This window comes from Streptomyces sp. Tue6028 (assembly GCF_002300165.1).
Taxonomy (GTDB): Bacteria; Actinomycetota; Actinomycetes; order Streptomycetales; family Streptomycetaceae; genus Streptomyces; species Streptomyces siamensis.
The window spans coordinates 1-115,343 of sequence record NZ_MLCE01000010.1 but is presented as its reverse complement, the minus strand read 5'-3'; the positions used below and the strand labels follow the sequence as shown (position 1 = coordinate 115,343).

Sequence of the window (115,343 nt, the reverse complement as noted above, 5' to 3'; positions counted from 1 at the left end):
GACCGGTGCCGGAGAGGACGATGCTGCCGACCTCCATGACGTGCCCCTGGTCGGCGAGCGAGAGCGCCGCCTGGGCGTTCTGCTCGACGAGCAGGATCGTCGTGCCGGCGGCCTTCAGCTCGGCGATCGTCGACATGATCTTCTGCATCATGATCGGCGAGAGGCCCATGGACGGCTCGTCCAGCATGAGCAGCTTGGGCTGGGACATCAGCGCCCGGCCCATTGCCAGCATCTGCTGCTCACCGCCCGAGAGGGTTCCCGCGGCCTGCTTGCGCCGCTCGCCCAGGATGGGGAACAGGTCGTAGGCCCGCTGGATGTCCTTCTCGATGCCCGCCTTGTCGCTCCGCAGGAACGCTCCGAGCTGGAGGTTCTCCGCGATGGTCAGACGGGGGAAGATGTGCCGGCCCTCGGGGGAGTGGGCGAGTCCGAGGGCGACGATCTTGTGAGCGGGGACGTTGGCGAGGGGCTGACCGTCGAAGAGGATGCGCCCGCCGCTGGGCTTGAGGAGCCCGGAGAGGGTGCGCAGAGTCGTCGTCTTACCGGCGCCGTTGGTGCCGATGAGGGTGACGATCTGACCGGCTTCGACGGTGAAGGAGATGCCCTTGACGGCCTCGATCTTGCCGTAGGCGACCTTGAGGTCCTCGACCTCCAGCAGTGCGGTCACTGGGCGGTTCCTTCCTTGCTGGTGCTGCTCGACGCCTCGGCGGCCTCGGCGGCCTCGGCGGCCTCGGCGGCTCCGGCCTCGGCGGCCTCGACCTCCGCGGCCTCCTCGTCGCCGGGGGCGCCCTCGAACGGCGTGCCGAGGTAGGCGGCGATGACGCGCTCGTCGCCCTGGACGACCTCCGACGTGCCCTCGACGAGCTTCTCGCCCTGGACGAGACAGGCGACGCGGTCGCTCAGGTTGAAGATGAAGCGCATGTCGTGCTCGATGACGAGCACGGCGATGCCCCGGTCACGGATGGCGAAGACGAGTTCTTCCGTCGCCCGCGTCTCCTGCGGGTTCATGCCCGCGGTCGGCTCGTCGAGGAGTAGCAGGCCCGGGTCGCTCGCCATGGCGCGGGCGATCTCCAGCTTGCGCTGCTCGCCGTAGGGGAGGTTGCGGGAGAGGTGGTCGGCCTTGTGGTCGAGACCGATGAACTCCAGCAGCTCCATGGCGCGTTCGCGGGACGCGGCCTCGGCCTTGCGGAAGCCCGGACCGCGCAGGAGCGCGGACCAGAGGCCTTCCTTCGTCCGGGTGTGCCGGCCCACGAGCACGTTCTCCAGAACGGTCATGTTGGCGAACAGCCGGATGTTCTGGAAGGTACGGGCGATGCCCGCGCTGGTGACCAGGTGGGGCTTGGGCGGGAGGACCTTGCCCTTGTACGAGACCTTGCCCTCGGTGGGGACGTAGAGGCCCGTCAGGCAGTTGAAGAAGGTGGTCTTTCCCGCGCCGTTGGGTCCGATGAGGCCGACGATCTCACCCGAGTTGACCGTGAGGTCGACGCTGCGGACGGCGGTGAGACCGCCGAAGCGCATGGTGACGCCGCTGGCTTCGAGCACCGGGGTGGGGGCTGTGGTGGTGGTCATGTGGGTCACGCCCCTGCCTTCGTGACGCCGACGGTGGTGTCGGGCAGGGCCTGCTCCGGAATGTCGAGCTGGCCGGTGTCGTGGAATTCGAGCTGGCGGCGGCGGTTGGCCACGATGCCCTCGGGGCGGAAGCGCATCAGGATGACGAGCGCGAGGCCGAAGGCGAGGAGCTGGTACTCCCTCAGGAAGCCGAGCTTCTCGGGGAGGAGGTAGAGCAGCGAGGCGCCGAGGATCGGGCCGTTGACGGTGCCCATGCCGCCGAGGACGACCGCGGCGAGCAGGAAGGCGGAGTTCGGCGGTACCGAGCCGGCGAACTGGTACGGGGCCGGGTTGACGCTGTAGCCGACGTGGGCGCTGACGGTGCCGGCGAGGCCGGCGAGCGAGGCGCCCAGCGCGAAGGCGATGAGCTTGACGCGGAAGCCGTTGATGCCCATGGCGGTGGCGGCGGTCTCGTCCTCGCGGATGGCGATCCACGAGCGGCCGATACGGGAGTCGGCGGCCCGGTTGAACACGACGACCACGATCGCCGTGATGATCAGCATCAGCAGGAAGTAGTTCGCGAACCGGCCGAGGGTGACCCCGCCGACGTCGTGGCTGCTGCCGAAGTTGAACCCGAAGATGTTGAGGTCCGGGATCATGGAGATGCCGTTGGGGCCGTTGGTGAGGTTGGGCCCGGAGGAACCGTCCATGTTGTTGACGGAGATGCGGAAGATCTCTCCGAAGCCGAGCGTCACGATGGCGAGGTAGTCACCGCGCAGGCGCAGGGTCGGCGCTCCGATGAGGACACCGAAGACGAGCGACGCGGCCATGCCCGTCAGCATCGCGGCCCAGAAGGGGAACTGGACGCCGGAGAAGCGGGAGAACTCCGAGCCGGAGACGAGGGCCGCGGCGTAGGCGCCGACACCGAGGAAGGCGACGTATCCGAGGTCGAGGAGACCGGTGAGGCCGACGACGATGTTGAGGCCGAGGGCGACGGTGGCGACGACGAGGATGTTCACGCCGAGGTTCGAGTTGTGCTCGTTGTTCTCGACGAAGGGGAACAGCGCCGCGGCCAGGAACGCCATCGAGGTGGCGAAGCCCTTGTGGCGGGAGTTGAGGGTGGCGAACCGGTCGAAGAGGCCCGCGGTCATCAGCGCCCAGATGCCGAAGACGACCAGCAGCAGATAGCCGAGGAACGTTTCGCTCGCCTCGGGGTCGACCCCGATGCCGTACGCGAAGATGATCAGTGCCGCGGCGGTGGCGCCGGTGATGACGAGGCGCTCGCCCCAGACCGGGATTTTGGCGGCCGGCGGGATGTTGTCCGGCTTGGTGACGTAGTCCTTGAACGTGTCGCCCGGCTTGGGCAGCGCGAGCGCGCCGAGGAGCGCGATCAGGGAGCCGACGGCGGTGACGTAGGCGCCGGGGTCCAGGGCGACGAGGCCTTTGAGGTCCACGGCGATGGCGATGGCGCTGAACCAGCTGACCGCGAAGGCGGAGCAGGACGCGAGGACGACCGGCTGGGTGGCGCCCGACGGGTTGAGCCAGCCGAGGCCGCGCACGTTCCACAGGGTCAGTGCGAACAGCAGGGTGAAGATGCCGGCGACGAGGTCGAGGATCTGGAGACCGGCCGGGGAGCCGTAGTACGTGAGGTCCCCGGGGAATTCGTCCGTGTATGTCCAGGACATGAACGTACTGGCGATGGTGGCGACGGCGCCGACCGCGACGAGGACGCGGGCGACGGACTGCGGCAGTGCGATCAGCCCGCGCTCCGGGGCCGTGGTGTCGTTGGAAGCCATGGTGCTCACGCCCTGTCCGCGACGCGTTCGCCGACCAGGCCTTGTGGCCTGAACAGCAAGACGAGGATGAGGAGGACGAAGGCCCAGACGGAGGACCAGCCGCCGCCGCCGAGCTGCTGCATGCCCGGGATGCCGTCGATGTAGGAGGTGGCCAGGGTCTCGGCGAGGCCGAGGACGAGGCCGCCGATCATGGCGCCGTAGATGTTGCCGATGCCGCCGAGGACGGCCGCGGTGAAGGCCTTGAGGCCCATCTGGAAGCCCATGTCGTACTTGATGGTGCCGTAGCGCAGGCCGTACGCGACGGCCGCGACCGCGGCGAAGAAGCCGCCGATGGCGAAGGCGACCACGATGATGCGGTTCGTGTCGATGCCCATCAGCTGCGCGGTGTCCGGGTCCTGCGCGGTGGCCTGCATGGCACGGCCGGTGCGCGAGAGACGGACGAAGAAGGCGAGGGCGGCCATGCAGATCGGGGCGGCGATGATGACGAAGAAGGAGCCGCTCTGGATGCTGACGGAACCGATGTGCCAGGGCCCGAAGGGGAGTTGCGGGAACTTGAGGTCGTTCTTGGCGTTCGGGTACCAGTTGAAGACGGCCTGCTGGAGTGCCAGCGAGAGGCCGATGGCGGTGATGAGTGGTGCGAGGCGTGGTGCTCCGCGCAGTGGTCGGTAGGCGAAGCGTTCCGCCCCGACGGCGATGAGGACGGAGACGAGGCCGCCGCCTATCAGCATCGCTGGGAGGGCTATCCACATGGTGGTGCCGTCGGGCAGGACATACAGGTAGACCGTGAGCGCGCCGAAGCCGCCGGTCATGAAGATCTCGCCGTGGGCGAAGTTGATGAGCTGGACGATGCCGTACACCATCGTGTAGCCGATGGCGATCAGCCCGTACATCGAGCCGAGGAACAGCCCGTTGGCCAGCTGCTGCGGCAGGGTGTTCACCGCATGGCCTCCATGTGGTGGGGAGAGTTGAGCAGGGCGTATGAAGCGGGCCGCGCGGTGACGGGTGGTCTGGCCGCGCGGCCCTTGGATGGTGCTAGCGGCAGTGTGGATCAGCCGTTGAACGTGCCGCTCTTGACGGCCTTCCACTTGCCGTCGACGACCTGGTAGACGGTGAGCTGCTTGTTCGTGGTGTCACCGAACTCGTCGAAGGAGACGGGGCCGGCGATGCCGTCGAACTTGGTCTTCTGGACCTCGGCGACGATCTTGGCGCGAGCGTCGTCCGGGACCTTGCCGTCCTTCACGACGTTGCCGATCGCCTTGATGATGGCGGTCGCGGCGTCGTAGGAGTAGCCGCCGTAGGTGCCGTAGTCGCCCTTGAGGCCGGAGGCCTTGTACTTCTTGATGAACTCGGCGGCGGAGGGCAGCGAGTCGACGGGCTGGCCGACGGAGGTCACGAGGTCACCCTCGGACGTCTTGCCGGCGGTCTCGATGTAGGTCGGGGTGAACATGCCGTCACCACCGAACAGCGGGATCTTGGCTCCGCCGTCCTTGAGCTGCTTGGTGAGCTTCTCCGACTCGTCGTACTGGCCGCCGTAGTACACGAGGTCGGCCTTCGACTTCTTGATCTTGGTGACGAGGGCCGAGAAGTCCGTGTCGCCCGTGTTGACGTGGTCCTCGCCCGCGACCTTGCCGCCCGACTTGGTGAAGCCCGCCTTGAACAGCTTGGCGAGGCCGGCACCGTAGGTCTGCTTGTCGTCGACGACGAACACCTTGCGCTTCTTCAGCACGTTGTAGGCGTAGTCGGCCGCGAAGCCGCCCTGGAGGGCGTCGGTGGTGGCGGTGCGGAAGTACGTCTTGAACGGACGCGACTTCGACGTCTGCCAGTTCTTGCCCTGGGTCAGCTCGGGAGCCGTGTTGGACGGCGAGATCTCGACCAGGTTGGCCGTGGCGAAGACCTGCTGCATCTGCGTGGCGACACCGGAGTTGAGCGGGCCGACGACGCCGAGGACCTTGTCGTTCTGGACGAGCTGGGTGGCGTTCGACTGGCCCTGGGCCGGGATCGCCTTGTCGTCGAGCGCCTGGACCTTGAAGGTCACGCCGGGAACGGTGTTGTTCTTGTTGGCGTCGTTGACGGCGATCTGGACGCCGCCCTGGATACCGAGGCCGGTGGCCGAGTTCTGGCCGGTCAGCGGCGCGTCGACGCCGATGATGATCTCGGTCTTCTTGCCGCTGTCCTTGCTGTCCCCGCCGTCGTCGCGCGAGCCGCAGGCGGTCAGCGTGAGTGCTCCCGTGGTGAGCACGGAGGTGAGTATGACCAAAGAACGGTGTCGCACGTTGATTCCTCTCCCTGGCGCGGCACCCCAAGGTGGGGGCCGTGAGTCTCGCCGGGCCGTACTGGGTGAAACAGGCCGTGCAGCAGACGCGCCCGGCGGCGCGGTGACTGGCCGTGACTCTAAGCGCAGGTAGGGGGCATGGGGAGGAGCGCGGGGAAGGCTGTGACGCTCTTGTTATGCGGGGGCTGTCCCGGTGGGCGCAGGCCGGACGATCGGACTATTTGGGCGCCGCGGTCCGGGGGCCCCGTGTGTTCGCATGCTGAGAACGCCCTGTTCCGGTTCATGGCGTCGGCCGGACCCGGCCGACCTGGCGGGTGGCCGCCGCCTTCCGCGGGGCGAGATCCGGACACGGTCGCGGCCGGGCCATTGCTTCATTACGGCAGAGGTAACCCACTGTTACCGCCGTGTGAGGTCGCGGCGGGTGTCCCGGTGGGACGAAGTGGGCGCGGGCGCGGTGGGGTTGGGGAAGCAGACGGCGTGCAGGTCGGCCCACAGGTCCCGCGGGTAGGCGCCGCCGAAGAGAAAGCTCTGCTGCTGCCGAGCGGTCCTGTTGCTGAGGAGCAGGTCGAGGTGCGGGAGGTCGAGGGCCGGCGGGAGCGCGTTGCACTTGTATACGGAGATGCGCACCGTGATCAGCCGGGGCGAGCCCGCCTTCACTGTCAGTGGCAGGCCGGGCGTCGTGGTGGCCCCCAACTCCGGCAGTCCTGCGCCCACTTGATGGACGGTGACCGGGCTGCCGCGCGAGACGTCGACCTCGAAGCGGAAGGTGGCGGGCGCCGGGCCCCGGCCCTTGTAGTACACGTTCGTGACGCCTGCCGGCCAGGGGTACGGGTTCGGGGTGGTCTGGGTGGCCGGGTCGGGGCGCAGCAGGAAGAAGGCGCCGGTGACGGTCGCGGCGACCAGCAGGGCCTGGGCGAGACGCTGTCGAGAGCGCGGCAGGGCATCCCAACGGGCATGGGCGCGCGAGGAGTTCGACCACAGGAGGTCGGGTGGCGGGTCCTGGTGGGGGCCGTCGGGGTCATCGGGGTGGTACGGCTCGACGGGCCCGATGCCGGTCATGCCTCACGCTAAGCCGGAGCCGGTGACTCCGCCAATGGGCGCCGCGGCACGAGGGGTTGGCCGCACCCGCCACCGAGCCGTCTTGGCATGTGGGCGGCAATGGCCCTTGATCGCCCCGGGTTGCTATAACGGCGGACGAGCCGGACGGACCGGGCATCGAGCCCCGTCTCCGCACAAGGACGTCGGCGGGGGAGCGCCGGCCGGGTCCCGCGCACACGAGAGGTGGGCATGGAACGGTCGGCGACCTGTGTGTTCCTCGCGGGCATCGGCAACTCCGGGCCGGAGCACTGGCAGTCCCTGTGGCGCGGTCGGCTCCCCGGCAGTGTCTGGGTGGAGCACGACGCGTGGGACGAACCCGACCGCGACGCGTGGGTGCGCGACCTGGACGCCGTGCTCCGCTCGATCGCGGGGCCGAAGGTCCTCGTCGCTCACAGCCTCGGCTGTTCGGTGCTGGCCGAGTGGGCCGTCGGCCACGCCGACGAGGGCGTCGTCGGGGCGTTCCTGGTCGCCATGCCCGATCCGCACGGTCCCGGGTTCCCCGCGGAGGCGGTCGGCTTCGACGCTCCCCGGCACGAGCCGCTGCCGTTCCCGGCCGTGCTCGTCGCCAGTGAGGACGATCCCTACGGATCCATGGAGTACGCCGTGGCGGCCGCCGGGCGGCTGGGTGCGCCGCTGGTGAACGTCGGCCCCAAGGGGCACGTCAACGCGGAGTCGGGCCTGGGCGATTGGCCGGAGGGCTGGTCCCTGTTCACCGAGCGCTTCCCGGGCTGATCCGCTCCGCCGGGCCGATCGGCTCGATCGGACTGATCCGCTCCGCCGGGCCATTCGGCTCGATCAGGCCGATCCGCTCCACCGGACTCATCTGCTCCGTCGGACTCGTCCGCTCCAGCGGCGTGCGCCGTCGGCGCGCTCCGGTGCGGCGACCCGTGCGCCGCGGGAAGGGGCGCGTCCGCCGGTGAGGAGAGGCGCGCAAGGAGATGGTGCGCCGCAGGCCCGGCCGGGCGCGCGCCAGGAAGAGGGTGCGCGCCCCTGGTCCGTCGTCGGGCGAGGGGCGCAGCCCGACGTCAGAGGCCGGACACGTCCTTGAGGGCACAGGTGAGCCGCGCGCTGCAGACGCGCTTGCCGTCCTCGTCCGTGATGGCGATCTCGTACGTCGCCGACGTGCGGCCCCGGTGCACGGGCGTGGCCACGCCCGTGACCAGACCGGAGCGCACTCCGCGGTGATGCGTGCAGTTCAGGTCGACGCCCACGGCGATCTTGGAGCTGCCGCCGTGCAGCATCGCGCCGACGGAGCCGATGGTCTCGGCGAGGACGGCGGAGGCGCCCCCGTGCAGCAGACCGTAGGGCTGGGTGTTGCCCTCGACCGGCATGGTGCCCACGACCCGGTCCGCGGAGGCCTCGACGATCTGCACGCCCATCCGGGTGCCGAGGTGGCCCGCGGAGAACAGCGCGGGCAGGTCGACGCCCAGGGCGGCGTACTCGTCGATGACCTCTTGCGGGAACTTCACGGGGTGCTGCTCGCCCATCGGGCCCGGCTCCGTTCGTCGTGGATCACGTCGTCGTGGATCACTGTGTCTGAGCAAACGCTCAGTCGGTTGCCGATTGTTCCAGACGGACGACGACGGACTTGCTGGCAGGGGTGTTGCTGGTGTCCGCGGTGGCGTCCAGCGGGACGAGGACGTTGGTCTCCGGGTAGTACGCCGCCGCGCAGCCCCGCGCGGTCGGATAGTGCACGACGCGGAAGCCGGGCGCGCGCCGCTCGACGCCGTCCTTCCACTCGCCGACGAGATCCACGTACGAACCGTCGGCGAGCTTCAGCTGCCGTGCGTCCTCGGGGTTCACCAGCACCACGCGACGACCGTTCTTTATGCCCCGATATCGGTCGTCCAGGCCATAGATGGTCGTGTTGTACTGATCGTGCGAGCGCAGGGTCTGGAGCAGCAGACGGCCCTCGGGGATCTCCGGGTACTCGACGGGCGCGGCCGTGAAGTTGGCCTTGCCGGTGGCCGTGGGGAAGCGGCGCTCGTCGCGCGGGGCGTGCGGGAGGGTGAAACCCCCGGGGTGCGCCACGCGCGCGTTGAAGTCCTCGAAGCCGGGGACGACGCGCGCGATGCGGTCGCGGATCGTCGCGTAGTCCTTCTCGAACTCCTCCCAGGGGGTGGCGCTGCGCTCGCCCAGCACCCGGCGGGCCAGCCGGCACACGATGGCAGGTTCCGACAGCAGCCGCGGGCTCGCGGGATCCAGCCGGCCGCGCGAGGCGTGCACCATGCCCATGGAGTCCTCGACGGTCACGAACTGCTCGCCGCCGCCCTGGAGATCGCGCTCCGTGCGGCCGAGGGTGGGCAGGATCAGCGCCCGCGCGCCCGTGACCACGTGCGAACGGTTCAGCTTCGTCGACACGTGCACCGTCAGCCGGGCACGGCGCATGGCCGCCTCCGTCACGTCCGTGTCGGGGGAGGCCGCGACGAAGTTGCCGCCCATCGCGAAGAACACCTTCGCCTCGCCGTCCCGCAGGGCCCGGATGGCGCGTACGACGTCGAAGCCGTGCTCGCGCGGCGGGGCGAACCCGAACTCCTTCTCCAGGGCGTCCAGGAAGGCGGGGGCAGGCCGCTCGAAGATGCCCATCGTGCGGTCGCCCTGCACGTTCGAGTGGCCGCGCACCGGGCAGACGCCCGCGCCGGGGCGGCCGATGTTGCCACGCAGCAGCAGGAAGTTGACGACCTCACGGATGGTGGGGACCGAGTGCTTGTGCTGGGTGAGGCCCATCGCCCAGCACACGATGGTGCGCCGCGAGGCGAGGACCATGCGCAGGGCCTCGTCGATCCGCTCACGGGTCAGGCCGGTCGCGGCGAGCGTCTCGTCCCAGTCCGCGCCGCCGGCGGCCGCGGCGAACTCCTCGTACCCGTGCGTGTGTTCCCGGACGAACTCCTCGTCGACGGCACCGTCCGTCTCCAGGATCAGCTTGTTCAGCAGGCGGAACAGCGCCTGGTCGCCGCCGAGGCGGATCTGCAGGAACAGGTCGGTGAGCGCCGCGCCCTTGAGCATGCCCTGGGGGGTCTGCGGGTTCTTGAAACGCCCCAGGCCCGCCTCGGGCAGCGGGTTGACCGTGATGATCTTCGCGCCGTTCGCCTTGGCCTTCTCCAGCGCCGAGAGCATCCGGGGGTGGTTCGTGCCGGGGTTCTGCCCGGCGACGATGATCAGGTCCGCCTTGTGGAGGTCGTCGAGCAGGACGCTGCCCTTGCCGATGCCTATGGTCTCGGAGAGAGCGGACCCCGACGACTCGTGGCACATGTTCGAGCAGTCCGGCAGGTTGTTCGTGCCCAGCTCACGGGCGAACAGCTGATACAGGAACGCGGCCTCGTTGCTGGTGCGCCCGGAGGTGTAGAAGACGGCCTCGTCGGGCGAGCCGAGCGCGGTGATCTCCTCGGCGACGATGTCGAAGGCCCGCTCCCAGGACACCGGCTCGTACCGGTCGGCGCCGTCCGCCAGATACATGGGGTGGGTGAGGCGTCCCTGCTGGCCCAGCCAGTAGCCGCTGCGGGTCGAGAGGTCGGCCACGGGGTGCGCGGCGAAGAAGTCGGGGGTGACCCGGCGCAGCGTGGCCTCCTCGGCGACCGCCTTCGCGCCGTTCTCGCAGAACTCCGCCGTGTGCCGGTGCTCGGGCTCGGGCCACGCGCAGCCCGGACAGTCGAAGCCGTCCTTCTGGTTGACCCTGAGGAGGGTGAGCGCGGTACGCCGCACCCCCATCTGCTGCTGCGCGACGCGCAGGGTGTGCCCGATCGCGGGCAGCCCGGCGGCCGCGTGCTTCGGCTCGGCGACCTGCGGTGCGTCCTGGACCGGATCGCTCTTCGGAGGCTTGCTGGCCATCGCCCACCCCTTCACGTGCACAGTCAGCTGTACGACACCTCGTACCCCGGCCGAAATCCTCGCATGTCGTGCCGGCAGGCCCCCCGCCGGGCCCGCGGTGTCCGGCCCCGCGGACGCCCGCACCGGGCCGGGAGGGCTCTCGATGTCAGTGGGGCGTGGCAGGATCGGGGGCGTGGCAGAAACAGCATCGAAGAAGACCGAGAAAACCGCAGGTGCGGGTCGTCCGCGGCTGATGCTCATGGACGGGCACTCGCTGGCGTACCGCGCGTTCTTCGCGCTGCCCGCGGAGAATTTCACCACCGCGACCGGCCAGCCGACGAACGCAATCTACGGTTTCGCGTCGATGCTGGCGAACACGCTGCGCGACGAGGCGCCCACGCACTTCGCGGTGGCCTTCGACGTCTCGCGCAAGACCTGGCGCTCCGAGGAGTTCACCGAGTACAAGGCGAACAGGTCGAAGACCCCGGACGAGTTCAAGGGGCAGGTCGAGCTGATCGGCGAGCTGCTCGACGCGATGCACGTCCAGCGCTTCGCGGTCGAGGGCTTCGAAGCCGACGACATCATCGCCACGCTCGCCACCCAGGCCGAGGCCGAGGGCTTCGAGGTGCTGATCGTCACCGGCGACCGCGACTCGTTCCAGTTGGTCTCCGAGCACACCACCGTGCTGTATCCGACGAAGGGCGTCTCGGAGCTGACCCGGTTCACCCCGGAGAAGGTCGTCGAGAAGTACGGGCTGACACCGGCCCAGTACCCCGACTTCGCGGCCCTGCGCGGCGACCCGTCCGACAACCTGCCGGGCATCCCCGGCGTCGGCGAGAAGACCGCCGCGAAGTGGATCAACCAGTTCGGGTCGTTCGCGGACCTCGTCGAGCGCGTCGACGAGGTCAAGGGCAAGGCCGGACAGAACCTGCGCGACCACCTGGAGGCGGTGAAGCTCAACCGCCGCCTCACCGAGATGGTCAAGGACGTGGAGCTGTCCCGCACGGTCCCCGACCTGGAGCGCGCGGCGTACGACCGCAAGGCCGTCGCGATGGTCCTGGACACCCTGGAGATCCGCAACCCCTCGCTGCGCGAGCGGCTCCTCGCCGTCGACCCGGGGTCCGACGAGGCCGAGGCGGCCCAGCCGGTCGCCGAGGGCGTCGAGGTGGACGGCACGGTGCTGGGCGCGGGCGAGCTGAAGCCGTGGCTCGCCGAGCACGGCACGACGGTCCTCGGCGTGGCCACCGTCGACTCGTGGGGCCTGGGCACCGGCTCGGTGGCCGAGGTCGCGCTCGCCGCCGGGGACGGCGCCGCCGCCTGGTTCGACCCCTCCCAGCTGGACGAGGCCGACGAGAACGCGTTCGCGACCTGGCTCGCCGACCCCGCCAAGCCCAAGATCATGCACAACGCCAAGGGCGCGATGCGGGTCTTCGCCGAGCACGGCTGGAGCATCGAGGGCGTGTCCATGGACACCGCGCTCGCCGCCTATCTGGTCAAGCCCGGCCGTCGCTCCTTCGCACTGGACGCGCTGTCCCTGGAGTACCTGGGCCGGGAGCTCGGACCCGCCGCCGCGGCCGACGGTCAGCTCGCCTTCGGCACCGACGACCGGGCCGAGGCCGACGCGTTGATGGCGCAGGCCCGCACGATTCTCGACCTGGGCGAGACGTTCGTCGGCAAGCTGGAGGAGGTCGGCGCCACCGACCTGCTGCGCGACATGGAGCTGCCCACGTCCGCGCTGCTCGCCCGCATGGAGCGCTTCGGCATCGCGGCGGACAGGGCCCATCTGGAGGCCATGGAGCAGATGTTCGCGGGCGCCGTGCAGCAGGCGGTGAAGGAGGCCCACGCCGCCGCCGGGCACGAGTTCAACCTCGGCTCGCCCAAGCAGCTCCAGGAAGTGCTCTTCGGCGAACTGGCCCTGCCGAAGACCAAGAAGACCAAGACGGGTTACACGACGGACGCGGACGCCCTCGCGTGGCTCGCGACGCAGACGGACAACGAACTGCCCGTGATCATGCTCCGCCATCGCGAGCAGGCGAAGCTGCGCTCCACGGTCGAGGGTCTGATCAAGACGGTCGCGGCGGACGGCCGCATCCACACCACGTTCAACCAGACCGTCGCGGCGACGGGCCGTCTCTCCTCCACGGACCCGAACCTCCAGAACATCCCGGTCCGCACGGACGAGGGACGCGCGATCCGCCGGGGCTTCGTGGTCGGCGAGGGCTTCGAGTCCCTGATGACCGCGGACTACAGCCAGATCGAACTGCGCGTGATGGCCCACCTGTCCGAGGACGAGGGGCTGCTGGAGGCGTTCACCTCCGGCGAGGACCTCCACACCACCGTCGCCTCCCAGGTGTTCTCCGTGGAGCGGTCCGGAGTCGACGCGGAGATGCGCCGCAAGATCAAGGCGATGTCGTACGGCCTGGCCTACGGGCTGTCGGCCTTCGGCCTCTCGCAACAGCTGAACATCGAGGCGGGCGAGGCCCGTGCGCTGATGGACACCTACTTCGAGCGTTTCGGCGGGGTGCGGGACTATCTGCGCCGCGTGGTCGACGAGGCGCGCGCGACGGGGTACACGGCGACACTCTTCGGCCGCCGCCGCTACCTGCCGGACCTCAACAGCGACAACCGGCAGCGCCGCGAGGCGGCCGAGCGGATGGCGCTCAACGCCCCGATCCAGGGCACGGCGGCGGACATCGTCAAGATCGCCATGCTGAATGTGGACCGGGCGCTGCGCGCGGCGGACCTGAAGTCCCGCATGCTCCTCCAGGTGCACGACGAAATCGTCCTGGAGATCGCCCCGGGCGAGCGCGAGCGGACCGAGGAGCTGCTGCGCCGCGAGATGGCGTCGGCGGTGCAGCTCCGAGCTCCCCTCGACGTGTCCGTCGGCACGGGCACGGACTGGGAGTCGGCGGCGCACTAGAGCCGTTCCTCGGTGTCCCCGCCGGGCTCCGGCGGGGACACCGGGCGTTTCCGGCGGGGCGCTCCGCTCGTCGGGCGGCCGCCGGTTCCGGAGGGGCTGTCTCCGGAGCGGGTCCTGTCTCCGGGCGAGCCGGGTCTCGGGGTCCGGTCCCAGGAGGGCGGTCAACGGGGGGCGCTGCCCCTTGGGAGCAGCCTGTTCTCGGGGCCGGCCCAAGGGAGGTCTGGTGTCCCGAGGCCGATGAACGCTGGGGGAGTGGTCCCTGGTGCGTCCAGCACCGGAGAGGCGGTACGGGCTGGCCTCACCGGGAGGGCTGGTACTGGCAAGGTCCGGCCGGGAGGGCCGGTACGGGGCAGGCCCCGCTGGGGAAGCCGGTGCTGGAGTGTCCCCCCGCGAAGGCTGGTGCAGGAAGGTTCCGCCGGGAGGGCCGGCACCGTGGGATCCGGCCCGGCAGGGCAGGTGCAGGGACCGCGTAGGCTCCGGGGGCGTCACCCGCGTGGCCCCCGCAAAGACGCCCCCGGGCCGGAGCGGCCGCAAGGATGCGGGCATGGGTATACGCATGCTCCACCGCCGTACGGTCATGGCCACCGCCGTCGTCTGTGCGGCCACGGCCGTCGTCCCGGCGCTGCTCGCGCCGATGCCCGCTGTCGCCGCGGGAGCCGGTACCGCCCAGGTGCCCGCCGCGTACCGCACGCCCCGTGACCCCGAACGCGTCGCACGGATGTCCCGCGACATCCGGGCGGCGCTGTCGTCCCGCACGGGCGCCGCCCCGGCAGCGGTCCACGAGGACGACACGGGGCCGAGCTGCGCCCGCGCGAGCGAGCGGCAGTGCGACGAGGTGAGCGGCGCCCGGGGCGCGCTCATGGAGGCCGTCCTGCGCCTCGCGGAGACACGGCTGCCGGGCGTCCTCACCGACGCCCGTTCCTTCCTGAAGACCCGCACCCACGGACTGATGCCGCTCGGCCGGATCCGCGGCGACGGGCGGCGCCTGCCCTCCGGCACGGCGCGCGAGCCGGCGACCCGTCCCGAGGACGGCCCGCTGCTCAGGGCCCGGCACGGGTGGCGGGTGCACGGCGTCGGCGCGTTCAAGGGCACCCACCGCACCTACCGCATGGTCGTCCTGACCCGCGACAACCCGACGACGCCCTCCCAGGTCCGCACCATCGGACGGATCGCGACCATCGGGCGCATCGCGCAGGCCGTGCACCGTGGCCTCAACCAGGGCCGCGGCCTGATCCAGGGACTCAGCCCGCAGAGCGTGATCGGTCGGGATCCGGACGGCCCGGTTCCGTACGAACCGCTGCCGGGCCGGGACGACCCGGAGCAGGACGCCACACCCTGATCCCGGCCGCGTACAGCGCGAGGCCGAGCGCCAGCCCCGCACCCCCGCCGAAGCACACCGTCGGGATCAGTTCCCAGGGCTTGGCGGTGGAACCCCAGTAGGCCCACCAGCGCGACGCCCGCTGCACCGCGCCCAGCAGCGCGCAGCACCCGAGCACGGCGGCGGCGAGCCACCGGTCGGACGAGGACAGCACGGGCACCCCCACGGGTTCGCCGGGGGGCGTCCGGCGCAGCGCGACGACCACGAAGACCACGAGCACGATGGCCGCCACGGCCGAACTGCCGTACTGCGCGTACCAGAAAAGCGGCGAGCCGCCCACGTCCCGTCCCAGGACGGGAAAGAGCCGCACGCCCCACCGGTCGTGGTGCGTGAACGCGTCCCACACGACATGGGTCAGCCCGCCGAGCACCGCGGAGACGTACCACCACAGGGCCGTCGGCCACCGGGGACGCGTACGGGCCGTGCCGCAGCGCAGCAGCCGGGCCGGACGCCCCTGCGCGGCGGCCGGCAGCAGCGCCACCAGCGGCTCGCGGAGCAGCAGCCAGGCGGCCACGAGCGCCCACGCGACGAGCACGTCGAAAGTGAGGACACCGGGCAACGAGTGCGTGAACGTGCCGAAATCCATCGCCCCGGGCAGCACACTCGCCGCGTAGTAGGTCATGTCGGGAGCGAACGAGCCGGCCACGAGCACCGCGGGGACCAGTCGGCCGCGCCCCGCCCCGTCGCCGCGCACGCCCGGCAGTACCGCAGCCGCGTGGCTGAGAGTGAAGGGCAAGTCGTCCCCCTGCGACTAGGGTTGGCCGAGCATGCCCGGCACGGTGATCACCGACGCCCAGTATGAGGGACGTCGGACATGGCCAACCGGTGAAAATCGGGCGCGAACGGGTGCCCGGGCGACGGAAGTTGTCGTAGGGTCACCTGGGTTGCCGCGCTGGGGGGCACGGGAACGGTCGAACATCAGAGCAAAAGCGCGAAGCGGCCCACGGGGAACCGCGAAGCACAAGAGAATCTCTGAATACAAGAGAATCGCACAGCACAGACGCACAACCGCACAGACGCACAACCGCACAGCGGACCACAGGTGTACGGGCGGTCGTCCACGGGAGGGGTTCACTCGATGTCGGCGCAGGCGCATTTCGGCAGGAGGCTGCGCAAGGGAGCGGCCACCACCGCTGTGGCCGCGGTCGCGGTCGCGGCTCTGGCCGCGTCCCAGGCCCCGGGAGTGACGACCGACAACCGCGGCAGACAGACGACCGGCTCCGATTCCACGCCGAGTCCGGACAACGACGACACCGCGACCGGCAACTCGCGCTACTACACCGACCTTCCGCCGCTGGACAGCCCCAGCCCGTCGCCGACCGTCGGCACCCCGGTGTCCCGGGGCGAGGCCGAGGCGGGCATCCCCGCGACCGTCCTCGACGCCTACAAGAAGGCCGAGGCGTCCCTGCGCGAGTCCAAGCCCGGCTGCAACCTGCCCTGGCAGCTGCTCGCCGCCATCGGCAAGGTCGAGTCGGGCCAGGCCCGCGGCGGCCGGGTCGACGCCTCCGGCACCACGTACTCGCCGATCCTCGGCCCCGTCCTGAACGGCAACGGCTTCGCGAACATCAGCGACACCGACAACGGCGCGTACGACGGCGACAGCACGCACGACCGCGCGGTGGGCCCGATGCAGTTCATCCCGTCCACCTGGGAGTGGGCGGGCCGTGACGGCAACGCCGACGGCAAGAAGGACCCCAACAACATCTACGACGCGGCGCTCGCCGCCGGGCACTACCTGTGCCGCTTCGACCACGACATGTCGGTCCAGGCGCAGATGAACGCGTCGATCCTCAGCTACAACAACTCGACGGCCTACCTCAACACCGTCCTGTCCTGGCTGGAGTACTACCGCAAGGGCACGCACGAGGTGCCGGACGGCACCGGCACGCTGCCGTCGCACAACAGCGACGACAACTCCGGGAGCCTCCCGACGCCGACTCCGCCCGCCACCCCGGCGCCGCCGTCCAAGCCCGCCGAACCGGGCAAGCCGGGCAAGCCGAAGCCGGGCGACGGCACGTCGAGCCCGACCCCGCCCACCTCGCCGCCGTCGACCACTCCGCCCCCGACCACGCCCACCCCGACGCCGACCCAGACGGTGGACCACCTGGAGGACGCGGGCACCGGGAAGCTCACCGCCATGGCGGGCGACGCCTTCGACCGGAAGGTCGCCGTGCGGACCGAGACCGAGGACGGCAAGGCCGTGGCGAAGGTCCGGGTGCGGTTCACCATCGTCGGCGACGCCACGGACGCCACGTTCAGCGGTGGAGAGACGGTCGCCACCGTGGTCACCGACAAGCTGGGCACGGCCACCGCGCCCGCGCTGGTGGCCGGCGAGAAGACCGGTGACTTCACGGTCCGCGCCACCGTGGTCGGCCGCGTCATGTCCGGCCTCGACTACACGGCGACCGTCACCGCGCGCCAGGCCGACACCCTCACCCGCACCGGCGACGCCGCGTTGACCTGCGTGCCGGGCGGCGAGTTCGCCGAGCAGGTCGAGGTGAAGGCCACGTACAAGGGAGCCGTCGCGGACAAGGTCGCGGCCACCGCGACCCTCGTCAAGTCGGCCGACGACGCCACCGCGAACGACAAGGGCCCCTACTTCAAGGACGCGGACGGCAAGACCGTACGCACCCTCACGGGCCTGACCACGGACGCCGACGGCGTCCTCAAGCTCCCCAAGCTGTACGCGGACGACACCACCGGCACCTTCCTGCTCCGCATCGACACCGCGGGCGGCGCGACGCTGACCGTCGAACTGAAGGTGGCGGCGGCCGCCTCGTAGGACCCGTTGCACCGCGGCGCCCCTCCGGTTTCCTCCGGAGGGGCGCCGCCGTGTGTGTGCGACGTGTTCTCATCTCGCCCCGCCGTTGCTACGGTGCCGGACCTGACGGTGTATCAGCTCATGGTTCCCGGGAGGCCCGTATGCGTGCCCTCATCGCCGCCACGGCCGGTCTCGCCGTGGCCCTCGCCCTGGTGCTGACCATCACGGCCATGGGCTCACCGGCCGGCAGCACCTCACCGAAGCCGATGCTGACCACCGTGCCCGCACACCCGTAGCCCGCGGCCCGCGCCCGAGGCCCGCCTCTTCGGGCCACGAGGCCCGTGCCGGCCCGTCCGCAACACCCAGGGAGGGACGCCGAGATGCGCCGCAAGGCAAGCCTGATCCTGCTCGCCTTCGCCGTGTTCTTCACGGCGCTGTCCCCGCTGCTGCGCTGGTACGCCTTCCCGCGCCTGGCGAAGATCCCCGCCGGCCAGTACCAGGACATGGTCCTGGAGGCGAAGGACGCGACCCTCCTCGACTACGACACCATGAAGGCCAGGAAGGTCCCCAAGGTCACCATCGTGCAGACCCTGAGGGGCAACGTCGAAGCGTCCGAGAAGATCGAGAGGACCGCGGGCCGCGACGTCGTCGTCTGGGACTCCCTCTCCTACGTCCAGGGCCCCGACGGGAAGATGGTCTCCAAGCTGCCTGAGCGCTACATCTTCGACGCGCACAGCCAGGAACCCGTCCACGCCACCGGCGAATCCGTGGACGGGGACCCCGTCACCCGCCAGGGCATCGAGTTCAAGTGGCCCTTCCAGACGGAGAAGCGGGACTACGAGTACTTCGACGCGCAGACCCGTACCTCGGCCCCCATCCACTACAAGGGCACCCGGACCTTCCGCGGCGTCAAGGTCTACTACTTCGAGCAGACCATCCCCTGGACCAAGGTCAAGTTCCCCAAGATCATGCCGGTCGAGGGCATCACCCCCGAGTCGGTCGCCAAGACGGGCACCACCCGCTGGTACACCACGGTCCGCAAGTTCTGGGTGGAACCGGTCACCGGAGCGCCCGTGTACGCCGAGGAGATCCACAAGGAGGAACTCCGCGGCGGCACCCTGCTCGGCGACCGCGACAAGGTGACGGCGTTCGCCGGGCACGTGAAGATGCGCGAGGACTACATCGAGTACACGGTCGACCTGGTCGAATCCAACCGCACCCTGGTTCTCCTGATGACCTCCTACCTCCCGTGGGGCTTCCTCGCCCTCGGTGCCGGTCTGCTGTCCCTCTCCCTCTGTCTGGAGGCCCGCAGCCGACGGCCGGGGGACCCGGAACCCGCCCAGATCACCGAACCGGAGCCGGTCGGCGCCTGACCGGTCATGTCAGCCGGTCGGCGCCTGAACGGTCACGTCCTGCGCAGCCGGGCGTTCGTGTGCCGGGTCGGCTCCGCCGTCGCCGGGTCCTCCGGCCACGGATGCTTGGGATACCGCCCGCGCAGCTCGGCCCGCACCGCCCGGTAGCCGTCCTTCCAGAAGGAGGCGAGGTCGGCCGTGACGGCGGCGGGACGCCCGGCGGGGGAGAGGAGGTGCACGAGCAGGGGCACACCGGCGATCCGGGGCGTCTCGGCCAGCCCGAACATCTCCTGGAGCTTCACCGCCAGAACCGGACGCTCAGGGTCGGTGTAGTCGATCCGGATTCCGGACCCACTGGGCACCTCGACGCGCTCCGGCGCGAGCTCGTCCAGCCGCGCGGCGTCCCCGGTCGCCCACGGAAGCAGCCGGGTGAGGCCCTGCCCCGCGTCGATCCGCCCCAGATCGGCACGCCGGCGCGCCCGGCCGAGCTCCGGCTCCAGCCACTCGTCGACGCGCGCGTGCAGGGCGTCGTCGGACACGTCGGGCCAGGGATCGCCCAGATGCGCGTGCAGGAAGGCCAGGCGCTGCCGCAGCGTCCCGGCGTCCCGCGTCCACCGCAGCAGCCCGAACCCCTCGGTCCGCAGCCCCTCCACCAGTGCCTCGCGTACGAGTCCGGGGCCGGCGTCCCGGACCGGACGCACCGCCAGCTCCACCGCCCCGAGCCGCTCGACCCGGCGCGCGACGACGTCGCCGTCGGCCCAGCCGACCTCGTCGCCCTCGGCGTACAGGTGCGCCGCTGCCCGCCGGGCCGTCTCCTCGTCGATGACGGCGCCGAGCCGCACGCGCGCGTGCCCGGCGCCCACGGGCCTGTCGGCCACGGCGACCGCGAGCCAGGGAGCGGCCCGCAGACCCGTGCCGTCCCCCAGCTCGGCCCGGGTCCCGGAGGCCATCAGATAGGAGCCGCCGTGCGAGCGTGCGACACGCTCGGGGAAGGCGAGGGCGGCCACGAGACCCGCGACGTGATCGTCCCCGGTCCGCGCCGCGCCGCCCCGCCCGCCCGCGGAGGACGACGACAGCCCCGGCGACGGCCGGGCGGAGCCCTCCTGGGCAGATCCCGGCGCCTGCCGGGCCGACTCCTCCGGGGCGAGCTCCCGCGACGGCCCGGCGGACTCCTCCAGGGCGGGTCCGGGTGACTGCCGGGTGGACTCCCGCGACGGCCGTGCGGCCCCTTCCGAGGTGGACTCCCGCGACGGCCGTGCGGCCCCTTCCGAGGTGAGCTCCCGCGCCTGCCGGGTGGACTCCTCTTGGGCGGGACCCTGCTGCCAGGGACCCGGTGCCGACATGGTCCGCAGCCGCTTCGCCTCCGTCCGCCACCGGCCGGCGTAGGCGTCACCGCCACGCCGGGCGGCACGCCAGGCAGCGGCGAGATCGTCGCCGTACTCCCTCGGCGGCTCCTCGCTCAGCAGGGCGACGACCTCGGCGGCGCGGGCCGCGCCGACCTCGGGCGCCGCGTCCAGCAGGGCGCGGGCGAGCCGCGGGTGCAGCCCGAGCCGGGACATGCGCGCACCCCGGTCCGTCGCCCGCCCCGAATCGTCCACCGCTCCCACCGCCGACAGCACGGCGCGCGCCGCGGCCATCGCCCCGCCCGGCGGCGGGTCGAGAAGAGCCAGTCCCGTCGCGTCCGGGTCGCCCCAGCAGGCCGCCTGGAGGGCGAACGCCGTCAGGTCCGCCACCTTGATCTCCGGAGCGGGGAAGCGGGCCAGCCGCCCGTCCTCCGCCTCCGTCCAGCACCGGTACACCGCTCCGGGGGCCTCACGTCCGGCCCGTCCGGCCCGCTGCCGCCCGGCCGCCTGCGAGGCCCGTACGGTCGTCAGGGCGCTCAGCCCGCGCGCGTGGTCCACACGCGGCTCCCGCGCCAGCCCGGAGTCGACCACCACCCGCACACCGGGCACCGTCAGCGAGGACTCGGCGACCGAGGTCGCGAGAACCACCCGGCGCCGCGCCCCCGGGGAGAGCACGGCGTCCTGCACGGCGGCCGGCGCCCGCCCGTGCACCTGGAGCACGTCCACGTCGCCCCGGCCCGTCGGATCCCCCAGCTGTCCGGCGACCCGCGCGATCTCGCCCACCCCGGGGAGGAAGCACAGGACGTCCCCCTCGCGCTCGGCCAGCGCCCGCCGCACCACCGACGCCACGTGCGTCAGGAGCGCCGGGTCCACCCGCATGCCGTGCGGCGGCCGGACGGGGCGGGCGGGCGGCGCCCAGACCACCTCGACCGGATACGACACGCCCTCGGCCTCGACCACCGGCGCGTCGCCCAGCAGCCGGGCCCACCCCTGCGCGTCCGTCGTCGCCGAGGCCGCCACCAGCCGCAGCTCCGGCCGCAGGGCGGCCCGGACGTCCCACAGGAAGGCCGCCACCGTGTCGGCGTCCAGATGCCGCTCGTGGCACTCGTCCAGCACCACCACGTCGACGTCCGCCAGCTCCTGGTCCCGCTGGAGCCGCTGCAACAGCACACCGGTCGTGACGACCTCCACGCGCGCGTGACGGCCGACCACCCGCTCCCCGCGCACCGTGTAGCCGACGCTCTCGCCGACCTTCTCTCCGAGCAGCCACGCCATGCGCCGCGCGGCGGCCCGGGCCGCGATCCGCCGCGGCTCCGCGACGACGACCCGGCGCGCCGGCCGCCCGTCGTCCAGGAGACCGGCGAGCACGAGCGGCACCAGGGTCGTCTTGCCGGTGCCCGGCGGCGCGACGAGCACCGCCGTGCCGTGGCCCTCCAGGGCGTCGTCCAGGCCGGGCAGGGCGCCGCGCACGGGCAGCGCGTCCAGAGCGTCGTAGCGGATCACGCCCCCCAGTCTCGTACGCGGGTGGAAGCGGACTCCACGCGCGCGTGCCGCGCCGGGGCACAGGAAGCCGGCGCCTGTGTCAGTCGCGCTCGCAGACGAAGATCGCCGTCCCGGGGATGAGGTTCCCGCGCAGCGGTGACCAGCCGCCCCACTCCTGGGTGTTCCAGGCGGGCCACTGCGGCTCGACGAGGTCGACCAGCCGGAAGCCGCCGGCCACGACGTCACGGACGCGGTCCCCGATCGTCCGGTGGTGCTCGACGTACACCGCGCGACCCTCCTCGTCCTGCTCGACGTACGGAGTGCGGTCGAAGTAGGAGGCGGAGACGCTCAGCCCCTCCGGGCCGGGTTCGTCGGGGAAGGCCCAGCGGATCGGGTGCGTCACGGAGAAGACGAAGCGGCCGCCCGGCCGCAGCACCCGGCGCACCTCCCGTAGGACCCGCACCGGGTCGGCGACGAAGGGCAGCGCCCCGTAGGCCGAGCACGCCAGGTCGAAGGAGCCGTCCGCGAAGGGCAGGGCGCCCGCGTCGGCCTCCACCAGCGGCACGGCGCCACCTATGCGCAGCGCGTGCTGGAGCTGGCGGTGGGAGAGGTCCAGGGCCACGGGCCGCGCCCCCTGCCCGGCCAGCCAGCGCGAGCACTGGGCCGCGCCGGCGCCGATCTCCAGGACGTCCTTGCCCTTGAGATCCTCCGGCGGTCCGAGGAGCTCGGCCTCCACCTCGTCGAGGCCCTCGGGGCCCCATACGAATCGGTCGTCGCCGAGGAACGTGCCGTGATCGACCTGGTACTCGTCCGCGTTCCGGTCCCACCAGCCGCGGTTCGCGCGCGAGCTCTCCGCGGCGTCCGCGGTACGACGGGTTGCTTCCGGTTCGAACGCTTCGGGCTCTTGGATGATCGGCTCCCTCGTAATAGTCTGCGGGCCACCGTCCGACCCGCCTCGGGGGTGTCACGACAGGGGTGCCCCAGGGCCCGCGTGGCCTCGTGCGACAGGTTTTGTGCCGGGTATGCGGCGATCCGCCCCGGGTGTGCGCCTTCGCGCATTGACCCTGCCCGGCTGCCCCCGTATGCTACAAGTTGCGCTGCGGGCCTGCGCTCCTCAGACGTAGCAGGCTGCGCTCGCATCTGTATGTATGTCCCCTCGGTTGTCGAGGTGCCCCCGGGTCACCGGGTCAGGCGCTTCCTTGGCTGTCCGGCCTTCTGCAGAGCGAAACGGGCTCCCGGCGCAAGCAGTACCTACGACTCATCGTCCGTACCGGAGCCCTTTCCCACATGACGAGCAGCACCGAGACCACCGCCACCACCCCGCAGGTTGCGGTCAACGACATCGGTAACGAGGAAGCCTTCCTCGCCGCGATCGACGAGACGATCAAGTACTTCAACGACGGCGACATCGTCGACGGCGTCATCGTGAAGGTCGACCGGGACGAGGTCCTGCTCGACATCGGTTACAAGACCGAAGGTGTCATCCCGAGCCGCGAGCTCTCGATCAAGCACGACGTCGACCCGAACGAGGTCGTGGCCGTCGGCGACGAGATCGAGGCCCTTGTCCTCCAGAAGGAGGACAAGGAAGGCCGCCTGATCCTCTCGAAGAAGCGCGCCCAGTACGAGCGCGCCTGGGGCACCATCGAGAAGATCAAGGAAGAGGACGGCATCGTCACCGGTACCGTCATCGAGGTCGTCAAGGGTGGTCTCATCCTCGACATCGGCCTCCGTGGCTTCCTGCCGGCTTCTCTCGTCGAGATGCGCCGTGTCCGCGACCTCCAGCCCTACGTGGGCAAGGAGCTCGAGGCGAAGATCATCGAGCTGGACAAGAACCGCAACAACGTGGTCCTGTCCCGCCGCGCCTGGCTGGAGCAGACCCAGTCCGAGGTCCGCCAGACGTTCCTCACGACCCTGCAGAAGGGTCAGGTCCGCTCCGGCGTCGTGTCCTCGATCGTCAACTTCGGTGCCTTCGTGGACCTGGGTGGCGTCGACGGTCTCGTGCACGTATCCGAGCTCTCCTGGAAGCACATCGACCACCCCTCCGAGGTTGTCGAGGTCGGCCAGGAAGTCACCGTCGAGGTCCTCGACGTCGACATGGACCGCGAGCGTGTCTCCCTGTCGCTGAAGGCGACGCAGGAAGACCCGTGGCAGCAGTTCGCCCGCACCCACCAGATCGGCCAGGTCGTGCCCGGCAAGGTCACGAAGCTGGTTCCGTTCGGTGCGTTCGTCCGCGTGGACGAGGGCATCGAGGGTCTGGTGCACATCTCCGAGCTGGCCGAGCGCCACGTGGAGATCCCGGAGCAGGTCGTCCAGGTCAACGACGAGATCTTCGTCAAGGTCATCGACATCGACCTCGAGCGTCGTCGCATCAGCCTCTCGCTGAAGCAGGCCAACGAGTCCTTCGGTGCCGACCCGGCCTCGGTCGAGTTCGACCCGACCCTGTACGGCATGGCCGCGTCCTACGACGACCAGGGCAACTACATCTACCCCGAGGGCTTCGACCCCGAGACCAACGACTGGCTCGAGGGCTACGAGACCCAGCGCGAGGCCTGGGAGCACCAGTACGCCGAGGCTCAGCAGCGCTTCGAGCAGCACCAGGCGCAGGTCATCAAGTCCCGCGAGGCCGACGCCCAGGCGGCGGCCGAAGGCGGCGACGCGGCGGGTGCGGCTCCGGCCGCGTCCGGCGGTGGCTCGTACTCCTCGGAGTCCGCGGACAACTCCGGCGCCCTGGCGTCGGACGAGGCCCTGGCTGCCCTCCGCGAGAAGCTCGCCGGCGGCCAGAGCTGAAAGCTCACCGCTAGGCGCTAGCCGATGACTGCGGGCCCGCACCCATCAGGGTGCGGGCCCGCAGTGCGTTTTCCGCCGACCACGCGGGTCACGGCGGCCGCCTTGCCGACCGCGGCGGACGGCGGCCGCACCGACGACCCCGGCGGATGGTGGCTGCCCGTCGACCGCGGCGGACGGCGGCCGCACCGACGACCCCGGCGGATGGTGGCTGCCCGTCGACCGCGGCGGACGGCGGCCGCACCGACGACCCCGGCGGATGGTGGCTGCCCGTCGACCGCGGCGGACGGGCTGCCCTTCCGGCGGCGGGCCCTCGGTGCGTGCGGTGCGCGTGACCTCGGCTGACCGTTCCCGGTGATCGCGGCGCTCCGGGCGCGCGGGCGGCGGCTGCCCGGTGGTCTCGTGGTGCACGGTGTCCACCCGGCTGGACGCGTGCGCGGGCAGAAACGTGCGGGATACACGAGTTGCCGATGGGCCGTAACCGGCCATTGGGAGGCTTCCCCGGTCGTTCAAGATCGAAAGGGGAGCCCTGTCATGCCACAGCCTCAGAGCCGTCCTGGTACGAGCCGGCGTTCGTTCCTGCGCACGGTGGGTCTCACCGGTGGCGCGGGCACGATGTTCGCCACCATGGGAGCCCTCGGTCTCGCCCCCACCGCCCAGGCCGCACCGCACGAACAGCCCTTCCGTGCCCTGAAGCCGAGCGACTTCACGCTCACGGGACGCGGCGCGGCGAAGGTCGTCATCGTCGGCGCCGGCATCGCCGGGCTGGCGTCCGCGTACGAACTCGGCAAGGCCGGCTACGACTGTACGGTCCTGGAGGCCAGGGACCGCACAGGCGGGCGCAACTTCACCGTCCGGGGCGGAGATTCGACCACCGACCTCTACGGCAACACCCAGACGGCGCGCTTCAGCGAGGGCCAGTACATGAACGCGGGCCCGGCCCGCCTGCCGCAGTGGATGGTCACCCTCGACTACTGCCGCGAACTCGGCGTCCCCGTCGAGGTGTTCACCAACACCAACGCGGACGCGTACCTCTTCAACGAGTCGGCCGGCATGACCGAGCCGATGCGGTACCGCACCGCCAAGGCCGATGTCTACGGCTACGTCTCCGAGTTGCTCGCCAAGGCCACCGACAAGGGAGCCCTCGACAAGGAACTCACCGCCGCCGACCAGGAGAAACTCGTCGAGTTCCTCAAGGACTTCGGCGAGCTCGGCGACAAGCTGACGTACGAGGGCGGCGAACGGCGCGGCTACACCACCGTCCCCGCCGCGGCGGGCACCCCCGGAGTGCTTCTCGACGGACTCCCCACCGCGTCCGAGGTCTTCGCCAGCGGCGTCGGCCGTTACTTCTCCTTCGAGTTCGGGTTCGACCAGGCGATGCTGATGTTCCAGCCGGTGGGTGGCATGGACCGGATACCGCGGGCCCTGACGGAGGCGATCGGAGCCCGCCGCATCCGCACGGGAGCCGTCGTCTCGCGGATCACCGACAAGGGCAGCGGCGTCACCGTCACCTACACCCAGGGCGGCCGGACGAGGTCCATCGACGCCGACTACTGCATCGGCGCCCTGCCGCCGAACATCCTCGCCAAGGTCCCGCACAATCTCGGACCGGGAGTGCAGAGCGCCCTGGAGGCGATCACGCCGCAGTCGGCGGGCAAGATCGGGCTGGAGTACCGCTCCCGCTGGTGGGAACTGGACCACCACATCTACGGCGGCATCACCGAGACCGACCAGGACGTCACCCACATCTGGCACCCCTCCTACGGTTTCCACGGCGAACGCGGCGTCCTGATCGGCTACTACAACTACGGCGGTGACGCCGACGCGTACGCGAAGCTCGCCCCCAGGGAACGCGAGAAGCGAGCCGTGGCCGCGGGCGTGAAGATCTACGGCGAGAAGTACCGCACCGAACTCGCCTCCTCGTTCTCGCACCACTGGCGCCAGACACCGCACCTGGAGGCCGCCTGGCACGACACCCCGGGCGGGCCCGACGACGTCCGCTACAAACCCCTCAACGAGCCCACCGGGCGGGTCTACTTCGCGGGCGACTGGCTCAGCTACACCGACGCCTGGCAGCACGGCGCCTTCACGTCCGCCCGCAAGGCGGTGACCGCGCTCCACGCGCGCGTGCTGTCCGCCTGACCGTGCGGCGGCGGCCGAGAAGGGGGTAAGAGGATGGTGGTGAGGGGCGCGGGCCGGGAATGCCCGCGCTCCGCACCATGTTGTGCTGTACGAACACGAGGAGGAGCGGTCACAGTGCTTGATCCGCAGGGTTTGTACGCATGGGAGCCGAAGGGCCTGGCCGTCGTCGACGTGGCGTTGGCGCAGGAGTCGGCCGGTCTTGTCATGCTCTACCACTTCGACGGATACATCGACGCGGGCGAGACCGGCGACCAGATCGTCGACCGGCTGCTCGACTCGCTGCCCAACCAGGTCGTGGCCCGTTTCGACCACGACCGGCTCGTGGACTACCGGGCCCGCCGGCCGCTGCTGACGTTCAAGCGCGACCGCTGGACCGACTACGAAGAGCCCACCCTCGACGTGCGGCTCGTCCAGGACGCCACCGGAGCGCCCTTCCTGCTGCTGTCGGGCCCGGAGCCGGACGTGGAGTGGGAACGCTTCGCCGCCGCCGTCCAGCAGATCGTGGAGCGGCTCGGCGTCCGTCTGTCGGTGAACTTCCACGGCATCCCCATGGGCGTCCCGCACACCCGGCCCGTGGGCCTCACCCCGCACGGCAACCGCACCGAGCTGGTACCCGGCCACCGCAGCCCCTTCGACGAGGCCCAGGTCCCCGGCAGCGCCGAGTCCCTCGTCGAGTACCGCCTCATGGAGGCCGGACACGACGTCCTGGGCGTCGCCGCGCACGTGCCGCACTACATCGCCCGTTCGCCGTACCCGGACGCCGCGCTGACGGTCCTGGAGTCGATCACCGCCGCGACCGGCCTGGTGCTTCCCGGCATCGCGCACACCCTGCGCACCGAGGCGCACCGTACGCAGACCGAGATCGACCGGCAGATCCAGGAGGGCGACGAAGAGCTCGTCTCCCTCGTCCAGGGCCTCGAGCACCAGTACGACGCGGCCGCGGGCGCCGACACGCGGGGCAACATGCTCGCGGAGCCGGTGGAGATCCCCTCCGCGGACGAGATCGGCCTGGAGTTCGAGCGGTTCCTGGCCGAGCGCGAGGGCGACTCCTGACCGGACCCCGGACCCGGACCCGGACCCCGGACGCCGGACCCCGGGCCGCGCGGACGACCGGGCCCGTTCCCGCCCTCCCGGCCGAGCGATCCCTCCCGACCGAGGGGCCCGCGGTCGTCAGGGCCTAAGCTGCTGGGCATGCTGAAGGTGGGCCTGACCGGCGGTATCGGCGCCGGCAAGAGCGAGGTGTCACGGCTCCTCGTCGAGCACGGAGCGGTACTGATCGACGCGGACAGGATCGCGCGGGAGGTCGTCGCGCCCGGAACCGCCGGGCTCGCGGCGGTCGTGGACGCCTTCGGACGGGACATCCTCGCCCCGGACGGGAGCCTGGACCGGCCCCGGCTGGGAGCGATCGTCTTCGCCGATCCCGAGAAGCTCGCCGTGCTCAATGCGATCGTGCACCCGCTGGTGGGCGCGCGCTCGCGCGAACTGGAGGACGCCGCGCCCGACGACGCCGTCGTCGTGCACGACGTGCCCCTGCTCGCCGAGAACGGCCTCGCGTCGCTGTACGACCTCGTGATCGTCGTCGACGCGGCCCCCGAGACCCAGCTCGACCGGCTCGTACGGCTGCGGGGCATGACCGAGCAGGACGCCCGCGCGCGCATGGCCGCCCAGGCCACGCGCGAGAAGCGCCGGGAGGTCGCGGACGTCGTCATCGACAACGACGTGGCCCTCGGCGAGTTGGAACGCCGCGTACGGGACGTATGGGACGGTCTCGTGCGCCGAGCCCACCGACCCGGGGAATAGCGGCCCCCGACGGGGGCGTTGAACCCGTGCAGTGAGGGAAGGACTCAGCCGTGCCCGAGACCAGCGGTTCGACCGGACGTACTCCGGAGACGCATGTCATCGACTTCCGCGCCGCCGAGCAACTGCTCGCCGCGCGCGATCCGCGGGGCGCGGTGAAGCTGCTCGATCCGGTCATAGCCGCCCATCCCGAGAACACGGCGGCCCGGCTGCTGCGCGCACGGGCCTTCTTCGCCGCCGCGCAACTGCGCCCCGCCGAGCTGGAGTTCACGATCGTGCTGGAGCGTGAGCCGGACAACGCGTTCGCGCACTTCGCGCTCGCCCGCACCTACGAGCGCCAGCGTCGCCCCGAGCAGGCCAAGCGTCACTTCAGGCTGGCGGCGGCGCTCGACCCGAAGCCGCAGTACCTGGAGGCGGCGCGCTTCGACGCGTAGGGACGGGCCGCGCGTGGGTGCCGATGCTCCGAGCGGTCACGGGTGGCGGTGCTCGGGCGGCCGTCGGTAAGGCGGCCGGCTGCCCGGAGACCGGTACGGCGGTCGCGTCTCCGGCGGTGCGTAGGGCGGCACGTCGCGTCCCGGCTGATAGTGCGGCCCCTGACGGATGTGCCGCAGGATCACCGCCATGTCGACGGTGACGACCAGCCACAGAACGCCGCACGCGGCAGCCCAGCCGGGCCGCCCGACCAGCGCGAACGCGACCGTCCCGAAGATCGCCCAGACCAGGCCCCACAGGCTCAGCCAGAAGCGCGCCCGCAGTGCACTGCGCGCTGTCGTCGGTTCACTGCCCGTACGCATCAGGATCACCACTCCTACTGGAAAACGTACTCTTCGTGGTGCACGTTCACCAAGTGAGAGCGGTCGGTACGGCGACCGCCGGGGGAGGCGACGGTGCTGCTGGAGGCGCTGCGGGCGGACGCGGGACTCGCGGAGTGGCTGAAGAGCCTGGAGGGCGAAGGTCCGCCAGGGGTGGAAGCGGTGCTCCCGGACGGTGACGAGCTGGCCGACGTGCTGCTCGACCTGACCGTGGCCCACGAGCACATCAACGAACTCGTCGCGCTGCGGGCCCGCTTGGTGGCCGACCCGGAGGCCATGACCCTCCTCGCGCGCTGCGTGGCCCGCTTCGTGCGGGACATGGGGGAGATCGGCAAGGGCTGGGAGCCGCCCGCCTTCCCGGAGTCCGCCGGAGCACTCGGACGCTGCTTCCATGTGTACGTCTTCATCGCGGTGCTGCCCCACGTGCGGGCCTACCACCGGGAGCGCGGCATCCCCGAGGACGTGTCCCGCCGCACCCTCGCCGACCTCGGCCGTCACGTGGCCGTCCACTGCAGGAGGGCCGGGACACCGGGACTGCTGTTCCCCTGGTGGATAGCCCTGCACTTCCACGGGGAGCTGTTCCAGCTGGGCAGGCTCCAGTTCCAGCGGGCGCGGCTCGGCCGGCGCACGGGCCGGGCCGTCGCCGACGCGGGTCTTGACCTGGGCCCGGGCGACCCGTGCCTGAGCCTGCACATCACCGACTTCCGCGGGCCGCTGACACCCGCCGCCTGCGACCGTTCGCTCGCCCTGGCCCGCGACTTCTTCGCCCGCCACTTCCCCGACGAGGGCTACGGGGTGGCCGTGTGCCACTCCTGGCTGCTCGATCCCCAGCTCAAGCGCTATCTGCCCGCCGAGTCCAACATCGTCCGCTTCCAGGACCGGTTCGCGCTCGTCCACCAGGACGGCACCCCGGACGACGGGGTGCCCGTCGGGTTCGTCTTCGGCGATCCCGAGCTGCCGCTGGAGACGCTGCCCCGGCGCAACAGCGTGGAGCGGGCGGTCGTCGACCATCTGCGTGCGGGCGGCCACTGGTACGGCGGGCACGGCTGGTTCGCGTTGTGAGCCGAACGGTTCGTGTGGTGACCGACCCGAGCGTTCGGCCCCGGGCGGCATTCCTCGGACCGCCCCTTCCTCGAACCGGTCCTTCTCCAACCGCCCTTCTCGAACCGCCCGTCTCGAAATGGCGCCCTCTCGAACCGGCATCCCTCGAACACATCACCCGAACGAGTGGTGGTGAGCTGGAACGGGGTGCCGGAGACCGTCCGTTGGACGGGTATGAGCATCGAGAAGCGTCAGAAGACAGAGATGCGGCAGGGACACGCGGGGACGGGACCGGGCGCGATCACACCGGACGGCTGCGCCGTCGAGCTGTACGCGCGCCTGCCCGTCGGGGACGAGCCGGACATCGTGACCGCCGCGGTGCCCCCGGGCGCGCACATCCTGGAACTGGGCAGCGGGGTGGGCCGCGTGACCCATCCGCTCCTGGAGCGGGGCTTCACGGTCACGGCCGTGGACGAGTCCGCCGAGATGCTGGAGCGTGTCCGTGGCGCCCGCACGATATGCGGCACGATCGAGGGCCTCGAGCTCGGTGAGACCTTCGACGTGGTGATGCTCGCGTCGTTCCTCGTGCACACCGGTGACGCGAGGGAGCGCAGAGCGCTGCTGGACACCTGTGTCCGCCATGTCGCTGACGACGGCTGTGTGCTGATCCAGCGCGAGGGGCAGGACTGGCACACCCGCGTGCCGCGTGAGCGGGTGGACGCCTCCGGCTTCACCGTCCGCATCCTGTCCGCGGATCCGGTCGGCGACGGGGTGAACTCGGTCCGCGCGGAGTACGAGTTCCCCGACGCCACCTGGACCCAGACGTTCCTGGCCCGCCCGCTGACGGAGGACGAGTTCGAGGAGGCCCTGCGGGAGGCCGGACTGAGAGTGGACCGTCGCCTGACCGAGGACGGCGTGTGGATGAGGGCGGTGAAGGCGACGCGGGGGTGATTCCGGGGGTGTGTGCTCGCTCGGGTTGCGGGGCCGATCCCGGGGGCGTGTGGCTGGCTCGGGGTGTGGGATCGACTCCGAAGGCGCGGGACTGACCCCGAGGGTGCGGCAGGGGCTGATACCGAGACGGTGGGACTGCGCTCCGCTCCCGAGCGGGCCTGGCCCGGTGGGGCTGGTCCTCAGGGGCGAGGACGCGGTTGCGGGTGCGTGGCCGCCGGGGTGTGTGCTGGCGCGGGGCGCGGGGCGCGGGGCGCGGGGCGCGGGGGGCGAGTGGGGCGAACAAATGTCGTCCGGCGGCGATGAGTTCCGCGAGCCCGCCCGGTCTACCTCTGTGAAAGCACGAACCACCGCTTCCCACAGGAGACCAGCATGTCCGAGACCACCCTCCCCGCCTCCCGAGTCGCCTCCGCCGCCTCCGTGAACGCCCGCGGGCGCAGCCGTGGCGCACGCGTCTCCCTGACCGCTCTGCAGATCGTCCTCGGCCTCTTCTACGCCATCGCGAGTGCCCTGCCCAAGCTGATCGCGCACCCGTCGGCCGCCGAGACCTTCGACAAGCTGGGCTGGGGCCACACGGGCATGTACATCATCGGCGCACTCGAACTCGCCGGAGGCATCGCCCTGTTGATCCCGCTGCTCGATTCCGTGGCGGCGATGGCGCTCAGCGCGCTGATGGTGGGCGCGTTCATCGCCAACATCACCGCCATCCACGGCCCCTATGCGGCGACCCCGCTCATCCTCGTCCTGCCGCTCGCCCTGATCGCCTGGGCCAGGCGGAGCCACACCACGGAGCTGCTGCGACTGGTGCGCCGACGGGCATGACGGCCGTACGCCGGCGAGGGCACCCCGGCAACAGGGGGTGCCCTCGCCGCCGTACGTCGTCACGGGGTGCGTCAGCCGCGGTGGGGCCGGATGCCCCGTCGCGAGACGGCTCGGTCGGGTGCGCCGAGCGGACCGGACGGCTCAGGAGTCCGCGTCGTCGAAGCCGTCCTGCCGACCGCGCGCGCCGGAGGATCGCGAGGAGCCCGAGGACCGGGACGTGCCCGACGGGTGGGACCTGCCCGGGCGGGCCGTCGGGGCGGGGCCGGTGCCTGGAGCGCCGGCCGCACGGGCCGCGTCGGCGAAACCGGACGTGCCGGCGGCGAGCCCCCGCAGCCGTTCCATGTCGCGGCGGTCCCGCTTGGTCGGGCGGCCCGTGCCGCGGTCACGGATGCCCGCCGGGGCGACGGCCTCGCGCGGCGGGGGCGGCGGGCTGTTGTCGACGTAGCACTCGACGGCGACGGGCGCACCGACCCGCTTGCGGATGAGGCGCTTGACGACGACCACCCGCTCCCGGCCTTCGTGCCGCAGGCGCACCTCGTCGCCGACGCGCACGGAGTAGGCGGGCTTGACGCGTTCGCCGTTCACCCGGACATGTCCGCCGCGGCAGGCGGTGGCGCCCAGTGAGCGGGTCTTGACGAGCCGCACGGACCAGATCCAGCTGTCGACGCGCACGCTCTCGCCGCTCGCCGGACCCGCGGCCCTGGCGGAGGCCGCCGCGTCGCCGGAGCCGGGCGCGGCGCCCGCGCCCGTGTCCTTCTTCTCCCCGTCAGCACCCTGAGAAGCCATGTCGTCGACTTTAGTCCTCCTGGGCCCGGACACCTCCGGGTTTTTCCGTCGCACGGATCACCTCGGATGCGGCGGGCAGGGCGAGTCCGGCGGCTGTCGATCGAGTCATCCGCGGCACGGTGGGCCGGGGGACCTCGGCGAGACAGCGCGGCAGGGGGCGACCCTCGCTCTCCTCCTGCCGATCCGCGGGTTCGTGGCCACGGGCGGGGTGATGACCTGGTCGTACGGTGGAGGCATGGACACCGGTGGCCTGGCCCAACTGGACGCGCGGATCTCCGGCTGCCGGGCGTGCCCGCGCCTGGTCGCCTGGCGCGAGGAGGTGGCCCGCACCAAGCGCGCCGCCTTCGCCGACGAGACGTACTGGGGACGGCCGGTGCCCGGTTTCGGCCCGGCGGACGCCCGGCTGCTGATCGTCGGCCTCGCCCCGGCCGCGCACGGCGGCAACCGCACCGGCCGCATGTTCACCGGCGACCGCTCCGGGGACGTGCTGTACCAGGCCCTGTACGACGTGGGCCTGGCCTCGCAGCCGACGTCGGTGTCCGCCACCGACGGCCTGGAACTGCGGGGCGTCCGCATCACCGCGCCGGTCCACTGCGCGCCGCCCGACAACAAGCCGACACCGGCGGAACGGGACACATGTCGGCCCTGGCTGGTGACGGAACTGGAGCTGCTGCGGCCCTCGCTCCGCGCGGTGGTGATCCTGGGCGCCTTCGGCTGGCAGGCCGCGCTGCCGGCCTTCGCCGAGGCTGGGTGGGCGGTGCCGAAGCCGCGGCCGGCCTTCGCGCACGGGGCGCGGGTGTCGCTCGACGGGCTGGAGCTGTTCGGCTGCTTCCACGTCAGCCAGCGCAACACCTTCACCGGCAAGCTCACCCCCGAGATGCTGCGGGACGTCCTGCGGACGGCGAAGGAGGCGGCCGGGTTGGCGTGAATCGCCGCGACGGCGCCGCGGTACGGGCGTTACGGTGCGCGGATGGGCCTGTATCCGGAGATCGAACCTCACGACGGCGGCATGCTCGATGTCGGGGACGGCAACCAGGTGTACTGGGAGGTCTGCGGCAATCCGCGCGGCAAGCCGGCGGTGATGCTGCACGGCGGGCCCGGCTCCGGCTGTACCCCGCACTACCGGCGCTACTGCGACCCGGCCGCGTACCGGATCGTGCTTCTCGACCAGCGCGGCTCCGGACGGTCGACCCCGCACGCGAGCGCCCACGACACGGACATGGGTGTCAACACGACGGACCGTCTGATCCGGGACCTGGAGCTGCTGCGGCGGTGGCTCGACATCGAGCGGTGGCTGGTGTGGGGCGTGTCGTGGGGGTCGGTGCTCGGGCTGCGGTACGCGCAGACCCATCCGCACGCGGTGTCCGAACTGGTGCTGACGGGAGTGGCCACCGGATCGGACCCCGAGGTGGCGCTGCTGACCAGGGGGCTGGGGAAGATCTTCCCGGAGGCGTTCGAGCGGTTCCTCGGCGAGCTGCCGGCGCACGACCGCGACGGGAACCTCGCCGCCGCCTACAACCGGCTGATCGAGTCGCCCGACCCGCGGGTGCGGGAACGCGCGGCGCGCGCGTGGACCGACTGGGAGACGGCGACCGTCCCGGCGCCGCCCCGCTCGGTGGAACGCTACGAGGACGCGGCCTTCCGCATGGGCTTCGCCCGGACCGTCACCCACTACTGGGGCAACGACCACTTCCTGGGCGAAGGGAACGCCGAGGGCGTGGTGCTGCGGGACGCGCCCCTGCTCAAGGGCATCCCGGGCACGCTGGTGCAGGGCAGTCTGGACTTCGGTAACCTGCTGGGCATCGTCTGGCGGCTGCACCGGGCCTGGCCGGACAGCGAGCTGGTCGTCGTGGACGACGCCGGGCACGGTGCCGGCGCTCCGGGCATGGCGGAGGCGCTGGTCGCGGCCACCGACAGGTACGCGCGGGGGTAGCGGACCCGCACGACGTCAGGGGACTCGCGGGCGGAGTCACGTGCCCGGCGTGCCGGGTTCGGGGGCCTCGGTCTCGCCGAACAGGTGCCGGACCGTGGAGCGGTAGTTGGCGCGCACGTGGCTGAGCGTGTGGGCGCGGGCCCGGTCGGGGTCTCCGGAGGCGATGGCCTCGTACAACTCGCCGTGTTCGGTGAGCAGTTGCGGCCACTCCTCGTTCTGCCGGGTGAGCCAGCGCAGACGGCCGTCGACCGGCTCCATGACGGAGATCAGCAGGCTGTTGCCCGCCATGGCGAGGATGCGGTCGTGGAAGCGGGTGTTGATGTCGGTGATCGCCTCGGCGTCCCCGGCGCGGGTCGCCGAGGCCGCCTGGCCGAGCAGTTGCCGCAGCTCCGCCAGCGCCTGAGGGGTGGCCCGTGACGCGGCCAGTCCCGCCGCGTACACCTCCAACGCCTCGCGCAGTTCGAAGAGTTCCTTGACGTCGGTGGGGGTCAGCCGCCGCACGACGGTGCGGCGTGCCGACTCGAAGAGGACGAAACCCTCCGCGACCAGGGCCCGGATCGCCTCCCGGACCGGGACCCGGGAGACCCCGAACCGCTCGGCCAGCTCACGCTCCACGAGCCGGTCACCCGGGCGCATCCGGCCCGCGATGATGTCCTGCCGCAGGGTCGCGAGGACGCGCTCGCGCACCGCGCCGAGGGGTTCGATCTTCGTCATGGGGCCATCTTCGCCGAAGCGAGGGGGCTTTTACGGAGGCGTAACGGCAACGACATCGGTCACGACGCTTGACGGGAGGACCATGAGAGCAGTTTGGTATACCAAACGCATCCGGCAAGTCGTCCTCCGCCGTCCCTCGCTCACGTCGTCCCTGGAGGCCCCGTGTCCCTCGCCGACCGCGCCGAAGCCACCGGCACAGCAGCGTTCGTCCCCGACCCCCGCCTCACCAACGAAGACCTCGCACCCGCCGGCAAGCGCAACTGGAAGGTCTTCGACCTCTTCGCCATGTGGATGTCCGACGTCCACAACCTCGGCAACTACACGTTCGCGGCGGGCCTGTTGGTCCTCGGCATGAACGTCTGGCAGATCTTCACGTCCCTGCTCGTCGGCTTCGTGCTCATCTATGCCGGCATGAACCTGATGGGGCGCGTCGGACAGCGCACCGGCGTTCCGTTCCCCGTCGTCAGCCGCATCAGCTTCGGGGTCTGGGGCGCCAACATCCCCGCACTGATCAGGGCGGTCATCGCCATCATGTGGTACGGAATCCAGACCTATCTGGCCTCCGTCGCCGTGAACGTCATGCTGCTCGCCGCCTGGCCGGGCCTGGAGTCCTGGACCCACCACTCCTTCGTCGGCCTGGACGCGCTCGGCTGGACGTCCTTCCTCGCCCTGTGGGTCCTCCAGGCACTGATCATCAGTCAGGGCATGGAATCCGTCCGCAAGTTCCAGGACTTCTGCGGCCCCGCGATCTGGCTCGTGATGATCGCCCTGGCCATCTGGGTCCTCGCCAAGGCCGGCTGGAGCATCCCGCTCTCCTCCACCCCACACCCGGTCTCCGCGGGCGAGCAGTGGCGCCAGTGGTTCGGCGCGGTCGGACTCATCCTCGCCACCTACGGCACGCTGATGCTCAACTTCTGCGACTTCTCACGGTTCGCCCCCAGCTACCGGACCGTCAAGCGCGGCAACTTCTGGGGCCTGCCGATCAACTCCACGGCCTTCGTCATCGTGTCCGTCGTCGTGACGGCCGGCTCCATCGAGGCGTTCGGCGAGGCCATCACCGACCCCGCGCTGCTCGTCGCCAAGGTGGGCAACACCTGGGTCCTGGTCCTCGGCGCCCTGACCTTCGCCATCGCCACCATGGGCGTCAACATCGTCGCCAACTTCGTCTCACCCGCCTACGACCTCGCCAACGTCTGGCCCCAGAAGATCACCTTCAGGGTCGGCGGCATGATCAGCACGGTCGCCGCGCTCGTCGTGACCCCCTGGAACCTCTTCTCCAACCCCACCGTCGTCAACTACTTCCTCGGCGGCCTCGGCGCCTTCCTCGGCCCCCTGTTCGGCGTGATCATGCTCGACTACTACTGGGTCAAGCGCGGCCACGTCGACATCGACCAGCTCTTCGACGCCCGGCCGGGCTCGCGCTACTACTACCGCAAGGGCGTCAACCCCAAGGCCCTGTGGGCGTTCCTGCCCTCGGCCGCGGTCGCCGCGGTCCTCGCCCTGGTGAAGGCGTTCAGCGAGGTCGCCCCGTACTCCTGGTTCATCGGCACGGCACTGGCGGCCGGACTGTACGCGGTGCTGTGCCGCGCGGAGCGTGCCGCCGCGGAGCCCGAGCCCGCACCCGTGGAGGGCTGAACGTGCGCATCCTCGTCACCAACTGCAACACGACGCAGGAGATGACCGCGGAGATCGTACGAGGTGCTCGGGCCGCCGCCGGCCCGGGCACCACCGTGACCGGGCTGACCCCCGCCTGGGGGCCCGAATCCGCGGAGGGCTGGCTCGACAGCTACCTCTCGGCGGCGGCCGTCCTCGACACCCTGCGCACGTACGAGGGCCCGTACGACGCCGTGGTCATGGCCGGCTTCGGGGAACACGGGCGCGAGGGCGCACGGGAGCTGGTGGACGTGCCGGTCGTCGACATCACCGAGGCGGCCGCCCACCTCGCCTGTCTGCTCGGCCGCCGGTACGGCGTCGTCACCACCCTGGAACGCTCGCGCGGGCAGATCGAGGACAGCCTGCACACGGCCGGTGTCGCCCAGAACTGCGCCGCCGTCGTCGGCACCGGCCTCGGCGTCCTCGACCTCGGCGACGACCGGCGCACCGAGGAGGCCTTCGTCACCGCCGCCGAACGGGCCCGTGAGGCGGGGGCCGAAGTACTGGTCCTCGGCTGCGCCGGCATGACGGGACTCCAGCGGGCGGTGGGGGAGAAGCTGGGGCTGCCGGTGGTCGACGGGGTCGCCGCGGCCGTCAAACTGGCCGAGTCCCTCGTGCAGCTCGGACTGCGGACGAGCCGGGCGGGGGGATTCGCACGGCCGCTGCCGAAGCGGCGGGTGTGGGGACGCACCGGCCCCGACCCTGGCCCCGACGCCGCGCCGGCCCCGATGTGACGCCGTCCCCGCGTCGTCCCCGTAGCCCCGCGGCGCGGGAGCCGACGGCGGTCCGGAGCGGCGCGTCGTTCCTGCGCCGTCCCCGCAGCCCCGCGGCGCGGGAGCCGATGCCGGTCCGGAGCGGTGCCCGGCCCCGAACCCGGTCAGGGCCCGTCCGGCCGTTCTCGGCGTCGCCGGGCGGGCGGGAAGGGCCATTCAGGGCCCGCCTAGGGCACGACGGCGGTCGCGGTGATCTCCACCAGCTGTCCCGTGTACCCGAGGCAGGCCACCCCGAGCAGCGTCGAGGAGTGCGGGCCGATGCTCAGCCCGGACGCCTCGACGACGTCCCACACGGTGGACAGCACCGCCGGCTCGCTGCTCACGACGTACACGTCGGTCGACACCACGTGCGCCATGTCGCTGCCGACCGCGCGGAGTTGCTCGTCCAGATTGGCCAGCACCTGTCGGGCCTGCCGCACGGGATCGCCCTCGCCGACGATCTTCCCGTCGGCGTCGAGGGGCACGGACCCGGCGAGGAACGCCAGCTTCGTCCCCGCCTCGACGACGGACGCGTGCGCATAGACGGGCGGCGTGAAGAGGGTGGGGACGGTGACGCGCTGGACCACGGGAGCTCCTGAAGGGGTCGTCGACGCCGGGCCCGCTCGGCCCGGTCCGTCGTCGGCGGGCGACCCGCCGATGATGCGGCGGGACGGCCGGGTCCCGCATCCGAATTTCGCTCGACACCCCGGCCGTGCCACCCACATGCTGACCCGATGCGCACCTCCCGCTCCCTCCTCGGGCGGTTCCCCGGCGGAGACTTCCGGTCGGGTCACGCCGGAGGGTGCGGCGGCCCCGGTGGAAGTCCCTGATGTCCCGCACCGTTCACCACGTCCCCGCCGGACGCCGCGCCACGCCCCCGTACTGGACCGCCGGGCTGCCGGGCCCGCTCACCGCGCACCACCTGACCGAACTCCGCCTCAGCGGCGCGGAGTCGGCCAGGGCCCGGCGCGAGGGCCGTCGAGCCGTCCCGTACCGGCTGGTCCGTTCCTTCGCCGCCTACACCTACCCCCGCGCCCTCGACGAGACCTTCCACACCGCCCGCGAATCCACGGCCCGCGCCGAACTGCGCGCCTTCCGCACGGCCGCCCGCAAGCTCCTGCACGCCGCACCGCCGGGCGAACTCCTCGGCACGGCGCAGGACCTGGACCATCCACCGACCCGCCACCGCCACCGGAATCTCTGGGAGTGCTGACCCGCCGGCAGGGACAGGTCGCCGAACACGCGTGTGCGGCCGTTCCGTTGTCCTCGTCCTCGCGCCCGTCCTCGTCCGCTCGGCGAAAGGCATTTCCGCGCCGTCCGCGATGCCCTCGAATAATGCTTCGAAAAGGACCGGTTGCCGCTGTTACCGTTCCGAGCGTGGCGAAACTCAACCAGATCATCGCAGTCGAGAAGGGCGTCAAGTCCAAGTCCCACCAGGACCTGACGGCTGCTCATCACGGGCTCCAGAAGCCGGCTCTCCTGGCCGGAATATCGCGGACCTATCAGCCGAAGGACGAGGAGGGTGAGCAGCTGCCGCCCGAGTCCACGCGGGTTCAGGTCAAGGCCGAGGACGTGCTGCGGGAGACCGCGGCGACCCTGACGCGGCTGTTCGATGTGACCGCCACCAAGGACTGGGCCAACTGCACCGCTCGCGCGGACGTGAAGGTGGACGGGCGGGTATTGGTCGCCGAGGTGCCGGTGTCGTATCTGCTGTTCCTCGAGAAGCAGCTCACCGATCTCCACACGTTCGTGAGGAAGTTGCCCGTTCTCGACGCCTCCGAGTCCTGGGTGCAGGACCCGTCCACCGATGCCTGGAAGACCGAGCCCGTGCGGACGCTCCGTACGAAGAAGGTGCCTCGCAATCACGTGAAGGCCGAGGCCACCGAGAAGCATCCGGCTCAGGTCGAGGTGTACTACGAGGACATTCCGGTCGGGTATTGGACGACTGTGAAGTTCTCGGGGGCTCTGCCCGCCCGCCGCGTGAACGAACTCCTCGATCGTGTCGAGAAGTTGCAGCAGGCCGTGAAGTTCGCGCGGGAAGAGGCGAATGGCGTCGACGTCGTCGACCAGAGAGTCGGTGACGCCGTGTTCGGCTACCTGTTCGGGTAGCCTCGAAGACTCCCCGGCCACCACGCAATAGGGCCGGGGTGCGCGAGGAGCGCAAGCTGAAGCTGAAGCTTGTCGTGACTGAGCGGTTCCAGTGGAGGTTCGACCCCTCCCCGCGGCATTCATCCCGTGCCGCGGTAGCCCAACCGGCAGAGGCAGACCGCGATCAATCTCAGACTCTTGCTCCAGACTCAGTATTCGCCGCCGATCGCCGGATCGACCGGGCCCAGGCACTGGTACGCCGAAATGCTGGTTCAAGTCCAGTCCGCGCAGCTCGATGCGTGGTGGTCCAAAGGCAGGACGCGGCGACATAACGACTGACCTGGGTTCTCAAGCGTGCCGGCGTGTGAAATGGGTGGCATCACAGGGTCCGGGGGCCGGCTACGCCCTCGGGCCCGCTCCGCGTTCAGTGACGATCACGAATCGTCCTGGCCGACCGCCCTCGATTACGCACCTCTCGATTGCGTTCATAAAGAACGCGGCTTCCTCGTGAAGTGTCACATCGCGGAAACGTGCCCGTTCCGTTTCCTCCAGCAACGCGATCTACCGTAGACGTCACAGCAGCCCGGCCGACGTCGCCCGAAGGCACCCCGCCCGCCCTCGTCCGACAGGAGCTCCGTGCGCCCCGTGTCACTCCCCAGCGTCGCCGTACCGCCCTGGCTCGCCCATGCCCTGCGCACACAGCGCGGGCCCGTGCCCTGGAGCGCCGTCGTGCGCGGCGCACTGGCCGCCGGGCCCCTGCTCCTCGTGGCCGTGCCGGCCCAGCACGTCTCCGCGGGAGTCGTCGCCGCCCTCGGCGCCATGCTCGCCGGCATCAACGACCGGCCGGGCAGCAGGCGCGCCGCCGTCAGGAGGCTCGGGGTGCCCGCCCTGGCCGGAGCCGCCGGCCTGCTCGTCGGGTCGTACGCCGGACAGCACGTGGGAGCGGTCGCGCTCACCGTCCTCCTCACCGGGCTCGGGCTCGTCGCCGGAGCCGTCAGCGCGGTCGGGCCCGTCGCCTCCGGTGCCGGGACCCAGCTGCTCGTCGCCTCCGCGATCGGAGCCGGGATGCCGCTGCCCGAACCGGGATGGCAGCGCGCCCTCTTCTTCCTCGGCGGCGCCGGATGGCTTCTCCTGCTGCGGCTCGCGCTGCCGACCCCCGGCGCCACCGCGGGCGACTACCGGTTCGACGGGGAGCGCGCGGCCGTCGGCGCCGTCTACGACGCGATCGCCGCTCTGCTCGACGCCGCCGGCGGGCCGGAGGCGACCCGTCGCCGCGTCGCCCTCACCGCCGCGCTCGACCACGCGCAGGACGCACTCGCCGGACCGCGGCTGCGCCGGTACGCCAGTTCCGCGGCCGAGCGGCGGCTGCACGCGCAGTACGCCGCCGCGCTGCCGCTCGCCGAGGCCGCGACCGCGCTCGCCTGGTCCGGGGACGCCGGATCCGCCCGCGCCTCCGCGGGGCCCCGGCGCCTCGCCGACGCCGTACGGGGCAACACCCCCACCGGCCCGCTGCCCGCCCCCACCCGCACCGCGCCCGCCCTGCGCGCCCTCGACAACGCCCTTCTGCACGCCGCCGAGGCCTTCGACCGGGCGGAGGGCGGCGACCTGCACACCCGGACGCGCACACTCGCCTCCACCGTCCGCACCGTTCTCGGCCCCGCCGGACGCGAATACGGGATCCGCGTCGCGCTCTGCTTCGGCGCCGGCGCGGCCGTCGCGCAGGCCCTGAACCAGGCCCACTGGTACGGCCACCACGCGCACTGGTACTGGCTGCCCGCGACCGCCGTCTTCCTCGTCAAGCCCGACCTCGGGCCGCTGGCCTCGCGCGTGCTGTGCCGCGCGGCCGGAACGGTGCTCGGCGCCGTCGCCTTCGCCGGGCTCGCGGCCCTCCTGCCACGGCCCGAGGGCCTCGTCGCCCTGGTCGCGGTCAGTGGCGCCTTCCTCCCCGTCGCCACCCGGCACTTCGCCGCGCAGACCGCCGTCGTCACCGTCCTCGTCCTCGCCCTGGTGATGCTGGGAGGGGAGCCGCAGGCCTCCTGGAGCCGCCTCGGCGAGACCCTGCTCGCCTGCGCGATCGTGCTCCTCGTGGGCCATCTGCCGATGCCCGGGCAGCGCGGAGGGACCGTGCGGGCACGGCTCCGGCGCGCCGAACGGGCCGCCGGGGCCTATCTCGCACACGTCCTCGACGAGGGCCGGGCCGAGTACTCGGGACGACACGACGCGGACGGGGGACGGCGGGGCGAGGGCCGCGGCGAGCACGGAGCACCCGGCGAACGCCGGCACGGGGACGGGGGAGAGGCAGGGGCGGACAAGAGCGGCCCGGGCGGTGGTGCGGCCGACGTCCGGGCCGGGCGCTGGGTCCTGCGGCGGGAGGCGTATCGCACGCTGGCCGAGGCCCGCACCGCGATCGACCTCGCCGCCGCCGAACTCCCCGCCCTGGCCCGGCATGCCGAGGGGACCGACCAGGTGGCGGCCACGCTGGAGCGGCTCGTCGACACGACCACGGCGTGCGCCGTGCACCTCGACGACACCGGGCGGCTCACCCCCCGGCACACCGGCCGGATCGCCGAACTCCTCGACGAGCTTGCCGAACGCCGGGAGCGGGCCGGCCTGGACCCGCACGGGGCGCCGGGGGCCGTACCCGAGGTACCGATCGCGGTGTAGCCCGCAGTGCGGTGCGACCGTCCGTCCTCGGCGGCCCGCCGCACGACCCCGACGTCGGCAGGGCCACCGTCGCCGCTACGTCCGCACCCGCACCCACACCGGCGCATGGTCCGAGCCCGGAGCACCGCGCCGCTCGACCGGGTCCGCGGCCACCGACGGCAGCCGGAGCCGCTGCTCGTCCGGCAGGCCCGTGCCCGCCGCGGTGACCCGGTGGACCAGGTGGTGGCTGACCAGGATGTGGTCGATCAGTTCACGGCGACCGGAACTGACACGGGAGTAGCGCCGGTCGGCGGGGATGAGCGGAGCGACGTCCCACAGGCGCATCCCGTCTCCCGCGTCGGGGCGGTCGTACCCCGAGGTGCCGATCTCGGAACCGGGCGGGCCGAGGAGGATCTGCGTGGTAGCCGCCTGCACCTCGTCGTTGAGGTCGCCGAGCACCGCCACGTCCCGGGTGCGGCCCTCTCCGGCCAGGAGCTCGTCGGCCAGCGCGCGCAGCGCCGTGGCCTCGGCGGCGCGCCGGTACAGGGCGTAGGCGCCGTAACGGGCCCGCTCGCCCTCGTCGCGCGGCTGGAACCGTCCCCCGGGGTACGAGAGCAGCTTGGACTTCAGATGGCAGACGGCCGCCGTGAGGGTCAGCGCACCCGTGGACACCTCCACGGCGAGGAAGCCGCGGCCCGCGTGCGCGGCCGTGCCACCGCTGTCGTCGGCCTGCACGGGACGCAGCTTCGCGGGGAAGGCGACGGTGTCGGCGACGACCCGCGGGGCCGCGCGGCTGAGGAAGCCCACCCTGATGCCCCGGTCGTCGGGGTGCTCGGAGACGGTGACCTGCCAGTCGCCGTCGAGCACGTCGGCCAGGTCCGCGAGCGCGTCCGGGTCTCCGACCTCCTGCACACCGAGCAGCTCGGGGTCGAGTCCGTCGACGACGCCGGCCAGGGCGGCGAGCTTCGCCTCGTACGCGGCCTTGTCGGGCGGCCCGAAGGGGCCCCCGGGCCGGTACAGGTTCTCCAGGTTCCACGTGCCGAGGAGCATGCGGGCTCCTTCCGAAAGGCGCGCCGAGGCGCGCGGAGACGGGCTGAAGCGCACCGGTGACGACGGTGGTGACGCACACCGGGGCGACGGACGCATCGAGCACCACGGCGATGACGCGCGCCGAGGGCGACCGTGGTGACACGCACCGAGGGCGACGGTGGTGACGCCAGAGTGCTCGCCCGTCCGCCGTCGCGACAGAGCTCGTACGGGATGCGCGGTTCACGTCCCCCGACGGCACGACGCCGTCGTACGGTGACGTAATGACCCGGTCCGGTGGAACAACCACGCCCGCCGATCTCGTCATCACCGGATGCACCGCGCTGGTGCACGACGACCGGGAGGAGGCCGGATTCGTCGAGGACGCCTCGATCGTCGTACGCGGAGGCGTCATCGAGACGGTCACCGGCGGCGGTCTGCCCCGCCCGGACGCCGTCGAACACATCGACGGCCGCGGCCAGGTGGCGATGCCCGGCCTGATCAACTGCCACACCCACGCGCCGATGGTCGCCCTGCGCGGAGTCGCGGAGGACCTGCCGGCCGAGGAGTGGTTCAACGACCACATCTGGTCCATCGAGTCCAACCTCACTGCGAAGGACGTGGAGTTGGGCGCGCGGCTGGCGTGCGCCGAGATGATCCTCGGCGGGGTCACCTGTTTCGCCGACCACTACTTCTCCATGGATGCCGTCGCCGCGGTGGTGGCGGAGAGCGGCCTGCGCGCACACCTCGGCGAGGCCTTCTTCTCCTCGCAGGGACCCGAAGGGCGGGAGAGGTCACTGGAGTTCGCGCTGCGCCACCGCGGCGCCGCCGACGGCCGCATCACCACCGCCCTGGCACCGCACGCCGCCTACACGGTGGACGACGCCGACCTCGCCGCCACCGCCGAACTCGCCCGCGCCCACGGGCTTCCGGTGCACCTGCACGCCTCCGAGAACCGCGCGCAGACCGAGACCAGCCTGGCCCGCCACGGTGTGACACCCATCGAGGTGCTGGAGCGCACCGGGCTCCTCCACCACGACGTGCTCATCGCACACGGCACGGGCATCGTCGAGCGCGACCTTCCCGTGCTGCGCGACGCGCCCGGGCGGATCGCCGTCGCCACCGCCCCGCGCGGCTACCTCAAATTCGCCTGGGGCCCCACGCCCGTGCGGGCGCTGCGCGAGATCGGCGTCCCGGTCGGCCTGGCCACCGACGGCGCCGCCTCCAACAACTCCCTCGACGTGTGGGAGTCGATGGCGCTCACCTCGCTCGTGCAGAAGTCGGCCGAGGGCGACCCCCGTTGGCTGACGTCCCGGCAGGCCCTGCACCACGCGACGCTGCAGAGCGCACGGGCCGTCGGACTGGGGGAGCGGATCGGCAGCCTGGCCCCGGGACGCCGGGCCGACATCGTCCTCGTCGACCTCACCGGACCGCACACCCAACCGGTCCACGACCTGGCGGCCACGCTCGTGCACAGCGCCCGCTCCGCCGACGTGCGCACGACCGTCGTCGACGGGCGGGTCCTGATGCGGGACCGGCGCCTGCTCACGATCGATCTGCCCGCCACGGTCGCGGAGTTGGGGCAACGGCTGCCCGCGCTCCTCGACCGGAGCCACGGCAGGCGGATCCAGGAGTACGACACCTGATCCGCCCGGTGCGCCCGAGGGCCGCTCACGCTCGTGGCGACGCACCGACGAAAAATCTCCCCGATACGCCGATGAGTTCTGCTTCTCCCGCCGGTCACCACAGACAAGGCACTGTTGCGTAGGAGGAGCACATGACGCTTCCGCGGATCGTCTCGCGCGAGGAGTGGCGCGCCGCGCGCGAGAAACTGCTGGTCCAGGAGAAGGCCGCCACACGCGCGCGTGACGCGCTCAACGCCGAGCGGCGCGGACTGCCGATGGTCGAGATCGACAAGGAGTACGTGTTCGAGGGCGGCGACGGGAAGGCGACGCTGCTCGACCTCTTCCGCGGACGGCAGCAACTGGTGGTCTACCACTTCATGTTCGCGCCCGAGTGGGACGCGGGCTGCCGCAGTTGCTCGGCCTTCCTCGACCAGATCGGGCATCTCGCCCATCTGCGGGCCCGCGGCACCGAGTTCGCCGCCGTGTCCAGGGCGCCGTACACCAGGATCCTGCCCTTCAAGGCCCGCATGGGCTGGACGGTGCCCTGGTACTCGTCGTACGACAGCGACTTCAACCACGACTTCCAGGTGTCCTTCACGGGCGACGAGGGCGACGGCGGCGGCGAACCCTACGAGCGCCCGGGGGCGAGCTGCTTCCTGCGCGACCGCGACCGTGTCTTCCACACGTACTCCACCTACGAACGCGGGCTCGACGGGCTGGGCTCCACGACCAGCCTTCTCGACCTCACGGCCCTCGGCCGGCAGGAGGAGTGGGAGGAGCCCAAGGGGCGGGCGTCCTCTCTGGGGGCGCCCGCGGGCAGCGCAGGCATCCGCTACCACGACGAGTACGACGACTGACCGACGACTGACCGAGCAGGTTCGCATCGGCACCACCGGTGACCAGGAGTGACCGGAATCGTCAGATCCGTCACGCCGCACCCACAGTCGAGTGTCGGCAATGTCTCAGTACCGTCACTTCCCGAGCCGCCGACCCCATGCCGGGCGTTTAACTCTTCGAGTACAGCGCGACATGGAGGTGCAGGGTGAACGGGCGAACGGTGCTGGAGCGCTTTCCCGCCGGTGGGCCGCGCGGTTCGTGGCCCGCTGAGGAGTTCGCGCAGGCGCGCCGCCAGGAGGGCCAGGCGGCGGAGGTCGTGATGGACCTCGCCACGGACGCGTTCCTGGTCGTCGTGCGCGGTGGCGAGTCCGTGGAGTGACAGGGCGTGACGGCGCGCCGGGTCGACGGGCCTCCGGGCCGGTACCCGCTCCGCGTCAGTCGGTCTCCGGGTCGGTACTCGCCTCGCGTCAGCCGGCCTCCCCGGTCGGTACCCGCGCCGCGAACTGCTCCGCCTGGAGCGAGTACAACTCCGCGTAGACGCCGCCCGTCGCCAGGAGCTCGTCCGGGCTCCCCGACTCCACGAGACGGCCCTGGTCGAGCACATGGACCAGATCGGCGTGGCGTACCGACGCCAGCCGGTGCGTGATGAGGATGACGGTCTGGCCGGTGCCCGCCAGCGCCCGGATCTTCTCGAAGACCTCCAGCTCGGCACGGGCGTCGAGGGCCGCCGTCGGCTCGTCCACGATCAGGATGGTGCCGCGCCGGTACGCGGCCCGGGCGATGCCCAGGCGCTGCCACTGCCCGCCCGACAACTCGTGACCGCCGCTGAAACCGCGGGCCAGAAGCGTGTCCAGCCCCCGCGGGAGATCGGCCACGACCTCCTCGGCTCCCGCCTCGGCGACCGACGCCGTGACGCGCTCCCTGGTCAGCGGCGCCGAGGCACGGCCGATCGCGACGTTGACGCGGGCCGTGAAGGGCCACCGCTTGAAGTCCTGCGCCACCATCGCGATGCGCTCGGCGAGTTGATGCCGGTCCGCGGTCGCCGCGTCCACGTCGTCCCACAGGATGCGCCCGCTCTCGGGTGCGTACAGCCCGGCGAGCAGCTTCACCAGGGTCGTCTTGCCCGAGCCGTTCTCGCCGACCAGCGCCACGATCTTGCCCAGCGGCACGGTGAGCGTCACGTCCGCGAGCGCCGGCCGGGCCGAGGCGCCCGGATAAGTGAAGGTGACGTTCTCGAAGCGGATCTCCCGCGGGCGCTCGGGCAGCGGATCGCCGCCCACCGGGATCGCGCGCTCGGCGGCCTCCACGTACAGGCGGTGCAGGTCGCCGACGAACAGGGCTTCCTCGTGCAGGGAGTTGATCTCCAGGACGAGGGTGTCGAGGCTCGCCGAACCGGTGCGGATCGAGATCACGGCCGTCCCGGCGACGGACAGCGCCATCGCCCCGGCGACCAGCAGCCCGCCCAGCGTCGCGTACGTCGCCACCGTGGCAAGTCCCGTCCAGGCGGCGGCGATCAGCCCGGTGCGGGCCGAAAGCCGTGCCAGCCGCGCCTGTTCGGCCTCGGCGGTCTCCGACATCGAGCGGAAGTGCCGCAGCAGGAACGGCCCGACCCCGTGCACCCGGATCTCCGGAGCCGCGGCCGGCTCGGTGAGCAGACTGCTGATCAGGTGCCCGGCGCGGGCGTGCTGCACCCAGGTGTGGAACGACTCGTAGCGCCGCCGGGCGTTCGTCAGGGCGCTCCAGGCACTCGGCAGCGTCATCGTGACGAGCAGCGGCAGCAGCGCGGGGTGCAGCACCGTCAGGACACCGGCGGCCGCGCACAGCGAGATCAGCGCGTTCACGACCCGGGTCGCGATGCTGATCATGCGGCGCGCGGACTGGGCTCCGTACTGCGCGGTGTCCAGCAGTTTGTGGAAGGCGTCGTCCTCGATCGCGGACAGTTCCACCGCCGCGGCCCGCTCCAGGTAGAGCTCGGTCGCCACCCGCTCCACCTTCGGCTCCAGGCGCCCGGTGGCGTACGTCGACGCGGCCCGCAGCAGTGCGGCGACCAGCATCACCGCGGCGACCGTGACCAGCGCCGGGAGCGCGCCGCGCAGCCGGTCCTCGACCGGGCCGCCCGCCATCAGCCGCCCCAGCACGCTGTTGACCGCGAGCAGGCTGACCGCCTGGGCTCCGCCGCGGGCCAGTTCGGCGGCCAGCACCACCCGGGCGGCGCGCGGGTCCGCCTTCCAGGCGAGCCGGAAACTGGACGCGAGCAGTGACGGCAGCCGCGTCACCATCGCGCGGAAGTTCAACTCCAGGAACGCGTCGGAGTGTTGTGACCAGCCCATGTCGTACCGGAGCGGGCCGCCGAAGAGCAGATGTTCCGAGTCGGACGGCGGCGGCTCGTCGGCGTCGCCGTTCTTCTTCCGTGCGGGTTTCTCCACCGATGGCCTCCCCCGAGAACGCACGAACGGTGCAATTCCCAGGAACGCAGCGCTCCACCCATGGCGGCAACGGGGTTTTGCGGCGACCGGCGCACTTCGGACATGCCGTACGGGCCCGGGCGGCGCTCGCGCCCTCAGCCGGGCGCCGGGGCGTCACCCTGTGCGCCCTCAGCCGGGCGCCGGGTCGTCACCTGGTGCGCCCTCGGCCGGATGCCGGGTCGTCACTCCGTGAGCTCCATGGCCGCCGCCGATGACCGATGGCCCCTGACCTGCGCGCCCCGTGTCCTCGGCCCGTGGCCGGCAGCCCTCGGCGAGCGCCCCGCGGCCCTGGTCCGGAGCGGGGCCTCACGCGCTGATCGGACGCGACCAGACGGGTGTCGTCCCCGTCACCCGGCACACGGCCAGGTAGAGGGGGATCGGCGGGGTGTACGGAACAGTTCCCTCCGGCCGGTGGATCAGGCCGGGTTCGGCGGGCGCGTCCACGACGACCGCCCCCGTGGCGTAGTGCGCGGGCGCGGGCCACTCCAGCGCGACGTCGGAATCCGAGGGCACGATCCACCACCAGTGCGCCCCGTCGGCGTAGACGCAGCCCACCCGCGGCAGCCGGGGCAGCAGCAGTGGGCCGAACCGGGCCGGCACCGACACGGCGTCGCAGCCCAGCGGCATCGTCATGTCCTCCGGTACGAGGAGACGCCTCGGCTGCCCGGACCCCGGCTGTGCGCGCCGCACGCGCACCAGCGTGTCCAGGCTCAGGACCCGTGCCGAGGGCCCCGTCGCCGACGATGCCCTCACACCCATGCGGTCCCCGTTCCCCAGGACGCCTCGGCCCCGGAACCCCGGCCGTCGGCCGGGGGCTTCTTGGCGCTCCAGCCCAGGTCCGACCGGACCTCGGTGTCCACGCGGGGCCGGCCGGCCGTGCACGGCCGCGGCGTCGCGGCCGTGAGCTGGGACGGCACCCTCACGCGCTCGCGGGCGGTGCCCGAGTGCTCCCGCGCCGCGGTGCGCTCGATGCCCGCCGAGTGCTCCCCTCCGGCCGGCCGGTCGTACTCCGCCGACCGTTCGGACGCCGTCCCGTGCTCGGAACGTGCCGACCGGCCGGAACCTGCCGCGTGCTCGGACTGTGGCGAATGCTCGGAGTGTGCCGTCCGCCCGGACGCGGCCCCGTGCTCGGAGCCCGCCGCGTGCTCGAACCCGGCCCCGTGCTCGGGACCCGCCGCGCGCTCGGACCCGGCCGATCGCTCCAGCTCGGCCCAGACCAGCAGGCCGGGGCCGGTGTCCTGGGCCCCCCAGGCCCTGGACATGGCCGCGACGAGGAGCAATCCCCTCCCGTGCTCCTCCTCGGGCCGCTGTGGGGAGGGGTGCGGCTCGCCCGGAGCGCATCCCTCGTCACGCACGGCTATCCGCACCAGGTCGTCGCCGTCGTGCAGCTCGCAGACGACCCGTTCACCGGCGGCATGGACGATCGCGTTGGTGACCAGCTCGGAGACGACGAGAGCCGCCGTGTCGCAGGTGTCCTCGCACACCGCCCAGCGGGCCAGGCGGGCACGGGTCAGGCGTCTTGCCTGAGCCACGGAGCCCGGGTGTGCGGACAGCTCGAAACGGAACCGGCGCTCGGCAGCCGCGCCGGGGCGGAGCCCTGCGGCGGCGCGGAGACCGGACCGGTCTTCGGCGGCGTCTGTTCCTAACGGCGCGGACGGAGTCACGCTTGCCACTATCGCCCCGACGTGAACACTTGGCAAGTGTCACTCTGAAAATTGCAGAGTGCCGTGTGACTCGGTGGAGGCGCGTGGCACACTGCTCGCAACAGCACGTCGAGCGGCGCCAGTTGGGACCAGTCGAAGAGACCCCGGACGGCGCCGCCCGGCCTGTCCGGACACAGTGGAGGTGGGGCGTGAGCGAACCGCGGTCCGCGCCGACGGTGGGCCAGGTCGTCCTCGGCCGGCGCCTGCTGGACCTGCGGGAACGCGCGGGTCTCAAGCGCGAGGAGGCGGCCCGCATCCTGCGCGTCGCGCCCGCCACGGTCCGCCGCATGGAGACGGCCGAGGTCTCCCTCAAGATCCCGTATCTCCAGCTCCTGCTGAAGTCGTACGGGGTCGGCGACGAGGAGGCCGAGGCCTTCGTCCAACTCGCCGAGGAGGCCAACAAGCCGGGCTGGTGGCAGCGTTTCCACGACATCCTGCCCGACTGGTTCTCCATGCACGTCAGCCTGGAGGGCGCCGCCGCCCTCGTCCGCTCGTACGAACCCCACTTCGTGCCCGGGCTGCTGCAGACCGAGGACTACGCCCGCGGCGTCCTGAAGGCGGGGGCCATCGGCCAGACCCAGCCGGAGGACATCGAGCGCCATGTGGCGCTGCGCATGCAACGCCAGGATCTGCTCACTCGTGAGGACGCACCCCGGATCTGGGCCGTGATGGACGAGACGGCCCTGCGCCGTCCCATCGGCGGCCCCGAGGTGATGCGCGCCCAGATCGACAAGCTGCTCCAGGCCACGAAACTGCCCCATGTGACGTTGCAGGTGATCCCGTTCTCCTCGGGCCCGCACCCCGGCACGTACGGGCCCTTCGTGCTGTTCCGCTTCGCCATGCCGGAACTCCCGGACATGGTCTACAGCGAGTACCTGACCGGCGCCGTCTACCTGGACGCGCGCTCAGAGGTGGCGACCCATCTCGAGGTCATGGACCGCATGGCGGCTCAGGCCGCTACGGCACATCGCACGAAGGAGATCCTCCGTGATCTCCGCAAGGAGCTGTGAATGGAACGCATCAAGCCCGCAATAGGCAACGTGCGCATCTACAACGGAATGCCCGCCCGTGAACTGGGCAGCGAGGGTTGGCACAAGCCGTGGAGCGGCGGGAACGGCGGTAATTGCCTGGAGGCCATGAAACTCGCCGACGGCCGCATCGCGGTCCGTCAGTCGGCGGATCCGGACGGCCCCGCGCTGATCTACACCCCCGGCGAGATCACCGCGTTCATCCAGGGCGCGAAGGCGGGGGAGGCCGACTTCCTGCTGTCCTGAGGCAGGTGCGATCCGTCGTCTGCGCGTTCTCCGTTTTCTTGATCTGCCTTGATTCCGTGATTGCTTGGCGTTTCCGGGCGTCCTCTGTGTCCCGATTCCGCAGAGGGCCTTGTGGCTTTCCTGAACCCGACACCCGATATCCGTCACTCGATATCCGTCACTCGATATCTACTGACCGACACCCGATATCCACCGGCCGACATCGGTCGGCCGACTGAACGCCCGCCGATCGCACGCCTGTCGTGGCGCGACGCGCCACGACCCGCGGAGAGGCGTCACAGCCTGGACCACATACGCCGTGGGGCGTCCACCAGGCGGCTCACGGCGATCACCGGCAACGGCGGCTGGTCCGCGCGATCCCGTCCCAGGCTGAGCCCGTAGTAGATCTGCTCCACCGACGGCGGTCCCACCGCAAGGTTCCGTCTGACCGCCGCCGGTGCCGACTCCTGGCCGGTCCGCACGAGATACGCGGCCACCATGGCCCCCGTGCGCCCCACGCCCGCACCGCAGTGCACGAACACCGGCCCCGGGGCCTCGCCGACGACCCGGAGGAATCGCTCCACCTGGCGGGGCGTCGGGGTCTGCCCGTCGCGGACGGGGAGGCGCACCACATCGAGCCCGGCCTCGTGGGGCCCGGCGAGCTGCGCCGCGGTGAGATCCTCGGCGCGCAGGTCCACGACGGTGCTGAACCCCCGTCGCGCGAGCGCCCGGTACCCGTCGGGCGACGGCGCGCCGCCCCGCCACAACGTACGTCGGGCGTCGACGGGTTGGAAATGGTGGATGCCCCGCACCGCGTAAGCGCCCTCCGGCGGCGGGGTCCCCTCACGGGCCCAGTACGACAGCGCAAGGATGCCGAGCGCGCCGGTGGCCCACAGGGCGAGATAGCCGAGGGCGAGACCCGTGAGGGTGCGCAGGCCGGTGCGGAGCCATCTGCGGGATCGCGCCGATCGCGGTGATCGGCCCGTGGGCACGGTGATGCGGGGCGGAGGAGCGGAGGCGACAGCCATGGGCGACCCGGGATGCTCGGGGACGAGGGGCGCCTTGGCATCGTAACCCGGGCCGGTGGCAAGGGTGTTGTTCCCGGCATGCCGGGCAGCCGCCCGCACGGGCCGAGCCGCGCGGACGGGCCGAGCCGCGTGGACGGGCCGAGCCGCGTGGACGGGCCGAGCCGCGTGGACGGGCCGAGCCGCGCGGACGCGGTCCTCGTCCTCGGCCGGCCGTGGTCCTGGCTCGTCGCCCTCGGTCGGCCGTGGCCCTTGGTCGTCCTCAGTCGTCGTCCGCGTCCGCGTCACCGACGCCGACGACCGTGAGGTGGGCTCGGTCGATGCTCGTGTCCTCCAGGCATCCGGTCAGCCGCATGCGGTCGTGGTCGGTGAGCGCGGGGCGTACGACACCGGCGTACAGGCCGTCGCCGAGGCTGCCGAGGGTGGCCCGGTTCAGCGGTGCGGACGTCGAGTCCCGGCAGCGTTCCCACAGTTGGTGCGCCGCGAGGGCCTGTCGCTGCTGCGTCATTCCCTGTCCGCGCATGTCGACCCGGACGAGCACGGAGGTCGCCTCCTGCTCGTTCACGTGCTCCTCGCGGGTCTGCGTGAGTTCGGCGAGCCCGCCGACCAGGGCGGCGAGCAGGACGGCACCGACGACCCCGACGGCGACCAGCCGTACGGTCCCGCGCCGCCCGCGCCGGGCGCCCACGCGCGGTAGATCGTCCAGGTCGGCCGTGCCCGCCGGATCGGGCGCGGCCAGCACGGCCAGCCGCCCGGCGAGCCGCCGCTCGGCCGAGGGACGTGCGGTGGCCGACGCGATCCGCTGGACCAGCCAGGCGAGCCCGGACAACAGGACGCCGGTGACCATGAGCACGGGCACGAAGACGTAGGAACGGCTGGTGGGGTCCTCCAGCCACCGGAACCGTTCACCACCCGCGGGCTCCCGGTCCTGGCGGAGCCGGGCGAGGACGTCCTGCTGGCGCCGGTCGCTCTCCCGCATCCGCTCCTCGATCCGCGAGAGCCGCCCGAGCAGGACGATCCCGAGCAGCATCACCTCGACGACGAGGAGCAGCACCCCGCAGAGAATGGCCCGCTGCCACTGCCAGCGGTACAGGTAGACGACGACGTACGCACCCGCGCCGGCGGCGGCCGCACCCCCGAAGAAGTACGCGAGGCGCCTCACCGGAGCTCCCGCACGTCGTCGACGGCGCCGTCGCGCGTGATCCCCACGTCTCCGGTCGTGCCGTCGACCGTGAGGCGCGAACCGGGCGGGAAGCGGCGTACCGCGTCGGAGGCCCCCACGACCGTGGGCAGTGCGAACTCCCTTGCCAGCACGGCGAGATGGGACAGCGGGCTGCCGGTCTGGGCGACCAGTCCCGTGAGACCGGGCAGGAGCGGTGCGAGCGCCGGGTCGAGGGTGCGGACCACGAGCACGGCGTCCGGAGGGCGGGGCCCGGTGCCGTCCCAGGCGGTACCGGCCGCGCGCCCACCGGCGACGCCCCGTCCGTCCGTGTCGCCGGTCCGCCGCCGTTCGGCGACGACCACACCGCCCTCCGTCAGCCGGAACGTGTCGGGCAGCGGGGCGGAGACGGCCCGCGGGAGCCGTTCCTCCATGTCGCCGGGCAGTCGTCCGCCCTCCAGCGCCGCGGTGAACTCCTCCCACCGCAGCAGCCCGACCCGCGCCGGGTCGCCCAGTCCGCCGCGCACCGCCAGCCTGCGTGCCCCCTCGCGCACCAGCCGGACCTGCAACTCCTGCACCCAGCGCACCCGCAGCCGCAGGGACTCACGCGGCGGCAGCGAGGGGAGGGCGGAACGGGAAGCGAGGGAGGAGCGGTCGTGGCGGAGGGGCGGGCCTGAGCGAGGGGTGCCGGAGGAGAGGGGTGCGCCGGAGAGAGGGGTGCCGGGCGCCGAACCCGTCCCGCCCGCCGCCGACTTGACCGTACGGTCGTGGCGCCGCGTCCCGTCGGCGGTTCCCGGCAGGCGCAGTTCCGCGCGCAGGCTGGGCGCCACGAGGGCCAGGACCACCGGTTCGACGACCGCGATGCGGTCCTCCGGGACGCCCTCGGCGCGGGCGTCCGCCAGAGCGGTGAGCGCCGCGCCCGCCGCCGTGGCGGTCCCGCCGTCCGGGAGCAGGGCACTCGCCAGGGCCTCCTGCGCGTGCAGCGAGACCAGTGCGGTACGGGCCCAGCGCAGGGCGGAGACCAGGGCGGGGGAGGCGAGCGAGGACGGGGAGGGTGTCTCGGCGAGGCGGTGGTCGACGTCCGCGACGAGGTCGACCGCGAGACCGGGCAGCGCCGCGGACAGCCGGCCCACCCGCCAGGCCGCGGCGAGCCTGCGGGCGCCCGGCGCCGGGTTGAGGAACGCCAGCCGCCGGTGGACCGGGGGCGCGGCCCCGAGCAGCCGCAGGTCCGCGGCGGCTCGTCCGCCGACCGCCGTGACGACCGGCAGTGTGCGCAACTGCCGTCGTGGCGCGCTGCCCCCGATGTCGAGCGCGGCGGCGAGCCCCCGGGCCATGGGGGCCAGCCACAGGTCCTCCTCCAGCGGCTCCAGCTGTCCGGGCAGCGTCTCTGCCACCGGGCCGGGCCCGAGCAGCCGGGACCTGCGCGGAGGCCGGGCCGCCATCGCGGTGATCGGGCGGCTCTGGAACAACCACAGCCGCCCGTCCCCGTCGAACCCGAACTCGATGTCCTGGGGGCCGCCGAAGACCCGCTGGGCACGGCGGGCGAGCCGGGCCAGTCGGCGCAGTTCGGAGGATGTGAGCAGCGGCCCGTCGGACGGTACGGGGGCGGCGGGCGGGGTCGCGTGGCGCGGTGGCATCGGGCTGTCGGGCGACGGCGGCCCCTGCGGTGGTACCGCGCTCTCGGGCGTCAGCGGGCCGTGCGGAGGTACCGCGGACCCGGGCGGGGGCGGGCCCTGGGGCGACGCCGCGCCGTCGGACCGGACCGCACCGGGCGGCGGCATCGTGCCTTCCACCGGCACCGCACTGTCCACCGGCGACGCGGCTTCCGCCGGCACCGGCACCGCGCCTGCCGTCGGCGCCGGACCTGCCGTCGGCACCGGACCTGCCACCGGTGCCGCACCTTCCGGCGGCACGGTGCCTTCCGGCGGTTCCGTCCGCAGCAGTCGTCCTCGTCGGTTCAACCAGTAGTTCGTGCCCGGCTGTTCACCGCTGACCAGCGAGTCGGGCCCGCCGCGCACCGCGCTCACCAGCATCCGGTCGGTGCGGCCCTCGACGGGGTCCGCCCCGAACAGCACGCCCCCGACGCGCGCCGCCAGCATCGGCTGGACGAGCACGGCCATCGGCGCGGTGCTGCCGTCGGGGCGGTGCGCCGACTCCAGGACCGTCCGTATCGCCTCACCGAACCCACCCAGGCCCCGCACGTCCAGCACGGAGGCGAACTGGCCCGCCAGAGAGGACTCCTGGGTGTCCTCCTGCGGGGACGAGGACCGTACGACGAGGGGGCGGGTGCCGTCGTGGGACAGCTCTTGCCAGGCGCTCCCGAGGGGCAGGGGACCGGTGGCGCCCTCGGGGTCGGCCGGGGTCTCGTAGGGCACGACGAAGCCGGGAAGCACCGGCAGCCCCGCGCGGGCCGCGCGCGCGAGGTGTGCGGCCTTGGATCCGGCGAACCGGGTCAGTGTCGCCGCGGGGTGGTCGAGCGGGACGGCACGGTGGCCGCGCGGTCCGGGCGCGGTGCCGTCGCGGAGGGCTTCCCCGTCGCGCGCACCGTCCTCATGACGTTCGTCGAGCGTCGTCATCGAAACACCCTCCAGGACCGACCGCCAACAGGGGGGACGCGCGGGGGTGGCCCTGCGCCTGACGGCGGAACGAAGGATGGGGGCGGGCCACGGTCGCATCGGTGCAGGCCGGCCGCGACAGGGACACGCCTCCTGTCCCCAACGATCCCACCGTTGTTCCGCTCCTGGTCGACCAGAGGTCATGTTCCGGCCAGCGCACGGCCCGGCCCGGGCGCCGGGCGGTCCGGTGGTCAGCCCGGCGGCAGCACCCCGCACAACGCGTCGAGCGCCGCCGCGTAGGCATGCTCCGCGGGCGTCGCGTACCCCACCACCAGCCCGTCCGGCGCGGACATGTCCGTCCCGGGATGCCGGAACTCGTCGAGTCCGTCGAGCGCGATGCCCTGCCACACCGCCGCCTTCACCGCCGACTGCTCCGTCCCGGGTGGCAGCCGCAGCACCGCGTGCAGCCCGGCCGCGATCCCCGTCACCTCGATGTGCGGCGCCCGCTCGGCGAGCGCGGCGACCAGCCGGTCGCGCCGCGCCCGGTACCGCTGCCGCATCCGCCGCACATGGCGGTCGTACGCCCCGGAGACGATGAAGTCGGCGAGCGTCAGCTGGTCCAACGTGCCGGCCCACGCCTCCCGTTCACCCTTCACGGCGAGCACCGGGTCGACGTACCGCTCGGGCAGGACCATCCAGCCCAGCCGCAGCGCGGGCGACAGGCTCTTGCTGACCGAACCGATGTGGACGACCCGCTCCGGGTCCAGCCCCTGGACCGCGCCCACGGGCTTGCGGTCGTAACGGAACTCCCCGTCGTAGTCGTCCTCCAGGATCACCCCGTCACGCGCGCGTGCCCAGTCGATCACTGCCGCGCGGCGCGTCGGATGCAGCGGCCCACCGGTCGGGAACTGGTGCGCGGGAGTGAGCAGTACGGCCCGCTCGCGGCCCAACTCGCCCACCTGTGCCCCGTCTTCGTCCAGGGGCAGCGGCACGGTCCGTACCGACGCGGCGGCCAGCAGATCCCGGTGGAAGCCGAGTCCGTACGCCTCGACGGCCAGCGGACCCCGCAGGACCTGAGGAAAGAGCAGACGCAGGGCATGCGCGAAGCCGGAGCAGATCACGATCCGCCCGGGCTCCGTACGGACGCCACGCACGCGTGCCAGGTACCCTGCGAGAGCCTCGCGCAGCTCGACGCGACCCGCGGGATCGCCGGGCCCGAAGGCCTCGTTGGGCGCCCGCTGGACGGCTCGCCGATACGACGCGAGCCATGCCGCGCGCGGGAAGGACGAGGCGTCCGGCGTGCCCTGTTGCAGATCGTGGCGGGGTCCACGCGCGCGTGCCGGTGATTTCTTGGGGACTCGTGCCGGGGCGGCGCCCGACGGCGCGGCACGCTCCGCGACCCGCGTGCCGGATCCCTGCCGGGCGGTCAGCCAGCCCTCGGCGACGAGCTCGGCGTAGGCATCGGCGACCGTGTTGCGCGCGATGCCCAGGTCGGCGGCGAGCGAACGGTACGGAGGCAGCCGGCTGCCCGGGGCGAGCCTCCCGCCGCGTACCGCCTCACGCAGCGCGCGGATCAGCGCGGCCCGCCGGCCGCCCGAGCCGGACAGCTCCAGGTGCAGGTCTGCGCCGATCCGCTCCGCCGAATTGACCCATGATTCCACCATGGAAATGAACCCTACAGCCGGTCTTTCGGGCTCGTAGATTCATGGTCATGACGACGAACACGATGCACACGACCACCGCCGGCACCGCCACCCACACCGCCGGGCTCGCGGAGACGGCCGCGGCGCCCGGAGGGACCGGCGCCACCGGCGTCCCGGGAGCGGTCGTGGCCGAAAACACCCGCCTCGACTTCGCGAAGTCCGCCCCGAAGGTCTTCCGGGCCCTCATCGGCTTCGACGCGGCGGCCCGTGAGGGGCTCGACCCCGCGCTCGTCGAACTGATCCAGATCCGTGCCTCGCACCTGAACCACTGCGCCTACTGCCTCCACATGCACACCAATGACGCACGCAAGGCCGGGGAGAGCGAGGACCGGCTGCACATGGTCGCGGTGTGGCGCGAGGCCCGCCACTTCTTCACGCCGCGGGAGCAGGCGGCCCTGGCGCTCACGGAGGCCGTCACGCGTGTCGCCGACGCGGGCGTGCCCGACGACGTGTACGCGCAGGCCGCGGCCCACTTCGACGACCAGGAACTGGCCCACGTCCTGGCCCTGATCTTCACGATCAACACCTGGAACCGAGTGGCGCTGTCCACCGCGAAGGTCGCGGGCACCGACGAGCGCCGCTGAGCACGGCCCGCGCGGTGGGGTGGCGTCGGGGTCAGGACGTCGTCATGGGGCGGTCGTACGGACCTATCGGTGCCGGCAGTCGGGACGTCCCGGTCAGGGCACGGTCCACCGCCGCGGCCACCGCACGGCCCTCGGCGATCGCCCAGACGATGAGGGACTGGCCACGGGCCGCGTCCCCGGCGGCGTACACCCCGGGGACGTTGGTCTGGAAGTCCGCGTCGCGCGCGATCGTGCCGCGCGGGTCGAGGGCGAGACCGAGCTGGTCGATCAGACCGTCCCGGCGGTCCGGGCCGGAGAAGCCGAGGGCGAGCAGTACCAGATCGGCGGGGAGCGTGCGCCCCGACTCGGCGATCGGGCGGCGCCGCTCGTCGACCTCGACGAGGTGCAGTTCCCGGACGTGCCCGTCCGCGTCCCCGGCGAAGCGGAGCGTGGACGCGGCGAAGAGCCGTGCGTCCGCGTCCGCCGCGGGTGCCGTCTCCAGCGCCCCGGCCTCCTCGTGCGCGGCCGAGAGCCGGTAGATCTTCGGATACGTCGGCCACGGATCGACGTCCTCGTCACGCTCGGCCCGCGGCAGCGGGTAGATGTCGAGCTGGGTCACCGACGCGGCGCCCTCCCGCACCGCCGTCCCGAGGCAGTCCGCGCCCGTGTCGCCGCCACCGACGATCACCACGTGCCGGCCGGCCGCGGACAGCGGCGAGACCTCCAGGTCGCCCTCGCACACCCGGTCGGCCAGCGGCAGGTACTCCATCGCCTGATGGATCCCGGCCATCTCCCTTCCTGGCACGTCCAGTTCACGCCAGGCCGTCGCGCCGACGGCGAGTATCACCGCGTCGTACCGTGCCTTCAGATCCGTGGCACGGATGTCCCTGCCGATCGCTGTCGACGTACGGAATCGGGTCCCCTCCGCACGCATCTGGGCGAGCCGCCGGTCGAGGTGCCGCTTCTCCATCTTGAACGCGGGGATCCCGTACCGCAGCAGTCCGCCGACGCGGTCGGCCCGCTCGTACACGGCGACGGTGTGCCCCGCCCGCGTCAACTGCTGCGCCGCCGCGAGCCCGGTGGGCCCCGAGCCGATCACGGCGATGGTCCGCCCGGACAGCCGGTCGGGCGGGCGCGGGGGAGTGAAGCCGTCCTCCCAGGCTCGGTCCGCGATGGCGACCTCGACGTTCTTGATGGTCACCGCCGGCTGGTTGATCGCGAGGACACAGCCGGCCTCGCACGGAGCCGGGCACAACCGCCCGGTGAACTCCGGGAAGTTGTTGGTGGCGTGCAGCCGGTCGCTCGCCGCCCGCCAGTCCTCGCGCGAGACCAGGTCGTTCCACTCGGGGATCAGATTGCCGAGGGGACAGGCGTCGTGGCAGAAGGGGACCCCGCAGTCCATGCAACGGTCGGCCTGCTTGCTGATGATCGGCAACAGGGCTCCGGGGACGTACACCTCGTTCCAGTCCCGCACCCGCTCCTCGATGGGCCGACGCGGATACTCCTCGCGCGGCGTGGTCATGAACCCTTTGGGATCGGCCATGGCCGTCTCCCTCGCGTACGCGTACCGGCAGGGAGCCGCGCGCCGGCGCACATGAACGGGCCATGACCTCCGCGCGGCACTCCTTTCACGCCACGATACGTCCGCTTCAGGAGCCCCGCCGCTCAGGTGAGGGGCCGCTCCCTCGGGGCCGTCCGGGGCCGGCTGGAGGGCCCCTCACCGGGTGGTCGGGAGGGCCGCCGGCAAGGTCGTCCGGAGGGTGTCCCCGGGGCCGAGCCGGACGGTACGGGGGGAGGAAGACCGGGGCTCGGGCTCAGGTCAGGGCGAGCGTGTACGACACGGCGGCGGCGGCCGACGCGACCGTGCGGACGTGGTTCCACCACGTCCACTGGCGCACGTACGTGTGCCAGTACACGGCGGCCTCCTGCGTCCCCGGGTCCAGCTTGAGCAGCGTGTCGTTGCGCGGGACGTTCGCGACGATCGTCACTCCGAACGACCCGAACAGATACAGCGCGCTGCCCAGCAGCAGCTCCACCGTCCCGTCGTCCGGCAGCAGCACGAACGTGACCACTCCGAGCACGGCGCACAGCCCCGCCGAGCCGACGAACACCAGCATGAACGGCGGTCGCACCGCCGCGACATTGATCGCGTTCATCGCGGCCACCCCCTGCGCGGGCGGCAGGTCGGCGAGCCCCCTCATCACGAATGTCGAGAATCCGCAGAAGACCCCGGCCACCACCCCGCAGCCGAGCACTCCCAGCACCGTCAGTACGAAGTACGGTCCATCGATCATGTCCACTCCCCCCGTCCCCGAGACCAAAGATCTTGCACCGGCCGTCACCACAAGTGAAGCCCCCTGCGTCCACAGTGACCATCACCGAGGAGCGCGGGCACATGCGTGAACGTCCAGAACGCGCGCCGCGCCCGTGCGCCACGGGTCGGGTTCCCTGCTCACACGCCCCGCATCCGCCGGAAACGGGTGAAGCTCGCTCCTCACCCGCGCCGGAGACGAGCCCAGCCGCCCCGTCCAGCACGGGCTGCCCGGACCTCCGCTCACCGTCAGCCGTCAGCCGTCAGCCGTCAGCCGTCAGCCGTGACCTGTGACCTGTGACCTGTGACCTGTGACCTGTGACCTGTGACCTGTGACCTGTGACCTGTGACGCGTGACGCGTGGGCTGTGGGCCGTACCCAGTGGGCTGTGGGCTGTGGGCTGTGGGCTGTGGGCCGTGAGCCCTTGCGCCGCGCGCCGGGGCCACGCCCCCCCTCACGCGTGAACCGTGCCCCCCTCGCGCCACGCGCCGAGCCGCGCCTCCACCACGGCCTCGATCCGGCGGCGTGCATCGTGGCGCGGCACGCCGCCCATCAGCAACTGGTCGTACGACGTGTCCACATGCCGTACGGACGCCCGGACCGCCGCGGTCACCGCCCCCTCCGACAGCGCACGGCCCGCCGCACTGCGCCCCACCCGTCCGCTTCCCCGCACCGAGGCATGGCCCGCGATCGCCCGTGCCCGGGCGGCCGGACAGCCCGGGAACAGGCGGCGTATCTCCCGTGCGAACGCGTCCGTGAACCGCACGTCCTCCCTCTCCCGCCGCCGTGCGTCCCGCACCCGGCGCCGCCTCCTCGCCTCCGCGTCGGCCAGACACCGCGCCTCGGCGCGGGTGAGGGCCTCCTCCTCCACGAGCAGGCCCTGCCGTTCGTAGCGGCCACGCCGCCGGTTGAACCGCACCACCACCGCCGACAGCGCACTGCCCTCCCGCGACCTCCGTGTCAGTGCGGTGTCCCCGCGCGGCAGGAAGACCAGGTGTCCGAGATCGGCACAGTCCAGGCACCGCGGTGTCCCCTCCTCCAGTACCAGCAGCGTCAGCGGTCCGGTCCGGGCAGTCACCGCAGTGCCGCTTCTTGAGCGGCTGGACGACGAGAAGTCCGCTCCCTTGCACGGGAGTTGCCATCGGTGCCATACGCGGTTCATTCCCCCCTTCGCCCCGTACGGAATGCGGTGGGATGCCGTCTTTCCCGGCCGACTCGGTCCCCGGGCCGTATCGGCTGCTCCCGGAGTCGTGCCGCCGTCCCCGTCGGCCGACGAGAACCTCGCCCGCACGGGGCATCATGGGCTCTGTGCGACTCGAAGCGATCACCTGGGAACGGCTCGGCGATCTTCTCGCCGACCGCCTGCTCGACCTGAAGCCGGACGACGGCAGCCCGTGGCCGCGCATCGCCTTCGACGGAGCCCCCGCCGCCCGCCCCGGCGAACTCGCGCACCGCGTCTCCGAGGCGCTGCGCATACGCGGCCGGACCTCGCTCGTCGTCGGCACCGAGGGCTTCCTGCGCCCCGCGTCGCTCCGCCTCGAATACGGTCACCAGGACGCCGACAGCTACTACGACGGCTGGTTCGACACCGGCGCCCTCTGGCGCGAGGTCTTCGGCCCCCTGGATCCGGACGGCGACGGGCGCGTGCTGCCCGACCTCTGGGACCCGGTCAGCGACCGCGCCACCCGCAGCCCCTACGTGCAACTCCCGCCCGGCGGAATCCTGTTGATGCACGGCCCCTTCCTCCTTCGCCACTGGTTCCCCTTCGATCTCAGCGTTCACGTGCTCCTTTCTCCGGGCGCCCTGCGACGCCGTTCCCCCGAGGCGGAGCAGTGGACCCTCCCCGCCTTCGCGCGCTATGAGGCCGAGGTGGACCCAGGTGCCACGGCGGACCTCATGGTGCGCGCCGACGATCCGCGCCACCCGGCTTGGAACGGTTGAACGGTCACCCACGGCTACTGACGCGAAAAGGCTTTTACATGCACGCGCATATAGTTAGCCTGTGGTCCATGACGACCTCCGCCGACAGTCCGGCATCCTTCGACGACTCGGTCCGTGCCCTCCTCGACGGCAAGAACTTCGCCAGCGTCGCCACCCTGGGGCCCGGCGGCGCTCCTCAGAACTCCGTGGTGTGGATCAAGCGCGACGGCGACACCGTCCTCTTCTCCTCGACCGCCGGCCGCCAGAAGGTACGCAATCTCCAACGCGACCCCCGCATCAGCCTCTCCGTCTTCGATCTGGCCAACCCCTACTCCTCGGTCGAGATCCGCGGCACCGCCGAGATCCTCCCCGACGACGCCAAGCGGCTCCCGAACGAGCTCTCCCACAAGTACCTCGGGATCGACCCCCCGGCGGAGAAGGACGACGAGGTCCGCGTGATCATCCGTGTCGTCCCACGGAAGGTCGTCGGCTTCTCCGCCTGATCCCGGGGGCCACCGCGCGGGTGGGGGCTCCGGCAGTCGCCGGAAATCCCGTAGTTCCGGGTGCGTTCGTCCGGCGACACGGCGAGAATTGAGGGCGCCGGGACTAGCGGTGCGTCCCGCGCCGCGCCGGCCGTCCGGCACTGGGAGGTACTTCATGACCACCGCCGGAGACATCATGCACCGCGGTGCCCAATGGATCCCCGCGCACGAGACCCTGGACCGCGCCGCCCAGCTGATGCGCGAGCTCAACGTGGGCGCCCTGCCCATCAGCGACGAGAACGAACGGCTCTGCGGCATCCTCACCGACCGTGACATCGTCATCGGGTGCGTGGCCATGGGTCACGACCCGGCGAAGGTCACCGCGGGAGACCTGGCCCAGGGCACACCGCGCTGGATCGATTCGAGCGCAGATGTCGACGAAGTGCTCCAGGAGATGAAGGGGCACCAGATCCGCCGGCTTCCCGTGATCGAGAACAAGCGGCTGGTCGGCATGATCAGCGAGGCGGACCTGGCCCGGCATCTGACGGACGAACAACTCGCCGCCTGGGTCGAGGGTGTCTACGCGAGGAGCCTGGCCGGCTGACACGGATGTCCAGTCGTCCCCGAGGGCGCACTCTCGTCCGGCCGGCCGTGCCGGGCGAGGGGCGTCTCAGAGCCAGCCGTTGCGCCTGAATCCGCGATACAGGACGACACAGGCGACGGATATCACGCCTATGACCAGGGGGTAGCCGAACCTCCAGTGCAGTTCCGGCATGTTGTCGAAGTTCATTCCGTAGACGCCGCAGACCATGGTCGGCACCGCGATGACCGCAGCCCATGCCGTGATCTTCCGCATGTCCTCGTTCTGCGACACGGTCACCTGCGCGAGGTGGGCCTGGAGGATCGAGTTGAGCAGTTCGTCGAAGGCCGCAATCTGTTCGGCGACGCGCGTCAGATGGTCGGAGACGTCGCGGAAGTAGGCCTGTATCTCCGGGTCGACCACGCGTATCGGCCGGGTGGCGAGCTCCTGGACGGGCCGTGCGAGCGGCACCACCGCACGCTTCAGCTCCAGGAGTTCGCGCTTGAGCTGGTAGATGCGGCCGGCGTCCGCACGGGCTCCGTTGAGAGCGAACACATCGGCCTCGACCTGGTCGATGTCCGACTGGACCGAGTCCGTGACGCTCACGTATTCGTCCACCACATGGTCGGCGATCGCGTGCAGGACGGCCGCCGGTCCCTTGGACAACTGCAGACTGTCGGCCTCCAGCTCCTCGCGCAACGGCCCCAGGGAGCCGTGCCGTCCGTGCCGTACCGTGATGACGAAGTCCGGTCCGACGAAGACCATGATCTCGCCGGTGTCGACCACTTCGCTGGTCGCCGTCAGTTCCTTGTGCTCGACGTAGCAGACAGTCTTGAACACCGCGAACAGCGTGTCGCCGTACCGCTCCAGCTTCGGGCGCTGATGGGCTTCCACCGCGTCCTCGACCGCCAGCGGGTGAAGGTCGAAGAGTTCGGCGATGCCGGCGAACTCGCGATCCGTCGGCTCGTGCAGCCCGAGCCAGACGAAACCGTCCTCGTCCTTGCGGATCCGCTCCACGGTGTCGACCAGGTCGCGGCCGCCAGGAACTCTGGCGCCGTCCCGATACGCGACGCAGTTCACCACCGCGGAGCCCAGGGGAGACCGGGCGGGGTGGCTCAGGTCGACACGGGCACGCCGCCGTGTCAGCCGTGCCACCTTGCGGAGGCCGCCGACCGCGCCGAGGGCCGTCACCTTCCGCAGATTCCCTGCCATGGACATCTGGATCTCCTTGCGTGGATCTCCTCGCGCCGCACTTTGCGCCTTGGCGCGCCAGTCTGCCAGCCCTGATCGGATGCCGGAAAAGGCTGTGGGAACGGAATATTCCGTTCCGCTGGGTGTGGGTGGGTACGGGAAAGCGCCGCCGGTCCGCGCCGGCACCGCCGAGGTCGGCGTCTCGCGGGTGCCCGCGAGGCGCGCCCGACCGTTACCCGTACGGGCCTGCGGTTGGACGGGTGCCCGCACGGAGCTCGCGCATGCGGGCGCGTGGGCGAGGAGCGGCCGGTGGGTGTCGCGAGGGAGTCTCGCGGGTGGGAGCGGTCCCGCCGGTGCCGACGACGGGAGCGTCGCCGATTCCCGGCAAGCCGGTCAACTGGGATGATCTCTCCATGACGCGAACCGACGGATACCTCCTCGACAACCGGCAGAACGAGGCGGGGCAGCGCTTCGACGCCTTCGCCACCGTCTTCGACCCCACGACGTTCCGGCACTTCGAGAGCTTCGGCATCGGATCCGGCTGGCGCTGCTGGGAGGTCGGTGCGGGCGGCACGTCCGTGGTGTCCTGGCTCGCCAAGAAGGTCGGCCCGACCGGACGGGTCCTCGCCACCGACATCGACACCTCGTGGGTGGCCTCGGTCGCGCGCTCGCCCGTCGAGGTCCGCGTCCACGACGTGGGTGCGGAGGAACCGCCGGGGGAGGGCTTCGACCTCGTGCACGCCCGACTCGTCCTGGTCCATGTGCCGGACCGGGAGCGGGCGTTGCGCTCGATGATCCGAGCCCTGCGGCCCGGGGGCCGACTCCTCGTCGAGGACGCCGACCCCGCCCTGCAGCCCCTGCTCTGCCCCGACGAGTACGGCCCCGAACAGCAGCTCGCGAACCGGCTGCGCAAGGGGTTCCGCAGTCTGCTCGCGGAGCGCGGCGCCGACCTCGCGTACGGCCGCAAGCTCCCGCGCCTGCTCCGCGAGGCCGGCCTGAGCGGCGTCGAGGCCGACGCGTACTTCCCCGTCGCCTCACCCGCCTGCACCGCGCTGGAGACGGCGACGGTCCAGCAGATCCGCGACCGGCTGATCGGCGCGGGCCTCGCCACCCACGAGGAGATCGACCAGCACCTCGCCAACGTCGCCTCCGGAGGCATGGACCTGGCGACGGCACCGATGATCTCGGCGTGGGGGCGCAAGAAGTAGCCGGCGCGGCCACCGTGCCCTCGCCGGCTGCTCATGCCTGTCGTCAGGGGCGCGCCGGAGGCCTGCCGCCGACCCGCTCGACCGCCCTCGCTCCCGCCGCGCACCCCTCCACCGCCGCCTCCTCGGGTTCCGCGCCCGCGAGCAGGGCGGCCAGGAACGCCCCGGTGAAGGCGTCCCCGGCCCCCGTGGTGTCGCGAGGGGTCGCGGGCGCAGCCGGGACGCGGGTCAGGATGCGCCCCGAACGGGCCACCAGGGCTCCGTCGCCTCCCTGCTTCGCGACGACCAGGGGCACGTGGTGGCTCAGCTTGGCCGCGGCGTCGGCCGGATCGGGCAGCCCGGTCAGCAGGTGCGCCTCGGCACGGCTGGGCAGCAGGACGTCGATGCCCTCGACGAGTCCGAGGAAGCGGTCCACGCCCAGTTCGACGAGGAAACCCGCCGACGCCGGATCCAGACTCACCGGCACGCCACGCGCGCGTGCCGACTCCAGCGCCACCGGCAACAACGCCCTGCCCGGCTCGGAGAAGAGCAGGTATCCCGACAGGTGCAGCCGCGCCACACCGTCGAGGAGCGCGGACGACCAGTCGGCCGGTTCGAGCCGCAGGGACGCCCCGCTGTCCGTGAGGAACGTCCGCTCCGCCGCGGCACCCCCGTCGACCAGACAGATCACCGTCCCGGTCGGCGCCCGCGGATCCACGACCAGCAGCGGACGTACCCCGCAGGCGGCGAGCTCACGTCCGTGCCACTCGGCCGCTTCCTTGCCCACCCGGCCGAGCAGCCGTACGTCCGGGCAGCCCCGATGCGCCGCCCAGCACGCGACGTTGGCGCCCGCCCCGCCCGGCAGGGTCCGGATCGCGGCAGCCGTGTCCGTACCCGTGGTGAGCGGCCCCCGATGCCGGGCGACGACATCCGTGACCACGTCCCCGACGACCAGCAGCGCGCCCGCGGAGCTCCCGGCGCCCGGCCCGGAGTCCCCGCGGTCCGTCCCGTTCACACCCGGGCCCAGGCCGCCGCGATGCGCGCCGCGAGGCGTACGTTGCCGCGCACCGCGGCCAGATTGGCGCTCAGCGAGGCACCGTCGGTGTGCCGGACCAAGTAGTCCAGCAGGAACGGCGTCACCGCCTGCCCCGTCACCCCCTCCGCCTCGCACGCCTGCAGCGCGTCGGCGAGCACGCGCGCGTGGAGCCCTGGATCGAGCTGCTCCTCCTTGGGCACCGGGTTCGCCACGACGAGGGACGAGTCCGGGGCGTCCAGCGCGTCCTGTGCGCGCATGACCTCGGCGACCTGCTCGGGGGAGTCCAACGTCCAGTCGACGGGATGACCGGAGTCCGACAGATAGAAGCCGGGGAACCGGTCCGTGCCGTACCCGGCGACCGCCACACCGAGCGTCTCCAGCCGCTGCAGGGTCGCCGGCACGTCCAGGATCGACTTCACGCCCGCGCACACCACCGTGATCCGGGTACGCGCCAGCAGGCCCAGGTCGGCGGACTCGTCCTGCGTCACCGTCCACTCCCGGTGCACCCCGCCCAGCCCGCCCGTGGCGAACACCCGCAGACCCGCCCGCGCGGCCAGCAGCGCCGTCGCGGACACCGTCGTCGCCCCGCTCGCGCCCGCCGCCATGGCGAGGGGCAGGTCTCGGTGGCCCAGTTTGCGGATCCCGTCCTCGTTGGCGACCCGCTCCACCTGGTCCTTGTCCAGTCCCACGTGGGGCCGCCCGTCGAGCACCGCGATCGTCGCGGGTACCGCGCCCTCCTGCCGTACGGCGTCCTCCAGCTCCAGCGCGACCTGCAGATTGCGTGGGCGCGGCAGCCCGTGCGCGATGATCGTCGACTCCAGAGCCACCACCGGCCGGCGCGCGTCGAGCGCCTCTCGCACCTCTTCGGACACCACGATCACGCGTCTGCCTCCTGTCGGTCGAGGTTCCCCCTATCTGGATCTCTGGCGGGCGGCGCACCCGGTCAAACTCTTGCGAGCCGCGCCGTACGCCACCAGCCTGGGGGCATGACGGACAACTCGACACGTCTCGACCATGTCGTCCTCTGGGTGCGCGACCCGGCCGCCGCGGCCGCGTTCTACGAGGACGCCGTCGGCCTGGAGCCCCTGATGGTCGCCGAATACGCCGCGGGAAAGGCGTCCTTCCCCTCCGTGCGCGTCAACGAGGAGACCATCCTCGACCTGGCGCCGCTGCCCCTGGCGGAGTACATGAACATGGTCCCGGGCGGCACGGAGAGCGCCGGTCACCCGGTGAACCACGTCTGCCTGTCCTTCCCGGAGGACGAGTTCGACGCCCTGCACGCCCGTCTGGAGGAACGGTCCGTCTCCGTCTCGGGCTTCTCCTACGACGCCTCCGGCGCCCGCGGGCCGGCCAAGCGCAGCTTCTACTTCCGCGACCCGGACGGAAACGTCTTCGAGGCCCGGCACTACGAGTAGTCCCTCCTCGGCGGTCCCTCGGCGGTCCCTCGGCGAATCCGGCCGGTCGAGCGGCGGGCACCCTCGTCGCCGCTCCCGATGGCCCTGCCCTTAGGGTGACCGCTCATGACCACGAACACCGGGGCCACCCCGTCCTTCGCCGTGCACATCCCCGACGCCGAGCTCGAACCGGAGCCGCTGGACCCGGCACAGATCGTCTCCGGCGAGCCGGTCGTGACGGGCAAGGTGCTGTGGGAGTCCCCCGACGGCAAGCAGTTGCGCGGCATCTGGCAGATCACGCCCGGCGTGGTGACCGACACCGAGGCGAACGAGCTCTTCGTCGTGGTCAGCGGCCGCGCCACGATCGAGGTCGAGGGCGGCGACGTCATCGAGGTGGGCCCGGGCGACGCGGCGATCCTGCGCGAGGGCGACCGCACGACGTGGACCGTGCACGAGACGCTGCGCAAGGCGTACCACATCAGCCTCTGAAGGCCTCGAAGCCTTCACAGCCTTCGCGGCTCTTGAAGCCCCTGAAGTCCTGAACCGCTGAAGTCCGGAGGCCTTTGCACGTCTGAAGACCTCTGGGGGGCTCGACCGCATCCGCCGGTCCGGCTCATCGGCGGCGGTTCCGGGTGAACAGCGCCAGGCCGCCCAAGGGCACCAGCAGACAGGCGGCGGCGAGGTTCAGCCAGCCGTAGCCCGCCTGCGCGGCGACGACTCCGGCGGTCGCTCCACCGAGACCGGCCGCCGTGTTCATGGTCAGGTCGGACAGCCCTTGGGCCGCGGCCCGTGCCGCCTGCGGCACGGAGTCCGTGAGGAGCGCGGAGCCCGACACGAGGGCGGAAGACCAGCCGAGACCGAGCAGGAACAGCCCCACAGCGGTCTGCTCGTGGTGGGCATCCGCCGTCCCCGCGAGCAGCGTCGCCGCAGCCAGCAGGGCCACCGCGAGCGCTATCCCGGACAGTCGACCGAGCCGGTCCGAGAGCCGCCCCATCAGCGGCGAGAACGCGTACATGCCCGCGATGTGTCCGCTGATCACCAGCCCGATCAGATCGATGCTCGCCCCGTGGTGCCCGAGGTCCACGGGGGTCATCGACATGACCGAGACCATGGCCGTGTGCGCGACCGCCACGGTCACGAGTGCGAGCCTGGCCCGCGGCGAGGCCGCGACGGCGGCGAACCCGGCCCGCAGCGAGCGCGCGTCGGCCGACCGCTCCTCGGCCGGTGAGAGCGCCCTGGCGGTCAGCAGCGGATCGGGTCGCAGCAGTACGGCCACCAGCAGCGCCGACACGAGGAACACCCCGGACGCCCACAGGAACGGTCCCGCCGCCTCGGGGATCCCGAGTCCCGAGACGCTGCGTCCGGCGGGCGCGGCGATGTTGGGACCCAGCACCGCCCCGATCGTCGTCGCCCACACCACGTTCGAGATGGCGCGGGCCCGCATCGTGGGCTCGGCCAGGTCGGCGGCGGCGAAGCGCGCCTGCAGATTCGCCGAGGAGGCCGCGCCGAAACCCGCCATGCCGAGCAGCAGCAGCGGGAAGCTTCCGACGCTCGCGGCGACCACGACGACGGCCGCGCCCGCAGCACCGATGAGGTACCCCAGTACAAGGCCCGGCCGGCGTCCTCGCGCCGTCATCAGCGCCGCCAGCGGCACCGAGAGCACCGCTGTACCGGTCACGGTCGCGGTCGGCGCCAGTCCGGACAGCGACTCGGTGCCGCTGACCTGCTGGGCCAGTACGGTGGCGAGCGCGATGCCGGTGGCGACGCCGAGCCCGCCGAGGATCTGACCGGCGATCAGCACGGCGGTGATGCGGCGGCGCAGCGCGGGTATCGCCTCGGCGTCGACGGGGACGCCGGCCTGCCGCTCGACGGACGTCACGCGGGACACCGGGGCGCGAGGGAACAGGACGCGGTACGGGATCTGGTCACCGGCGCAGTGTCCCAGCCCGCACCCCTGTACGAACATCCGCCGGAGGTCCCCCGGTCAGCGGTGGTGCGGCGTCAGAACAGCGGTTCCGGCAGCACGCCTTCCAGTGCGAGCAGTTTCCGCTTGGTCTCCAGGCCGCCCCCGAACCCGCCGATGCCGCCGTCGCTCTCGACCACCCGGTGGCAGGGCACCACGACCGGCAGCGGATTCGAGCCCATGGCCACGCCCACGGCCTGTGCCGCGCCCGGCTGGCCCACCCGTCCGGCCAGGTCGCCGTAGCCCACGACCGAGCCGTACGGCACGCCCGACGCGAGCTCGCGCAGCACCTGACGGTTGAACCCGGAGATCAGGGACCAGTCGAGCGGCAGCTCGAAGTCGTGCCGCTCGCCCGCGAAGTACGCCGAGACCTGGCGTATCGCCTCCGCGAGCAGGGGGGACCCGGGTGCCTCGACGGGGTCGGTGCCCAGCCGGGACGCGAGTCGGTCGAGTGCCTTGTCGCGCACCGTGTCCGTGGCGTGGAACACGACGTTCACCAGGCCGTCGCGTGTCGCCGCGAGGAGCAGCGGACCGATGTCCGTGCCGACGACGGTCCACACGACCTGTTGCCCGTACTGCCCGTGGCTGTCCATGCGCCCCACCGTACGGCGCGCCACTGACAATGCCCGTCCCGCCGACGGGCCGCCCGTGGCGCGGACCCCGGTGCGTGTCCGCACCACGGGCGGGAGAGCCGTGGAGCCCGGGGCGGGAGAGCGGCCGCGCGGGCCCCGGGTGAGGAGGCCGCCCCGCCGCCCCGGACAGGGAAGCCCTCTAGTCGTCCACCGCTTTCCGGACCACGTCGGGAGCGTTGGTGATGATCCCGTCGACGCCGAAGCCCATCACCCGCCGGGCGCCGTCCTTGTCGTTCACGGTCCACGCGAAGGCCTTCATCGGCGTTCCGTGCGGCCCGTGGAACGCGTGGACCGCCGAGACGTAGCCGGAGGAGAGCGTGGTGTGATCCGAGTTGATCTGGTCGGCGAATCGCGCGTACCGCGGCAGCTGCGCCACCGACGGCGTACCCAGGAAGGCCGTGCGGACGTCCGGGCGCAGGTCGTGCACCGTTCGCACACTGTCGGCGCTGAAGCTCTGCACGATCAGGCGGCCCGTGACGTGCGCCCGGTCGAGCCAGCCCTCGTTGCTCAGCAGCTTGAGGGTCTCCCGTTCGATGCCTGGGTAGAGCTGGGGGTTCTTGATCTCCAGGACGAGCTTCTGGTGGTTGTGCGCGACGCGCGCCATGTATTTCGCGAGCGTCGGCACGCGCGCGCCCGCGTACCGGGAGCCGAACCAGCTCCCGGCGTCCAGGCGGGCGATCTCGGCCGCGGTGAAGTCCCGGACGTTCCAGGGAGCTCTGTGCGGGTAGAGCTCCTCGACATCGGTCGTGCGCGCCAGGCCCGCGTCGTGGAGGACGACGAGTTCGCCGTCCTTCGTGCGCTGGACGTCGTTCTCGACCCAGTCGAACCCCAGGGCAGAGGCTTTGTCGATGGCGGCCAGGGTGTTCTCGGGAGCGTAGGCGGAGGCGCCGCGGTGGGAGACGACGACCGGACCGGTTCCCTGGGACCCGGCGCGCGCGTGCGGGCTGGGCAGTATCACGGCGGCGCCTCCAAGAAACGCGGCGGTCGTGGCGGCGGTTACGCGCGCGTACATGCGTCCTCCTCAGCGTCGTGTGATCACGGACAGCACAAGAGTGACAGCAGAGAGTCGATGAAGGTGGTGTGTGAGGTGGCCACAAATTGAATGGAGTTGCCCAAGTCCACACACCGGCGCCGCACAGGTGCGGCGAGGCCGTGATTCTTTGCCGGAAAATCGTTCGACCATTCCGGTGGGAGTCATACTCTTCGCCTCGGCCCAGTCCGCTCGTGCGGTCCTCCGGGTGGGGGAATTTCAGGGCTTTTCAGGAGCAACACGGCGGGGAGGGCATCCGCGCATGCAGGGCACGGTCGACGGCTTCACTTACGGACTCGTCACACCGCTGGTGGCCTACCTCATGGCCTGCCTGGGCGGAGCGCTCGGACTGCGCTGCACCACCAGATCGATGCTGGTCGCCCGCTCCTGGCGGGCCGGCTGGCTCGCCCTCGGCTCGGCCGCGATCGGCTCCGGCATCTGGACCATGCACTTCATCGCGATGATGGGATTCAGCGTCGGGCAGACGCCGGTCCACTACGACAGACCGACGACGTACGCCAGTCTGGGCGTTGCCATCGTGATGGTGGGCATCGGGATCTTCATCGTCGGCTACCGCGGTGCCAGTGGGGCGGCGCTCTTCACAGGAGGCACGATCACCGGCCTCGGCGTGGCCTCGATGCACTATCTCGGCATGGCGGGAATGCGGCTGAACGGGAAACTCGAATACAACACCCTCACCGTCTCCGCCTCCGTCGTCATAGCCGTGGTCGCCGCCACGGCCGCCCTGTGGGCGGCGGGACAGGTCCGGGGATTCCTCTGGAGCGTGGGCGCGAGCCTCGTGATGGGGCTGGCGGTGACCGGCATGCACTACACGGGCATGGCCGCCCTCAGCGTCCATCTGCACGGCACGTCCAGCACTCCCGGCGGGGACTCGGCCGCGGCCCTGCTCGCGCCCATGATGATCGGCCCGCTGGCCTTCCTGTGCCTCGCGGGCGTCGTCGTGATGTTCGATCCGCTCATGGTCATGGGCAAGCCCGACTGGACTCCCATGGAGAACCGGCCGGGTGTCCCGGCCCACACCGCGGTGCGGCGCCCCGGCGGCCGGCCCCCGGTCCGACCCGGGCGGGTCCGCGCGCAGCGGAGGTCGCGCACTCCGCAGAACTGGTGATCGGACCCCGTTGTCAGTGCGGGGTCGTACGGTGGATTCCATGCGGCCCGTATCAAAGATCGAACGTTCGGTGGCGCCCTTCGAGGTCGTCAGCCCCTACCAGCCGAATGGCGACCAGCCCACCGCCATCGCCGAGCTGGAGAAGCGCATCCGCGCAGGCGAGAAGGACGTCGTCCTCCTGGGCGCGACCGGCACGGGCAAGTCCGCCACCACGGCCTGGATGATCGAGAAGCTCCAGCGCCCCACCCTGGTGATGGCTCCGAACAAGACCCTGGCCGCCCAGCTGGCGAACGAGTTCCGCGAACTCCTCCCGAACAACACGGTCGAGTACTTCGTCTCGTACTACGACTACTACCAGCCCGAGGCTTACGTCCCGCAGTCGGACACCTACATCGAGAAGGACTCCTCGATCAACGAGGAGGTGGAGCGCCTGCGCCACTCCGCGACCAACTCGCTGCTGACCCGCCGTGACGTCGTCGTGGTCGCCTCGGTCTCCTGCATCTACGGCCTAGGTACGCCGCAGGAGTACGTGGACCGCATGGTCGCGCTCAAGGTCGGCGACGAGATCGACCGGGACGACCTGCTGCGCCGCTTCGTCGACATCCAGTACACACGCAATGACGTGGCGTTCGCCCGGGGCACCTTCCGGGTCCGCGGCGACACCATCGAGATCTTCCCCGTGTACGAGGAGCTCGCGGTCCGCATCGAGATGTTCGGTGACGAGATCGAGGCCCTGTCCACGCTGCACCCGCTCACCGGCGAGGTCATCAGCGACGACGACCAGCTCTACGTGTTCCCCGCGTCGCACTACGTGGCGGGCCCCGAGCGCATGGAGCGCGCGGTCAACGACATCGAGAAGGAGCTGGAGGAGCGCCTCGCCGAGCTGGAGAAGCAGGGCAAGCTCCTGGAGGCCCAGCGCCTGCGCATGCGCACCACGTACGACATCGAGATGCTCCGCCAGATCGGCTCCTGCTCCGGCGTGGAGAACTACTCGATGCACTTCGACGGCCGTGAGCCCGGCTCCCCACCCAACACGCTGCTGGACTACTTCCCGGACGACTTCCTGCTCGTCATCGACGAGTCGCATGTGACCGTGCCCCAGATCGGTGCCATGTACGAGGGCGACGCCTCCCGCAAGCGCACGCTCGTGGACCACGGTTTCCGGCTTCCGTCAGCCCTGGACAACCGCCCTCTGAAGTGGGAGGAGTTCCAGGAGCGCATCGGGCAGACGGTGTACCTCTCGGCGACCCCGGGGCAGTACGAGCTCTCCCGTTCGGACGGGCAGGTGGAGCAGATCATCCGGCCCACCGGCCTCGTCGACCCGGAGGTCGTGGTCAAGCCCACCGAAGGGCAGATCGACGACCTGGTGCACGAGATCCGCACGCGTGTCGAGAAGGACGAGCGCGTCCTGGTCACCACGCTCACCAAGAAGATGGCCGAGGACCTCACCGACTACTTCCTGGAGCTCGGCATCCAGGTGCGCTATCTGCACAGCGACGTCGACACCCTGCGCCGTGTCGAGTTGCTGCGCGAGCTGCGCGCCGGAGAGTACGACGTCCTCGTCGGCATCAACCTGCTCCGTGAGGGGCTCGACCTGCCCGAGGTCTCCCTCGTGGCGATCCTCGACGCCGACAAGGAGGGCTTCCTGCGCTCCGGAACCTCACTGATCCAGACGATCGGCCGCGCGGCGCGCAATGTGTCCGGGCAGGTCCACATGTACGCCGACAAGATCACCCCGGCGATGGAGAAGGCCATCGACGAGACCAACCGTCGCCGGGAGAAGCAGATCGCCTACAACAAGGAGAGGGGCATCGACCCGCAGCCCCTCCGCAAGAAGATCAACGACATCGTGGCGCAGATCGCCCGCGAGGACGTCGACACGGAGCAGTTGCTCGGCTCGGGCTACCGCAAGTCGAAGGACGGCAAGGGCGCCAAGGCCCCGGTCCCCGCGCTGGGAAAGGCCGCCAAGGCGGCCAAGGGCAAGGCCAAGGAGACGGTCCCCACGGACCGGCCCGCGGCGGAACTCACCGAGCAGATCGAGGAGCTGACGGAGCGGATGCGTGCCGCGGCCGGCGACCTCCAGTTCGAGATCGCGGCCCGGCTGCGCGACGAGGTCTCCGAGATGAAGAAGGAGCTGCGGCAGATGAAGGAAGCGGGCCTGGCCTGACGCTCCCGCCGAGGCGCCCTACCTCGGGCCATGCGCACTGTGTTGCAAGACCGACACAAAGTGCGCCCCAGGGTTCGGCGCTGTCGGTGCCCCTGCGTAGTGTTCTGGTCATCCGCGGACTCCGCGGCAACAGGGGACAGTTCGAGAGGGGAACAGCGCGTGACGGTCAACATGACCAAGGGTCAGGCCATCAGTCTGCAGAAGAACGACGGGGGCACGCTGACCGCGGTGCGCATGGGCCTCGGCTGGCAGGCCGCTCCGAGGCGCGGCCTGTTCGGCTCGCGCACCCGGGAGATCGACCTCGACGCGTCCGCCGTGCTGTTCGCGGACAAGCAGCCCGTCGACGTGGTGTTCTTCCGTCACCTCGTCAGCGACGACGGCTCCGTACGGCACACGGGTGACAACCTCGTCGGCGGCGCGGGCCAGGGCGGCGACGACGAGTCGATCCTCGTCGACCTGCAGCGCATCCCGGTCCACATCGACCAGATCGTCTTCACCGTGAACTCCTTCACGGGCCAGACCTTCCAGGAAGTGCAGAACGCGTTCTGCCGCCTGGTCGACGAGACCAACGGCCAGGAGCTCGCCCGCTACACGCTCGCGGGCGGCGGGCAGTACACGGCCCAGATCATGGCGAAGGTGCACCGCGCCGGAGCCGGCTGGCAGATGACGGCCCTCGGTACGCCGGCCAACGGCCGCACGTTCCAGGACCTGATGCCGGCGATCCTGCCGCACCTGTAGGCAACGCGCCCACACCGCACGAAGCGACATAGCGACACAGGGGGACAAGGCGATGACGGCCGAGCTGGTCCGGGGGCAGAACCACCCGCTCTCCCAGGTCCGTCTCGAGGTCCGGATCTCGGCCGGTAAACCGGTCGTGGCCGGGGCCACGCTCAGCGACGAGCAGGGCAAGATCCGCGGCGTCGAGTGGGTGGCCCACCCGGGCGCGCCCACACTGCCGGGGCTGGAGGTCTCCAAGCAGGCGGCGGCCGATCACCGCCTGGCGTTCGACCTCGACGCCCTGCCGGAGCACGTGCACCGGGTCAGTGTGCTGCTCGCACTGCCGTCCGGGGTCGGCGGCCCGGTCCGGTTCGGCGCCGTCGCCGCCCCCTTCGTCGCGGTCACCGGCCTCGACGGCGCGGAGGTCGCCAGCTACACCGTCACCGGCCTGGACGCCGAGTCCGCCGTCGTCGCCATGGAGCTCTACCGCAGGCAGGGCGCCTGGAAGGTACGCGCGGTCGGCCAGGGGTACGCGGGCGGCCTCGCCGAACTCCTCGCCGACCAGGGCCTGCCCGAGGCCCAGCAGCTCGCCGGAAGCATCAATGAAGCGGTGGCGCGCGGAATGGCCCGCTCGGTCGCCGCGCCCCCGCCGCGTACGGCGGACGCGGACCGGTCGCGGCAGGCGGCCAGTTCGGCGCCCGGAGCCGACCAGCCGTATCCGGGACCGCAGGGCGCCCCGGGGACCGTCACGCCACCGCAGTCCCCGTACGACACCCCCGGTCCGCAGGGGAGTGCGACGCCGGGGCAGGGCTACCCGAGCGGCACCACACCGCCCGACCCCTCCGCCGTCACCCAGCCGTCCGCCTCCGTCGGTGGCGGGATCAACTACACGCACCCCGGCCGGCAGACCGCGGCACCGCCCCCGCCTGCGCCGACCGCGCCACCGGCCGAGCCCGGCCGCCCCGCCCAGCCCGTCGCGGGCGACGCGACCGGCTGGTCCATGGACGAGCGGCTCTACAACCAGGTGTGGGGCATGTTCGAGGACCTCGCCCGCACCACCGCCGCCTACCGCAGCGCCGTCGACTTCGCCGACTCCCGTATGGAGAAGGAACTCGACCAGGTGCTGTCCGACCCGCGCAGCCGGATCGGCGGCCAGGGTGACGCGGCCCGTGAGGCGGCGCGCGCCAGGCACGCCCAGCTCGTCGACCAGGCCCGAGAGGCGCTCGACCGGGATCTCGCCCAGTTGGTCGCCGAGTCCGAGGTCGTCGAGCCCGCGCTCCCCACGGCGTACGCGCGCTGGGACAACCCTGTCTGGCACGGCTACCGGGTGCCGATGGAGATCCCGATGGCCCTGCGCCTGGGCGATCTCAGCCTGCCCGAGAGCGAACGCCTGAGCATCCCGATGCTCCTGCGGCTGCCGCTGGAGCGCGGCCTGTGGATCGACAGTGGCCGCACCTCCGCGGACGGCGGCCTCGCCGACGCCGACGAGCTGCGCCGCCTGGCGATGGACACGGCCGTCGCGCTTGCCGCGCGGCTGCTCGCCGTGTATCCCGTCGGCGAGTTCACGGTGCACGTCATCGACCCGGCCGGTTCCGGAGCGTCCTCTCTCGCACCGCTGACGCAGTCCGGGGTGCTCGACGTGCCGCCCGCTGTCGGCGCCGCCGGGGTCTCCGAGGTCCTGGCCCGGCTCACCCAGCGGGTCGACCTGGTGCAGATGGCGATCCGTGGCGGAGCGTCCGACTCGCTGCCGCCCGGGTTCGACACAGCCGAGCAGTTGCTGATCGTCAATGACTTCCCGCACGGGTTCGACGACCGTGCCGTGACCCAGCTGCGCTATCTCGCGGACGAGGGCCCGGCCGTCGGGGTGCACCTGATGATGGTGGCCGACCGTGAGGACGCCGCTGCCTACGGGCCGCTGCTCGACCCGCTCTGGCGTTCGCTGATGCGGCTCACGCCGGTGGCCGACGACCACCTCGCCGACCCATGGGTCGGGCACGCCTGGACGTACGAGCCCACGCTCGTCCCGCCGGGCAGTCAGGTACTCCAGCAGGTGCTGGCCCAGGTGGCTGCGGCCCGGCGTCCATGGAACCGATGAGCATGCGCAGGGCCGAGCTCCTGGAGTGTGCCAAGTAACAGTAAAGCCTCTCTGAACTGGGGTTTTGGCTCTTCTTTTACCAATCGCTTTACCTTTCCTTGGTGGTTGGGTACTCTCGTTCGTACGGAGGGGAGTACTCCCTACCTATGGCGACGTGCCCGTCAATACGGATCAGGCCAGATCCCGGGGCGTCGGCCCGCGTACACCGGGCGCATCACGCGCCCCGGCCGTCCCGGGTGGAAGAGACCTCCGGCAGCGACGACGCTGAGACCTGCCGTTACGTACTGCCGGAGGCGCAGTGGATGTTTCCCTGACCCTGTGGGTCCTGACGATCGTGGGCCTCGCCGCCCTCATCGCGGTCGACTTCTTCATCGGCCGCAAGCCGCACGACGTGTCGATCAAAGAAGCCGGAATCTGGACGATCGTCTGGATCGCCCTGGCCGGCCTCTTCGGACTCGGCCTGCTCGTCTTCTCCGGCGGCGAGCCCGCCGGAGAGTTCTTCGCCGGCTTCATCACCGAGAAATCGCTGAGCGTCGACAACCTCTTCGTCTTCGTACTGATCATGGCGAAGTTCGCGGTGCCCTCTCAGTACCAGCAGCGCGTGCTCCTCGTCGGTGTGCTCATCGCCCTCGTCCTGCGCGCGATATTCATCGCCGCGGGTGCCGCGATCCTCGCGAGCTTCGCTTGGGTCTTCTACATCTTCGGCGCGTTCCTCATCTACACCGCCTGGAAGCTGATCCAGGAGGCCAGGGCCGAGGAGGAGGACGAGGAGTTCGAGGAGAACCGCCTGCTGAAGGCGGCCGAGCGACGCTTCGGCGTGGCCGACCGGTACCACGGCACCAAGCTGTGGATCCAGCAGAACGGCAAGCGCGTCATGACGCCGATGCTCGTCGTCATGCTGGCGATCGGCACCACCGACGTGCTCTTCGCCCTGGACTCGATCCCCGCGATCTTCGGCCTCACCCAGGACCCGTACATCGTGTTCACGGCCAACGCGTTCGCGCTGATGGGTCTGCGACAGCTGTACTTCCTCATCGGCGGGCTGCTCAAGAAGCTGGTCCACCTGAGCTACGGCCTGTCGGTCATCCTCGGCTTCATCGGCGTCAAGCTCGTCCTGCACGCGCTGCACGAGTCCGGCGTCCACGTCCCCGAGATCTCCATCCCGGTCTCCCTCGGCGTGATCTGCGCGGTCCTGGTGGTCACCACGATCACCAGCCTGATGGCCTCCAGGAAGCAGGCGGCGCGCGACGAGCAGGAGAGCGCCGGGGACAAGAGCCCGAAGAGCGTCGACGTCTGACGGCGTCGACTGCGCGAACAGCCTCCGGGAGCGGCGTGCGGCGAGGAGCCGACCACCGCTCCCGGAGCATGTCCGGGCACAGCGACGGACGGCCCTGACATCCGCTCCTCCCGACCCGTCCGGAGGAGCACACCCATCACGTCGACCAGGCACGCCGGCCACGGCCGCGAGCGCACCGACCCCACGGAGCCCCGCACACACCACACGACACCGAACGACCAGGACGGCACGGCGACGACCCGAAGCCCACAGGCTCGCCTTCCGCCCACCGAACGCGACACACGGGAGATGGCTGATGCGACACACGGGACACGACCGAGCCGACCCGGCGGCCGATCCCGGAAGCGAACCGTCCTCCATGACAGCGGAACGGCCACCCGGCGACCGGAGTGCGGGCCCCAGGAAGGACTGCGACGATCGCAGCATGATCGATCGGCTCCGGTCACCCCTCACGCAGTGGACGGCCATCGTGCCCATGCTCGCGGTGGTCCTGCTGGTCTTCACCTGGGGACGCGACGTGCCCGGCGCGGTGGTGGTCCTGGTGACCCTGGTGCTCGCAGGAGCCGTGCTGGCGGCCGTCCATCACGCCGAGGTGGTGGCCCACCGGGTCGGTGAACCCTTCGGGTCCCTGGTGCTCGCCATCGCCGTCACGATCATCGAAGTGGCCCTGATCGTCACCCTGATGGCGGACGGCGGCGACAAGAGCGCGACGCTGGCCCGCGACACGGTGTTCGCGGCCGTGATGATCACCTGCAACGGCATCGTCGGTCTCTGTCTGCTCGTCGCCTCCCTGCGCCACGGGCTCGCCGTCTTCAACGCCGAAGGCACCGGAGCGGCCCTCGCCACCGTCGCGACGCTCGCCACGCTCAGCCTCGTCCTGCCGACCTTCACCACCAGCAAGCCGGGCCCCGAATTCTCCTCGGCCCAGCTCACCTTCGCCGCCCTGTCCTCACTCGTCCTCTACGGCCTGTTCGTCACGACCCAGACCGTGCGGCACCGCGACTACTTCCTGCCGATCACCCGGCAGGGCGAGATCATCCACGCGGACGACCACGCCGACGCCCCCTCGGGCCGTACGGCGGCGCTCAGCCTCGGACTGCTGGCCCTGGCCCTCGTCGGCGTGGTCGGACTCGCCAAGGGCGTGTCGCCCACCATCGAGTCCGGGGTGGAGGCGGCCGGCATGCCGGCCGCCGTGGTCGGTGTGATCATCGCCCTGCTCGTCCTGCTGCCCGAGACCATCGCCGCACTCCGGTCCGCCCGCCGCGACCGGGTGCAGACCAGCCTGAACCTCGCTCTCGGCTCCGCCATGGCCAGCATCGGACTGACCATTCCCGCCGTCGCCCTCGCGTCCATCTGGCTCTCCGGACCGCTCGTCCTCGGCCTCGGCGCCACGCACATGGTGCTGCTGGCGCTCACCGTGGTGGTGAGCTCCCTGACCGTGGTTCCGGGCCGCGCGACCCCGCTCCAGGGCGGTGTCCATCTGGTGCTGTTCGCGGCCTATCTGGAACTCGCGGTCAACCCCTGAGCGGCTCGCACCAGGGGCGGCCCCCGCCCTCAGTCGGCCGCTTGCACGACCGCAAGGCGTGGCACCGACCGGGTCTCCGGGAGCAGCGCGAAGCATCCCAGGCTGAGCAGCGCGATCGCGGTCAGATACGCGGCCACGCCCCAGGGGATGCCCGGTCCGCTCGCCACCGCTGTCGCCACAATGGGTGTGAGCGCGCCACCGAGAACCCCGCCCAGGTTGTAGCCCACGGCGGCGCCCGTGCAGCGCACGCGGGGCTCGTACAACTCCGGCAGATACGCGGCGATGACGGCGAACATCGTGATGAACGCGATCAGGGCCACCAGGAAGCCGGCGAACATCAGCAGCGGTTCGCCTGTCGACAGCAGGGCGACCATGGGGAACGTCCAGAGCGCGGCGGCCGTGCAGCCCACCAGACACAGGGGGCGCCGCCCGAACCGGTCGCCGAGCAGGGCCATCACCGGTGTCAGACAGCCCTTGACCACCACCGCGGCCATGATGCAGGTCAGCATGACGGTACGGCTCACGCCCAGTCGCTCGACGCCGTACGCGAGCGCCCACGTCGTCACCGCGTAGAACACCGCGTAGCCGACCGCGAGTCCGCCGGCCGTCAGCAGCACCAGCCGCCAGTGGTCGCGCACCACCTCGGCGAGCGGCACGCGCGCGTGGTCCCGCATCTCCAGGAACTGCGGGCTCTCCGCCAGCGAACCGCGCAGCCACAGCCCCGCCGCCGCGAGCACGCCCGCGGCCCAGAACGGCACCCGCCACCCCCACGCGGCGAACTGCGCGTCGGACAGCGTCGCCGACAGTGCCAGCATCACGCCGTTGGCCAGCACGAAGCCGAGCGACGGGCCGACCTGCGGGAAGCTCGACCACAGCCCTCGCCGCTCGGCGGGCGCGTGCTCGGCGGTCAGCAGCACCGCCCCGCCCCACTCGCCGCCCAGGCCCAGGCCCTGGAGGAAACGCAGCACGAGAAGGAGTACCGGAGCAGTCACGCCGATGTGTTCGTACGTCGGCACACAGCCCACGGCGACGGTCGCCGTACCGGTCAGCAGCAGTGAGGCGACCAGGACGGGACGCCGCCCGCGCCGGTCCCCGAGATGCCCGAAGAGCACCGAGCCGAGCGGGCGGGCGACGAACCCGACACCGAACGTCGCGAAGGCCGCCAGCGTCCCCGCCAGCGGTGAGAACGTCGGGAAGAACAACGGTCCCAGGACCAGAGCGGCCGCCGTCCCGTACACGAAGAAGTCGTAGAACTCGATTGCGGTCCCGGCGAGGGAGGCGGCCGCGAGCCGCAGCATGGAGGGCGCCCTTACGGTGCGTACGTCGTGCATGCCGCGTCAACTACCCAGGGTGACGGGCGGTTACGGGGGCGTGCGGGTGCTCTCCTCGGTGTCGGCCTACGCGTCCGGCGCACGGCGGCCGCCTCGGTCGCGACCGTCGTGCGCCAGCGTCAGTACGTCACGGTGATGCGCCGGGCCGGGCCGTCCACCCGGACCGTGCCCCCGTAGGGGATGACGATCTGCGGATCGGTGTGCCCGAGGTCCACGTCGAACACGACCATCGTGTCGGGCGCGTACTGGTCGACGGCCCGCAGCACCGCCTCGCGCTGCTCCCGCGTGTAACGGGCCTTGGCGTCGGCGTCGTTGGGGTGCTCGAACGACCATGCCTTCGCACGGCCCATCAGCAGCGCCGGGAAGCGTCGCAGCAGACCGCGCTCGCCCATGCTGCGCAGGATCCAGAAGACGTCGTCCGCCTTCGGCATGTCCTCCGAGGTCTCCAGGAACAGCACATGACCCTCGTACACGGCGGGATCGCGGGCGATCTCCCGGTCGGCCATCAGCAGCCAGGAGAGGATCTCGATGTTGCCGCCCCAGGAGCGGCCCTCGACGATCCGGTCCGGGCGGTGCCACGTCCAGCCGCCGCCCGGCTCCGACGCGGGTTCGGACTCGAACGTCGCGGGGTCCTCCCAGGGGCCGTTGACGTCACCGAACCGGTCGGTGGAACGCACCTCGTACGGTCCCGAGGTGAACAGCGCGGCGCGGAGCGACTCCGCGGTCAGCGGATGCATCGCGACAGGGCGACCGAGTTCGCACATCACGCTGCCGCCGTGGTAGCCGACGATTCCGGCGTTCCACAAGTACGCGAGCAGGTTGGTGTTGTCGCTGTACCCGAAGAAGGGCTTCGGGTTCGCGCGGATCAACTCCCGGTCCAGCAGCGGCAGCACGGTGATCTGGTCCGCACCGCCGATGGACGAGACCACGGCCTTGACCGCCGGATCCGCGAACGCCGCGTGGATGTCGTCGGCGCGCTGCTGCGGCGTCGCCCCCATCTTGCGGGTGGTCGGATACTCGACCGGTTCCAGGCCGTACTCCGTGCGCAGTCGCTCCAGCCCCAGCTCGTAGGGGCGCGGGAAGAGTTCCGGCAGGCCCGCGGAGGGAGAGAGCACGGCGACGCGGTCGCCGGGCGAGGGCTTGGGGGGATAGCGAGGCGTCGTCATGACCGGAGGGTACGGGCCGTCGCCGCCTCGTCGCACCGTGATAAACCGGGTCCGAGCAGCGGTCCTCGACGGGCCGTGAACCTGGAAGGACCGGAGGAACCGTGCCCCGCACCCTCGCCAACGCCCCGATCATGATCCTCAACGGACCCAACCTGAACCTCCTCGGGCAGCGCCAGCCGGAGATCTACGGGTCCGACACCCTCGCGGACGTGGAAGCACTGTGCGCGAAGGCGGCAGCCGTGCACGGCGGCACGGTGGACTTCCGGCAGTCCAACCACGAGGGCGAGTTGGTCGACTGGATCCACGAGGCACGCCTCAACCACGCCGGGATCGTGATCAACCCGGCTGCCTACTCGCACACTTCCGTGGCGATCCTGGACGCGCTCAACACCTGTGACGGCCTTCCGGTGGTGGAGGTGCACATCTCCAACATCCATCAGCGCGAACAGTTCCGGCACCACTCGTACGTCTCGCTCCGCGCCGACGGGGTCATCGCCGGCTGCGGTGTGCAGGGATACACCTTCGCGGTGGAGCGGGTGGCGGCGCTGGCCGGGACGGGGAAGGCGGACGCCTGACCCAGGAGCGGGCGTTGGAGGCGGAGCACGCCGAGGACATGGGGCGCACTGACCCGCGTACGGTCACCCGAGTGTGCCGGGGCCGCCGGCCGAGGGCGGGGATCGAAGGCCGGCGGCCCGTTCCGCGCCGGAGCCGTCATCCCGCGCGGGGCTGGCTCCAGTGGACTGCACCAGTGACAGCGCCGGGAGCGCGCGCGTGACACCGGCGCGTGCGCTCGGTTCACACGGGGCGCGTGTTCAGGGCGCGCGCCCCTGTGCGTGGAGAGCACCGATCTGCGGGTCGCCCAGCGGCTCGGAAGCTCAGCGGCATCGCGCCCGGGGTCCCGGCCGCAGGCTTCGGGTCGTGCAACGGCCCGGCGCGTGACTCACCAGCCGCGCGCGTGCCACTCCGGCAGGTGGGGCCGCTCCGCGCCCAGCGTCGTGTCGTTGCCATGACCGGGGTAGACCCAGGTCTCGTCGGGCAGTGCGCCGAAGATCTTGGTCTCGACGTCGTGGATGAGACTCGCGAACGCCTTCGGATCCTTGCGCGTGTTGCCCACGCCGCCCGGGAAGAGGCAGTCGCCCGTGAACACATGGGGGTGGCCGTGCGGGTCGTCGTAGACGAGCGCGATCGAGCCCGGCGTGTGTCCCACCAGGTGGCGCGCGGTCAGCTCGACGTGTCCCACCCGGATCGTGTCGCCGTCGTCGACGGGGACGTCGGTCGGCACCGGGATGCCGTCGGCGTCGTCCCGGCCCGCGTAGGTGCGCGCGCCCGTGGCCGCCACGACCTCGGCCAGTGCCTGCCAGTGGTCGCCGTGCTGGTGGGTGGTGACGACGGACGCGATGCCGTCGTCACCGATCAGACCGATCAGCGCCGAGGCGTCGTTCGCCGCGTCGATCAGGAGCTGCTCGTCGGTGGCCCGGCAGCGCAGCAGATAGGCGTTGTTGTCCATCGGGCCGACCGCGATCTTGGAGATCATCAGGTCCCGCAGCTCATGCACATCGGCAGGGCCGCCGACCTTCACCGCTCCGCTGTACGTCATGGCGGCAGCCTATAGCGGGGGGACGGTGGGAAGCGCGTCGCCGCCGACGGTCAGCCCGGCGCCGTCACGGCGTCCCGCCAGCCAGCCGAGCAGAGCGGGCGCCGCACCGGTCACCGTGATATCGGGATCGCCCTGCTGGGCACGTCCCGTGCTCCACGCGCGCGTGCCGTCGGTGAGGCGGGTGGCCGGCACCTCGGGGTGGTCGCGGAAGCGGTCGGTGAGGAACTCGATCTCCCGTGCCACGAAATCCTCGGGGAGGTCTTCGAGCTCGTAGCCGATCCCCAGGTCCACGTGGTGCAGCTCGACCTCGATCCACCGCCGGAACGGAACCCGGGCAGCCGTGTCGGTGACCCCGTTGCGCAGCTCCACCGTGCGGGACCAGTCCGCGGGGACGGCCCCCGCGTCCTGGAAGCGGGCCGCGCTCGCCCGCACGTCGGCGAGCTGCGCGTCCACGGGCCGCGGCGCGTCCCGTTCGATGTCGGCGTCGCGCGCGTCGCCGGAGACGTACATGGGGCGTCCTTCGAGGACGTTCACCAGAGCGTCCGCGTTGCGGGCGAGGTGGGCGAGCACGTGGCCGCGGCTCCAGCCGGGCAGTCGTGACGGCTCGGCCGCGGAAGCGTTGTCCAGTTTGGTGGCTGCGGTGAGCAGTCGTTCGGTCGCGTCACGTACAGACGCCAGGTCGCGCGCATGATCAATCATGAGGTCGACCCTAGTCCCGCCACTCCTTCGGGTGAAGGTGGTCGACCGTCGCCGCAAATCGAATGTGCGTGCTATAAGCTCGGATGCGGCGTCGGGCATGCTGGAGGGCCCGGGATTGTTGTGAACCAGCGAATACCGACCGGCGCTGTCAGTGGCTCCCCCTAGTCTGAGAAAGACCGGGGCCTCGGCCCCTGTCACTTCTCTCAAGAAAGGTGCGGACCGGCGTGGCCGACCGTCTCATCGTCCGTGGAGCGCGCGAGCACAACCTGAAGAATGTCTCGCTCGACCTCCCGCGCGACTCGCTCATCGTCTTCACGGGCCTGTCGGGGTCGGGCAAGTCCTCCCTCGCCTTCGACACGATCTTCGCCGAGGGCCAGCGCCGCTATGTCGAGTCGCTCTCGTCGTACGCCCGGCAGTTCCTCGGCCAGATGGACAAGCCGGACGTCGACTTCATCGAGGGCCTCTCACCGGCGGTCTCGATCGACCAGAAGTCGACCTCGCGCAACCCGCGCTCGACGGTCGGCACGATCACCGAGGTCTACGACTACCTGCGTCTGCTGTTCGCGCGCATCGGCAAGCCGCACTGTCCCGAGTGCGGTCGCCCCATCACGCGCCAGTCGCCGCAGGCCATCGTCGACAAGGTCCTGGAGCTGCCGGAGGGGAGCCGCTTCCAGGTCCTGTCGCCGCTGGTGCGCGAGCGCAAGGGAGAGTTCGCCGACCTCTTCGCCGATCTCCAGACCAAGGGATACAGCCGTGCCCGGGTCGACGGCGAGACGATCCAGCTCACCGAGCCGCCCGCGCTGAAGAAGCAGGAGAAGCACACCATCGAGGTGGTCGTCGACCGTCTCACGGTGAAGGACTCCGCCAAGCGCCGTCTCACCGACTCCGTCGAGACGGCCCTCGGTCTGTCCGGCGGCATGGTCGTGCTGGACTTCGTCGACCTCCCCGAGGACGACCCCGACCGCGAGCGCATGTACTCGGAGCACCTGTACTGCCCGTACGACGACCTGTCCTTCGAGGAGCTGGAGCCCCGCTCCTTCTCCTTCAACTCGCCCTTCGGCGCCTGCCCCGAGTGCACCGGCATCGGTACGCGCATGGAGGTCGACCCCGAGCTGATCGTCCCGGACGAGGAGAAGTCCCTCGACGAGGGAGCCATCCACCCCTGGTCGCACGGACACACCAAGGACTACTTCGGGCGCCTCATCGGAGCCCTCGCGGACGCCCTGGGTTTCCGTACCGACATCCCGTTCGCGGGACTCCCGCAGCGCGCCAAGAAGGCCCTGCTCTACGGGCACAAGACGCAGATCGAGGTCCGCTACCGCAACCGGTACGGACGCGAGCGGGTCTACACCACGCCCTTCGAAGGTGCCGTCCCCTTCGTGAAGCGGCGGCACAGCGAGGCCGAGAGCGACGCCAGCCGCGAGCGCTTCGAGGGCTACATGCGCGAGGTGCCGTGCCCCACCTGTGAGGGCACGCGCCTGAAGCCGCTCGTCCTCGCGGTCACCGTGATGGACAAGTCGATCGCGGAGGTCTCCGCGATGTCCATCAGCGACTGCGCGGACTTCCTCGGCGAGCTGAAGCTCAACGCCCGCGACAAGAAGATCGCCGAACGCGTCCTGAAGGAGGTCAACGAACGGCTGCGCTTCCTGGTCGACGTGGGCCTCGACTACCTGTCGCTGAACCGCGCGGCGGGCACCCTCTCCGGCGGCGAGGCGCAGCGCATCAGGCTGGCCACCCAGATCGGCTCCGGACTCGTCGGCGTCCTCTACGTCCTCGACGAGCCCTCCATCGGTCTGCACCAGCGGGACAACCACCGGCTGATCGAGACGCTGGTCCGGCTCCGCGACATGGGCAACACGCTCATCGTCGTCGAGCACGACGAGGACACCATCAAGGTCGCCGACTGGGTCGTCGACATCGGCCCCGGCGCGGGCGAGCACGGCGGCAAGGTCGTGCACAGCGGCCCCTTGAAGGAGCTCCTCGCCAACGCCGAGTCGATGACCGGCCAGTACCTGTCGCGCAAGAAGGAGATCGCGACCCCGGACATCCGCCGCCCCACCGACCCGAGCCGCAGGCTCACGGTGCACGGCGCCCGGGAGAACAACCTGCGGGACATCGACGTGTCCTTCCCGCTGGGCGTCCTCACGGCCGTCACCGGCGTCTCGGGCTCCGGCAAGTCCACCCTGGTCAACGACATCCTCTACACGCACCTGGCCCGCGAGCTCAACGGCGCGAGGAACGTCCCCGGGCGGCACACACGCGTGGACGGCGACGACCTCGTCGACAAGGTCGTGCACGTCGACCAGTCGCCCATCGGCCGTACGCCCCGGTCCAACCCGGCGACGTACACCGGCGTCTTCGACCACGTCCGCAAGCTGTTCGCCGAGACGACCGAGGCGAAGGTCCGCGGCTACCTGCCCGGCCGCTTCTCCTTCAACGTCAAGGGCGGCCGCTGCGAGAACTGCTCCGGCGACGGCACCATCAAGATCGAGATGAACTTCCTGCCCGACGTGTACGTCCCGTGCGAGGTCTGCCACGGTGCGCGCTACAACCGGGAGACCCTGGAGGTCCACTACAAGGGCAAGTCGATCTCCGAGGTGCTCGACATGCCGATCGAGGAGGCCCTCGACTTCTTCGAGGCGGTCCCGGCGATCGCCCGCCACCTCAGGACGCTGAACGACGTCGGTCTCGGCTACGTCCGGCTCGGCCAGTCCGCGCCCACGCTGTCCGGTGGTGAGGCGCAGCGCGTCAAGCTCGCCAGCGAGCTCCAGAAGCGCTCCACGGGCCGCACGGTGTACGTACTCGACGAGCCGACCACCGGTCTGCACTTCGAGGACATCAGCAAGCTCATCTCCGTGCTGTCCGGCCTGGTCGACAAGGGCAACACGGTCATCGTCATCGAGCACAACCTCGACGTCATCAAGACCGCGGACTGGGTCGTCGACATGGGCCCCGAGGGGGGCAACGGCGGTGGCCTCGTGATCGCCGAGGGCACCCCCGAGCAGGTCGCCGGAGTCCCGGCCAGCCACACCGGCAAGTTCCTGCGGGAGATCCTCGGCGCCGACCGGATCAGTGACGCCGCTCCCGTGAAGGCCGTACGCAAGACCGCGGCCAAGACGGTGGCGGCGGCCAAGGCCACGACGAAGAAGACGGCCACGAAGGCGGTCAACAACACGGCCACCAAGAAGGCGGCCGCGGCGACGAAGAAGACGGCCGCCAAGAAGGCGACGCCCGCGAAGAAGACCACGCGGGCCCGCCAGGCCTGACCGGCTGACACCGGCCGGCGGCCTCGGCCTCGGCCCCGGCCGGTCGACCGGCGGTGGGAAGACCTTCCCGCCGCCGGTGCGGAGGCAGGCCGCCCCGCAGGCACGACGCCCGGCGGCCGAGTCCGACAAGTCCCCAGAAATACGGCGCCCCACGGGAACTCCCCGTGGGGCGCCGTCCGTTGAACAGTCAGCCGCCCTGTCCCTGCGGCTCGACGAACTGCATGTCCAACTGCACCTTGACAACATCACCGAGGAAACCGGTCCCGAAGTCCAGACCGAAGTCACTGCGCCGGATCTCACCCGTCGCCTCGAACCCGGCATGCCTGCGCTGGTCGGCGGGGGAGTCCACCACCCCACCGAACTCGACGGCGAGCGTCACCGGCCGGGTCACGCCCCCGATGGTCAAGTCCCCTTCCATCGACCACTCCTCGCCGTCGCCGAAGACCCGCGTCGAGGCGAAGGACATCGTCGGCCGCTTCTCGACGTCGAGCAGGTCGGCCGAGCGGGTGTGCGCGTCCCGGTCCGGGTTGCCGGTGTCGATGGAGGCCAGGGCGATCTCGGCGCCCACCTGGATGGCGTCGGCCGTCTCACCGACGTGGAGCGAGGCCTGCACGTCGGCGAAACGTCCGCGCACCTTGGCGATCCCGAGGTGGCGGATGGTGAAGTTGACCGCCGAGTGCAGCGGATCGAGTTCCCAGTCGCCGACGGACAGCGGCAGTGAAGCGTGCGTGGTGGCAGGGGAGTTGTCGTAAGTCATGGCACCACCGTGCGCGGCCGGAGGGAAAGGAGGGAGGCCGGGCGGATGGTGGTAGTGACAGGGCCACGATCCGAGGCCACGCGCGCTGTACGTTCGACAGGTGAGCGACAACGAACTGGGCACCTTCCTGCGCACACGACGTGAAGCGATCACACCCGCCCAGGCGGGGCTGCCGGCCGGCCCCCGACGCCGCACGCCGGGACTGCGCCGCGCCGAGCTGGCCACGCTCGCCGGAATCAGCGTCGAGTACCTCATCCGTCTCGAACAGGGCCGCGACCGCAACCCCTCGCCCCAGGTCCTGGGCGCGCTCTCCGACGCCCTGCAACTGCCCGTGACGGAACGGATCCTGCTGCGCCGGCTCGCCAAGGAGTCCGGTCACGACGCCATCCTCTGTTCGACGGCCGCGGCGCCCACCCACGCGGTACGCCCCTCCGTCCAGGCCATGCTGGAGCGGCTGGAACCCACCCCGGCCGTCCTCCTGAACTGGATCGGCGACATCCTGGCGTACACCAACGGCTATCGCCGCCTCACCGGGCCGCTGGGGATGCTCGACGGCCGGCAGCCGAACATCCTCCGGTACGTGTTCACCGACGAGCGGGCCCACACCGCTTTCACCGACTGGGACCAGGTCGCCGACACACAGGTCGCGCACCTGCGGCACGAGGCGCCCCTCCAGGACCCCCATGTCGCCGCCCTGGCCGACGAGCTGACCGTCACGGCGGGAGCCCGCTTCGCCGACCGGCTCGCCGCGGTACCGGCCATGCCCCGTCGGGCCGGGATCGACCTCGTCACCCACCCCGAGGTCGGACCGCTGCGGCTGTCGTACGAGACGCTCGCGCTGCCGGACGACGGTCACCGTATGGTCGTGCACCTGCCCGCGGACGAGGCCACGGCCGCCGCGCTCGACCGGCTCGACGGCCGGCAGCCGGGCGCTCTGCGGGCGGTCGGCGGCTGAACGCGTCCCGTCACAGGCCGCCGAGCTCGGACGCGTACGGGGGTTCGGCCCCCGCGCGCGAACACGTGATCGCCGCGGCGCGGGCCGCGAAGCGCAGCAGCCGGGTCCAGTCGTCGGGGCCCAGTTCCGTCAGCGCGGCCGGTGACAGGGCGTCCCGGGCGGCCAGACCGTGCAGCAGCGCCGCGTTCACCGTGTCGCCCGCGCCGATGGTGTCCACGACCTCGACCGGCTCGCCGGGCACGGAGAGTTCCCGGCCGTCGCGGGTGAACACGGTCAGCCCGTCGCCGCCGCGGGTGATCACCACGGCACCGGGGCCGGACGCCAGCCACTCGCGCGGGGTCCCGCCGAGCCATTCGGCGTCCTCCTGCGAGAGCTTGAGGAGCGACACGGACGGCAGCCAGCTCTTGAACCGGGCCCGGTAGGCGTCCGGGTCGGGGATGAGCACGGCCCTGATGTTCGGGTCGAGCGCGGTGAACACGCCGCGCGCGGCGGCGGCCCGCATCAACTCCTCGTACGCGGTCGCGCCCGGCTCGAGGACCAGCGAGCACGTACCGAAGGACACCGCCTTCGTGGCGTCGGGGAGCCCGTCGGCTGCCGAGAAGAGGCGGTCCGCCGTGCCTTCGACGTAGAAGGAGAATCCCGCCGAGCCGTCCGGGCCGATCGTCGCGACGGCGAGCGTCGTCGGCTCCGCGCCGCGCTGCACGAGGGAGACGTCGACGTCCGCCTCGCGCAGCCCGCCCAGGAGCGCCTCGCCGAAGGCGTCGTCCGAGACGCGGGAGCAGAAGGCGGTGGGGGAGCCGAGGCGGCCGAGGGCCACCGCCGTGTTGTACGGTCCGCCGCCGAGGCGCGGCAGCAGGCCCACGAGGGCGCCCGCGCCCTGCGGTACCAGATCGATCAGGGCCTCACCGGCGACGACGATCACGACTCGGGTCCTTTCCTGTGGTGCTCGGGCTCGGGGGAGTTTTCGGGGCAGCCGCACGAGGTGCGGTGGACGAAGGAGGCCGGCAGCCGGAGGGTGCGGTCCGCCCGCTGGGGGGACGCTAGCCGGTCCAGCAGCAGACGTACGGCCTGGGCGCCGATCTCCTTGCTGGGCTGGGAGATCGCGGTCAGCCGCGGGGTGAACAGGTCGGCCCACGCGAAGTCGTCGAAGCAGCACAGCGCCAGGTCGTCCGGCACGGACAGACGCAGGCCGCGCAGGGCTCGCAGAGCACCGATGGTCATCGCGTTGTTGGCGGTGACGAGCGCGGTGGGCGGTGCCGGGAGTGACAGCAGGCCGCGGGTGGCCTCCTCGGCGGCGTCCGCCTGGGAGTTGCCGTGGGCCACGAGCCGTTCGTCGTGGGGGAGCCCGGTCTGTGCGAGGCCGTGCCGGTAGCCGGTGATCCGCTCGGTCGTGGTGCTGAGCCCGGGAAGGCCCGCGACCAGGGCGATGCGCCGGTGCCCCCGCTCGGCGAGGTGGGTGACCAGGTGCGCCATGGGCTCGGTGTTCTCCGTGCACACCTGGTCGAAGTGAAAGGAGGAGCCGGCGGGGGAGTCGACGAGCCGGTCCAGGAACACGGTGGGCACCTCGTGCTGCGCGAGGTGACGCAGCAGCCCCTCCGGCTTCGCCGAGGGCGCGATGATCATGCCGTCGACACGTCGTTCGTGCAGCAGCTGGACGACCTTGCGCTCGTGCTCCGGGTCGTCGTGCGGATCGGCGATGAGCAGGCTGTAGCCGTGCTGGAGGGCGCCGGCCTCGACGCCCTGGAGGATCTCCGTGAAGTACGGGTTGCTGATCGCCGACACCGCGAGCCCGATGGACCGCGTACGGGAGGTCACCAGCGAACGGGCCAGGGTGTTGGGCGTGTACCCGAGCTCGTCGATGGCGTCGAGGACGGCCTGGCGCGTCGCGGGCAGTACGGGGCGCGTGGCGTTGAGCACGTGCGAGACGGTCGCGATGGACACGCCCGCGCGCCGAGCCACATCGACCATCGTCGCCATGGCGTTCCCTCCGCCGGTTGCCGGTTCCTAGCCGGGGAACGTATCTCATCCGCGGCGGCACGTAAACGCTTACGCAGGGATGCGCGTAAACGTTTACGCACGGGTGTCTGTCCCGGCGCTCGCCGCGGCGCCGGCTCCGACCTGCCCCGGCTCGGGCGGAATGACCGGTACCGGTATCGTCGACGAACGACGCATCGCGTCCGTCGAGGCGGCCCAAACGGCCCGAAGCGTGCCCGGGCGCGCTCGCGCGCCGAAGGAAGGGACGCACAGGGCTCGCTCCATGCCCCCCGATGCCCTTCGAGAACGCCCTCGACCAGTGGAGATGCCATGCCTGGCCGTCCGTCCCCGAGCCGCCGCACCGTGTTGCGGGGAGCCGCGACAGCCCCGGTCGCCGGATTCGCCCTGACCGCCTGTTCCGGCGGCGCGGGCGGCGCGGCCCCCGCGACACCGACCGCGCCGGTCGAGCTGGGCGCGGAGAGCGAGATCGCCAAGGGCGGCGCCAAGCTGTACCGGGATCACAACGTCGTGGTCAGCCGTGCCGAGGACGGTTCGCTGAAGGCGTTCAGCACGATCTGCACCCATGCCGGGTGCCCCATCAACAAGCTGGAGGGCACGACTCTGACGTGCCCGTGCCACGGCAGCGAGTTCGACGCCGCGACGGGCGAGGTGCTGCACGCGCCGGCGACCGTGCCGCTGAACGAACTGTCCGTCGAGGCCAAGGGCGGGAAGATCGTCGCGGGTCCGGACGCCTGAGCCGGCGCCCGGCCCGCGTCACTCCCAGTCCCAGCCGATCCCCACGATCCCCGACCGCACACGCGGCTCGACCAGATGCACGGAACGGTGGTGACCGCTCATCGTCAGCTCCTGGCGGCCGCTGCGCGGAGCGGCCGCCGAGTGCTGCGTGAAGCGGTGGCAGCGCACGGGCAGGGCGTCCTCGGCGAACCGCACCTGGAGCGCGTACTGCCCGCCCGCGAAGCCGAACCCGCGCACGTACTCGGTGGACGCGCCGGCCGTGCCGTCGTCGAAGCCGTAGCGGAAGAGGAACGTGTCGCCGGCGCGCAGGCGTGTGTCGAAGAGCAGCTCGGCCACGAGCAACCCGGTGTCGTGGTGCCGGCGCACCCGCCCCGTACGGCAGTTCTCCAGGGCCCGCACCGTCATTCGCTCGGGCACGCAGCCCGGATCGCCGTGGTGGATCGCGACATAGCGGTCCACGCCGTCCCTGTGGGCCCGCACTATGTGGTGCGATTCGCGGCCGAGCAGTTCGCGGTACGCGCCGATGTGCACGCGTTCGTGGTGGCCGATGGTGTGCAGTCCGCCGTCGAGCGGTGACTCGAGCTCGGCCAGCAGCTGCTCCTGGACGCTGGAGGCCGCCACCAGGGAACGGTAGGTGCGGCCCGCGGGGCGTTCCGGGCCGGATCGTTCGTCGGCCTCGGCGAGCAGCCGGATCAGCGACTCGTCCGGAAGCCGCAGGATCTCCTCCAGGGCGCGTACGGCCCGCAGGGACTCGGGGCGCTGCGGGCGCCGGGCGCCCTGCTGCCAGTAACTGAGGCTCGTCACCCCCACCTTGACCCCGTACCGGGACAAGTGGTGCTGCACGCGCTGGAGGGGGAGGCCGCGGGCGGTGATGGCGGCGCGGAGCGCGACGTGGAAAGGGCCGCCCCGCAGGGCCGTCTCCAGTTCCGCCGCGGCGGTGTCCGCCTGCTGTGTGCCGTACCGCATGCAGGGGCCTTTCTGTGAATGTTCACAACGGCTGGTCAGGCCGTTCGTGTGGGGCGCAAGGGTCGCCAGGTCGGCGCATGGGAGCCCGTTCACACGCAAGTGCAGCCGTTCACGCCCCGAGTTCCCCCGCATTGAAGCGTGTTGACCAAGCCGCGACAACACCTGATGCTCAACATGCTCCACCGCGGCGTCCGGAGCGCTCCTCCACTCCTCACCCCCCACCCGGGAGCATCGCGATGCGCCACAGCGTGCTGTGCGTGCTTGCCGCGCGCACGGAACACACCGACCCGGCGGTCGTCGTCGCGTCCGTCATCGCGGGCGTCGGCGCGTTCGTCGCCCTCGTCCTCAGCGCTGTGCGGGCCGTGCGCCGAAGACGCCGCTGATCTCCGGGGCCTTGGCCGCTCCCGCCGCAGGCGCGGCGGCCCTCCGTCGACCACGCCGAGACAGCGGTCGCACGCGTGTCGTCCCCGTCGGCCCTAGGGGGAAGCCTCCTAGTCCTCGCGCCCCAGCAACTCCCTCACCGCCCGCGCCGAAAGTGCCGACTTGTGGAGGAAGCCGCGGGCCGCGCTGGCCACGACGAGTTCCTGGAAGTCCTCCAGGGCGTGCGTCGAGATGAGGATGACGGACGGCACGGTGACCGCGAGCCTGCCCGCGACCTCGAAGCCGTTCTCCCCGTCGAGGTCGATGTCGACCAGCGCGACGTCCGGAACCAGCTCACCGGCGCGCGCGACGGCGTCCGCGCCCGTGGAGGCGGTGCCGACGACCTGCATCCCGCCACGTTCCAGCAGGGCGCACGCGGCCTCCAGGAAGTGGGCGCTGTCGTCGACGAGGAGACAGCGCATGGACATGCGGACAGCTTCCCAACAGGCCGGGCCCGCGCGCGTTCCGGCTACCCGGAAAGTGCTGAAGTCCTGTGCCGGAAAAGCCGATTCGTGTTCACGCAAAGCATCCGGTGCGTCACGCGCGGTAGCATGTCCGTGCCCTGGAGTGGCCCTGTCCCGTCGGCCGGATGGGGGTGCTCGATGACGTCACTCCGAAGCGACAACCACGGGATCGCGCCCGCCGTCGCGCGGCGACGCGCCGGCGGCACGGCACTGCCGGCAGATGAGGTGCCCATCGCCGCCCTCCCGGCCGGTGGGCCATGAGAGCGGGCCCCCGGTACCGGACACGCGAGGCCCGCGCCCGGTACCGGGCGTGCGAGAGAGCCCGCACCCGGCAGGGGCTGCGCGACACGGCCCGCACCCGGCACCGGACGCGCGAGTCCACGGTCGGGCCGCCGCTGCTCGCACGAGTGAGGGTGGGCACCAGGCTGACGCTGCTCGTCCTGCTGCCGGTCGCCGCGCTGCTCGCCTGCGCGGTCGTCCCGGCCCTGGCCCGATGGCACGAGACACGCACTCTGGAGCAGTACCGGGTCGCGACGCAGGTGTCCTTCGCGACGGCAGGGCTCTACGAGGCGGTCGCCCGGGAGCGTCTCGCGGAGGTCCTCGTCCGGACGGTCCCGGACCGGGCCGGTCTGTCCGCCGAACGGACAGCCGCCAGGAACGCCACCGACCGAGCCCTGGTCGCCGCTCGGGGCGCCACAGCACGGGACGGCGTGGCGCGGCGCGGGGGCCGGCCCGACATGCTCCGCGTCCTCGACTCCGTGCGCGGTCGACTACGAACCACCCGGCTGGAGCCGGGCGACGGGGCCGGTGCGTCGCTGCGCGCCGAGCAGCGGTACGCGGCCGTGACGACGCGTCTGCTCGACACCGTCGGCCGCCTCGTCTCCGGCCGGCCCGCGTGGGCCTCGCGTCGATCCGCCGACGCCTGGACGGCTCTCCTGGGCGCCGTCGAGGCCGCCGAACGCGAACGCGCCCGACTCGCCGTCCTGCTCGCCGCGCAGGGCCCGGGCCCGTACACCGGGCTTGTCGACGGCTGGCCCGCCCTGGAGGCGGCTCGGCTCGACGCCTTCCGCCGGGCGGCCTCGGGGCCGCTGCGCGAGCGTCTCTCGGCGGCGCTCGAACAGCCCGCGGGGCGCACCGTGCGCGCCTTCCGGGAGGCTCTCGTGGACGCCGCCGACTCCGGCACACAACTCCCTTCCTCGGACCGCTGGCCGGAGGCCTCGGCCGACCGGCTCACCGCCCTGCGCGGGGTCGCCCACGCCGCGGCGGCCGAGCTCGCCGACGACACCGCCAACGACCTGGCCGACGCCCGGGAGAGGAATGAGCGCCAACTCGCCCTCTTCGCAGGGGTGCTCTGCGCCGTCCTCGTCCTTACCCTGGCCCTGCGCCGTTCCGTCGTGCGGCCGCTGACCGAGGTGTCCCGGGGCGCCCGGGCCCTGGCCGACGGAGACCTCTCGTACGAGGTCCACCACCGGGGGCACGACGAGATCGGTGTCGTCGCCGACAGCCTGCGCGAACTCCACCTCACCAGCACGCGGCTCACCGCGGAGATCCGCGCCATGAGCACCGCGATCGACGACAACCGCCTCGGCCACCGCGCGGACGTCGCGGCCTTCCAGGGGATCTGGGCCCGGCTGCTGGACGACATGAACGCCACCATGGCGGCCTTCGCCGCCGGGCACGGCAGACGCCGCAGGGCCGAACGCGAACTGGCGAGCGTCTTCAACCTCTCCCTCGACCTGCTGTGCATCTGGGGGACCGACGGCCGCTTCAAGCGCGTCAACCCGGCCTTCGAGCGGACTCTGGGCCACGGCGCCGCGACGCTCTCCGGCACGTCCTGGACGGACCTCGCCCACCCTGAGGACCGGGCACGCACGCGTGCCGCCCTCGACCGGCTGGCCGAGGGCGTCGCGCTCGCCGAGTTCGAGAACCGCTGCGTGCGCGACGACGGCACCGAGGTCTGGCTGCAGTGGAGCGCCCGCCCGGTGACCGGCGAGGGACTCGTCTACGCCGCCGCCCGCGACGTCACCCGGACCCGCCGCGCCGACCGCGAGCAGGCCGCGCTGCGCCGCGTCGCCACCCTGGTCGCCCGTGGTGATCCGCCGCGCGAGGTGTTCTCCGCGGTCGCGCGCGAGGTGGGACTCGTCCTGGGCACCGGGGCCGTCGCCGTCCTGAGGTACGGGGCCGACGGCGGCGCCACGGTACTCGGCTCGGCACCGGGGGCGGTGCCCGCGCCGGGGCCGGCAGCCGGGGTGGTCCCCGCGTTCGGCCCGGCATCCGGGACGGGCCCCGCGCCCGGCCCACTCCCGGCCGACGGTGCGGGCGGTGCGGGCGGTGCGGGCGGAGCAGGTGGTGCGGACGGAGCAGGCGGTGCGGGCGGCGCGGGCGAGGAAGCGGCGCGCGTCGTGGCCTCGACCCGCCGGGCGGCCCGCGCGGGACGCTCGGTCGGTGCGCCGATCGTCGTCGACGACCGTCTGTGGGGTGCCGTCGTCGCGGCCCCGACGGGCCCGGAACCCCTGCCCCCAGGCACCGAGCACCGGCTTGCGGACTTCACCGAGCTCGTCGCCACCGCGATCGCCAACGCCGACAGCAGGGACCAACTCACGGCGTCACGCGCGCGCGTGATGGCCGCCGCGGACGCCTCCCGGCGGCGGATCGAGCGCGACCTGCACGACGGCGTGCAGCAGCGACTGGTCACGCTGCGGCTGGGGCTGCGGATGGCCGAGTCCCTGACGGACGGCCGGCCCGCCCCGCTCGCCGAACAGTTGGCGTACCTCGGCAAGGGCCTGGACGACGCCTTCGAGGACCTTCTGCGGATCTCGCGGGGCATCCACCCGGCGATCCTCTCGCAGGGCGGCCTGGGTCCCGCGCTGCGAGCCCTGGCCCGCCGTTCCGCCGTCCCGGTGGAACTGGACCTGCGGCTGCCCACCGCCCGACTCCCGGAACGGACCGAGGTCGCCGTCTACTACGTGACCTCCGAGTGCCTCACCAATGCCGTCAAGCACGCGCACGCCACGGTCGTACAGGTGGAGGCCCACGCGTACGACGACGTCCTGACGGTGTCCATCCGTGACGACGGCACAGGCGGGGCCGAACCGGGCGGCGGCTCGGGGCTGATCGGGCTGATCGACCGTGTCGAGGCGATCGGCGGCAGGCTCGCGGTCGGCAGTCCGCGGGGGAGCGGCACCACCGTGACCGTCCGACTGCCGCTGCGGGACCCGCGGCCCGAGAGCCCGCGGCACCCGGAGCTCCCGGCGACCACGGACACCGCACGGAGCACCCCCGCCGCGGAGCCGGGGAAGAGCCCCGGATAGCCGGGCGGCCAGCCCCATCCCACGCGCACCTGCCGACCTGCGGCAGGGAGGAGTACGGGCGTGGGAGCGCGGACATACCGACAAGGGGCCGCTGACGCGGCGGCGTCGGACGCGGACGCGCCGCCGGGTACCGCGGGCGTACCGGCCCACGACACGGGCGTACCGGCCCACGACACTCACCCACCGCCGCACGACAGGGGCATTCACGCGCGCGTACCGGCGGACACGGACCGACCACCGTCATCCCTCGGTCCGTGTCCGCCGCGTATCTCCCGCAGCCCTTCGGCCGTGCCTGGCCGCCCCTCGCCCGGAGCGGCCGGCCCTTGCGTCGGCACTGCTACGAGCATCGCCGCGGAAGTCCCCGGTGTCGTCATGGGCAGCCCCCAAAGCCCCTTCCCGCTAGCCGTAACACCGTGGGTCCGGGACGCTGTCGGGAACGCACCGCACCAGCCCGTCGGACCCGCGGTCCGGCCTGGGACGGGCAAGGGGGCCGTGACCATGGACGCAGCGCAGCAGCCCGCGCGGGGACGGATCGTGCTCGCCGACGACGACGTCCTGCTCAGGGAGGGCCTGGCGAGCCTGTGCGAGCGGGCCGGTTACGAGGTGGCCGGTCAGGCGGGTGACGCCGCGCGGCTCCTCGAGCTGGTGGACGACCGGCGGCCCGACCTGGCGATCGTCGACATAAGGATGCCTCCCGACCACTCGACCGAGGGCCTCAAGGCCGCCCGCACGATCCGTGAGCGCCACCCGGCCACCGGCATCCTGGTCCTGTCGGCCTACGCCGAGGTCGAGGACGCCCTGGAGTTGCTGGCCGGCGGGCACAAGGTCGGCTATCTCCTCAAGAGCCGGATCACCGTCGTGGAGGAGTTCACCGAATCGCTAGACCGGATCCACAAGGGCGGCTCCGTCGTCGACCCCTCGCTGGTCCAGGAGCTCTTCTCGGCGCGGCGGCGCGACGATCCGCTGTCGTTGCTCAGCACCCGGGAACGCGAAGTCCTGGCGCTGATGGCCGAGGGCCGCTCGAACGCCGGGATCGGCCGTCGGCTGTGGGTCACCGAGGGCACGGTCGAGAAGCACGTCCGCAGCATCCTGGGCAAGCTGCGGCTTCAGGAGGACACCGACGACCACCGCCGGGTCCTCGCGGTGCTGACGTTCCTGGAGTCGCGCTGACGGGGCGGCGCCGACCCGCGGTGCCGGGTCGTTGCCACCTTGTGGTCGCGGGCCGGCGACACGGCCCCGCAGGAGCGTCCGAGCCGCCCCGGGAGTTCTGTCCACAGGCAGGGCCGGGAGCCCGCCGCGCTGTCGGTCCCCGCCAGTAGGGTGTGTGACATGGCCGACCCCTCCAGCTACCGCCCCAAGCCGGGACAGATCCCGGACTCGCCCGGGGTGTACAAATTCCGCGACGAGCACCGCCGGGTGATCTACGTCGGAAAGGCGAAGAGCCTGCGCCAGCGCCTGGCGAACTACTTCCAGGATTTGGCCAATCTCCACCCCCGCACCCGCACCATGGTCACGACGGCCGCGTCGGTGGAGTGGACGGTGGTGTCCACGGAGGTCGAGGCACTTCAGCTGGAGTACAGCTGGATCAAGGAGTACGACCCCCGGTTCAACGTCAAGTACCGCGACGACAAGAGCTATCCGTACCTCGCGGTCACGATGAACGAGGAGTTCCCCCGCGTACAGGTGATGCGCGGCCAGAAGAAGAAGGGCGTGCGCTACTTCGGCCCGTACGGCCACGCGTGGGCGATCCGCGACACCGTCGACCTCCTGCTGCGCGTCTTCCCCGTCCGCACCTGCTCCGCGGGCGTCTTCAAGAACGCGGCCCGCACCGGCCGCCCCTGCCTCCTCGGCTACATCGGCAAGTGCTCCGCCCCGTGCGTGGGCCGTGTCCCCGCCGAGGAGCACCGCGAACTGGCCGAGGAGTTCTGCGACTTCATGGCAGGCCGTACGGGGACGTACATCCGCCGTCTGGAGAAGCAGATGACGGACGCGGCCGAGGAGATGGAGTACGAGCGGGCGGCCCGCCTCCGCGACGACATCGAGGCCCTGAAGAAGGCCATGGAGAAGAACGCGGTCGTGCTCGCCGACGCGACCGACGCCGACCTGATCGCCGTCGCCGAGGACGAGCTCGAGGCCGCCGTGCAGATCTTCCACGTACGCGGCGGGCGTGTGCGCGGCCAGCGCGGCTGGGTCACGGACAAGGTGGAGGCCGTCACCACCGGTGACCTGGTCGAGCACGCGCTCCAGCAGCTCTACGGCGAGGAGAAGGGCGACTCCGTCCCCAAGGAGGTGCTCGTCCCGGCGCTGCCCGCCCCCGTGGAGCCGGTCCAGGAATGGCTCACCGAGCGCCGCGGCTCGAACGTGTCGCTGCGCATCCCGCAGCGCGGCGACAAGAAGGCGCTGATGGAGACCGTCCAGCGCAATGCGCTCCAGTCGCTCGCCCTGCACAAGACCAAGCGCGCGTCCGACCTGACCACCCGCTCGCGTGCCCTGGAGGAGATCGCCGAGGCCCTCGACCTGGACAGCGCCCCGCTGCGGATCGAGTGCTACGACATCTCCCACCTCCAGGGCGACGACGTGGTGGCCTCGATGGTCGTCTTCGAGGACGGGCTCCAGCGCAAGAGCGAGTACCGCCGCTTCCAGATCAAGGGCTTCGAGGGCCAGGACGACGTCCGCTCGATGCACGAGGTGATCACCCGCCGCTTCCGGCGCTACCTCGCGGAGAAGGAGAAGACGGGGGAGTGGGCCGACGGCGAGGGCGCGCTCACCGAGGAGGACGGCCGTCCCAAGCGGTTCGCCTACCCGCCCCAGCTCGTCGTGGTCGACGGCGGACAGCCGCAGGTCGCGGCGGCGAAGAAGGCCCTCGACGAGCTGGGCATCGACGACATCGCGGTGTGCGGACTGGCCAAGCGTCTGGAGGAGGTCTGGCTGCCCGAGGAGGGCGACCCGGTCGTCCTGCCGCGCACCAGCGAGGGCCTCTATCTGCTCCAGCGGGTCCGTGACGAGGCCCATCGCTTCGCGATCACCTACCAGCGCACCAAGCGGGCCAAGCGCTTCCGGTCCAGCCCCCTGGACGACGTGCCGGGCCTGGGCGAGACGCGCAAGCAGGCGCTGATCAAGCACTTCGGTTCGGTCAAAAAGCTGCGATCCGCGACAATCGACCAGATCTGCGAGGTTCCCGGCATAGGCCGCAAGACGGCGGAGACCATCGCCGTGGCACTCGCCCAGGCGGCCCCGGCCGCGCCCGCCGTGAACACGGCGACTGGAGAGATCATGGGAGACGAGGAAGACGGGGCGCCCGAATCGACGGCGGGCTCCCCGGAGGAGCCCGTGACCGCGGGCGCCTCTGACGAGCGACGGGGGCAGGAGACATGACCGAGCACGACGCGCGCGAAGAACAACAGCAGCCGCAGGGCCCAGAGGCCCGTGCCGCACACGAAGCGCCGCACGCGGCGCCCGCGGACGAGGCACACAGGAAAGCAGGCGAGGATCACCTGGCGGGCGAAGCACCCCAGGAAGACGGAGCACAAGTGGGTACGGGCATCGAGACGGCCGGGGTCCCCGAGGCGGCCATCCCCGAGCTGGTGATCATCTCCGGCATGTCCGGAGCCGGCCGCTCGACGGCGGCGAAGTGTCTGGAGGACCTCGGCTGGTTCGTCGTCGACAACCTGCCACCCGCCCTGATCCCCACCATGGTGGAGCTCGGCGCCCGGTCCCAGGGCAATGTGGCGCGGATCGCGGTCGTCGTCGACGTACGCGGCCGCCGCTTCTTCGACAACCTCCGCGAGTCCCTCGCCGACCTGGAGTCGAAGCACGTCACCCGGCGGATCGTGTTCCTGGAGTCCTCCGACGAGGCCCTGGTGCGCCGCTTCGAGTCGGTACGCCGCCCGCACCCCCTCCAGGGCGACGGCCGCATCGTCGACGGCATCGACGCCGAGCGCGAGCTGCTGCGCGAGCTGCGCGGCGACGCCGACCTGGTGATCGACACCTCCAGCCTGAACGTGCACGAGCTGCGCGCCAAGATGGACGCCCAGTTCGCGGGCGAGGAGGAGCCCGAGCTGCGGGCCACCGTCATGTCCTTCGGCTTCAAGTACGGCCTGCCGGTCGACGCCGACCTGGTGGTGGACATGCGCTTCCTGCCCAACCCGCACTGGGTCCCGGAGCTGCGCCCCTTCACCGGCCTGAACGAAGAGGTCGCGGCCTACGTCTTCAACCAGCCCGGCGCCAAGGAGTTCCTCGACCGCTACGCCGAGCTGCTCCAGCTCATCGCCGCCGGGTATCGCCGCGAGGGCAAGCGGTATGTGACCATCGCGGTCGGCTGCACCGGCGGCAAGCACCGCTCGGTCGCCACCTCCGAGAAGCTCGCCGCGCGACTCGCCTCCCAGGGTGTGGAGACCGTCGTCGTGCACCGTGACATGGGACGCGAATGACAGGACGTGCCGCACTGCGGCTGAGCAGGCTGCGGCGGACCACCCCGGAGGGACGGGGTGGTGCGCCCGCCGAGGCGCGCGGCGGGCGCCCGCGCCGTCGGGGCACCCAGCCCAAGGTCGTCGCCCTCGGCGGCGGCATGGGCCTGTCCGCCTCGCTCGCCGCGCTGCGCCGGATCACCGGCGACCTCACCGCCGTCGTCACCGTGGCCGACGACGGAGGCTCCAGCGGGCGCCTGCGCGACGAGCTGGGCGTCCTGCCGCCCGGCGACCTGCGCAAGGCCCTGGCCGCGCTGTGCGGCGACGACGACTGGGGCCAGACCTGGGCGCGGGTCATCCAGCACCGCTTCCAGTCCAAGGGCGACCTGCACGAACACGCCGTCGGCAATCTGCTGATCGTCGCCCTCTGGGAGCAGCTCGGCGACCACGTCCAGGCACTGGACCTGGTCGGCAGACTCCTCGGCGCGCAGGGCAGGGTGCTGCCCATGTCCGCCGTCCCCCTGGAACTGCAGGCCCTGGTCAAGGGCCACGACCCGGACCGGCCCGACGACGTCGACACGGTACGGGGCCAGGCCACGGTGGCGCTCACGCCCGGCGAGGTGCAGTCCGTGCACGTCGTGCCGCACGACCCGCCGGCCGTCCCCGAGGCGGTGGCGGCGGTCCTGGACGCGGACTGGGTGGTCCTCGGCCCGGGCTCCTGGTTCTCCTCCGTGATCCCGCATCTGCTGGTCCCGGAGCTGCTGGACGCGCTCACGCAGACCAAGGCCCGCCGGGTACTCTCCCTGAACCTCGCCCCGCAGCCCGGAGAAACCGAAGGCTTCTCCCCGCAGCGTCATTTGGAGGTTTTGGGGCGACACGCCCCTAAACTCGCCCTGGACGTGGTGCTGGCCGACGAGGCCGCCGTGCCCGACCGCGACTCACTCGCCGACGCCGCCAAGGGGTTCGGCGCCGCGGTCGAGCTGGCGCCGGTGGCCCGGACCGACGGATCTCCGCGGCACGACCCGGAGCTGTTGGCAGCCGCGTACGACCGTATTTTTCGGATGCATGGAAGGATCGGCCCATGGCGATGACGGCAGCGGTGAAGGACGAGATCTCCCGGCTTCCCGTCACGCGGACCTGCTGCAGAAAGGCGGAGGTCTCCGCCATTCTGCGGTTCGCCGGCGGCCTCCACCTGGTGAGCGGCCGCATCGTGATCGAGGCGGAGCTGGACACCGCGATGGCGGCACGCCGCCTGAAGCGGGACATCCTGGAGATCTTCGGCCACAGCTCCGAGCTGATCGTGATGGCGCCCGGCGGACTGCGCCGCGGCTCCCGCTACGTCGTGCGCGTCGTCGCGGGCGGCGACCAGCTGGCCCGCCAGACGGGTCTGGTGGACGGTCGCGGCCGCCCGATCCGCGGACTGCCCCCACAGGTGGTCTCGGGGGCCACCTGTGACGCGGAGGCGGCCTGGCGCGGAGCGTTCCTCGCACACGGCTCGCTCACCGAGCCGGGCCGGTCCTCCTCGCTGGAGGTGACCTGCCCCGGTCCGGAGGCCGCGCTCGCCCTGGTCGGCGCCGCCCGCCGGCTCTCGATCGCGGCGAAGGCCCGCGAGGTGCGCGGCGTGGACCGAGTGGTCGTCCGGGACGGTGACGCGATCGGCGCGCTGCTCACCCGGCTGGGTGCCCACGAGTCGGTGCTGGCCTGGGAGGAGCGGCGGATGCGCCGCGAGGTCCGCGCCACCGCGAACCGCCTCGCCAACTTCGACGACGCCAACCTGCGTCGCTCGGCCCGTGCCGCCGTCGCCGCCGGGGCCCGCGTGCAGCGTGCCCTGGAGATCCTCGCCGACGAGGTGCCCGAGCACCTCGCCGCCGCCGGCCGGCTGCGCATGGAACACAAGCAGGCCTCCCTGGAGGAGCTGGGGGCGCTCGCCGACCCGCCGCTGACCAAGGACGCCGTCGCGGGCCGTATCCGCCGCCTGCTGGCGATGGCCGACAAGCGGGCCCAGGACCTCGGCATCCCCGGTACGGAGTCGAACCTCACCGAGGAGATGGCGGACAACCTCGCCGGCTGACCCCGGGCGGCCCACGATCCCCGGAGCCCGGAGCCCGGAGCCCGGAGCCCGGAGCCCGGAGCCCGGAGCCCGGAGCCCGGAGCCCGGAGCCCGGAGCCCGGAGCCCGGAGCCCGGAGCCCGGAGGTCCCGCCCCGTGTCGGATCGTCAATACGTCGGTGCCGTGGCCCACTTGGGTGCCGGCACCGGCGTTTGTTCGTGCTTGAGGCACTCTTGACTCGATCATGAAGTGTCATGAGCCTGGCATCTGTTCGCTGCTGTGGCGGACCAGTGCAAGGGGGGCTCATGAGACGAAGAGCGAGAGCGATCCTCGCCACCGGCGCGCTCCTGTTGGGCGGTGCGGGAACGACACCCATCGCCCAGGCGCAGAACGGCACTTCACCCAAGCCCGACGCGAACGCCGTGAAGGTGTTCCGTGCCGAGGTCACCAAGCAGCAGATACCCCTGCTGCTCGCGGCCGGACAGGACGGCCACGAACTCGGCGACCAGACCTGGAAGAACGGGAAGACGACGGTCGAGGTCTACGCCACCGACCAGCAGGCCGGAAAGCTGGAGCAGCAGGGCGTCGAACTCACCGAGCACACCCTCTCGGCCAAGGCCGAGGACCGCGTCGAGGGCGCGGCCCAGGGCGTGTTCCGCCCGTACAGCGGCAAGGGCAATCTCCAGGAGGAGATCGTCCGGACGGCGCAGGAGAACCCCGGCCTCACCAAGGTCGTCTCCATCGGCAAGACCCTCAAGGGTCAGGACATCCTGGCGCTCAAGCTCACCAAGGGCGCCAAGAAGACTGCGGACGGCGCCAAACCGTCGGTGCTGTACATGTCCAACCAGCACGCGCGCGAGTGGATCACGCCGGAGATGACGCGGCGTCTGATGCACTACTACCTGGACAACTACAAGACGGACAAGCGCGTCAAGAAGATCGTCGACTCCACCGAGCTGTGGTTCGTGCTGTCCGCCAACCCCGACGGCTACGACTACACGTTCCAGGGCGAGGACACGCGCCAGTGGCGCAAGAACCTCCGCGACGTGAACGGCGACGGAGTCATCTCCACCGGCGACGGCGTCGACCTCAACCGCAACTTCGCCTACAAGTGGGGCTACGACGACGAGGGTTCGTCCCCGAACCCCACCAGCGAGACCTACCGCGGCACGAGCCCCGCCTCCGAGCCCGAGACCAAGGCCCTCGACGCCTTCGAGAAGCGCATCGGCTTCACGTACGGCATCAACTACCACTCGGCCGCCGAACTGCTCCTGTACGGAGTCGGCTGGCAGGTCGCGACGCCGACGCCCGACGACGTGCTCTACAAGTCGCTCGCCGGGACGCCCGAGAACTCGGCGATCCCCGGATACCACCCGCAGGTCTCCTCCGAGCTCTACACCACCAACGGTGAGGCGGACGGCCACGCGGGCAACGTCAACGGCATCGCGATGTTCACCCCCGAGATGTCGACCTGCCAGACCGCGTCGAACCTCGATCCGAACGACGCCTGGAACGCGGCGGACTGCGCCTCGGTCTTCACCTTCCCGGACGACGAGAAGCTGATCCAGCAGGAGTTCCAGAAGAACGTCCCGTTCGCGCTCTCCGTCGCCGAGACCGCGAGCCACCCCGACCAGCCGTCCTCCTCGGTCGGCATCGCCGCGCCCGACTTCACGCCGGCCGCGTTCACCACCTCGTACTCCCGCGGCGCCGACCAGGAGGTCTCCGTCGTCGTCCGCAAGTCCGTGCGCGACAAGGAGCTCAAGTACCGGGTCAACGGCGGACGCACGCACGACATGACGCTGCGGCCCTGGCGCGGCGGCGAGACCTACGGCGGTGACGACAACCTCTACTTCGACGAGTACCGGGCCAAGGTCCAGGACGGCGGCCCCGGCGACAAGGTCGAGGTCTGGTTCACCGGTGAGACGAAGAGCGGCAAGCCCACCTCCAGCACGCACTTCACCTACACCGTGGCCGAGTTGCCCCGCGTCGACACGCTCGTCGTCGCCGAGGAGGGCGCGACCGCCTCGCAGGCCCAGACGTACGTCGACGCGCTCAAGGCCAACGGCAAGAAGCCGCTGGTCTGGGACGTCGCGACACAGGGCGCGCCCGACGCGCTCGGCGTGCTCGCCCACGTCAAGACCGTCGTCCACTACACGGGCGGCGTACGGCCGGGCAACGCGACCCAGCTGCAGCTGCGGGCGTTCCTCAACGCGGGCGGCAAGCTGATCGAGGCCGGCGAGCTGGCCGGCGGCAGCGTCGACCTCGGCGGCGGCACCCTCTCGAACGACTTCAGCCAGTACTACCTGGGCGCCTACTCGCGTACGTCCACGCCGGGCGCCAAGGGCTTCAACGGTGCCGGGAAGCTCGCCGGTGCCACGGGGACGCTCGGCGACGCGCCCGGCAACCCGCTGAACGCGGCCGGCACGTACGCCGTCACCTCGGACTCGCTGTCGGCCACGCAGTATCCGCAGTTCGGATCCAGCGCCGGAGCGGGCCAGTTCGCCGGCACCGTCAACCCGTACGGGCCCTACGCGGGCTCCTCCATGGCCGCCGCGGTGCACACCGACGACGGCTACAAGCGACTCACCCGCACCATCGACCTCACCGGGGTCAGCGCCGCAGACAGGCCGACGCTGCGCACCCAACTGCTGTGGGACACCGAGCCCGGTTACGACCACGCGGTGCTCGAAGCCCACACGACCGGGGCCGACGACTGGACGACACTCCCGGAGGCGGGCGGCGCCACCAGCACCGCGGTGCCCACGGAGTGCGAGGCAGGGTTCCTCGTCAGGGAACACCCCTGGCTCAAGCGGTACCTGACCGTGAACTCCACCGGCTGCACCAACACCGGCACCAGCGGTGTGTGGAACAGCTTCACGGGCGCCTCCAGCGGTTGGCAGCAGGTCTCCTTCGACCTGAGCGCGTACGCCGGCAAGTCGGTCGAGGTCTCCCTCGCCTACATCACCGACCCGGGCAGCGGCGGGCACGGCGTCCTCGCGGACGACGCCTCCGTCGTCGTCGGCGGCACGGCCACCGAGACCGAAGGCTTCGAGACATCCTTCGGCCCCTGGAAGGTCGCCGGTCCGCCCCCGGGCAGCCCGGCCGTCCTGAAGGACTGGGCGCGTTACGGGGAGCTCTTCAAGACATATGGAGCGGTCACCACGAAGGACACCGTGCTGCTCGGCTTCGGCCTTGAGCACGTCACCGCGGCGGCCGACCGTGCGGCCCTCGTCGGCAAGGCACTCACGGCGCTGCGCGACTGACTCTGTGTGACAGCGTCGTCAACGCGGAGGGCGTTCCGTACCCCTACTGGCGGGTACGGAACGCCCTGCCGTGTATGGGGCATCTGGATGTCACCACAGCCGCCTCAGGGAGGTAGGGTCGTAGGCGGTCGGGGACATCCCATACAGCTCGCCGGTCTCGAAACCGGCGTACCAACGAGGAGATCGGTTCGTGACGATCCGCGTAGGCATCAACGGCTTTGGCCGCATCGGTCGTAACTACTTCCGCGCGCTGCTGGAGCAGGGTGCTGACATCGAGATCGTGGCTGTCAACGACCTGGGTGACACCGCGACCACCGCTCACCTGCTCAAGTACGACACCATCCTGGGCCGTCTGAAGGCCGAGGTGTCGCACACCGCCGACACGATCACCGTCGACGGCCACACCATCAAGGTGCTGTCCGAGCGCAACCCCGCCGACATCCCGTGGGGCGAGCTGGGCGTCGACATCGTCATCGAGTCGACCGGCATCTTCACCAAGAAGGCCGACGCCGAGAAGCACATCGCCGGCGGCGCCAAGAAGGTCCTGATCTCGGCTCCGGCCAAGGACGAGGACATCACGATCGTGATGGGCGTCAACCAGGACAAGTACGACCCGGCGAAGCACAACGTCATCTCCAACGCCTCCTGCACCACCAACTGTGTGGCGCCGATGGCGAAGGTCCTCGACGAGAACTTCGGTATCGTCAAGGGTCTGATGACCACGGTGCACGCGTACACCAACGACCAGCGCATCCTGGACTTCCCGCACTCGGACCTGCGCCGTGCCCGCGCCGCCGCCGAGAACATCATCCCGACCACCACCGGTGCCGCCAAGGCCACCGCCCTGGTGCTCCCGCAGCTCAAGGGCAAGCTGGACGGCATCGCGATGCGCGTCCCGGTCCCGACCGGCTCGGCCACCGACCTGGTCGTGACGCTCCAGCGCGAGGTCACCAAGGACGAGGTCAACGCCGCGTTCAAGAAGGCCTCCGACGACGGCGACCTCAAGGGTTACCTGTCCTACACCGAGGACCCGATCGTCTCCTCGGACATCGTCGGCGACCCGGCCTCCTGCACCTTCGACTCCTCCCTGACCATGGTTCAGGAGGGCAACTCGGTGAAGATCCTCGGCTGGTACGACAACGAGTGGGGTTACTCCAACCGCCTCGTCGACCTCACGGTCTTCGTCGGCGGCCAGCTCTAAGTCCGGAGCAGGTACCCAGACGTGAGAGCAGGGCTCGGGCAGCGCAAAGGCGCGTTGTCCGGGCCCTGCTCTGTGCACGTATCGTCCAGCTCTCCGGATAGAGCCCTCCTAGGAGTCCACTCATGAAGACGATCGACGAACTTCTCGCCGCGGGCGTGGACGGCAAGCGGGTCTTCGTCCGCGCCGACCTGAACGTACCGCTGGCCGACGGCCGCATCACCGACGACGGCCGTATCCGCGCCGTCCTGCCCACCGTCAAGGCTCTCGCCGACGCGGGTGCCAAGGTGATCGTCGCCTCGCACCTGGGCCGCCCCAAGGGCGCGCCCGACCCGGCCTTCTCGCTGCTGCCCGCCGCCGAGCGGCTCGGCGAACTCCTCGGTGCCCCCGTCGCCTTCGCGCAGGACACCGTCGGCCCCGCCGCCCACGACGCCGTCGACGGCCTCCAGCCCGGCCAGGTCGCGGTCATCGAGAACCTCCGCTTCAACGCCGGTGAGACGTCCAAGGACGACACCGAGCGCGGCGAGTTCGCGGACCGCCTCGCCGCCCTCGCCGACGTCTACGTCGGTGACGGCTTCGGCGCCGTGCACCGCAAGCACGCCTCCGTGTTCGACCTCCCGGCCCGCCTCCCGCACTACGCCGGCTACCTCATCGCCACCGAGGTCGGCGTCCTGAAGAGGCTCACCGACGACGTCGAGCGCCCCTACGTGGTCGCGCTCGGCGGCGCCAAGGTCTCCGACAAGCTCGCCGTCATCGACGAGCTGCTCGGCAAGGCCGACCGCCTGCTCATCGGCGGCGGCATGGCCTACACCTTCCTCAAGGCCAAGGGGTACGAGGTCGGCATCTCCCTCCTCCAGGAGGACCAGGTCCCGGCCGTCAGGGAGTACATGGAGCGCGCCGAGAAGAACGGCGTCGAACTCGTCCTCCCCGTGGACGTCCTCGTCTCCACGGAGTTCCCCGACCTCAAGACGAAGGCCCCGGCCAACCCCACCACCGTCGCCGCGGACGCCATCCCGGCCGACCAGGAGGGTCTGGACATCGGTCCCGAGACCCGCAAGCTGTACGCCTCGAAGCTCGCCGACGCGGCCACCGTCTTCTGGAACGGTCCGATGGGCGTCTTCGAGCACCCCGACTACGCCGAGGGCACCAAGGCGGTCGCCCAGGCCCTCATCGACTCCCCGGCCTTCACGGTCGTCGGCGGTGGCGACTCCGCCGCGGCCGTCCGCACGCTGGGCTTCGACGAGAAGGCATTCGGCCACATCTCGACCGGTGGCGGCGCCTCCCTCGAATACCTCGAGGGCAAGACGCTCCCCGGCCTCGCCGCACTGGAGGACTGACCAAGCATGAGCACGCGCACGCCGCTCATGGCGGGCAACTGGAAGATGAACCTCAACCACCTTGAGGCCATCGCGCACGTCCAGAAGCTCGCCTTCGCCCTGGCCGACAAGGACTACGAGGCCTGCGAGGTCGCCGTCCTGCCGCCCTTCACCGACCTGCGCTCCGTGCAGACGCTGGTCGACGGCGACAAACTGAAGATCAAGTACGGCGCCCAGGACCTCTCGGCGCACGACTCCGGCGCCTACACCGGCGAGATCTCCGGCTCGATGCTGGCCAAGCTGAAGTGCACCTACGTGGCCGTCGGGCACTCCGAGCGCCGCCAGTACCACGCCGAGACGGACGAGATCGTGAACGCCAAGGTCAAGGCGGCCTACAAGCACGGCCTGACCCCGATCCTGTGCGTCGGCGAGGAGCTGGAGGTCCGCGAGGAGGGCAACCACGTCTCGCACACGCTCGCGCAGGTCGAGGGCGGTCTCAAGGACCTGTCGGCCGAGCAGGCCGAGTCCGTCGTGATCGCGTACGAGCCCGTCTGGGCGATCGGCACCGGCAAGGTCTGCGGCGCCGACGACGCCCAGGAGGTCTGTGCGGCGATCCGCGGCAAGCTCGCCGAGCTGTACACCCAGGAGCTGGCCGACCAGGTCCGCATCCAGTACGGCGGCTCCGTGAAGTCCGGGAACGTCGCCGAGATCATGGCGAAGCCCGACATCGACGGTGCCCTGGTCGGTGGCGCCTCCCTGGACGCCGACGAGTTCGTCAAGATCGTCCGGTTCCGCGACCAGTGAGTATGCGGTAGCCGCGATACGTCGTACCCTTGCGGGGGCCGGGAGCCTCGAAAAGTGAGCGGATCGCTCACCCAGTAGGCTTCGGCCCCCGTCGTCCATCAAGATCCGAGGGAATTTCTCGGAAAGGGAGTCCAGCCGTGGTTTTGGGGTTCTCGATCGCCCTGATCGTCTTCAGCCTGCTGCTGATGCTGCTCGTGCTGATGCACAAGGGGAAGGGCGGCGGCCTCTCCGACATGTTCGGTGGCGGCATGCAGTCGTCCGTCGGTGGCTCCTCGGTCGCCGAGCGCAACCTCGACCGCATCACCCTGCTGATCGGTCTGCTCTGGTTCGCGTGCATCGTCGTGCTCGGAATCCTGATGAAGGTCAACAACTGATCACCGACCGACATCGGTACGGCACCACAACTGCACATTACGCAAGCACATTCCGCACGTAAGGCCCCATGTCCGGTACGCGTCCTCAGGCGCGGCCTATCATGGGGCTTGCGTCTAGGGGTGGGGATGTAACTCCAATCACTGGACGCGCGTTGGGCCTTACGTAGACTGAGGCGCTCGCAGCGAAGCGTCACGCCGACTCGCTTCGCGGCACCATCACGCAGGGAGTTACGACCGTGGCAAGTGGCAACGCGATCCGAGGAAGCCGGGTCGGGGCGGGGCCGATGGGTGAGGCCGAGCGCGGCGAGTCCGCACCCCGGCTGCGCATCTCCTTCTGGTGCTCCAACGGACACGAGACTCAGCCCAGCTTCGCCAGCGACGCGCAGGTTCCCGAGACCTGGGACTGCCCGCGCTGCGGCTTCCCCGCAGGACAGGACCGGGACAACCCGCCGGACCCGCCGCGCACCGAGCCCTACAAGACGCACCTCGCGTACGTACGGGAGCGACGCAGCGACGCGGACGGCGAGGCGATCCTCGCCGAGGCACTCGCCAAACTGCGGGGCGAGATCTAGAAGTTGACACCGGCCGGGTACCCACAGGTGCCTGGCCGGAGCTGTTCCGCGGCCCCCGCGGTACGCACCGCCGCAAGCGGCCGCCGTACGGCCTCGGTGGTCCCGCGCCCGGAACCGATGCGGTGCAGGGCAGCCGGGCCACGACCGGACGGCGAACCGGACCGGGGGCCGTGGCCTGGTGGCCAGGGCCGTGCTGGTGTGCGTGGTCGAGTGGCTCGGGCCGTGCCGGTGTGCGTGGTCCGTTGGCTCTGGCCGTGCCAGAGTAAGCAGCCGGATGGCTCGGGCCGTGCCGGACTGCGTGGCCGGGTGGCCCGGGTCAGAACGGTCTGGGTGGTCCCCGCTCCGAGGCCGATTGTCAGTGGCGGCCCTTACGGTTCTCGAAGTGGTGGAACCGGAGGGGGCGTTGTGACGACGGCGGAGGCGGCGGGCGTGCGCCCGCCCGCGTGGCGCGGCGGATTCGGCAGGCTGTGGACGGCGGCCGTGGTGTCGCGGTTCGGGGACGCGCTGCGCAACTCCGCCCTGCCCCTGCTCGCCGTGCGGCTCACCGACGACCCGCTCGTCATCGCCTCCGTCACCGCCTGCGGCTATCTCCCCTGGCTCCTGTTCGGGCTGCTCGGGGGCGCGATCGCCGACCGGGTGGACCAGCGGCGGGCCATGGGAGCCGTGGACGCCTTGCGCGGCGCACTGGTGGCCGGCTTCGCCCTGACCGTGGCGCTCGGACACGCCTCGATCGTCCTGCTGATCGCGCTGGCCTTCAGCCTGACCACGCTCCAGACGCTCTTCGACAACGCGTCCACCGCCCTGCTCCCGTCCCTGGTGGACCGCGAGGCTCTCGGCAGCGCCAATGCCCGGCTGATGACCGGCCAGCAGCTCGCGGGCGGCCTGCTCGCCGGCCCCTTCGTGCCGCTGCTGCTCGCCGCCGGGGCCGCCGTGCCGTTCACGGCGGACGCCGTCACCTACCTCCTCGCCGCCGCGCTCGTCGCCTCGCTGCGGATACGGCCGCCCCGGGGGGAGCCCCGCCCCGCGGGCAGCACGCTCCGCGCCGAGGTGGCCGCCGGCCTGCGCGCCCTGTGGCGCGACCGGGTGCTGCGCGCGGTGTGCACGGCCACCCTGCTGTGCAACATCGGCATGGGCGCGCTCATCGCCACCCTCGTCCTGCACGTCACGCACTGGCTGCACACGGGGGACGCGGGGTACGCGGCGGCGATGACGGCGTACGCGGTCGGCAGCTTCTGCGGCGGCTTCCTCGCCCAGCGTGTCGCCGGGCGGGTCGGACGCGCCCGGAGCCTGCTGGTGGCCGGATGCGTCCAGACGTCGTCGCTGCTGCTCGTCGGCACGGTCCGGCACCTCGGCGCCCTCCTCGCGGGCATGGCACTGCTCGGACTGATGAACATGGTGTGGAACGTCAACCAGGTCACGCTGATGCAGCAGCGCAGTCCGGAATCCATGGTGGGCCGCATCAGCGCCGCGTTCCGCACCACCTCGACCTCGGGGGCCCCGCTCGGCGCCCTGCTGGGCGGCGCCGTCGCCGGGGCGTACGGGCTGAACGGGCCCGCCCTCCTGGCGGCGGCTCTCTTCGCCCTCGCCGTCACCTCGCTGATACCCGCGCTCAAGCCGGACGTATCTGTTGTTGAGCCGGACGACGGCGCGACGACAGCTCGCGTCAAGCCCTGATCAATTAGGTTGGGACCGGCAGTGGGGCAAGGTACGCAGCAGCACAGGCAGGAAAGAAGGCTGAAGTCCGAGATGAACGCAGAAAGCCGTACCAGGCTCAACCAGACCCCCGAGTGGAGCGCTCTGGCCAAGCACCGCGAGGAACTCGCGGACACCCGTCTGAGGGACCTGTTCGCAGCCGAACCCGGGCGTGGCACCGGCTACACGCTCCAGGTCGGGGATCTGCACATCGACTACTCCAAGCATCTCGTCACCGACGAGACCCTGCGCCTGCTCCGTGACCTGGCGGCCGCGACGGACGTGTTCGGGCTGCGGGACGCCATGTTCCGGGGCGAGAAGATCAACGTCACGGAGGGGCGGGCGGTGCTGCACACCGCGCTGCGCGCCCCGCGGGACGCGGTCGTCGAGGTCGACGGTGAGAACGTGGTGCCGGCCGTGCACGCGGTCCTGGACAAGATGGCCGGCTTCGCCGACCGGGTCCGTTCGGGCGAATGGACCGGTCACACCGGCAAGCGCATCAAGAACGTGGTGAACATCGGCATCGGCGGCTCCGACCTGGGCCCCGCGATGGCTTACGAGGCGCTGCGCTCCTTCACCGACCGCGACCTCACGGTCCGTTTCGTGTCCAACGTCGACGGCGCCGACCTGCACGAGGCCACCCACGACCTCGACCCGGCCGAGACGCTGTTCATCATCGCCTCCAAGACCTTCACCACCATCGAGACGATCACCAACGCGACCTCGGCGCGTTCGTGGCTGCTGACCGGGCTGAGGGCGGATCAGGAAGCG

General features: G+C 71.6%; 96 protein-coding genes and 3 pseudogenes (1 of these 99 running past the window's edge). 58 read left to right on the top strand and 41 right to left on the bottom strand.

The window, feature by feature from the left end; all coding sequences use genetic code 11:
- From BKI49_RS08675 to BKI49_RS08650, 6 genes are all read right to left on the bottom strand, one after another.
- Window positions 1-664: the 5' portion of an ABC transporter ATP-binding protein gene (locus tag BKI49_RS08675; RefSeq protein WP_028803100.1), read on the bottom strand. It extends 53 nt beyond the left edge of the window; 664 of the gene's 717 nt are visible here — the first part of the coding sequence; the start codon lies at window positions 662-664; its stop codon lies beyond the left edge, outside the window.
- The gene (locus BKI49_RS08670; protein ID WP_095933623.1) at window positions 661-1,575 is read right to left on the bottom strand and encodes an ABC transporter ATP-binding protein; all 915 of its coding nucleotides are present in this window, start codon (window positions 1,573-1,575) and stop codon (window positions 661-663) included. The genes BKI49_RS08675 and BKI49_RS08670 overlap by 4 nt, the downstream gene beginning before the upstream one ends.
- Window positions 1,572-3,341, bottom strand: coding sequence for a branched-chain amino acid ABC transporter permease (locus BKI49_RS08665; protein ID WP_095933760.1), 1,770 nt, complete (start codon window positions 3,339-3,341; stop codon window positions 1,572-1,574). Before BKI49_RS08665 ends, BKI49_RS08670 begins: the two co-directional genes overlap by 4 nt.
- 5 nt (window positions 3,342-3,346) lie before the next feature.
- The gene (locus BKI49_RS08660) at window positions 3,347-4,279 is read right to left on the bottom strand and encodes a branched-chain amino acid ABC transporter permease (RefSeq protein WP_095933622.1); all 933 of its coding nucleotides are present in this window, start codon (window positions 4,277-4,279) and stop codon (window positions 3,347-3,349) included.
- A 110-nt stretch (window positions 4,280-4,389) separates the two neighbouring features.
- Window positions 4,390-5,613 carry a branched-chain amino acid ABC transporter substrate-binding protein gene (locus tag BKI49_RS08655; protein ID WP_179332370.1) on the bottom strand — a complete coding sequence of 408 codons (1,224 nt, stop codon included), beginning with the start codon at window positions 5,611-5,613 and terminating at the stop codon, window positions 4,390-4,392.
- A 396-nt stretch (window positions 5,614-6,009) separates the two neighbouring features.
- Window positions 6,010-6,672 (bottom strand): hypothetical protein, encoded by a 663-nt coding sequence (locus BKI49_RS08650; RefSeq protein ID WP_095933620.1) that lies wholly within the window; start codon window positions 6,670-6,672, stop codon window positions 6,010-6,012.
- 228 nt (window positions 6,673-6,900) lie between these two features.
- On the opposite strand from BKI49_RS08650, the gene BKI49_RS08645 reads away from it, so the two are divergent.
- Entirely contained in the window at window positions 6,901-7,443 is a 543-nt protein-coding gene (locus BKI49_RS08645) for an RBBP9/YdeN family alpha/beta hydrolase (RefSeq protein WP_218835030.1), read from the top strand.
- Window positions 7,444-7,736: 293 nt separating this feature from the next.
- Here the strand turns inward: BKI49_RS08645 and BKI49_RS08640 are convergent, their stop codons facing one another.
- Window positions 7,737-8,198 carry a PaaI family thioesterase gene (locus BKI49_RS08640; protein WP_095933618.1) on the bottom strand — a complete coding sequence of 154 codons (462 nt, stop codon included), beginning with the start codon at window positions 8,196-8,198 and terminating at the stop codon, window positions 7,737-7,739.
- A 61-nt stretch (window positions 8,199-8,259) separates the two neighbouring features.
- The gene (locus BKI49_RS08635; RefSeq protein WP_095933617.1) at window positions 8,260-10,539 is read right to left on the bottom strand and encodes an FdhF/YdeP family oxidoreductase; all 2,280 of its coding nucleotides are present in this window, start codon (window positions 10,537-10,539) and stop codon (window positions 8,260-8,262) included.
- A gap of 172 nt (window positions 10,540-10,711) precedes the next feature.
- Between BKI49_RS08635 and polA the strand changes: the two genes are divergently transcribed.
- The gene (gene polA / locus BKI49_RS08630; RefSeq protein ID WP_095933616.1) at window positions 10,712-13,438 is read left to right on the top strand and encodes a DNA polymerase I; all 2,727 of its coding nucleotides are present in this window, start codon (window positions 10,712-10,714) and stop codon (window positions 13,436-13,438) included.
- A 544-nt stretch (window positions 13,439-13,982) separates the two neighbouring features.
- Window positions 13,983-14,777, top strand: coding sequence for a hypothetical protein (locus BKI49_RS34990; RefSeq protein WP_143658395.1), 795 nt, complete (start codon window positions 13,983-13,985; stop codon window positions 14,775-14,777).
- On the opposite strand, the gene BKI49_RS08625 is transcribed toward BKI49_RS34990, so the two are convergent.
- Window positions 14,680-15,552 (bottom strand): DUF4184 family protein, encoded by an 873-nt coding sequence (locus tag BKI49_RS08625; RefSeq protein ID WP_095933615.1) that lies wholly within the window; start codon window positions 15,550-15,552, stop codon window positions 14,680-14,682. The two genes, BKI49_RS34990 and BKI49_RS08625, sit on opposite strands and share 98 nt — an antisense overlap.
- 342 nt (window positions 15,553-15,894) lie before the next feature.
- On the opposite strand from BKI49_RS08625, the gene BKI49_RS08620 reads away from it, so the two are divergent.
- From BKI49_RS08620 to BKI49_RS08615, 3 genes are all read left to right on the top strand, one after another.
- Window positions 15,895-17,598 (top strand): lytic transglycosylase domain-containing protein, encoded by a 1,704-nt coding sequence (locus tag BKI49_RS08620; protein ID WP_095933614.1) that lies wholly within the window; start codon window positions 15,895-15,897, stop codon window positions 17,596-17,598.
- Between the two features lie 140 nt (window positions 17,599-17,738).
- Window positions 17,739-17,873, top strand: coding sequence for an SPW_0924 family protein (locus BKI49_RS34660; protein WP_107469331.1), 135 nt, complete (start codon window positions 17,739-17,741; stop codon window positions 17,871-17,873).
- Window positions 17,874-17,957: 84 nt separating this feature from the next.
- On the top strand, window positions 17,958-18,950 hold the full coding sequence (locus tag BKI49_RS08615; protein WP_095933613.1) for a cell envelope lipid trafficking protein PgfA: 993 nt from the start codon (window positions 17,958-17,960) through the stop codon (window positions 18,948-18,950).
- 32 nt (window positions 18,951-18,982) lie between these two features.
- Here BKI49_RS08615 and BKI49_RS08610 read toward each other — a convergent pair whose 3' ends face one another.
- Together BKI49_RS08610 and BKI49_RS08605 are read right to left on the bottom strand one after the other, a co-directional pair.
- Window positions 18,983-21,775, bottom strand: coding sequence for an ATP-dependent RNA helicase (locus BKI49_RS08610; RefSeq protein ID WP_095933612.1), 2,793 nt, complete (start codon window positions 21,773-21,775; stop codon window positions 18,983-18,985).
- A 79-nt stretch (window positions 21,776-21,854) separates the two neighbouring features.
- Window positions 21,855-22,722 (bottom strand): annotated as a pseudogene (locus BKI49_RS08605) (class I SAM-dependent methyltransferase).
- Between the two features lie 319 nt (window positions 22,723-23,041).
- Between BKI49_RS08605 and rpsA the strand changes: the two are divergent.
- The 5 genes from rpsA to BKI49_RS08580 all read left to right on the top strand — a co-directional run bounded on the left by rpsA (window position 23,042) and on the right by BKI49_RS08580 (window position 28,911).
- Window positions 23,042-24,541 (top strand): 30S ribosomal protein S1, encoded by a 1,500-nt coding sequence (gene rpsA, locus BKI49_RS08600; RefSeq protein ID WP_095933610.1) that lies wholly within the window; start codon window positions 23,042-23,044, stop codon window positions 24,539-24,541.
- Between the two features lie 612 nt (window positions 24,542-25,153).
- Window positions 25,154-26,680, top strand: coding sequence for a flavin monoamine oxidase family protein (locus BKI49_RS08595; protein ID WP_373557528.1), 1,527 nt, complete (start codon window positions 25,154-25,156; stop codon window positions 26,678-26,680).
- 114 nt (window positions 26,681-26,794) lie between these two features.
- Window positions 26,795-27,733, top strand: coding sequence for a PAC2 family protein (locus BKI49_RS08590; RefSeq protein ID WP_095933608.1), 939 nt, complete (start codon window positions 26,795-26,797; stop codon window positions 27,731-27,733).
- 138 nt (window positions 27,734-27,871) lie between these two features.
- The gene (gene coaE, locus BKI49_RS08585) at window positions 27,872-28,480 is read left to right on the top strand and encodes a dephospho-CoA kinase (protein ID WP_095933607.1); all 609 of its coding nucleotides are present in this window, start codon (window positions 27,872-27,874) and stop codon (window positions 28,478-28,480) included.
- Window positions 28,481-28,530: 50 nt separating this feature from the next.
- A complete protein-coding gene (locus tag BKI49_RS08580) occupies window positions 28,531-28,911 on the top strand; it encodes a tetratricopeptide repeat protein (RefSeq protein ID WP_028806009.1) in 381 nt (126 codons plus the stop codon).
- A 36-nt stretch (window positions 28,912-28,947) separates the two neighbouring features.
- On the opposite strand, the gene BKI49_RS08575 is transcribed toward BKI49_RS08580, so the two are convergent.
- Window positions 28,948-29,271: a DUF6343 family protein gene (locus tag BKI49_RS08575; protein WP_095933759.1), complete on the bottom strand. Its 324-nt coding sequence runs from the start codon at window positions 29,269-29,271 to the stop codon at window positions 28,948-28,950.
- 93 nt (window positions 29,272-29,364) lie between these two features.
- Here BKI49_RS08575 and BKI49_RS08570 point away from each other — a divergent pair, with 93 nt between their 5' ends.
- The 3 genes from BKI49_RS08570 (at window position 29,365) to BKI49_RS08560 (ending at window position 32,100) form a co-directional block, all read left to right on the top strand.
- Window positions 29,365-30,351, top strand: a complete 987-nt coding sequence (locus BKI49_RS08570; protein WP_179332369.1) for an acyltransferase domain-containing protein — start codon at window positions 29,365-29,367, stop codon at window positions 30,349-30,351.
- Between the two features lie 243 nt (window positions 30,352-30,594).
- Window positions 30,595-31,281 carry a class I SAM-dependent methyltransferase gene (locus tag BKI49_RS08565; RefSeq protein WP_095933757.1) on the top strand — a complete coding sequence of 229 codons (687 nt, stop codon included), beginning with the start codon at window positions 30,595-30,597 and terminating at the stop codon, window positions 31,279-31,281.
- 369 nt (window positions 31,282-31,650) lie between these two features.
- Window positions 31,651-32,100, top strand: a complete 450-nt coding sequence (locus tag BKI49_RS08560; RefSeq protein WP_095933606.1) for a DoxX family protein — start codon at window positions 31,651-31,653, stop codon at window positions 32,098-32,100.
- 141 nt (window positions 32,101-32,241) lie between these two features.
- On the opposite strand, the gene BKI49_RS08555 is transcribed toward BKI49_RS08560, so the two are convergent.
- Window positions 32,242-32,886: an RNA-binding S4 domain-containing protein gene (locus tag BKI49_RS08555; protein ID WP_095933605.1), complete on the bottom strand. Its 645-nt coding sequence runs from the start codon at window positions 32,884-32,886 to the stop codon at window positions 32,242-32,244.
- Between the two features lie 235 nt (window positions 32,887-33,121).
- Between BKI49_RS08555 and BKI49_RS08550 the strand changes: the two genes are divergently transcribed.
- Window positions 33,122-33,814: a uracil-DNA glycosylase gene (locus BKI49_RS08550; protein WP_095933604.1), complete on the top strand. Its 693-nt coding sequence runs from the start codon at window positions 33,122-33,124 to the stop codon at window positions 33,812-33,814.
- A 42-nt stretch (window positions 33,815-33,856) separates the two neighbouring features.
- Window positions 33,857-34,819 carry a prolyl aminopeptidase gene (gene pip / locus BKI49_RS08545; RefSeq protein WP_095933603.1) on the top strand — a complete coding sequence of 321 codons (963 nt, stop codon included), beginning with the start codon at window positions 33,857-33,859 and terminating at the stop codon, window positions 34,817-34,819.
- A 36-nt stretch (window positions 34,820-34,855) separates the two neighbouring features.
- Here the strand turns inward: pip and BKI49_RS08540 are convergent, their stop codons facing one another.
- Entirely contained in the window at window positions 34,856-35,533 is a 678-nt protein-coding gene (locus BKI49_RS08540; protein WP_095933602.1) for a GntR family transcriptional regulator, read from the bottom strand.
- A 162-nt stretch (window positions 35,534-35,695) separates the two neighbouring features.
- Here BKI49_RS08540 and BKI49_RS08535 point away from each other — a divergent pair, with 162 nt between their 5' ends.
- Together BKI49_RS08535 and BKI49_RS08530 are read left to right on the top strand one after the other, a co-directional pair.
- Window positions 35,696-37,168 carry an NCS1 family nucleobase:cation symporter-1 gene (locus BKI49_RS08535; protein ID WP_095933601.1) on the top strand — a complete coding sequence of 491 codons (1,473 nt, stop codon included), beginning with the start codon at window positions 35,696-35,698 and terminating at the stop codon, window positions 37,166-37,168.
- A gap of 2 nt (window positions 37,169-37,170) precedes the next feature.
- Window positions 37,171-37,920: an aspartate/glutamate racemase family protein gene (locus BKI49_RS08530; protein WP_095933600.1), complete on the top strand. Its 750-nt coding sequence runs from the start codon at window positions 37,171-37,173 to the stop codon at window positions 37,918-37,920.
- A gap of 206 nt (window positions 37,921-38,126) precedes the next feature.
- Here the strand turns inward: BKI49_RS08530 and BKI49_RS08525 are convergent, their stop codons facing one another.
- Window positions 38,127-38,525 (bottom strand): RidA family protein, encoded by a 399-nt coding sequence (locus tag BKI49_RS08525; protein ID WP_095933599.1) that lies wholly within the window; start codon window positions 38,523-38,525, stop codon window positions 38,127-38,129.
- A gap of 242 nt (window positions 38,526-38,767) precedes the next feature.
- Between BKI49_RS08525 and BKI49_RS08520 the strand changes: the two genes are divergently transcribed.
- The 3 genes from BKI49_RS08520 to BKI49_RS08505 all read left to right on the top strand — a co-directional run bounded on the left by BKI49_RS08520 (window position 38,768) and on the right by BKI49_RS08505 (window position 42,690).
- Window positions 38,768-39,151: a hypothetical protein gene (locus BKI49_RS08520; RefSeq protein ID WP_095933598.1), complete on the top strand. Its 384-nt coding sequence runs from the start codon at window positions 38,768-38,770 to the stop codon at window positions 39,149-39,151.
- Window positions 39,152-39,315: 164 nt separating this feature from the next.
- Window positions 39,316-40,047 carry a DUF7873 family protein gene (locus BKI49_RS08515; RefSeq protein ID WP_095933597.1) on the top strand — a complete coding sequence of 244 codons (732 nt, stop codon included), beginning with the start codon at window positions 39,316-39,318 and terminating at the stop codon, window positions 40,045-40,047.
- 624 nt (window positions 40,048-40,671) lie between these two features.
- Window positions 40,672-42,690, top strand: a complete 2,019-nt coding sequence (locus BKI49_RS08505) for an FUSC family protein (RefSeq protein ID WP_095933596.1) — start codon at window positions 40,672-40,674, stop codon at window positions 42,688-42,690.
- A gap of 75 nt (window positions 42,691-42,765) precedes the next feature.
- Here BKI49_RS08505 and BKI49_RS08500 read toward each other — a convergent pair whose 3' ends face one another.
- Window positions 42,766-43,719 carry an endonuclease/exonuclease/phosphatase family protein gene (locus tag BKI49_RS08500; protein WP_095933595.1) on the bottom strand — a complete coding sequence of 318 codons (954 nt, stop codon included), beginning with the start codon at window positions 43,717-43,719 and terminating at the stop codon, window positions 42,766-42,768.
- Between the two features lie 260 nt (window positions 43,720-43,979).
- Here BKI49_RS08500 and BKI49_RS08495 point away from each other — a divergent pair, with 260 nt between their 5' ends.
- The 3 genes from BKI49_RS08495 to BKI49_RS35210 all read left to right on the top strand — a co-directional run bounded on the left by BKI49_RS08495 (window position 43,980) and on the right by BKI49_RS35210 (window position 46,536).
- Window positions 43,980-45,341 carry an amidohydrolase gene (locus BKI49_RS08495; RefSeq protein ID WP_095933594.1) on the top strand — a complete coding sequence of 454 codons (1,362 nt, stop codon included), beginning with the start codon at window positions 43,980-43,982 and terminating at the stop codon, window positions 45,339-45,341.
- A gap of 131 nt (window positions 45,342-45,472) precedes the next feature.
- Complete coding sequence (locus BKI49_RS08490; RefSeq protein WP_095933593.1) at window positions 45,473-46,177, top strand: DUF899 domain-containing protein; 705 nt, start codon at window positions 45,473-45,475, stop codon at window positions 46,175-46,177.
- Window positions 46,178-46,362: 185 nt separating this feature from the next.
- Window positions 46,363-46,536 carry a hypothetical protein gene (locus tag BKI49_RS35210; RefSeq protein WP_095933592.1) on the top strand — a complete coding sequence of 58 codons (174 nt, stop codon included), beginning with the start codon at window positions 46,363-46,365 and terminating at the stop codon, window positions 46,534-46,536.
- 88 nt (window positions 46,537-46,624) lie between these two features.
- Here BKI49_RS35210 and BKI49_RS08480 read toward each other — a convergent pair whose 3' ends face one another.
- The 3 genes from BKI49_RS08480 to BKI49_RS35700 all read right to left on the bottom strand — a co-directional run bounded on the left by BKI49_RS08480 (window position 46,625) and on the right by BKI49_RS35700 (window position 50,154).
- Window positions 46,625-48,487 (bottom strand): ABC transporter ATP-binding protein, encoded by a 1,863-nt coding sequence (locus BKI49_RS08480; RefSeq protein WP_095933756.1) that lies wholly within the window; start codon window positions 48,485-48,487, stop codon window positions 46,625-46,627.
- A gap of 441 nt (window positions 48,488-48,928) precedes the next feature.
- Window positions 48,929-49,381, bottom strand: a complete 453-nt coding sequence (locus BKI49_RS08475) for a hypothetical protein (protein ID WP_095933591.1) — start codon at window positions 49,379-49,381, stop codon at window positions 48,929-48,931.
- Window positions 49,372-50,154 carry an ATP-binding protein gene (locus BKI49_RS35700; RefSeq protein WP_257004665.1) on the bottom strand — a complete coding sequence of 261 codons (783 nt, stop codon included), beginning with the start codon at window positions 50,152-50,154 and terminating at the stop codon, window positions 49,372-49,374. Before BKI49_RS35700 ends, BKI49_RS08475 begins: the two co-directional genes overlap by 10 nt.
- A gap of 320 nt (window positions 50,155-50,474) precedes the next feature.
- On the opposite strand from BKI49_RS35700, the gene BKI49_RS08465 reads away from it, so the two are divergent.
- Both BKI49_RS08465 and BKI49_RS08460 read left to right on the top strand, forming a co-directional pair.
- Window positions 50,475-51,335, top strand: coding sequence for a helix-turn-helix domain-containing protein (locus tag BKI49_RS08465; RefSeq protein WP_028805993.1), 861 nt, complete (start codon window positions 50,475-50,477; stop codon window positions 51,333-51,335).
- Complete coding sequence (locus BKI49_RS08460) at window positions 51,336-51,599, top strand: DUF397 domain-containing protein (RefSeq protein WP_028805992.1); 264 nt, start codon at window positions 51,336-51,338, stop codon at window positions 51,597-51,599.
- A 275-nt stretch (window positions 51,600-51,874) separates the two neighbouring features.
- On the opposite strand, the gene BKI49_RS08455 is transcribed toward BKI49_RS08460, so the two are convergent.
- The 4 genes from BKI49_RS08455 to pdxR form a co-directional block, all read right to left on the bottom strand.
- Window positions 51,875-52,606: a protein tyrosine phosphatase family protein gene (locus BKI49_RS08455; RefSeq protein WP_095933590.1), complete on the bottom strand. Its 732-nt coding sequence runs from the start codon at window positions 52,604-52,606 to the stop codon at window positions 51,875-51,877.
- A 259-nt stretch (window positions 52,607-52,865) separates the two neighbouring features.
- Window positions 52,866-53,765: a hypothetical protein gene (locus BKI49_RS08450; protein ID WP_095933589.1), complete on the bottom strand. Its 900-nt coding sequence runs from the start codon at window positions 53,763-53,765 to the stop codon at window positions 52,866-52,868.
- Window positions 53,762-56,338, bottom strand: coding sequence for a PEP/pyruvate-binding domain-containing protein (locus tag BKI49_RS35525; RefSeq protein WP_257004664.1), 2,577 nt, complete (start codon window positions 56,336-56,338; stop codon window positions 53,762-53,764). Before BKI49_RS35525 ends, BKI49_RS08450 begins: the two co-directional genes overlap by 4 nt.
- 230 nt (window positions 56,339-56,568) lie before the next feature.
- Window positions 56,569-57,981 carry a MocR-like pyridoxine biosynthesis transcription factor PdxR gene (gene pdxR / locus BKI49_RS08435; RefSeq protein WP_095933588.1) on the bottom strand — a complete coding sequence of 471 codons (1,413 nt, stop codon included), beginning with the start codon at window positions 57,979-57,981 and terminating at the stop codon, window positions 56,569-56,571.
- A 41-nt stretch (window positions 57,982-58,022) separates the two neighbouring features.
- On the opposite strand from pdxR, the gene BKI49_RS08430 reads away from it, so the two are divergent.
- The gene (locus tag BKI49_RS08430; RefSeq protein ID WP_373557527.1) at window positions 58,023-58,604 is read left to right on the top strand and encodes a carboxymuconolactone decarboxylase family protein; all 582 of its coding nucleotides are present in this window, start codon (window positions 58,023-58,025) and stop codon (window positions 58,602-58,604) included.
- Window positions 58,605-58,635: 31 nt separating this feature from the next.
- Here BKI49_RS08430 and BKI49_RS08425 read toward each other — a convergent pair whose 3' ends face one another.
- The 3 genes and pseudogenes from BKI49_RS08425 to BKI49_RS08415 all read right to left on the bottom strand — a co-directional run bounded on the left by BKI49_RS08425 (window position 58,636) and on the right by BKI49_RS08415 (window position 62,045).
- Window positions 58,636-60,126: a glutamate synthase subunit beta gene (locus BKI49_RS08425; protein ID WP_095933587.1), complete on the bottom strand. Its 1,491-nt coding sequence runs from the start codon at window positions 60,124-60,126 to the stop codon at window positions 58,636-58,638.
- Window positions 60,127-60,397: 271 nt separating this feature from the next.
- A complete protein-coding gene (locus BKI49_RS08420) occupies window positions 60,398-60,877 on the bottom strand; it encodes an anthrone oxygenase family protein (RefSeq protein WP_095933586.1) in 480 nt (159 codons plus the stop codon).
- Between the two features lie 471 nt (window positions 60,878-61,348).
- Window positions 61,349-62,045, bottom strand: a pseudogene (locus tag BKI49_RS08415) (DUF2293 domain-containing protein).
- A gap of 148 nt (window positions 62,046-62,193) precedes the next feature.
- Between BKI49_RS08415 and BKI49_RS08410 the strand changes: the two are divergent.
- From BKI49_RS08410 to BKI49_RS08400, 3 genes are all read left to right on the top strand, one after another.
- A complete protein-coding gene (locus tag BKI49_RS08410) occupies window positions 62,194-62,835 on the top strand; it encodes a nucleoside/nucleotide kinase family protein (RefSeq protein ID WP_095933585.1) in 642 nt (213 codons plus the stop codon).
- A 68-nt stretch (window positions 62,836-62,903) separates the two neighbouring features.
- Window positions 62,904-63,317 (top strand): PPOX class F420-dependent oxidoreductase, encoded by a 414-nt coding sequence (locus tag BKI49_RS08405; protein ID WP_095933584.1) that lies wholly within the window; start codon window positions 62,904-62,906, stop codon window positions 63,315-63,317.
- A gap of 154 nt (window positions 63,318-63,471) precedes the next feature.
- Window positions 63,472-63,900, top strand: a complete 429-nt coding sequence (locus tag BKI49_RS08400; RefSeq protein WP_095933583.1) for a CBS domain-containing protein — start codon at window positions 63,472-63,474, stop codon at window positions 63,898-63,900.
- A gap of 66 nt (window positions 63,901-63,966) precedes the next feature.
- Here the strand turns inward: BKI49_RS08400 and BKI49_RS08395 are convergent, their stop codons facing one another.
- Entirely contained in the window at window positions 63,967-65,094 is a 1,128-nt protein-coding gene (locus BKI49_RS08395) for a magnesium and cobalt transport protein CorA (RefSeq protein WP_095933582.1), read from the bottom strand.
- Window positions 65,095-65,480: 386 nt separating this feature from the next.
- Here BKI49_RS08395 and BKI49_RS08390 point away from each other — a divergent pair, with 386 nt between their 5' ends.
- Window positions 65,481-66,275 (top strand): class I SAM-dependent methyltransferase, encoded by a 795-nt coding sequence (locus BKI49_RS08390; RefSeq protein WP_095933752.1) that lies wholly within the window; start codon window positions 65,481-65,483, stop codon window positions 66,273-66,275.
- 43 nt (window positions 66,276-66,318) lie between these two features.
- Here BKI49_RS08390 and BKI49_RS08385 read toward each other — a convergent pair whose 3' ends face one another.
- Window positions 66,319-67,266: a carbohydrate kinase family protein gene (locus BKI49_RS08385; protein WP_095933581.1), complete on the bottom strand. Its 948-nt coding sequence runs from the start codon at window positions 67,264-67,266 to the stop codon at window positions 66,319-66,321.
- On the bottom strand, window positions 67,263-68,168 hold the full coding sequence (locus BKI49_RS08380) for a pseudouridine-5'-phosphate glycosidase (RefSeq protein ID WP_095933580.1): 906 nt from the start codon (window positions 68,166-68,168) through the stop codon (window positions 67,263-67,265). The genes BKI49_RS08385 and BKI49_RS08380 overlap by 4 nt, the downstream gene beginning before the upstream one ends.
- Before the next feature lie 105 nt (window positions 68,169-68,273).
- On the opposite strand from BKI49_RS08380, the gene BKI49_RS08375 reads away from it, so the two are divergent.
- Window positions 68,274-68,702, top strand: a complete 429-nt coding sequence (locus BKI49_RS08375; protein WP_095933579.1) for a VOC family protein — start codon at window positions 68,274-68,276, stop codon at window positions 68,700-68,702.
- A gap of 105 nt (window positions 68,703-68,807) precedes the next feature.
- Window positions 68,808-69,170 carry a cupin domain-containing protein gene (locus tag BKI49_RS08370; protein ID WP_095933578.1) on the top strand — a complete coding sequence of 121 codons (363 nt, stop codon included), beginning with the start codon at window positions 68,808-68,810 and terminating at the stop codon, window positions 69,168-69,170.
- A gap of 124 nt (window positions 69,171-69,294) precedes the next feature.
- On the opposite strand, the gene BKI49_RS08365 is transcribed toward BKI49_RS08370, so the two are convergent.
- From BKI49_RS08365 to BKI49_RS08355, 3 genes are all read right to left on the bottom strand, one after another.
- Window positions 69,295-70,560, bottom strand: coding sequence for an MFS transporter (locus BKI49_RS08365; RefSeq protein WP_257004677.1), 1,266 nt, complete (start codon window positions 70,558-70,560; stop codon window positions 69,295-69,297).
- Between the two features lie 122 nt (window positions 70,561-70,682).
- Complete coding sequence (locus BKI49_RS08360) at window positions 70,683-71,237, bottom strand: methylated-DNA--[protein]-cysteine S-methyltransferase (protein WP_095933576.1); 555 nt, start codon at window positions 71,235-71,237, stop codon at window positions 70,683-70,685.
- A gap of 178 nt (window positions 71,238-71,415) precedes the next feature.
- Window positions 71,416-72,288, bottom strand: coding sequence for a glycerophosphodiester phosphodiesterase (locus BKI49_RS08355; protein WP_095933575.1), 873 nt, complete (start codon window positions 72,286-72,288; stop codon window positions 71,416-71,418).
- Between the two features lie 280 nt (window positions 72,289-72,568).
- Here BKI49_RS08355 and BKI49_RS08350 point away from each other — a divergent pair, with 280 nt between their 5' ends.
- The 6 genes from BKI49_RS08350 to BKI49_RS08325 all read left to right on the top strand — a co-directional run bounded on the left by BKI49_RS08350 (window position 72,569) and on the right by BKI49_RS08325 (window position 81,236).
- Window positions 72,569-73,435, top strand: a complete 867-nt coding sequence (locus tag BKI49_RS08350; RefSeq protein WP_095933574.1) for an MHYT domain-containing protein — start codon at window positions 72,569-72,571, stop codon at window positions 73,433-73,435.
- Between the two features lie 40 nt (window positions 73,436-73,475).
- Window positions 73,476-75,602, top strand: a complete 2,127-nt coding sequence (gene uvrB, locus BKI49_RS08345) for an excinuclease ABC subunit UvrB (RefSeq protein ID WP_095933573.1) — start codon at window positions 73,476-73,478, stop codon at window positions 75,600-75,602.
- A 159-nt stretch (window positions 75,603-75,761) separates the two neighbouring features.
- Window positions 75,762-76,340 carry a TerD family protein gene (locus tag BKI49_RS08340; protein WP_028805973.1) on the top strand — a complete coding sequence of 193 codons (579 nt, stop codon included), beginning with the start codon at window positions 75,762-75,764 and terminating at the stop codon, window positions 76,338-76,340.
- 52 nt (window positions 76,341-76,392) lie between these two features.
- Window positions 76,393-78,414, top strand: coding sequence for a TerD family protein (locus tag BKI49_RS08335; RefSeq protein ID WP_095933572.1), 2,022 nt, complete (start codon window positions 76,393-76,395; stop codon window positions 78,412-78,414).
- Window positions 78,415-78,712: 298 nt separating this feature from the next.
- On the top strand, window positions 78,713-79,711 hold the full coding sequence (locus tag BKI49_RS08330) for a TerC/Alx family metal homeostasis membrane protein (protein ID WP_095933571.1): 999 nt from the start codon (window positions 78,713-78,715) through the stop codon (window positions 79,709-79,711).
- 424 nt (window positions 79,712-80,135) lie between these two features.
- The gene (locus BKI49_RS08325) at window positions 80,136-81,236 is read left to right on the top strand and encodes a calcium:cation antiporter (protein ID WP_095933570.1); all 1,101 of its coding nucleotides are present in this window, start codon (window positions 80,136-80,138) and stop codon (window positions 81,234-81,236) included.
- A gap of 29 nt (window positions 81,237-81,265) precedes the next feature.
- On the opposite strand, the gene BKI49_RS08320 is transcribed toward BKI49_RS08325, so the two are convergent.
- Together BKI49_RS08320 and BKI49_RS08315 are read right to left on the bottom strand one after the other, a co-directional pair.
- Window positions 81,266-82,567 carry an MFS transporter gene (locus BKI49_RS08320; RefSeq protein ID WP_179332368.1) on the bottom strand — a complete coding sequence of 434 codons (1,302 nt, stop codon included), beginning with the start codon at window positions 82,565-82,567 and terminating at the stop codon, window positions 81,266-81,268.
- A gap of 119 nt (window positions 82,568-82,686) precedes the next feature.
- Window positions 82,687-83,733, bottom strand: coding sequence for a S66 family peptidase (locus BKI49_RS08315; protein WP_095933568.1), 1,047 nt, complete (start codon window positions 83,731-83,733; stop codon window positions 82,687-82,689).
- Window positions 83,734-83,834: 101 nt separating this feature from the next.
- Here BKI49_RS08315 and aroQ point away from each other — a divergent pair, with 101 nt between their 5' ends.
- Complete coding sequence (gene aroQ, locus BKI49_RS08310) at window positions 83,835-84,308, top strand: type II 3-dehydroquinate dehydratase (protein WP_095933567.1); 474 nt, start codon at window positions 83,835-83,837, stop codon at window positions 84,306-84,308.
- A 365-nt stretch (window positions 84,309-84,673) separates the two neighbouring features.
- Here aroQ and BKI49_RS08305 read toward each other — a convergent pair whose 3' ends face one another.
- Entirely contained in the window at window positions 84,674-85,330 is a 657-nt protein-coding gene (locus tag BKI49_RS08305) for an MBL fold metallo-hydrolase (protein ID WP_095933566.1), read from the bottom strand.
- Between the two features lie 9 nt (window positions 85,331-85,339).
- Window positions 85,340-86,029, bottom strand: a complete 690-nt coding sequence (locus tag BKI49_RS08300) for a maleylpyruvate isomerase family mycothiol-dependent enzyme (RefSeq protein ID WP_095933565.1) — start codon at window positions 86,027-86,029, stop codon at window positions 85,340-85,342.
- 224 nt (window positions 86,030-86,253) lie between these two features.
- Here BKI49_RS08300 and uvrA point away from each other — a divergent pair, with 224 nt between their 5' ends.
- Complete coding sequence (uvrA, locus tag BKI49_RS08295) at window positions 86,254-89,295, top strand: excinuclease ABC subunit UvrA (RefSeq protein WP_095933564.1); 3,042 nt, start codon at window positions 86,254-86,256, stop codon at window positions 89,293-89,295.
- A gap of 187 nt (window positions 89,296-89,482) precedes the next feature.
- Here the strand turns inward: uvrA and BKI49_RS08290 are convergent, their stop codons facing one another.
- The gene (locus BKI49_RS08290) at window positions 89,483-90,052 is read right to left on the bottom strand and encodes a YceI family protein (protein ID WP_095933563.1); all 570 of its coding nucleotides are present in this window, start codon (window positions 90,050-90,052) and stop codon (window positions 89,483-89,485) included.
- A 100-nt stretch (window positions 90,053-90,152) separates the two neighbouring features.
- On the opposite strand from BKI49_RS08290, the gene BKI49_RS08285 reads away from it, so the two are divergent.
- On the top strand, window positions 90,153-91,007 hold the full coding sequence (locus BKI49_RS08285) for a helix-turn-helix domain-containing protein (protein WP_095933562.1): 855 nt from the start codon (window positions 90,153-90,155) through the stop codon (window positions 91,005-91,007).
- Between the two features lie 10 nt (window positions 91,008-91,017).
- Here the strand turns inward: BKI49_RS08285 and BKI49_RS08280 are convergent, their stop codons facing one another.
- Both BKI49_RS08280 and BKI49_RS08275 read right to left on the bottom strand, forming a co-directional pair.
- Window positions 91,018-91,929: a carbohydrate kinase family protein gene (locus BKI49_RS08280; protein ID WP_095933561.1), complete on the bottom strand. Its 912-nt coding sequence runs from the start codon at window positions 91,927-91,929 to the stop codon at window positions 91,018-91,020.
- Window positions 91,926-92,984, bottom strand: a complete 1,059-nt coding sequence (locus BKI49_RS08275; RefSeq protein WP_095933560.1) for a LacI family DNA-binding transcriptional regulator — start codon at window positions 92,982-92,984, stop codon at window positions 91,926-91,928. Before BKI49_RS08275 ends, BKI49_RS08280 begins: the two co-directional genes overlap by 4 nt.
- 327 nt (window positions 92,985-93,311) lie before the next feature.
- On the opposite strand from BKI49_RS08275, the gene BKI49_RS08270 reads away from it, so the two are divergent.
- Entirely contained in the window at window positions 93,312-93,737 is a 426-nt protein-coding gene (locus tag BKI49_RS08270; RefSeq protein ID WP_095933559.1) for a Rieske (2Fe-2S) protein, read from the top strand.
- An 18-nt stretch (window positions 93,738-93,755) separates the two neighbouring features.
- On the opposite strand, the gene BKI49_RS08265 is transcribed toward BKI49_RS08270, so the two are convergent.
- The gene (locus tag BKI49_RS08265) at window positions 93,756-94,703 is read right to left on the bottom strand and encodes a hypothetical protein (RefSeq protein ID WP_095933558.1); all 948 of its coding nucleotides are present in this window, start codon (window positions 94,701-94,703) and stop codon (window positions 93,756-93,758) included.
- Window positions 94,704-94,939: 236 nt separating this feature from the next.
- Here BKI49_RS08265 and BKI49_RS35205 point away from each other — a divergent pair, with 236 nt between their 5' ends.
- On the top strand, window positions 94,940-95,086 hold the full coding sequence (locus BKI49_RS35205; protein ID WP_179332367.1) for a hypothetical protein: 147 nt from the start codon (window positions 94,940-94,942) through the stop codon (window positions 95,084-95,086).
- Between the two features lie 108 nt (window positions 95,087-95,194).
- Here BKI49_RS35205 and BKI49_RS08260 read toward each other — a convergent pair whose 3' ends face one another.
- Window positions 95,195-95,551 carry a response regulator gene (locus tag BKI49_RS08260; RefSeq protein WP_095933557.1) on the bottom strand — a complete coding sequence of 119 codons (357 nt, stop codon included), beginning with the start codon at window positions 95,549-95,551 and terminating at the stop codon, window positions 95,195-95,197.
- A 449-nt stretch (window positions 95,552-96,000) separates the two neighbouring features.
- On the opposite strand from BKI49_RS08260, the gene BKI49_RS08255 reads away from it, so the two are divergent.
- The 14 genes and pseudogenes from BKI49_RS08255 to BKI49_RS08190 all read left to right on the top strand — a co-directional run.
- Entirely contained in the window at window positions 96,001-98,898 is a 2,898-nt protein-coding gene (locus BKI49_RS08255) for a PAS domain S-box protein (RefSeq protein ID WP_257004662.1), read from the top strand.
- Between the two features lie 498 nt (window positions 98,899-99,396).
- Window positions 99,397-100,068, top strand: a complete 672-nt coding sequence (locus tag BKI49_RS08250) for a response regulator transcription factor (protein WP_095933555.1) — start codon at window positions 99,397-99,399, stop codon at window positions 100,066-100,068.
- 159 nt (window positions 100,069-100,227) lie between these two features.
- Window positions 100,228-102,273, top strand: a complete 2,046-nt coding sequence (gene uvrC, locus BKI49_RS08245; protein ID WP_095933554.1) for an excinuclease ABC subunit UvrC — start codon at window positions 100,228-100,230, stop codon at window positions 102,271-102,273.
- Window positions 102,270-103,328, top strand: a complete 1,059-nt coding sequence (gene rapZ, locus BKI49_RS08240) for an RNase adapter RapZ (protein ID WP_095933553.1) — start codon at window positions 102,270-102,272, stop codon at window positions 103,326-103,328. Before uvrC ends, rapZ begins: the two co-directional genes overlap by 4 nt.
- Complete coding sequence (locus BKI49_RS08235; protein ID WP_095933552.1) at window positions 103,325-104,395, top strand: gluconeogenesis factor YvcK family protein; 1,071 nt, start codon at window positions 103,325-103,327, stop codon at window positions 104,393-104,395. The genes rapZ and BKI49_RS08235 overlap by 4 nt, the downstream gene beginning before the upstream one ends.
- The gene (gene whiA / locus BKI49_RS08230) at window positions 104,386-105,375 is read left to right on the top strand and encodes a DNA-binding protein WhiA (protein ID WP_010987695.1); all 990 of its coding nucleotides are present in this window, start codon (window positions 104,386-104,388) and stop codon (window positions 105,373-105,375) included. The genes BKI49_RS08235 and whiA overlap by 10 nt, the downstream gene beginning before the upstream one ends.
- Window positions 105,376-105,658: 283 nt before the next feature.
- Complete coding sequence (locus BKI49_RS08225; RefSeq protein WP_095933551.1) at window positions 105,659-108,616, top strand: M14 family metallopeptidase; 2,958 nt, start codon at window positions 105,659-105,661, stop codon at window positions 108,614-108,616.
- A 190-nt stretch (window positions 108,617-108,806) separates the two neighbouring features.
- Window positions 108,807-109,817 carry a type I glyceraldehyde-3-phosphate dehydrogenase gene (gene gap, locus BKI49_RS08220; RefSeq protein ID WP_095933550.1) on the top strand — a complete coding sequence of 337 codons (1,011 nt, stop codon included), beginning with the start codon at window positions 108,807-108,809 and terminating at the stop codon, window positions 109,815-109,817.
- A gap of 122 nt (window positions 109,818-109,939) precedes the next feature.
- A complete protein-coding gene (locus tag BKI49_RS08215) occupies window positions 109,940-111,151 on the top strand; it encodes a phosphoglycerate kinase (RefSeq protein WP_095933549.1) in 1,212 nt (403 codons plus the stop codon).
- 6 nt (window positions 111,152-111,157) lie between these two features.
- Window positions 111,158-111,934 carry a triose-phosphate isomerase gene (gene tpiA, locus BKI49_RS08210; RefSeq protein ID WP_095933548.1) on the top strand — a complete coding sequence of 259 codons (777 nt, stop codon included), beginning with the start codon at window positions 111,158-111,160 and terminating at the stop codon, window positions 111,932-111,934.
- Window positions 111,935-112,077: 143 nt separating this feature from the next.
- Window positions 112,078-112,308, top strand: coding sequence for a preprotein translocase subunit SecG (gene secG / locus BKI49_RS08205; RefSeq protein ID WP_218835031.1), 231 nt, complete (start codon window positions 112,078-112,080; stop codon window positions 112,306-112,308).
- A 236-nt stretch (window positions 112,309-112,544) separates the two neighbouring features.
- A complete protein-coding gene (locus BKI49_RS08200) occupies window positions 112,545-112,880 on the top strand; it encodes an RNA polymerase-binding protein RbpA (RefSeq protein ID WP_003976875.1) in 336 nt (111 codons plus the stop codon).
- A gap of 405 nt (window positions 112,881-113,285) precedes the next feature.
- The gene (locus tag BKI49_RS08195; RefSeq protein ID WP_179332366.1) at window positions 113,286-114,554 is read left to right on the top strand and encodes an MFS transporter; all 1,269 of its coding nucleotides are present in this window, start codon (window positions 113,286-113,288) and stop codon (window positions 114,552-114,554) included.
- A gap of 72 nt (window positions 114,555-114,626) precedes the next feature.
- Window positions 114,627-115,343, top strand: a pseudogene (locus BKI49_RS08190) (glucose-6-phosphate isomerase); the annotation flags it as partial.

Bases quoted from the DNA above. Each gene is read 5' to 3' on its own strand.
- BKI49_RS08665 (WP_095933760.1), bottom strand. From the start codon at position 3,341: ATGGCTTCCAACGACACCACGGCCCCGGAGCGCGGGCTGATCGCACTG.
- BKI49_RS08650 (WP_095933620.1), bottom strand. From the start codon at position 6,672: ATGACCGGCATCGGGCCCGTCGAGCCGTACCACCCCGATGACCCCGAC.
- BKI49_RS08645 (WP_218835030.1), top strand. From the start codon at position 6,901: ATGGAACGGTCGGCGACCTGTGTGTTCCTCGCGGGCATCGGCAACTCC.
- BKI49_RS08640 (WP_095933618.1), bottom strand. From the start codon at position 8,198: ATGGGCGAGCAGCACCCCGTGAAGTTCCCGCAAGAGGTCATCGACGAG.
- BKI49_RS08635 (WP_095933617.1), bottom strand. From the start codon at position 10,539: ATGGCCAGCAAGCCTCCGAAGAGCGATCCGGTCCAGGACGCACCGCAG.
- BKI49_RS34990 (WP_143658395.1), top strand. From the start codon at position 13,983: ATGGGTATACGCATGCTCCACCGCCGTACGGTCATGGCCACCGCCGTC.
- BKI49_RS08620 (WP_095933614.1), top strand. From the start codon at position 15,895: ATGTCGGCGCAGGCGCATTTCGGCAGGAGGCTGCGCAAGGGAGCGGCC.
- BKI49_RS34660 (WP_107469331.1), top strand. From the start codon at position 17,739: ATGCGTGCCCTCATCGCCGCCACGGCCGGTCTCGCCGTGGCCCTCGCC.
- BKI49_RS08615 (WP_095933613.1), top strand. From the start codon at position 17,958: ATGCGCCGCAAGGCAAGCCTGATCCTGCTCGCCTTCGCCGTGTTCTTC.
- rpsA (WP_095933610.1), top strand. From the start codon at position 23,042: ATGACGAGCAGCACCGAGACCACCGCCACCACCCCGCAGGTTGCGGTC.
- BKI49_RS08595 (WP_373557528.1), top strand. From the start codon at position 25,154: ATGTTCGCCACCATGGGAGCCCTCGGTCTCGCCCCCACCGCCCAGGCC.
- coaE (WP_095933607.1), top strand. From the start codon at position 27,872: ATGCTGAAGGTGGGCCTGACCGGCGGTATCGGCGCCGGCAAGAGCGAG.
- BKI49_RS08575 (WP_095933759.1), bottom strand. From the start codon at position 29,271: ATGCGTACGGGCAGTGAACCGACGACAGCGCGCAGTGCACTGCGGGCG.
- BKI49_RS08565 (WP_095933757.1), top strand. From the start codon at position 30,595: ATGCGGCAGGGACACGCGGGGACGGGACCGGGCGCGATCACACCGGAC.
- BKI49_RS08560 (WP_095933606.1), top strand. From the start codon at position 31,651: ATGTCCGAGACCACCCTCCCCGCCTCCCGAGTCGCCTCCGCCGCCTCC.
- BKI49_RS08555 (WP_095933605.1), bottom strand. From the start codon at position 32,886: ATGGCTTCTCAGGGTGCTGACGGGGAGAAGAAGGACACGGGCGCGGGC.
- BKI49_RS08550 (WP_095933604.1), top strand. From the start codon at position 33,122: ATGGACACCGGTGGCCTGGCCCAACTGGACGCGCGGATCTCCGGCTGC.
- pip (WP_095933603.1), top strand. From the start codon at position 33,857: ATGGGCCTGTATCCGGAGATCGAACCTCACGACGGCGGCATGCTCGAT.
- BKI49_RS08540 (WP_095933602.1), bottom strand. From the start codon at position 35,533: ATGACGAAGATCGAACCCCTCGGCGCGGTGCGCGAGCGCGTCCTCGCG.
- BKI49_RS08520 (WP_095933598.1), top strand. From the start codon at position 38,768: ATGTCCCGCACCGTTCACCACGTCCCCGCCGGACGCCGCGCCACGCCC.
- BKI49_RS08500 (WP_095933595.1), bottom strand. From the start codon at position 43,719: ATGCTCCTCGGCACGTGGAACCTGGAGAACCTGTACCGGCCCGGGGGC.
- BKI49_RS08495 (WP_095933594.1), top strand. From the start codon at position 43,980: ATGACCCGGTCCGGTGGAACAACCACGCCCGCCGATCTCGTCATCACC.
- BKI49_RS08490 (WP_095933593.1), top strand. From the start codon at position 45,473: ATGACGCTTCCGCGGATCGTCTCGCGCGAGGAGTGGCGCGCCGCGCGC.
- BKI49_RS08480 (WP_095933756.1), bottom strand. From the start codon at position 48,487: ATGGGCTGGTCACAACACTCCGACGCGTTCCTGGAGTTGAACTTCCGC.
- BKI49_RS08475 (WP_095933591.1), bottom strand. From the start codon at position 49,381: ATGGGTGTGAGGGCATCGTCGGCGACGGGGCCCTCGGCACGGGTCCTG.
- BKI49_RS08460 (WP_028805992.1), top strand. From the start codon at position 51,336: ATGGAACGCATCAAGCCCGCAATAGGCAACGTGCGCATCTACAACGGA.
- BKI49_RS08455 (WP_095933590.1), bottom strand. From the start codon at position 52,606: ATGGCTGTCGCCTCCGCTCCTCCGCCCCGCATCACCGTGCCCACGGGC.
- BKI49_RS35525 (WP_257004664.1), bottom strand. From the start codon at position 56,338: ATGACGACGCTCGACGAACGTCATGAGGACGGTGCGCGCGACGGGGAA.
- pdxR (WP_095933588.1), bottom strand. From the start codon at position 57,981: ATGGTGGAATCATGGGTCAATTCGGCGGAGCGGATCGGCGCAGACCTG.
- BKI49_RS08430 (WP_373557527.1), top strand. From the start codon at position 58,023: ATGGTCATGACGACGAACACGATGCACACGACCACCGCCGGCACCGCC.
- BKI49_RS08425 (WP_095933587.1), bottom strand. From the start codon at position 60,126: ATGGCCGATCCCAAAGGGTTCATGACCACGCCGCGCGAGGAGTATCCG.
- BKI49_RS08420 (WP_095933586.1), bottom strand. From the start codon at position 60,877: ATGATCGATGGACCGTACTTCGTACTGACGGTGCTGGGAGTGCTCGGC.
- BKI49_RS08410 (WP_095933585.1), top strand. From the start codon at position 62,194: ATGGGCTCTGTGCGACTCGAAGCGATCACCTGGGAACGGCTCGGCGAT.
- BKI49_RS08405 (WP_095933584.1), top strand. From the start codon at position 62,904: ATGACGACCTCCGCCGACAGTCCGGCATCCTTCGACGACTCGGTCCGT.
- BKI49_RS08400 (WP_095933583.1), top strand. From the start codon at position 63,472: ATGACCACCGCCGGAGACATCATGCACCGCGGTGCCCAATGGATCCCC.
- BKI49_RS08395 (WP_095933582.1), bottom strand. From the start codon at position 65,094: ATGTCCATGGCAGGGAATCTGCGGAAGGTGACGGCCCTCGGCGCGGTC.
- BKI49_RS08390 (WP_095933752.1), top strand. From the start codon at position 65,481: ATGACGCGAACCGACGGATACCTCCTCGACAACCGGCAGAACGAGGCG.
- BKI49_RS08375 (WP_095933579.1), top strand. From the start codon at position 68,274: ATGACGGACAACTCGACACGTCTCGACCATGTCGTCCTCTGGGTGCGC.
- BKI49_RS08370 (WP_095933578.1), top strand. From the start codon at position 68,808: ATGACCACGAACACCGGGGCCACCCCGTCCTTCGCCGTGCACATCCCC.
- BKI49_RS08360 (WP_095933576.1), bottom strand. From the start codon at position 71,237: ATGGACAGCCACGGGCAGTACGGGCAACAGGTCGTGTGGACCGTCGTC.
- BKI49_RS08355 (WP_095933575.1), bottom strand. From the start codon at position 72,288: ATGTACGCGCGCGTAACCGCCGCCACGACCGCCGCGTTTCTTGGAGGC.
- BKI49_RS08350 (WP_095933574.1), top strand. From the start codon at position 72,569: ATGCAGGGCACGGTCGACGGCTTCACTTACGGACTCGTCACACCGCTG.
- uvrB (WP_095933573.1), top strand. From the start codon at position 73,476: ATGCGGCCCGTATCAAAGATCGAACGTTCGGTGGCGCCCTTCGAGGTC.
- BKI49_RS08335 (WP_095933572.1), top strand. From the start codon at position 76,393: ATGACGGCCGAGCTGGTCCGGGGGCAGAACCACCCGCTCTCCCAGGTC.
- BKI49_RS08325 (WP_095933570.1), top strand. From the start codon at position 80,136: ATGATCGATCGGCTCCGGTCACCCCTCACGCAGTGGACGGCCATCGTG.
- BKI49_RS08320 (WP_179332368.1), bottom strand. From the start codon at position 82,567: ATGCACGACGTACGCACCGTAAGGGCGCCCTCCATGCTGCGGCTCGCG.
- BKI49_RS08315 (WP_095933568.1), bottom strand. From the start codon at position 83,733: ATGACGACGCCTCGCTATCCCCCCAAGCCCTCGCCCGGCGACCGCGTC.
- BKI49_RS08305 (WP_095933566.1), bottom strand. From the start codon at position 85,330: ATGACGTACAGCGGAGCGGTGAAGGTCGGCGGCCCTGCCGATGTGCAT.
- BKI49_RS08300 (WP_095933565.1), bottom strand. From the start codon at position 86,029: ATGATTGATCATGCGCGCGACCTGGCGTCTGTACGTGACGCGACCGAA.
- BKI49_RS08290 (WP_095933563.1), bottom strand. From the start codon at position 90,052: ATGACTTACGACAACTCCCCTGCCACCACGCACGCTTCACTGCCGCTG.
- BKI49_RS08275 (WP_095933560.1), bottom strand. From the start codon at position 92,984: ATGGCGACGATGGTCGATGTGGCTCGGCGCGCGGGCGTGTCCATCGCG.
- BKI49_RS08270 (WP_095933559.1), top strand. From the start codon at position 93,312: ATGCCTGGCCGTCCGTCCCCGAGCCGCCGCACCGTGTTGCGGGGAGCC.
- BKI49_RS08265 (WP_095933558.1), bottom strand. From the start codon at position 94,703: ATGCGGTACGGCACACAGCAGGCGGACACCGCCGCGGCGGAACTGGAG.
- BKI49_RS35205 (WP_179332367.1), top strand. From the start codon at position 94,940: ATGCGCCACAGCGTGCTGTGCGTGCTTGCCGCGCGCACGGAACACACC.
- BKI49_RS08260 (WP_095933557.1), bottom strand. From the start codon at position 95,551: ATGTCCATGCGCTGTCTCCTCGTCGACGACAGCGCCCACTTCCTGGAG.
- BKI49_RS08250 (WP_095933555.1), top strand. From the start codon at position 99,397: ATGGACGCAGCGCAGCAGCCCGCGCGGGGACGGATCGTGCTCGCCGAC.
- uvrC (WP_095933554.1), top strand. From the start codon at position 100,228: ATGGCCGACCCCTCCAGCTACCGCCCCAAGCCGGGACAGATCCCGGAC.
- rapZ (WP_095933553.1), top strand. From the start codon at position 102,270: ATGACCGAGCACGACGCGCGCGAAGAACAACAGCAGCCGCAGGGCCCA.
- BKI49_RS08235 (WP_095933552.1), top strand. From the start codon at position 103,325: ATGACAGGACGTGCCGCACTGCGGCTGAGCAGGCTGCGGCGGACCACC.
- whiA (WP_010987695.1), top strand. From the start codon at position 104,386: ATGGCGATGACGGCAGCGGTGAAGGACGAGATCTCCCGGCTTCCCGTC.
- BKI49_RS08225 (WP_095933551.1), top strand. From the start codon at position 105,659: ATGAGACGAAGAGCGAGAGCGATCCTCGCCACCGGCGCGCTCCTGTTG.
- BKI49_RS08215 (WP_095933549.1), top strand. From the start codon at position 109,940: ATGAAGACGATCGACGAACTTCTCGCCGCGGGCGTGGACGGCAAGCGG.
- tpiA (WP_095933548.1), top strand. From the start codon at position 111,158: ATGAGCACGCGCACGCCGCTCATGGCGGGCAACTGGAAGATGAACCTC.